This window comes from Pseudomonas sp. PA-1-6B, from assembly GCF_021609545.1.
GTDB classification, from domain to species: Bacteria; Pseudomonadota; Gammaproteobacteria; order Pseudomonadales; family Pseudomonadaceae; genus Aquipseudomonas; species Aquipseudomonas fluorescens_BV.
Map to the genome: position 1 here is coordinate 1 of NZ_WJZM01000017.1, position 95,170 is coordinate 95,170.

Here is a 95,170-nt window from a genome sequence, read left to right on the forward strand (position 1 = left end):
AACGGGGCGCCTAAGATCAAAAGCAGATCAAGATCAAAAGCGACTCGCTTCGCATCGTGGTTACCGTCGACCGTTACAGCGTTGTGTAGATACTTATGGCTATCGCAGGCAAGCCAGCTCCCACATTGGAACTCCAGTGTTCTTGAGGCAGTAGCTGGATCAGAACCCGCGATGTTTCTTCAGGTGCTCATTGATCTTCGCGGCAGGCACTTTCTGCAAGGTGCACAACAGGTCATGGGACAGTTCACGCAGGCCGTGGGTCTGACGCAGTTCCTGGGCCAGGTGCGCGGTGAGGTTGGCGGCCATTTCCGCATCCGCCAGCGCCCGGTGAGCCTGGCCGGTGTGGGGCAGTTTGGCGTAGGTGTTGAGGGTGCCGAGCTTGTGGTTGGGCGCCGCCGGCATCAGGCGGCGGGCCAGCAGCAGGGAGCAGGCGAATTTCTGCAGGCGGGTGCGGCGGATCAGGCCCAGCTCAAAGTCCCAGAACTTCTGGTCGAACGCGGCGTTGTGTGCCATCAAGGGCGTGGTGCCGACGAACTCATTGACTTCGTTCATCACCCGTTCAGCCGGTGGCGCGCTGCGCAGCATGGCGTTGCTGATGCCGGTGAGCTGTTCGATAAAGGCCGGTACGCGCACACCGGCGTTCATCAGGCTCTGGTAGCGGTCCACGATCTGCCCACGCTCGAGGATGACCACGCCAATCTCCGTGGCCCGGCAGTGGCTGCTGGGGGTGATGCCAGTGGTTTCAAAGTCGATGACCGCTATACGTTCCAAACCTGTTCCAACTCCGTTCTACGATCTATTTAAGCAACAACGCGCCTTCGATCGGCACGTAGTGGCTGGCGGCGCGTATCAATGAGTTGGCCGTCAGCCCCGGCACGCCGTAGGCCACGGCCCGCACGCCATGCTTGTGGATGATGCGTTCGAGCAACATGTCGAAATCACCGTCACCAGAGGCCAATACGACTTCGTCGACATGGTCGGCGGCGTCCATGATGTCCAGCGTGATGCCCACGTCCCAGTCGCCCTTGGCCGAGCCGTCGCTGCGCTGGATATACGGTTTGAGTTTTACCGTAAAGCCCAGGTTGCGCAGGATCTGCTGGAACTGCTGCTGCTTGCTGTCGCCACGGTCGATGGCATAGGCGTACGCCTCGACAATCTGCCCGCGCGCGCTGATGTCAGCCCACAGGGCGGCGTAGTTGAAGTGGCAACCATAGGCCTGGCGCACGGTGTAGTAGAGGTTTTGCACATCGGCGAACACTGCAATTTTTTTCACCGCACTTCCTCATGGACAGCCAGGCGCCAGCGCCCGGAAAGGGCGCCAGTATGCCAGCCAAGGGAGCGTTTCCGGGAAAAAATCAGACCGGAGCGCCGCAGCGCCCCGGGCCTGGTGTGTCAGACGAAGGAATCGTCGTCGCCAAAGGAAGAGGAATCGTCGGAATAATCGCTGTCGGCGAAGCTATCGGCGTTATTGCTGCCCCAGCTGTCATTGCCGGCAAACTTCTGGTCATCGTTGCCCCAGTTACCTGAATCACTGGCCGGTGCCGGTTGTTCGATGATCTCTTCCACCACCTGCGGTTGCTGGTTGTGATGGAACAGGCTGCTGATCCCTTCGGCCAGCAACACCCCACCGGCCACGCCGGCGGCGGTCTTCATGGCACCACCGAGGAAGCCACTGCCGGCTGGCGCGGCTGCCGGTGCTTGCGCCGGCTGATAGTTCTGCTGGGGCGCTGGCTGGTTGAACGATGGCCGCGCCGGTTCACGCCAGCCGCCATCGGAGTTGCTCGGCGCAGGCTGTGGGTCACGGGAGCCGCCGCCAAAGATGCTCGACAGGAACCCACCACCGCTGGCCGGCGCAGGTTGCGTGGCCTTGGCCCGTTGCAGCTCGTCCTGCAATTGCTGGATCTGCTGGGCCTGTTGCTTGTTCTGCGCGTCAAGACTCTGCAGCGCATGTTCCTGTACCAGAATCGACTGGGTCATGTAGTAGCCGACCGCGGGTTGGCGAGCCATATGCTCCTTGATCCGCGCTTCGGCCTGGGCGTCGCGGGGGGCTGAGTCCGTTTCGGCTTGCTGCAACCGTGAAAACAGTCCATCGATCAGGGTTTGCTCTTCGCTGTTCATGGCGACCTCGTTAGATTGCCGATAAAAATTCCGGTCCCGCCTGTGATCAGGCTGGGGGCTTTCCAGTTATGGGGATGTTACGAGTTGTTTCAATGGTCTTTACTCAAGGTTTACGTTTGCGCCCCTTGGACCCTGATCGGTTAAAGTGTCGCCCTCTGCTTCCAGGCCTGTGATGACCCTGATGAATCCGTTAGACGTTTTGCGCGACTCCTTCCGCTTTACCCAGCGCAACCTGGGCGCCATCGTCCAGCTGTGCCTGCCATTGGTGATCCTCGAAGCCTTGCTGCAACAGGTGCTGGACCACACGCTGGGCCCGGATGCGTTTCCCGGCTACAGCGTGGTCGTAGGTTTGTTGGTGTACCCGCTGTACACCGGTGCCCTGATCCTGTTTCTCGATGCCCGCACCCGAGGCGAGTCGCCGCGCACCAAGGACGTGTGGGCCATGGCCTTGAGCCTGTGGCCGCGTTTTGCCCTGCTGACAGCCATGAGCACCTTGCTGATTCTGTTGGGGCTGTCGCTGTATTTCCTGCCGGGCTTGTGGCTGATGGTGGTGCTGGCGTTTGCCGAATACCTGCTGGTGCTGCGCGGCATGCCGGCGTTGGCGGCGATGAAGGAAAGCTTTCGCCTGACCCGCGGGCATTTCTGGCGCATCCTGGTGTGCCTGCTGTGCGTGATGACGCCGTTGTGGCTGCTCAAGGGCGCCAGCGTGGCGGCGTATCCGGAGCCCGCGCCGTTGCTGGGGCTGTTGATGGACAGCGCCCACAGCTTCCTGCAACTGTTCACCAGCGTGGTGCTGTTTCGTTTATTCATGCTGATCGGTGGCGACGCCGACGTGCGGTGATATGCTCCGTGGCTCTTCTGACACGCATATAAGCCGAGCCGATGACCCGTTTATTGCGCATAACCCTGTTGAGCCTGTTGATCATCGCCGGCCTGCTGGCCGCGCTGATCTACAGCCTGACCTGGCGCCCTGCCGACAAAGAGACCCTGCCCGTCAGCTGCGTGGCACCCCGCGCCCCGACACTGTTACCGGGGCAAGCGCTCAAGGTCATGACCTGGAATGTGCAATACCTGGCCGGCAAGAACTACGTGTTCTGGTACGACACCCCGGACGGCAGCGGCCCGGACGATCGCCCCACCGTCGAAGACATGGCCTTTAGCCTCGACGAAGTGGCGCGGGTGATTCGCGACGAACAGCCCGACATCCTGCTGTTGCAGGAAGTCGACGAAGGCGCCAAACCGTCCCACTATCAGGACCAGCTTGCGCTGTTGCAGGAGCGTCTGGTCGACCTCTACCCGTGCAGCGCCCACGCCTTCGACTGGAAAGCCGACTTTGTGCCCAGCCTGCACATCTTCGGTAGCGTGGGGCGCAAGCTCGCTACGCTCAGCCGCTACCAGATCGAACACGCCGAACGCCTGCAACTGCCAACCGCCGAGGCCAACTTCGTCAGCCGTCAGTTCCAACCCAAGCCGGCCCTGCTGCTGACGTATCTGCCGTTGAGCGACGGAGGCCAACTGGCGGTGCTCAACACCCGCCTGGACGGCGGTGCACCTGGGCGCAGTGCCGTGCGGGAGCAAGTCACGAGTACGGTAAGACTGCTGGATAAACTCGAAGGTCGCGGCACACCCTGGTTGATTGGCGGGGATTTCAACCTGCTGCCACTGGGCCAGTTCCTGCGCCTGGACGCAGAAAAGCGTGGCCAGTATTCGCCGGACAGTGAGTTGCATCTGCTGTGGGACAAATACCCGATGATCCCCAGCAACAGCCAATCCAGTGGCATCGACCGTGAGAAATGGCTGACGCACTTTCCCAACGACCCAGGCCTTGATGGCCCGGATCGCACTCTGGATTACCTGTTCTACAGCTCGCGGATCAAACGCGTGGAAGCCAAGGTGCGGCAGGAAGATACGTTGCGTATTTCCAACCACCTGCCGGTGATCGCCCGCTTCCTGCTGCCTGCCGCGCAATAACCCCTAGGGTTTCAGGAGCGGCTTAAGCCACTCAAGGCTGGCAACCGTGGTGCCGGATGGGCGGTATTCACAGCCGATCCATCCTCGGTAGCCACGCTGCTCCAGCGCCGCGAACAAGGCAGCAAAGTCCATGGTCCCGGTGCCCGGCTCATGACGCCCCGGGTTGTCGGCGATTTGTACATGGACGGTCCTGTCGTAAAACTGCGCCAGCACCCCGGCTGGGTCGCCGGTCAACAGCTGGGCATGGTAAAGGTCCAGAATCAGCCCGACACTCGTAAAGGTTTCCAGCACCTGCTGGGCCTTGCTGAAGTCAGACAGGTAATAGCCAGGCATCGCCTGCGGGCTGATGACTTCAATCAACGTTCGCAACCCCTGATCTTCAAGGTACTTGACCGCGTATTCCAGGTTATTGGTGTAGGCAAGCGCGCTCTCATCCTGAGGCGTGGTCACGCCCGACATGATGTGCACGTCCGAGCAGTTCAGCGCCTTCGCATAGCGGGCCGCCTCGCGCAGCCCCTCGCGAAATTCCTGTTCCTTGCCCTGCAAGGCAGCGATGCCTTTGGTCACGCCCGCCGGCGCCGCGAACTGAATCAACGGCAGGTTGTATTGGGCCAGATGGTCCGCGAGCAGGCTGGCATCGAATTCATAGGGTGACGGGAACTCCACTGCCCTGAAACCGGCAGCGGCGGCGGCTTCGATGCGTTGCAGAAAAGGCAACTCGTTGAATTGGAAACCGAGGTGAGCATTGAACTTGAGCATTGGGTACATATCCATCCTGGGAAAAAACGAAATCATCAGCCTTGGGTGTCGTTGGCGGCCGAATCCCTGATTCCAAGCCTTCAGGTAATGAGCCCAGCCTGCGTAAAGACTGGGAATGACTTGAACACTCAGGGCTTTCTGGGCTTGATCCTGGCCGTCGCTTCGGCCACCAACGGGTCATCCGGCCAATAATGCTTGGGGTATCGCCCCTTGAGATCCTTCTTCACCTCGGCATAGGTACTGCGCCAGAAGTTCGCCAGGTCCTGCGTGACCTGCACCGGCCGGCGCGCCGGGGACAGCAGGTGCAACTTCACAGCCAGGCGCCCGCCGGCAATGCGCGGGGTGTCTGCCAGCCCGAACAATTCCTGCAAGCGCACCGCCAGGATCGGCGGCTGCTCGCTGTAGTCCAGGCGTACCGATGACCCCGACGGCACTTTCACATGCTGCGGCGCCAGCTCTTCCAGGCGTTGGGGCAAAGGCCAGGGCAGCAGGTTGTGCAGGTAGCTGGAAATATCCAGGTTGGCGAAATGGCTGAGGCGCGAGACCTTGCCCAGGTAAGGCATCAGCCAGTGTTCGAGGCTGGCGAGCAGGGCTTTGTCGCTGAGGTCGGGCCACTCGCTGGTGTTGCCGGCATCCAGTTGGCGCAGCAGCATCACACGGGCTTGCCACTGACGCAGTTCCGGGGTCCAGGGCAGCAGTTCCAGGCCTTTGCGGCGCACCAGGTTGACCAGCGCCTGGCTGCGGGCGGATTCGTCGAGGCCGGTCAGGGGTTCGCGGCTGAGCACCAGCTCACCGACTTTGCGTTGGCGCTCGGCACGCAAGACGCCTTCGCGCTCGTCCCAGTCGAGTTGGTCGACGTTGCGCACTTGCTCGGCCAGCACCGTGTCGAACAGTGCCGGATCAAAATCCGCCGCCAGGTAGATGCGTTCTTCGCGCTGGCCCTGGCGGCTGCCCAGGTCGGCGATTACCAGCCAGGGTTGTTTCATCAGGCTGTCGGCTTCGGCAAACAGCGCTGCGCGGCCATTGGCCAGGCGGTATTCAGCGCCACCGGGGCGACGTTGCTGGGCGACGCGGTCCGGGTAGGCCAGTGCCAGCAAGGCGCCGAGCCAGCGCGGGTGGTCGGGGTTGTCCACCGGCTGGGTCGCCTTGCCGCGAAGGTAGCCACGGTATTGCCGGGCCAGTTGCTTGGCGCGCTGCACGCCACCCTGGGTACCTCGCGCACGCTCCTCGCCGGACATCAGCGCCAGGCGGCTGTGCAAGTCGGCACCGCCGCCGCGCAGGATATCGCGCTCGCCCAACAGCGCCGCCACGTCACAGGCGGTGGCGGCGAGCCCCAGGTCTTGGCCACGCAATAACAGGTGGGCAATACGCGGGTGCGCCGGCAACTCGGCCATTTTCTGACCATGGGTGGTGAGGGTTTCATCGTTCAATGCACCGAGGCGTTGCAACAGATCCTGGGCCTGGGCATACGCGGCTGTGGGTGGCGCATCCAGCCACACCAACTGGCTGGGGGTCACGCCCCAACGGGCCAGTTGCAAGGCCAGCCCCGCCAGGTCGGCGGCGAGGATTTCCGCGCTGCCATAAGCGGCCAGACCGTCGTGCTGGTCTTCGGACCACAATCGGTAACACACCCCCGGCTCCAACCGACCTGCCCGACCGGCGCGCTGGGTGGCGCTGGCGCGGGAGATGCGCTGGGTGTCGAGGCGGGTCATGCCGCTGCCGGGGTCGAAACGCGGCACCCGAGCCAACCCGGCGTCGATCACCACGCGTACGCCGTTGATGGTCAGGCTGGTCTCGGCGATGTTGGTAGCCAGCACCACTTTGCGCTTGCCGGCCGGCGCCGGGTCGATGGCGGCGCGCTGGGCATTGAGGTCCAACTCGCCATGCAGGGGGCATAACAGCACGTCAGGGCGATCACCCAGGGCCTCGGCCAGTTGCTGGTTGACCCGGCGAATCTCCGCCTGCCCCGGCAGAAATACCAGCACGCTGCCGGTTTCATCCTCCAGGGCTTCGAGGATGGTTTGCACCACGCGCGGCTCGATAAACTCCCCGGCCTGGTAAGGGCGCCCCCAGCGCATCTGCACCGGGAACATGCGCCCCTCACTGCGCAGGATCGGCGCGTCATCCAGCAGACCGGCCAGGCGCTCGCCTTCGAGGGTGGCGGACATCAGCAGGATCTTCAGCGGCTGCTCGTCGCGAAACAGCTCGCGGCCGTTAAGGCTCAGGGCCAGCGCCAGGTCGGCGTCGAGGCTGCGCTCGAGCATTTTGCCACTTGCACTGCCTTGTCAAACCTATGAAACTATAGATATCACAAGGCGTTAAGACGTTCAAGCTCATGGAAAAAAATCTGACAATCATCAAAGGAGCACTAGCTTTGGTGAACTATCCGTTCACCACTCTCCCTGAGGACGTGCTCGACCTGATGCACCGCTCGTACGCCCCGATAGCTCGTGAAGGGATGGGTCAGCTCACCAAGCTGTTCGATGCCTACTGCGACATCACGAAGACGACAGTGACCTACGTCGGAATGTCCTCGCCGGCCTTCGGGCGTACGGTCAGAGGCTTCCTAGGCGCATTGTCAGACGAGACCTTCGTAGAGATTTCTTCTGACCTCCGAAAATCCTATGCTCGGGAATTCGTGAGGCTCATTCACGAAATGGCCAAAGTCGTTCCGCTGCTCCCGACCTTCGAAGGCAAGGAGGGCTGGCCGAAGACCAATGCCAAATACTGGACTACCGCCAAAGATAAGCTCGACCCACAAGCGGTTAGGTTCTGGAACGGCTGGCCAGTTGAAAGCTTGAACGGCAAGACTAGCTATATTTCCTTTGCCAATCTGTGGATCTCGCATGGCCCTGAATTCACAGAAAAGGCATACAAAGCCCTGTCTCAATGGACGATCAAGATGCGTCGTCCCAGATGCAGTGAGTTCAGTTCTTTTCTGAACTTTGTCTCCGAGCGCGCGGAGGCATGGCCCGCTGAAGCATTCCAAGATCCTATCCAGATCAAACATCTATTTCTCAACTTTATGGTCTGGTATTTCAACGATCAACTTGCTCAGAACAACGACCTGGCAGCTTCCACAAAAAGTTATGCCGCGTTCATTAACGTAGTTAATTCAGCAATGCTGTCCGGGGGCACGTGGGCCAAACCATTTGTAGGCACCCTGCCAAAACCCCCAATCACTAATGTGGCGGGCGAGGATACCAACAACAAAAAAAACAGTAAGGGCGAAGTTTTTAAAGAAAAGCTAATCACCCAAATCCCTTACCAGCTTTCTGATACTCAAGCCATTGAACTTCTATTCAAAGAGATCAAGGCAGACAACGACGCCCTTTATAAATGGGCTAGCGCTAAGGCCTGGAAAGTCTCAAACAACCAGAAAGCTAGAAATCGCCTGGCCAAATCTGGAAGTTCAGAAAAAATCACCTACCCGACCCACTTTCAACCAGAGGAATTAAATCCTGACGATGTATGCGCCGCATTCAATCAACATGGCTTTGATTACGTCAGACGAGATTTCTCCAAACGTTTCGGAAAAAACATCAATCGGGAATTTCTGAACAGCTTCCTGCACGTTCCGACACCAGACGACCTGTACCCTTACAAACTACTGTTAGTGCATGGATACCCTTGCATTACTCAATCATTCATTGACAACTTAGAGCTCTACAACGAAAAGGGCGATCTTCATGGTTTTTTGAAGCTGGAAGGCTACTACCAGCTCACCGGCTACAAAGACCGCAAAGGCGGAAAGCACAGCGAGATCAAGATAAAGCTGAAACCCAGGGATGCCGTAAGGGTACGACAGGTGATCCGCGCTACGCAGCCCTTGAGAGACTACCTCCGAGAGCAAGGCGACGACGCTTGGCGTTATCTATTCATCGCATGCTCACGCGGACTGACGTACCCGACGAAAATGATGCCAACGAACTGGAGTGCTGGCACGCTTGCGACACGCTATCAGCATCTCGCTGACGAGTTTTCTCCCTTCCTTAATCTTTCAAAAGAAGACGTGGAGGAATTTATCTGCCGGATCTCGATCACCTCGTTGCGGGCGACCCGAGCAGTTCTGATTTACATCCAGAGCAACAGCATCACTGAGACGGCAAAGGCGCTAGGGCATACCGATGTGTCGCTGGATTTATTGAGTAGGTACCTTCCCCCACCGATCTTGGCGTTTTTCCAGACACGGTGGATCCGAGCCTTCCAGCGAGGGATCATCTGCATGGCGATGAAAGACAGCAAGTACCTGCTCAAGGTGTCGAATTTCCAGACTATGGATGAGCTGCATACCTTTTTGGATAACAACGCACTCAAGGATATCCCGCAAAGCATGCGCGACCCGGAGTCGATCAAAAATCCGAAGCCGGCAAGGTCATCCCCGGAAGACAAAGAAGCAGCCGACCGTGTCGTCATCTCGCTCGACGTCGGCATCCTGACTACCCTACTCTCGATCGAAGAAGCCGTTCGACTCTCCCCGCGCCCCGACGAGATCAGTGCCAAAGCCCTCTACTGGGCGAAATTGACCAACCTCTTGGTCAACGACATCACTGACGGGAACGAGTTCGACCTTCAGGACTACCTGGAGACTGCACGCGCCCAAATCGACTCTGCCCAGATGGAGAACCTGATTTATGCTACTGCCGCCTGAACTCGCCTTCCTGGAGCCTCTCCTCAGATCGCCGCGCGAGGAGTACAAGTCAGCAGCCTGGCTATTGAACGACTTCGATTGCCCGGTCTGGCAGTATTCGTTTGAGTACAAAAAAAGCCCCAAAGAGCTGGACTGGAACGTCACGATGTCTGACGGCAGCTCTCTGCTTGCTAAAAAGAACCAAGCCACCTTGGAAGGGTTTAAGTATTTCCTGACATCCAGTACTCGCAACGATAGCGACTCTGGCGAGTCCAATGATCTCAAAGGTCAGCAGTCAAGGCAGTTCTGGCGTGCATGTCACATCATTGACTTTTTGCTTCTCAACGACGCCAGATACAAAATTTCCAAATATGGCCTGGCCGGCCTAACTAGTGGCAACTTAATCGAGTTGCTGGATACCCTGTCAAAAGATACTTCCATCTCCGAGGCGGTCTACAACTGGACTCCGAAGCTCAGGGAATACTGCTACGGCCTTCTGAAAGAAACGAGCGAAAGAGAGATTCTGGCGACTCTCAAGGAGCGCCCTCAGCTTCTGATTCTGACTAATGAACAGAAAGACGAAGATGCACTAGGTATCCCCTTCGATCTGATCCCACCTATCCGCGCCTGCCTGTACATGAATGGTATGTACGGAAGCCCTCAGGTTGACTACGGCTATCAACCGAACACAATCGGGCTTTCTCAGATCCTTTATCCGCAATGCCTATGGGGCAAGAATCAATCTAAGACCGCTCATGGCATTTTAGGATTCAACGACGACGTCTCGATGTTCATGCGTGAATATCCTGGCGTGCCGGCGCATACCGCCGCTAACTCCCTGATGCGTGACCAAACATATTTCGCCTATAGGTCAAGCCTTTACAACCTTGGAACCCTCCACGAGATCGGACTTCCCGCGCCGAAGATTACCGCCTTGGTTGAGGCTGACGCGTATACACCGAAACTTGGCACAAAGGGAAGGTTTAGAACTGTGCCATCGGATACCGTATTCACATCGCTGCGACATGCGATCGAGTTTCATATTGAACATGGTACTGAGATCATCAGGGGCTTTTGCCGAGTTGCACTGGAGTGTCAAAAGCGCGGCATCGCTCCCTCCACCTTATCCGAAAGTGAAGTACAAAAAATTGTTGGCCCCTACTTGGTAAACCTAGGTGTCACTCAATTATCGTTGAGCTCTCGAATCATCGATACCAAGACCCTGCGTGAGTCGATCAAAGGAAATAAACAGGAGTACTTTGACAAGCTCCGAAATAATGTAGGCCTTTACGATCTTCTTGCTACGTACATGGGTGGAATCCAGCTGACCATAGGCGTACTAATGGCCAGACGCGTCAGTGAGCTTTACACACTCAAAGCCGACAAGTGCTTAAGCGCTTGTGGTGAATGGCTAAATTTTAGTAACGCCAAAAGCAGTAAGCACCTGTTCGGTTATCGTCGAACGGAAACACGACCTATCGAACCCATCGCCGGGGACATGATTAAGAATCTTGTGAAAATGCAGAAAATTCTTCTGCGCATCGGATACATCAAGTCCTACAAGACACTGTTTGCGCTACCCCATATGCGTGGCCAACGAGGCCTGGTTGATACTGGCAATACAGCCTACAACCGAAACCTTGATATTTTTTGCGACTACTTTGAGATGCCACTCAACGAGCGCGGCCAACGTTGGTACCTGCGACAACATCAGATGCGCCGCTTCTTCGCTATGTTGTTCTTTTACTGCGGAAGCTTCTCCAATATCGATACGCTGAGATGGATGCTAGGGCACACCGATATGAAGCACGTTTGGAATTACATCACCGAAAGCACGGACGGTGCAATTCTCGCTTCCGCCGCTGCACAACATGCAGCGGAAAACATTCATATTGGCAATACTGAAAATTTCAAAGAACTTGTAAAACTTATCAAAGACCATTACAAGACTGATAACTACACATTAATTCCAGCCTCCGAACTTGAAGATTACATCAGTGACCTGATGAAGGAAGGCATGATTGAGATTGAGCCTGACTTCTTCACGGATGCCGATGGCACCCACATGAAGATCGTCTCTCGCCTGAAATACCAGGAGGCAGCATGACTGACAAGAAACCCTCACGGGCTGAAAGTGTCAGATCGGGTGCGCTGGCCCTACAACGCCTGCTGAGCCAGATCATTACGACTCCTCACGCGTTCGTTAGCGATGAGGCGTTGATCGGTGCCCTGAAGACCCAGAGCGCCCTGGCAAGCCTTGATCGCACCGTAAAGACTGATGACGGCCATGAGCTCAAGACCGTCCCTACCAGCCTGAACACGCTCAAGAAGTACAGTGACGAAGCGCTCACTGGTGGGTTCGATACCATGAATAAGCTGCGTGTGAAGGCAATCGAAGCGATCGAGCGACATGAGCGGAAACAGACCAGGAGCAACAAGCGCACGAAAGAGGGATTGAAGCAGCGGGTCTCCGATCATGAGCACGAGCTCGACATGCTGCGTCAGACCAATTTCTTGCTTCTGCGAGCACTCCAGGAATCGATGGGGCAGATCAGAAGCATCAGTGCCCAGAGCGATCCATTAACGCGTGAAAAATGGGCATCAGATGCTATTTCAACCCTTTTGGCCATTACCAGCCTAGGCATTCCTCCGTTCAACCTTACTGATATTCCCGCACAACAAAAGCATACGACTTCGACGGTGACGGACATAAATGATTACAGGTAAGTACTCAGACCGTACCTCCGAGAAGCTCTATAAGCTTCTAGGCAAGCACGAAACATTCGGCAGCTTCTCCGTTGACCGGATATTGATGCGCGACGCCTCCAATATCGCATTCATGAGCTGGCCCAATGGCTCACCCTGCCTCATTGGCAACCTGTACATGCTCACGCTTTTTAACAGAAAGGGGCGCGGCAGCTCACGTGGTCTATCACGCGCCGGCGACGGCGGCGGAACAATGGGAGACTACGCAGCTAAGCTAAGCCAGCTATTGCGTTTTTGTTATCGTGATGGTCGCGACCCGATAATGTTGAACGACGGAAATTTTGCAGACTATGTTGAGGAGCTGCGGGTAGAGCCATCCCCAAAAAATCCATCCGTTAGGAAACGCACCGAGGACTCCATAACTGAAGTTGGCCGCGTCTGGCTTGACTTCCTGGGTTTCGTGGGCCGCCTCCATGGCTATGACGAATTCGTTTCACCTGAAGGCCGCATTCGTGCGGTGATGAAAACGTTCGAATTCATTGATGCGTCTGGTAACAAATCAAAGCGCTCCTACTTGGTTCATCACTCTTTCGGCCCGCCCTCGCGTCGAAAGTCAAGGAATCCAATTACCACGGAACAGATCATTCTCCTCAAGGAAACAAACAGAAAGTCTCAAGACTCTAACTTCGTCAAGGCCAGGCGCGCATTGTTGATCGACGTCCTCACGGACACGGGTGCCCGACGCTCAGAGATTGCCAATCTAACAATCGACGACGTCAAAAAAGCTAAAGCGATGGCTGAGCCAACCTTGACAATGACCACGTTGAAGCGAGGTGGTGATAAGGTCACTCGGCAAGTCCCTGTGACGCCCACACTACTTCAGCTCCTTGACACCTTCATTGAGAGAGCGCGCAGAAATCTCATGAAGAAATTCCATAACAAGGGAAAGGATCATCGCTTCCTATTCGTCTCAGAAACCACAGGCAGGCCTCTAACCAGCAAAACCCTGTACAACGAGATCTACGATCTTAAAGAATTGTCAGGCATACAATCGCAGATTTGCCCACACATGTTCCGCCATCGTTTTGTGACGGAATATTTTATTGATTTCATCCAGCAACATCAGATCAACAACCCTGACGACTTCCGCAAAAGCCTCTTGCTCAATACAAACATCTTCAAAGAAGAGGTTATTCAGTGGACAGGCCATCTCAATGCATCCTCTATTAACACCTATCTGCATCTTGCCTTGGCTGCGCTCAGCGATTATTCAGCTACCGTAACTTCCATCCACATAAAGCGGGCGATGGATGGCTACTTTATGCGTGAAAAGGAACTCCGCCAGCGCCTAAAAGAAGGGATGGACATCGACGAATATTCGGCTGAGCTCGACCTTCTTCAGTCCCTGCACCAAGAAGATCTTGCTGTAGCCGAATTAAGAGGCGGTATTCCGTCAACAGCGCGCACTTAGGCAGCAACGTTGTAGCTATAACGTAAGCTTTGGCAAATCACGCTCCGAACCGACACGCTTGGAGGCCGGACGCGCACGACAATATTGGCTTGCAACCTAATTTCTGACCTGTAAACCTGGCGCTTTACAAGTCAAAAAATAGGTTTACAAGCTTTACCAGATGTCTGCCGAATCGCAGTACCAAGCTAGTGATCCCGTTCCGCGAGGCTTTGCCTGCGAAGTACCGGAGGCTACCAATGGATTTTCAGGCCAGTAATGTTTGCGATACCTCCCCTTCAAGCCTTTCTTAACTTCAGCGTGGGTCGTGCTCCAGAAGCAGGCCAGATCCTGAGTGACCTATACAGGCCGCCGCGCCGGCGATAGCAAATGGAGCTTCAGCACTTGGCGACTATTTGCGATGCGAGGCGTACCTGATCATTGCTTTCTAGGCTTGGCTCTGGCCGTAGCTTCAGCAACCAATGGATCTTCGGGCCAGTAGTGTTTTGGATATCTACCCTTGAGATCCTTCTTCACCTCCGCATAGGTGCTGCGCCAGAAGTTCGCGAGATCTTGGGTGACTTGCACAGGCCTGCGGGCCGGCGACAGGAGGTGCAGAATCAGCGGCTGCTTACCTTGAGCTATGCGTGGGGTTTCTGCCAGGCCAAACAGCTCCTGCAGCCGCACAGCGAGAATGGGGGGATATTGCGAGTAATCAATACGGATGTTCGAGCCGGACGGCACCTGGATCGCCTGAGGCGCATAGGCGTCCAGCTCCTGTGGAAGTGGCCAAGGCAGGAGGTTTCTTACTATCGACGACAGATCCAGCTGGCTGAAATGGTTGATCTTGGTGACTTTGCCCAGGTACGGCGTGAGCCACTCTTCGAGCCTATCGAGGAGGTTGGCATCGCTGAGATCGGGCCACTTGCTCTCTGCCTGGCCACCCATAATATCCAGCTGACGCAACAGATCGACCCGCGCTTGCCACTGCCGCAGCTCAGGGTTCCAAGGTAGGAGTTCGATACCCTTGCGCCTCACGAGATTGACCAAAGCGAGTGAGCGCGCCTGCTCATCCAGATTTGGCAGAGGAGCGGTGGACAGTATCAGTTGCCCAACCTTCAACTGCCGCTCAGCCTTGAGCACCCCTTCCCTCTCGTCCCAGTCGACCTCATCGACAGACCTTACAAGATCAGCCAACTCGTTATCGAACAGGGTCGGATCGAGGTCACCCGCCAAATAGATTCGCTCCTCACGCTGGCCTTGCCGGCTACCCAGGTCGGCCACCACCAGCCACTCGTGCTTGGTGAGAGCATCAGGTTCTGAGAAGACTGCAGCCCGCCCGTTGGAGAGGCGATACTCAGATGTACTTACACGCCTCTGGAGGCCGATCCGATCGGGGTATGCGAACGCCAGCAGGCACCCCACCCATTTCGGGTGATCGAGCTCGCTAACGGGGCTGGAGGCCTTTCCTCTCAGCAGGGATCGGTACTGCCGAGCAGACTGCTTCACCCGCTGGAAAGAGCCTCCGCTTCGACGTGTATGTTGCTCGCCTGACAAGGCACTCAGCCTGGTGTGAAGGTCGGCACCTGCTCCACGTAGGGTGTCCTTCTCGCCCAGCAGCGCCGCGATGTTACACCCCAGGGAATCCAGACCCATCGCATTGCATTTGATGAGCATGTGAGCGATCCGTGGGTGCGCAGGGAGCTCACTCATAGCCGATCCGTGTGATGTGAGTTGACCAGAATAATCGAGTGCACCCAGGCGCTTCAGAAGGTCTGTGGCTTGGGCGAAGGGAGCTACTGGAGGTTGGTCGAGCCAGACCATTTCTTCTGGCTTCATTCCCCACCGGGCCAACTGGAGAGCCAGGGCCGCAAGATCTGCCTGCAAGATCTCTGGGGTGCTGTAGCTGGCCATTTGCTCATGCTGCGACTCAGACCACAGCCGATAACAAACGCCTGGCTCTAATCGCCCTGCCCGTCCCGCACGCTGCGTAGCGCTGGCCTTCGAAATACGCTGCGTGTCGAGTCGGGTCATACCACCGCGAGGATCGAACTTCGGCACTCGCTCAAGGCCACTGTCCACCACCACCCTGACGCCTTCGATGGTCAAGCTGGTCTCAGCGATGTTCGTGGCCAATACTATCTTTCGGGAGCCGCTGGGTGCAGGGTTAATGGCAGCACGCTGAGCGTTGAGATCAAGGTCACCGTATAACGGGCATATCATCACATTAGGGCGGCTGCACAGTTGCTCCTTAAGAGACTCAGCAACCCACCGAATCTCTGCCTGACCAGGAAGGAAAACTAAGATACTTCCTGGCTGCTCGTTGATGGCTGCAAGACAGGTGTCTGTTACCCGCGCACCTATACGCTCGCCTGGCTGATATTGGCTGCCCCAAACAGTAGAGACCGGATACATCCGCCCTTCGCTGGTGACTACAGGCGCGTTATTCAGCACCTTCGAAAGACGAGCGCCGTCCAGTGTTGCAGACATCAGGAGCAGCTTCAGCGGGTACTCATCACGCAGCAGTTCGCGGCCACTCAGGCAAAGAGCCAGCGCAAGGTCAGAGTCAAGGTTTCGAAGGTGGTACTCATCGAAGATGACCACACCCACACCATCCAACGCAGGATCATCTTGAAGCCGGCGAGTAAGGATACCTTCGGTGACCACCTCGATCTGAGTTCTCGGGCCTACCTTGCTTTCAAGGCGAATGCGGTAGCCAACGGTTTCACCAACCTTCTCACCCAGCTCACTCGCCAAACGCTCAGCAGCCGCCCGAGCAGCCAGTCGCCGAGGTTCGAGCATCAGGATCTTCTGATCACCAAGCCAAGGCTCATTCAGCAGCGCTAGGGGTACCCGAGTGGTCTTACCCGCACCAGGTGGCGCTTCAAGGATCGCTTCGTTTCGGTTGGCCAAGGCCTTTCGTAAGTCTGGCAATACGAGGTCAATAGGTAGAGAAATCATCGTGGCTCCCAAATCAGGGAAGCATTATATGACGGGCTCCGTAGATAGGTGATTCAGCGCGGTGGGCTTACCCTTACCCACCAGGCCCGCCATCTCTGCCAAGCTCTCCTTCAAGACCCTCTCATTGACTCCTGAAAAAGCCGCTAGCGTGGTGTTTCACAAGTAGGACAGAACATGAGCATTGCGAATAGGCGGGCCTTTAGGTTAGGCGCGGCGGCTAGGCAGTAACAAAATCTTGATGCTGTTGCCGCTGACCGAAAACTGACCCGTTCAAGCCGCTCAGGCAGACACGATGGAAGCGAGCTCGAAGTATCTATACCGCTTCTTTTTTGCGGCGTTTCGCGCCTCTTGCTCAGCCATGATGCGGCTCAGCGTGTCGGCATCATAAGTGAATATCTCCTCCTCCCCTTCGAAGACCCTAGTCACTTTGAGCGTCACCCGCAGTCGAGGCGATGACGACTTTCGAGGAGGTGATTTGACGGGTGCCTGAGCAGGGTTCACTGCGGGTGCTTCACTCACGGTCTCAGGAGTAGAGCGGGAGCTGCCAAAGAGCGCCTGGCGCATTTCCTCTTCACTCAGATTCATGGTCATCTTGGGGCTCACGGTGCATGAAGGACGCCGCACTATGAGACAGGGGCCGTGTAGTATGGGACGTCGAATGGGGTTTGACACATTATACCTGACAGCCCAACGTATACCTCTGCTGGCGAATGTGCCGGTGCACCAACCACCAAGTGTTTCGCAACATGACTTTGGCTTATCCTTCAATTTAGCGGTACTGACTCAACGAAGGGATCTTGATGAGCCAAAGAAAAGAAGTCCTGGAAGAGCTGCGAGCGGTGATCGGCGAGCAGTCAAAGCTGGTGACCATGATACTGTTCACAATATCCGAGGGGCCAGTTCTGCGCCAAGGCCAATGGCTGTCCTGCGGCTTGGAAACTGACCAGGCTCGCGCCACTGCTGCGGTTGCCATGGGTGCCGGCCAATCCCTTGGCACCGTCGTGAGGAACTCGACGGAGCGAGGACTTGCAGTGCGCGACCTCTATCCGATCGCCAGGTGCGTGGTTGAGGGATTTATCAATGCCGCCTTCTTCACTACCCAACCTGTTGATGTATCACAGCGCGCTTTGGCGCACCGTCATTACGCTGCGTGGAAACATTCGAATCGCGTGGTCGGCACAGGGGATTTCATGATGACCCTCGGCGATGACCCGAGCCCCAAAGCGACAGCCGCCAAACTCTTCCCCGCTTTCGCCGGACGCGGACAGGACACCTGGTGTCCACTGGACGCTCCGTCCAAGATCAACCGGATAGGCCAAGTCGTTCAGGCGTCCGGAGGTGCATTCCTGGGCGCCTATGGCGGGATCTACGCGGTCTCCTCTGAAATCATTCATGGATCCGTCTACGGTATGAGCTACTTCATGAGCGCCTACACGGGCCAAGGCCAGACAACGGAGGCATTCCGGCAAGGAACCGAAGGGCAAATGGTGGACATTCTTTCAGCCGTTGGTCATGCAGCAAGCGGTTTCATTTCTGCCTACGCAAATGTTCATCGATTTGGCCCATTGGTGCTGGAGGAGCACGAGCTATTCAAAAGGCTGTTCAAGGCATCAACTGGTGACACCTGGATCGGTGGAGATCCACCTCCCCCTTGAGAGGCGCCCACTCGCTCCGCCATTACTTGAACTGCTCGCCGCGCTTGCTGAAACAGTGTTGACCATTGGTTAATCCCCCCATCTAAAGCCCCAAGTCGCCTCCAAACGCTAAGTCACGCATCGCGCCACTGGCGTAGCCGCCGCGAACCAAGGCCATCTGCAAACACCGCTGGATGTCCCAATGCAACTCCTCGCGAAGTTGTAGGCAGCCTGGTGAAGGATAAAACCTTTCGACTGTGCTGGCCTCCAGCGCGTGGATCAACGCGAGATACGCTGGGCGGCCCACAGTGCTTTCATGGATACGAACGAGGTCACCCAGCCCAAGGCTACATCGTAAATCAAAAGCTCTGAATGGAGCATCTCAGTGTGACTAAGGCCGTACACCTGAGCGGCTCGGGCTAAAATCTCATTCGTCATCACATCGCTCATGAAATACTGCACTCATCAATTTAGGCGAATAGTTCCGGTACCCCCCTGGCGCACCCCTTGTGAAGGAATCCACATGCTGATCGAGTTCGATCTCAACATGAATGACGCGGAGACACTTCTACGTCACTGTACCGAGCACCAGCCCAACAGCGAAGATTTTCGGGAAAATGCTCGGTTAAAGGAAGCGCTACAAACGCTCGCAGAGGCACTCCATGATGCCATGCGCCCAGACTCTGAGTGCATCGAATCCTCGGAAACGGTCGACCCGCAGCTATTGGAAGCTGCCGTGAGGCTGTTCGGTGACAGGGCGAGCGCCGTGAGCTGGTTGTCGAGGCCTTTAGGGGCCCTGGGACAGAAAAGTCCGAGGGACGTCCCCACCGAAGAAGCGCTGACGCTGATTCTGCGTATCGAGCATGGCATTGTTGCCTGAAACCTTCGCAGAACCAGATGGACAAAACGCAGCACGCTCCCCGGACATGCCACCGCATATCCAGGGGGCATCATTCCACCCAGACTGGCCTTTAGTGAGAGCCCGCCGCACTCTCTGATCGCGGAAGACCTCCATTGGAGCAGCGCCTGCCAACCTAGAAGCGCGACTTGCCAATCCCGCCGAGGGGAAACAGATCAGGCGGTTGCCGGAAACGCAACGCTGCTCTTAGATTCACTGCACTTGAACGCACCTCCATCCGATCCGCCGCCGCTCAGAAACGCAAAGCTTGTTTCTTGGCCTCAGTATCTGCGCTGGCAGCATAGGCATCCCAGGTTTGAGCAATGCGTTCAAGCAAGGCCCTTGTGCGGACGAATTCCGACGATGCCTCTGCCCAGTCACGGAGTTGCTGCGCAAGAGCTCTTTCTTGGTCGCCGCCCTCTCCTATCTTTTTGCTGTAGACACCCCGCATATTTACTCGCTCTATGCTGATGCCACGCTCCACCTCAGACGAATCCAATGCTTCGATGACTCCGCGCACCGCAGTGTGAGGCCAAGCCTTATCGTTTGGATCAAGGGGGGAGTGAGCTAGCACCTGACCTATCATCTGGTCAGCAATCTCCTTGCGGCTCACCTCTTCGGCTAACCGCTGAACTTCAAGGCACCAGTTGTGCAATGCCAAAGCATCCAGATGCTGATCAGACTGTCCCGGCAAGCTCTTCAGACTCTTGAGCAAGCGATAAGCATTGGAGGCGTGTTTGCTTTCACGGTCAGAAATCTCCCGAGGTTCTTCGTCTTTTCCTCTGAACACTCTGGCGACCATTTCCACAAAAAAACTCGGTTGTTCGAGGAGCATCTTATGGAGAGTTCGCGGGTCGTCCCTGAGCATCGGCAGGTAGGCGAACTCCAGGCCCGCCAGTTGTTGGAGCGAGATGTCCGCTCTTTTTGCCAGGTGGGCAATGACTTTTTCAATATCAAAAAAGCTAGATCCTGCCTGATTCGCGGGTTTGAGATTCGTTTCCTCTACGCTTTCAGTCAGAAGAGCGACTACATCACGCGTCTGGATTTCGTCGAGCCTATGGGCTGCGGCGCTCAGAGCAGCTGAAGGACGTTGCACTGCACGATACCTATCGATGGCATACCGCAGCTCATCAGTGCTGGCATCAACCCGGTACGGCATTTTGTTCGACCAATAGGCATTTTCCACCTTTTCGCCGAACGTTCTGACGTATTGCCAAATTTGCGAATTTTCTGGGAGGGCTTCGAGCACCCGCGCAACGTTCACCGGGCTCAGATCGCTGCCAAGTAAAGCGACCCGTGCTTTTTCTTCCCAATGCTGAGCAAACCGTGCTCTACCATCCGCGATAATCGAGCCAGCCGATAGCTCTCGCTCCGGTGTGGTCATGCCAATGATCCGCGTAAGCAGATCAAGAAGCGGGTCAAAAGGTAGCTCTAGACGGCGGGTAGCAGAGGCAACAAGCCGTGGAATTTTCACACGTCCCATTAAATCAAGGAGTCCCTGCCCGCCCAGGGACTCGTAAATGCTTTTCAGTGCCTTCACCCTAAAGTCTTCAACGGCTTGGATCGGGTCAGCATCCTCCTCCACCTCGTCGACAGGTGGCATCCAATCGTCGAAAAGCCAGCTGAACTCGTCCAGCATTTCAGCAGGCCTATGTTTCTCGGTGATCTGCACGAGCTTTTCCAACAGTTCCTGGCGAAGTGCCCAGTCCATGTTGGAATATTTTTGATGCCGCTTTACCTCCCCATGCAAAGCCTTCCATATCCTGATTCGCGCATGATATTCAGCCGAACTCAAAACCTTGTCGACACCACAGACGACGGCGTCGAATGGCTCGTTTTGCATATCAGGCAGAGCCTCGATCAGCGAACTCCACCGATCAAAGTCTAACCCCGCCTCATGGATGGCGAGGGTCACGATCTTGGCCTCACTCTCCCAGATCAGGCCATAAGTAATCGTTTCAAGATCGCCATGATCGTAATCTCTAAACTTTGGTTTTGACGTAGACACTGACGTGTCGCCAGACCGAGGTAGCAGCTTGGCAAGCAGAGGCCATGCGATATCTGGAACTGCCTTGATGGTTGCCTGAAGTACGGCCAGACGACGCTTTGTTTTAACAGCAGTGCTGGGCATCCACGAAAGAAAAATCTCACGCAAACTGTTGATTGGCCGATTGCTCAAGTTGCCACCTGGATCGATGGCACCAAGCTTCGCCAAGCAAAGCACTGCACGATCGAACCAATTAGAATCCCAAGCAAGCACCTCTAGAGCCCAGAGCAGATTTGTATGGTATGTAACTGGGGTCAGTATCCCTGGATACTCATCGAAGATCGGCAGAATGGATGGAGTCGCGCCCTCAAGCTGACGCTCAAGGGCGTCGAGAAAAGAGGTAGGGGATGCCTCTGAAAGCAACACCAGATCTTGCCCCAAACTGGCCATAAGCCGATGGTCTGTAGACAAACCCGGCAGTGATCCAATCAGATCATCAACGAAGGCCTGTGGGTCGCCACCCGCAACAGTAAACCCTGCAGGTCGATGCAACACTGCCATGTGGAGCAAAGTTGTCATCAAGCCGTTTCTTAGGTGCTCACTGTGCGAGGTCTCACGCTCTCGCTTGTCCTGGAAAATAAATGGCTCTTCAGCGCTCGGGGGCTTATGCGATTGCGCCGCTTTTCCAAACACGGTGATTACGGCGTCCTTGAAGAGCTGAAGGTGCTTACGGCCAACCAGGGGGGCGAGGTGCAAAAAGACATCCACCGGGGCTCTGGTCGCCCATACGTTGCCAATGCACTCAATGGGCGAGTCTGGCATCTGTAAATACTTACGCAGATCATCCTCAGCGTCGTCGTAGTCTTGTTGGCTGAGCGAGCTGATGACGGTTTTATCAAGTACTGCGTCGGACTCCCAGGATCCTGCCAGCATTATCGGAACCAGCGGCTTTGCGTCATCGAGCCACTTTGGCTTCTCTGCCGTACCGCTTGGATACTGCCGTGCCAAAACAGCCAGGATGCGTCCGCATTTACGTGCAGTTTCGTATCCTTGTTCGTCTGACATTCCCATCTTCGTAAAGGCTGTGCCGAGCTCACGATTCGTTGGTCGTCGCAACTCGATATGGCCGTGTTTTTTGTCATCCGCACCAGCGCTGACAATCGTCGGGCCGCGCAGCAGAAGCTGCCCCACACAGCTGCGAGCGAAGCTTCGAGGCATGAAGATGAGGTTTGATGAGCTCATCAGGAAATTTACGGCGTCCTCGGTGTCAACGATTAAGGTACGCGCTTCGAGCGGTTTACGGATGTTCTCAGGCGCCTTGCGTATCGCGGCGACAGCGAAAGCTATTACCTCATCGGTGGTATCAGCAGAGTAAGCTAAACGACCTCCTTCTTGAGTCAACCTCCTCAATAAATCATCTGCTTGGCTCTCTCGTCCAGCGAGTAAGACATCCTCTACAAGAGCCGGCTCGAAACGCGAGGAGAACGATTGCCAAAACTCCTCAATGCTAGCCACACCTGTCTGAGGCGCGAGATTCAGCTCGAATCTAGCCCAGCGAGATGCTACTGCCGGAGCCTGGGCAAGCCACTCTTCCAAAATTGGGCCATCGATGTAGACCACTTTCTTCCAGTGGCACAGGTTATTTTTTTCAGTCAGCCAGTCCTCGACTTTTTCTCTTGGTGTATCCCAAGTTCTAGGAGTAACGATGACCAGAGTGCACTCAGCCTTCGTTTTGTCATCAACTTCACTGGTACGCTTTTCGTAATCAGTTTCGGCCTTAGTTTTGCCCGCTCCGTTCGTACCGAATTCCCAAATCGACTTTCCATCAGGTACGAATGGGGACTCAGCGTCAGCGTCGAGGTAGCCGTCAAATCCCCTCACCTGCCCGTTTTCGCCATGCAGGAACCTGAACCTCCTAACATTAGAAACGGTCGCCCATATCAGATCAGCCACCAGGGCAGGCACTTGGTCTCTGGCCTGCAAGGAACTTCCCCATTGTCCTAATTGTGGTGCATTGATCCATTTCAACGTTGATCTCCTATGATTACGTCGGCGGTGGCCGTGAAAGCTGCCTTTCAGCAGAACGCCACTTTAATGCACATCCTGAATGACGTCGCCACTCAACTCTGATGGAGGCGACTTGCCATACATCGCTATGCGCTTGCGATATGATGTCGAGCAGATCACCTACAAAAGCAGCTTCGGAACGGCTGATAAAACCAGGCTGCATGGCTTCTATTTCACAACACAGGATCGTGTTCTATGCCAGTAAATGCGCCTCCTTTTGTCCCTGCACCACGACTTCCTATAATTCCTCTCTCTCCAGCATATCAAGGGCAGCAGGCATACCTTCCACCAGGTGCGAATGATTGGATGCCGCTGACAGCTGAGGCTTATCAAGTCCTGAAAGCGGTCGAGCCTGATGATGAAAATGTGATCAGTTCGAACAGGAATAGGCTTAGCGAGATGTTTTCGTCTGCTCTTCAGGTGCCTAACCTAGGTTTTTTTGCTGGAAGCGGTACATCTCTAGGTAACCCAGGTGGGCCTAGCATGTGGAAGTTATGGCAAGACTCGATGTTTGACCCGCAGACCCATGCGCTGACAGCTGCCGGTCAGCAGGTTACTGAGCGTGTCCGTTACGCCGAGCGCGAAAGTCCGAACATCGAGCATTTCTTATCACAGTGCGATGCCTACCTGGCGTTCAATGACGACCCAGTCGTTGAAGAGTTTGTCGCGCGCGTGAAGGAGCAAATCCTACACGCTTGCTCATCGTTCATTACCCTGCCCACTTCAGACATATCGGCATACCGTGAACTCCTCCAGAAGCTGGCTAGGAGAAGGGTTCGTGACCCCCGGCTGAAGGTGTTTACGACAAACTATGACATGTGTTTTGAAACGGCAGCGTCGGAACTGGGTATGGTCATTATTGACGGATTTTCTTACACCCGTAGACGCCGGTTTGATGGCAAACATTTCACGTACGACATCGTACGCCGGGAGGCAGACAGCCACGAGTTTGCCGAAGGCATTTTTCAACTGCTGAAGCTACACGGATCAGTCAGCTGGAGCCGAGATGGTCATGAAATCTATGAGGACAGCCGACCGACGCCGGAAAACGCGTGCCTGATATATCCCGCAAAAGGAAAATACCAGCAAGCGTTTCTTCAACCCCACTTGGAGCTGCTTTCAAGATTTCTGGAGTTTTTACGTCAACCAAACAGCTGTCTGGTTGTGTCAGGATTCGGGTTTAACGATGACCACCTTTCCGAACCGATCTATTCAGCCTTGCAATCCAACCCTAGCCTGAAGCTGATTCTTTGCGACTACAGTGGCATCAGCCATGTCCACAACCGCGGGGATAATGGATCGAGCCCCTACTGGGGAAAATTCCGCGATCTCGCTCAGCGCGGCTTCGACGTCCATTTTGTTAGTGGTTCATTCAGCGATCTGGCCGCGCATATCCCCCACCTACGTACGGCTTCGCCAGCTGAGAATTTGGCGAACGCAGTCAAACGGATTGGTAGGTAATCATGTCCCCAGAAGGAATACTCCTTAGCACGCTCAAAATCGGAGTGGTCACCAGCGTGGCTGCGCAGCTGGTCAAAATCAACTTGGCACATGCTGGAGAGAACAGCGGTCGATATCTAGGTCAAAACCGCTACGGCAAGGGTGAGGTGGGGGAACTGGTGCTAATCGAGGGTCAGCAGGCGGTGCTCTTAGGACGCATCACCGAAGTGAACCTACCTGATCGCGAGCGTACCGAGATTTCCCAAGACTTTGCTGGCACGCATGCTATTGACGCGATCGGCTTCATCCGCCTGCTGGGGTCTGTTCACCCACACACCTTGAAAGTCACAGCAGGCGTTAGTTCCTACCCACGATTGGGAGACCGGGTTTACTCAGCACCGGGCTCGTTTATCTCCAAAATCCCGACATTGATTTCGAGTGGAGTAAATGGGGAGTCCCCCCGCGTAACGCTCAACCTCGGACACGTCTCTGGAGACGGCGGTTTCGCGATTGCTGTAACGCCAGAAAAACTCTTTGGACGACATTGCGCGATCTTGGGGTCAACTGGCGGTGGGAAAAGTTGGACGACTTCAAAGCTAATCGAGGAATGCCGTCGATACGCTTGCAAGATCGTGCTTGTGGACGCGACAGGGGAATACCGGTCACTCGAAGGGAATGACTCAACACATCACCATCTCGGAAACCCGCTGCATCGAACTCCCGACTCTGTTGAGGTAGGTATCCCACCCAGTTGCTTCAATGAAACTGATTTCATCGCACTCTTCCAGCCGTCAGGTAAAACCCAGGGCCCAAAACTCAGAGAGGCCATCAGGAGCCTGAGGCTTGCCGCCTTAGCTCCAGATATCTTCACAGAAGGGTATGTCCCGAAGGTAGGTCAACTCAAAGCTGACTTTCGTCGAGCGATGAATAGGGATGACAACGCCAACCGAGTAGGCGATCCAAATTTCCCCTTCGATATGGGTATGTTGGTTCGGCAAATTGTCGAGGAATGCTGCATGCCGACGGGATACAACAACGACATGACCAGATGGGGCGCTGCAAGCACTGAGCTATCGTACTGCTCCTCCCTCATGACGCGAATCATGAGCGTAAGGGACTCTCCATCGTTGAGCTGTGTATTTCGCCCGGCAGAAGGCCTTCCGAGCCTAGTTGAACACCTCGATGAATTCATCGCTGGAGAAAAGCGGTTATTCAGAATATGTCTTAGCTCAGTCGGCTATGAATTCAACGCTAGAGAGGTCATCGCCAATGCCATCGGCAGACTGCTATTGCTGCGAGCCCGTAACGAGGCATTTCGACAGCGCCCGTTGATCGTCATTTTGGACGAGGCTCATAATTTCCTAGGGAAGACCTTAGGGGGTGAAGATGACGTTCAGAACTTGGATGCGTTCGAACTCATCGCGAAAGAGGGCCGAAAATACGGCCTCAACATTTGCCTGGTCACCCAGCGACCACGAGACATCACCGAAGGAGTGTTGAGTCAGATGGGCACTTTGCTGGTTCATAGACTGACCAATGACCGTGACCGAGAAGTGGTCGAACGTGCCTGTGGGGAGCTGGATCGTTCAGCCGCCGCTTTCTTGCCAAACCTGAAGCAAGGTGAGGTGGCATTAGTAGGTGTAGATTTCCCAATCCCTGTCACTATTCAAATTGGGCGCCCCAACCAGCCTCCTAAATCGGACGGGCCGAGCTTCCAAGGGCTATGGTGAACTCGTGCCCCTTTTCACAGCAATGGTGCTTCGGGGCTCTATAAGGTGCTCCCGATTCAGTCTGAAGCAACCAACTGATCCATGACTTTGCCATGAAACTCGCCGAATTATGTGAGAGTTCACGCCCGCAGAAAACCCTGTTACTAAGCGAGGCGGCATCTCAAAAAATCTCAAAAATAGTAGATTAGGTAAGTGTTTGATTTATTGACGATAAATCGCTTTTAACAGTTAACTAGGCTCCGGAACTCATGATCAGCTATCAGTGCCTACTCGATGAAAATCCAAATCCGTTGGGCCAAGACTTTCAGAATCTTCCACTAGAAATTTTCAGTTGCTGGAGTATCCCGAAGTTCTTGAGCACCGCAAGCGCCCGCCCTGCCACCATCCAAACCGAAACGCATCATGCGTGACATGCAGTGGCCCAAGAATGCCGGCCTGTAAACCATTTTTTTAAGCTGTAAACCTTGTTGTTAACAGATCAAAAAATTGGTTTACAACCATTCTGGAATACCCCTGTTAAGCAAGCATCCGCCCTTTTCATCTTGCAGTCCCCTGACGCGTTTAAGCGTCAGAGGGATACAAGATCGGCGCCGGAAGGACTTACACAATGGTCGGTCAAAAGGACTGTGCGCGCCACAGCACCCATATCATGGATTTCTGTCGACTTCCTGAGCGACCTCTAACTCACGCCTTTCCAGCTCCTCGCGCAGCTTGGTGAATTCCTGAGCAATATTCGAGCGTTCATACAAGCTATCGAGCGCCTTATCCCCCTCCAAACCTGTGCCGTTGAACCACGTCCTCAATTCACCACCGTCGACCTTAGGGAGGTGTTCATTGAACACTTTGAAGGATAACAACGCGCTTTTACTTGTAATCACTTTTCCGCGATGCTCCTCTTCTTCTAGTAACGACTCCATGCCGACGCAATATCGAGGCGGAATCCGGCTCCGAGCAGTCGAGCTAAATTGAAGTTCGGAAAAGATCCATGGTGAAAGTGTTCGCTCCACTCCTGAAAAATTTTTGAGCGAAGTCGAATTATTGGTGTTCAGGAACACAAAGAGCTCAGAGCGGTCGATCATCGTTTGGAGGGCACTCATAAGCATCATGTGGACGCCTGCCGTCAGGTCGGTTGCTTTTTTGTAGTTGTATATGACCCGACCCTCGTTTTTTTTCACTGGGTCTGCATATACATTATTCAACGCAATGAGCAGATTGTCGAAGTAGTCCCATACGTAGGAATCGACAAAAACCTCAAGCCCCTTGTCCCTTAGCGCAATTGCTAACTCCATAGCACTTTCAGTATCCCGATGCGAGTGAGATAGGAACACGTGAGCCTTCTTGGCAGGAAACAGGTGCTCAGCAAGCTTTTCGGCATCAATAACGTCTTTGCCTTCAAACTGCCCCACCATGTAATCAGATAGCCTATCGAATGCCCCTTTTTCCTGAGCTTCAAAATCCTTTATTTCTGAGGGGTCAATCTCGCGAAGGGGTTGGTACTCGTTCAGCTCGAAACCTACGTACATCGATTTTCCTTCCTCGAATGTCTACGGACGCTAAACCGCGCGTTGCTGGCCCGCCACCACGCTAGCTAACCATCCTGCCGGCTGCGTTACGCGCTGGACTAATTAGCGCATAATTCTACCATCGCCTAATGTCATTTAGCCTTCTGCAGCCAATGTTTCGAGCACATGTTAAGGCGAATGGACACGAATCCCACCAACATGAACCAATCAGCCGAAGTTGATTTCGCCGGTGACTTTCATGGGCAAGCAGAGAATCCGCGTAGGCGCAGCATGGCTTCGCAGTGACTATGGCGAACTTACTCAGTAGGCCCATCTGTCGGTTGGCCGGTCACTGTGACAGGGGTGAGCGGAGCAAGGATGCGTCGCTTCCCCGTGGTGTACATATATTCAACGTGTAGCCCGTTACGCCCCACGATCAGGGCCAGCAATGGACGACCATCGCGCCGGTCAGCGGCCAAAATCTGCCACTCACTCAAGTCGATCGAGGAAGGAGTGGGATAGTTTTGCGGATGAGTATGCCACTCGCCGATATAGCGCACGAAACCGCTGCTTTCTTTCCAGCGTTTCATGGCAAGCTTGTGATGAAAATAGGGCATGCGCTCGAAAAGGAACCTGAAGCGCCTATCCCAAAACGATGGCTCAGTTGCCTCGATGATTTCCAGATGCTCACCGCGAACATGGCCAAGCAATATCCCGCCCGCCTCACTGGAGTCGATACCCTCTTGGATGTACCGGCGGAAAACCTTAAGCGGTTGCTCACGCAGGTACACCAGTTGCTGAGTGCCAGGCACAACCCATGTAGCTATGAACGGCATGCTGGGCATCCTGAATTCGGTAGCGGCGAGCAGTCAGGGGTTGCCAGCTCAAACCTGTAATCCGTCAGCCGCGTCGAGAGCGACGGCCAAGGTTTGCCCGCAACCCACGCCAATGCAGTGTCCAACGCCAGGGCTGCCGCCTGAATCGAAACCGATGCGGAGAATGGCACGTATAGCCCTTCACACCCTTGCCCAGCAAAAATCGGCTCGACACCACCTACCACGGACAAAAGCTCCCCTTGACTGTTCGCCTGAGTCAGACACCGATAACAACCCTGCTCGGTTCGGTGCTTTATAAGCGAGCGAACAGCGACCCCCGCTCCCTCGATCCAGACATGCAAGGTTGGACAGGATGGGGCGTTGGCCAGCCAATGGCCGAAGGACTCCTCACCAGTGGCATCAATGATGAGATCCAAGCCTGACAAGTTCACATCCTTGGCGTCGTTGTTAAATCCGCGTACCCGAATACTGGGCAGGACTATTAGGAGTTCATCCGCAAGCGCCTGCGCCTTAGACTTGAACAGGTGGTTGAAACCCAATCGGTGGCGTCCTAGATTTTGAGGCATCATCAAGTCGTTATCGATCAGCAACAGCTCACCACCACCGGTTCCGGCACCAGCTTTTACGAGCATTTCTCCAAGAAACCCGCCGATGGTTCCGCACCCAATCAAGCCGATCCGCTTACCAGAAAGTGTGGTACGTCCAGGTATGTTCCGCTCAGCCAAGTACTTGTCATCGAGACGAAACATCTGCACAGGGTCGATGGGACACTCGAAAATGGGTATTCGTTGATCGCCAGAACGGTGATCATCCCGACGATTACGCTGAAGGTCATGCACGAGAAAGCCGTAGCTGTATCCCGTTTTTTGCGACTCGATGACGATGAGAAGGCCGGGGGCTTCGTCGCGGTAAGCTGCGATGATCTTATCCCGGATTTTACGCCTGCAGGCATCATCCAGCTCGTGCTGCCAGTCCAGGATCTGGCTAACCGTTTTTGGGGGCCAGTTTTCTTGTAAGGGTCTCGGCGCTGCACTGGACGTGATCAGCGCGACCTGCGAGGTGAATTCGTCAATCTTCCTTCCGGGGCGCGCGAATTTAGCACGACTGCGCGTAGCGTCATCTGTGAGAACGTACATCTTATTGTCGGATAGCTGAAGCAACTGAACCGAGCCTGACGTACGTCTCTCGATGTCATGGAAGCAGTAGATTCCATCCCAGTAGACGAAGAACTCTTCTTGCAGATCGTCCTTCATTTTCCCGGCCAGGGCTTGTTCCAGAACCTCTGTGGCCTGCAGCAGTGATGTCCGGATTTGCCCGACAGGATCAAAAATGTCGATGACCTGTGTGCCGGGCGCTGCATAGCACAGATAGCCATCTGGCCCGAGGTGAGGCACAAGCCGAGGAATCGACTCCGGGAGCTTGTTGAGCCATACCTTGAGAGGCCGTTCAAAGGTGCGATCTATCCACACCTCACATTGCACACTGCCCTGGGTAGGCGTCGACAACTCTCCGACCATCACAAGCCAAGCTGCATGAGGTTGAGGTTCCACTTTGGTAAAACCCCACCCATTCATGTGACGCAGCACATCGGGCATGGCACTCATGGATCAGCCTGCCTTAGTGCGCTTCACAGGTTCTGCCGGCCCTGCCAAAGGAGCAATTGCAGCCATCGTGGCCGGCATACCCTCAGGGTTCGACTTCATGCGGTGAGGTGCATACGGGAACCGGTCACCCAGCATTTGATGCAACCAGTTGTAGGCTGTATGAGCATCCGTCGCGTTGATGGCGCCTTCCAGGTAGCGAGCGAACTCTTGGAAAAACTCTACAGCGTCAGCGATCGCTTCCTTCGGCATATGGGCAGTGAGCGACGCGCTGGCGTCGATGGGGCTCGCGACACCGTTACGCAATGCATCCGGAATTCCCTTCACCACGTTCAGCAGGGCACGGTCATCGCGCTTGTCGAAATACTCGAACAGCGGGCACGCGGCAGCCATCAGAAGGATTGAGCTTGGCCCCTTGTCCTCCCACTGCTTGTCGCGGAATGCTTTCAAGTAGCGCACCACGCGAATCAGCTGATCACCCTTTTCCTGGCACTCGCGCTTGAACCAGTTCTTCATCGCCATGGGGTCGGACTTACGCCAACCCTGCTTGCGGTCGGCCAGCAGAATTTTGTCCGAAGGAAGCGCTTTCCAGCTGTCCCGCTCGGAATTGATAGCGCTATCGAAGACCGCGTGACCCCGGCTTTCCATACTGGCCTTGATCAGCTGGAACAGGGTGTCAGGAATCACGTAGAGGGGAAGATCGATGTGCGCGGAGCGTGAGATGGTCACGCGCACACAAGTATCCTTGGGCTCGGTATGCCATCCCCTTTGAGCGCAAATGGGACGAAGCACGTCGATGACCGCGTCAAAGAACAGGGCGATAGCAAGCTTGGGGCTGCTTTCTTCCCGCATGACACTGAGCGGAAGATACACGCCGTCATCGATATCAGACTGTTGGGGTGGGGTCGTACACGGGCTGTTCAACGTCTTGTAGGCACGTGAACCCTGAATATAAAACCGTGGCTCACAGATATCGCCTTCCAGGCCTTTGTCGCGAAGGGCGCCGGGAAGATCGGCCTTCAAGGCCTCTCTGATGTCTTTACGGGCACCATCGATCTGGGCAAGCTCCTCGGGTTTGAGGTCAAGCTCATCAAGGAAGCAAGCTTCCCCTGTGGTAGTGAACAGCAAGGGACTAAAATTGGGCATGAAGCCTCCGCTCAGGCGCTATATGAACGGTGCCTCCAGCAACTGCTGACCTTTACATCGAGACTACAGAGCACTCATGCGCTCTTGAATCCCCCCTACTGCCACCCTACGCCTACCACACAATCCAGAGGGTGCAGTACTTCCCAGTTTGTCAGCTACCATGCTCGATGACACGTGCGAGATGACATATTGCCACCCCACAACATGTAGATCAATAGAAAATAAAAAACACCACATATAGTGGAAAAAGCCCCAACCGAGCACCACTCACCATCCGCCGGATCAGGCTGCTTTCGCCCTAGTAAAAGTGACCTGGCCTGCGGTGTTGAGACCCTCTGTCCACTTGCGATCGGTGAAATACGTCCCCTCCATATACAGCCCGTCACCCGACTCTTTGACGAAGACGCGGGCAGCACCGGTGTGGGTATTGGTGTCGGTCGCCACTGGGATTTGGGTGTAGTTGACGAACATGTAGTTCAGCTCTAGAAGACCCGTCTGATCACTGGGCCGTACAGAGACGCTAATGGTCTTGGATTCTGAATAGCCGTCGGCGGATGCGAATTCCATTTTGACGCTGAACAGACGCGCTTTGATTTTGACCTTACCAGGCACCGTGATGAGCGAAGCTCCATCGCCTTGGCCGAGCCATTTTTGCATGATCCCCCAGTTGGATTTCAGCTGCATGTCCCACTCCCCATCAATGGGAGGGAGATACTTGCAAACGAGGGGCAACCTGCAGATCCAAACAAACAGTGGGGTCTGACCCAGCACCCAGAAAACACCAGCACCGATTGTGACTGCTGACGTGACGGGGCGGCGAAAATCCATCAGCGGGCCCGCAAACAGAGTCGTGATGTCTCTGTAGTTCATGATCAGGAAAACCACCACGCAGGTGGTTGCGAAGTACGCCAGGGTCTTGGTGATCCCTATGACTTGATACATTCCGTACCTCGTTTTCGACTGGTAGCGCCCTACCCTATATGCTCTACCGGGTGGTGTACATGGCATTCTGGCCAGCAACCCAATATCTTCCGCCGCAACCCCAGCGGGCAGGTCAGTCAATTACCAGGGATCACACACTTCCCTCTTCCAGGTAGCTGGGCATACCGCCAAGAATCTATTTCTTGTCCCGTTTAGCCGCGATCAACGCGTCAAACGATGCGCTGTTTGACATTCCCTGCCTCTGCTTTTCGGCCAAAAACGCTGCGTCCAGTGCAGCCGGATCATATTGCTCCCGTGCATACCTGACGATATCTAGCCACAGCGTCCATGGCAGCGCAGTGTAATGGGTATTTCCACTACTACATCGGAGCCCGGCACTGAAACGTGGCAGGGCATCGGATGCATTGAGATTACTCTTCCAACCCCGGGGTCTAGGCATTCAAATTACTTGTATCGCTTCGACGCGAACAGAGCAAAAAAGGCCTCCTCGCTTGTAAGACCTTCCCTCAATCGTGAGACCAAAAACTCTGCATCTGCGGCAGCTGGATCAAAGTTATCTCGGGAATGCCTGACGATGGACAACCAGAGCTCATAGGGAAGCGCTGTATGTTGGCTGCCTCTGCACCGATAGCTTGGACGTCCCAGCAGTGAGGGCTCCCGCTCGATCAACTCATCAGCCAGTCGCTGGAAAATTTGGAAAGGTGTATCACTCATACCGATGATCGAGGGATGAGTAAGACGCCTGATTGCTTGAATCGCGCCCACGGGGTCGATGGTGTGCAAGCGCGACAAACGCATCACGTCAGCTTCGAACACCTCGGCGCCGACTGTCGCGGCCAAGCGCTCGACAGCTTCGAGCTCAGCCAGGTTACGACGCTCCAATCCGATTACATGCTTCTCCATAGCCATCGGCCTCGTCAATTTTTGCCTCACCAAGCCTGGGCAGTGGTTCACGCCGGCATGAGCGTGGGATAATGCAGACTGCATCGTTAACCGCTTTTCAGCTGAGCCGGAATCGATCATACCGCGTTGACGATCCGGGTTAGATCTACGACCTTGACAGGACACATCATGAGTTCGCGCGACCTCCCCCTCTTCCCGTCTGACCTTCGACTGGACTACGCAACCGGATTCACAGCTCCAAGCACGGAAAACACCACTGCACGTTGAGCAGCGTCTCCCCTAAATTAGTAGGAGTACTTTTGTACTCCAATGGAATAGCCATGAACGACATGTGGTTGCGAGAACGAGAACGAAGACAAGCAATAGGGCAGCTCGCTGACATGCAACCCGGCGATCGCAGTGCACGGCCAATCCTTAAGCGCCTGGATGACCTTGAGCGACTTGACCGTGAAACTGCATTGGGCGCGTGCCAACTGGACTTCACGAAACTCGCCGAGCTGCCCAGGGAGCCTCACCCAATTGGTTGCTGGATTATCCGTGATCGGGATATTCCACAGCCGTGGATGACTCGCTTTGCGATTGCTCTAGGCCCCGCCGGTAGGGTCTCGGAAGGGCTTTACTGGCACGACTGGATTGACTTTCTGCAGACCTGGAAACGTGACCTCGCGCACCTTGAACAACACCGCATGGCGATTGATGACGAGTGAGCGCATCTGAGATGCTTTGATGTTGAGCGTCCCATCTCGGGCGGTGCCACCTCCAAGCCCCTCCCAGCTACAGCCACAAAGCACTCAACGGCACCGAGATGGCCTGCCCTGATCCCAATGAGTACCCTCCTCCGATGAGCGCGCAATGCCAGGTCTCTAAACCTACTGGCGCTCTCTATGTGGCCCGAAGACAACTCTGAGCCTGGCTTGAACCCGGCACATCTCAATCGACCTTTTTAATGCCGACATCCAACTCCACGAGGCACCGGGTGCCAGCAGAGTTATCGAACAACAATCCCATGCTGCGCGAAATCGCTCAACAACCTCTTCCGGCTCAGCATGCTGGGGAGCTTGAATATATTTCTGTATCCATACCAAATGCCCATTGGGAGGATGATAAGCCCCAGGCCAAATGTCGCGGTGGCGGCAACAATTGCGGCTGGAATTGAACCTATCGAAAACACAATCCCCTTAAGCACGGTGGCCCTAGCGATCAATCGAATGTCATCTAGATCAAATTCAACTTTTCCATCTCTGTTTTCAAATGCCAAAACGACGATGGACTTTTTCGAAGTTCGCTTAAAGTACCAGGTTCTCGGAACCTCAGTAGCCATTGCGCCATGAGTCTTGAGGTACTTTGGAACTACAATGTTCTTGAAATAAAAGGTGTTACCCTCCTCATCTTCCAACCTTACACGGCTATAAAGAGCATCAAGATCCCCTCGTTCCTGAACGTCATAGTTTTTGATAGTCACCGTAATTTTTTCAAGGTCGGCCATTATTCATCCTTATAGGCTTTAATACTCATCGGACTTGTATGCATGAGATCTCAGGCACACCGCAGTGGGATAGCTCGCCAGCCCCTTGCGGGGCTGCAAGTCGTCATGTGCCTTGCTCACTCGCTATCACATAGTGATCTCCGCCGACGCTGCGCATCAGTTTGAAGCCCCCTCTGACCTGAACGCACTCGATGGGAGGAGTGGCAACTGTCATCCCATCTAGGGAAACCCCCGACCGGTCGCCGTACACCAGTGCCACGTACCGATCGCCAACCTTCGCAGCTTGGGTCAGGTACGCGTCGATGTGTACGGCCCAGTCAATGCCCCTGGCCTTGACGATCTCTGCGGGCAACGTTTGCCCTTGATTCTGTCGATCTCGTGAATCCGATAAATCTCGTGTCAGCACACGATTTGACATCTACTTCATTCCTGAAATTGGGTAAAACAGCGCGCATGAATGGCCAGTTACGCAGGGCCTGTTCGGCAGGCGCGCATCTGGCAGGCCGGCAGAGTGAAATTCGATTTAGTGAATAATTGAAAAGCTGCAGTCAGCCTCCAACCACCATCACACCTCAGATGCCATAGCACGACCCTCAGCCGCACGAGCCAACCGTTTCGCCCCATCAAGCATCACCGACAATGGCCCAAGCAACCGCAAGCGGCCCTGGAGCATCGGAATGGACAGTTTTATACAACATATGATGTGTAACTGTACACGCCAACATGGCTATATCCTCGTTTTTGAGGGCATGTTCTTGTTGAAGCAAGCGCTAGCGGCAGTCGTTCGAGCAGTTCGAGGAAACCTGGGGGTCACACAGGAAAGCCTGGCTAACGCTGCGTCCCGCACGTATTTGAGCAAGATCGAAAACGCCGAGAGCAGCCCAACGCTGGAAAAGTTCGCGCAGCTCGCAGACGCGCTTAGCCTGAGCCCTTCAGCATTGATGGCACTGGTTGTCTCGACACGCGACAACACCGACGCTCGCGCTGTCCTGACACAGGCCATCGCCGAGCTGGATGCCCTCGGAGCAAAGGTCAGCGCCGACGAGATCAAAACGCATCTTGCAGGAGTGGAGGTTTTGAAACGGCCCGCCGCGCGACCGGTAAACGTCGCCAAGCTGCAGAAGGTGCTTGAGTGCAAAGAGGCCGGCCTAACCAAGGCCGAGACTGCGCGGCGACTAGGTTTGACCCGCTCAACCGTTGGGTTTCTCTGGGAACGTTCGGTGTCAACCGAAGACTGATCTCGAACCCACATGGCCTTTGGGTAGGACAGCATAATCCTAGCCATGATGAATAGGCCGTTGATTGGTGGCGGGTCAGGAGACCATCTAATTGCCACCCAATGGTTGTGAGCCCAATCGAGTCATATCACAATGCCATCTAGCGTGGCGCCCTCCCCGCTTGCATCTCACCTCTGAAGCAAGCTCTGAGGTCGCGCAGTTCACTGCCCAGACCTACTCAATTAGAAGGAAGCGCATCGAGCACTCAATAGTGATGCCGGTGCTGGTACCAGATGTTCAAAGAACTCACTCCTCCATGGTGGTCTCGCTGGCTTCCATCATCAGCGCTCGCACTTGGAATTTTCAGCACAGGGATCACAATTCGAACGCGTACGGGCACCGAAAGCGTCGATTGGAGTGCGATCAGCCACCCCCCAAAAAAATTGGCTATTTGGTTCCTGCACGCTGCGACTATTACCACGCCCCTTGGCTCCTGTCGCCTTTACTTCCGTACTGCCCAGCAACGAGATGATGCCTGGAAGGCAATCGTCAGGGCTTGGTATGCGCCCCGAGTTAATGAGGCACAGAGCCGGCTGGACACATTTGAGCAGTGGCTCAAGGACTCACGCTATGTCCGAACTTCCAAGTGGGAGCCCCTCAAGCGCCAGGTAATCGCTTGGCAGCACATTACTCCTCCTGTCCCACCTGAAGACGTCTTGATGCCCGAGCACAAGAGCGTCATCGACCAAATGTGGCAACTCATTCGCAATCCTGATCCCCAGCTCACAGACTCTCGTGACAGCTACGTCAGACAAGCACTGATCGACTATCACGACCTGTTTGAGAGCGTCGAGAGTAGCCCGCTGACGACTGACCAACGCAAGGCGTGCGTCATTGATGAGGACAACAACCTCATCCTCGCCGGCGCGGGTACCGGTAAAACAAGCACCGTCATTGGCCGAGTGGCCTTTCTCGTCGAAAGTGGACAAGCCAAGCCCGAAGAGATCCTGCTCCTAGCGTACGGCAATAAAGCCGCCGAAGAGTTGAGGGAACGCCTTGAAAACAAGCTAGGCATCAAGGGCATCACCGCCGAAACCTTTCACCGGCTGGGCAAATGCATCGTTCACAAGTCAGAAACGAATCCCGCTGGTACCAGTCCCATGGCTACCGACAAAGCCCTGAAAGCCCATTTCATCAACACCGTCTTTGAGGCCAAACAACGAGAGTCTGGGTACCGAGAACTGCTGCTGAGCTATTTCGAGCAGTGGCTATACCCTGTTCGTAACCCCTTCGACTTCAACACCCTAGGCGAATACTACCGGTTCCTGCAGGACAACGAGATTCGCACGCTCAAGGGCGAAGCCGTGAAAGGTTTTGGAGAGTGCGACATTGCCAATTTCCTGTTCAAAAATGGCATCGAATACAAGTACGAGGCCGTCTACAACACGGCGATACGAATGCAGGCTCGCGGCGCCTACTGCCCTGATTTCTATCTCCCAGAGTACGGTATCTACATCGAACATTTTGGCACGGATCGTAATGGCGATACCGCTCCCTACATTGACCGAGACCAATACCACGCTGACATGGAGTGGAAACGCGAGGTTCACAAGCAGGGCGCCACGAAGCTGATTGAGACGTTCCATTATGAAAAGCAGGAAGGCGTGTTACTCGATGCATTGAAGAAGCGCCTGATTAACGCAGGCGTCCTACTGGATCCGTTGCCCCCTGAAGCAGTTCTGGAAACCCTTCGTGAGTTCGGTGCCATTTCTCGATTCGCAGAAATTCTGACGGACATGCTTGGATTGCTTCGAGCTGCGAATCTGAACGATCAGGAGCTAAAGGACTTGATCGCTCGATCTGCCGATCCAGCCCAGATCAGCGCAGCATTAGACCTTCTCACACCTATTGTTGAGGCCTACGTGCAGGCGCTCGACGACGAGAAGAAGATGGACTTTGATGACATGATCAACAAAGCCCATAAATATGTGCTCGACGGCAGCTTCAAGAGCCCATGGAAATTCATCATCGTTGATGAATTCCAGGACATCGCAAAGTCTCGGTCAGATCTGGTCAGAGCACTGCGCAAAGGCCAAGAGGACGTCTCAGTCTTCTGTGTAGGTGACGACTGGCAGTCGATCTTCAGATTCACTGGCAGCGACATCAGCTTCACAGCAGATTTCGAGAAAATCTTCGGCGCCACCAAGGCCAGTGAGCTCAAGAAAACGTTCCGCTTCAACAGCATGATTGGTGCAGTGGCCAGCCGCTTCGTCATGCAAAATGATCTGCAGATCACCAAGGACATACAGTCCCACACTATCGTGGATACACCAACGGTGTCCTTGGTTAGAGCCTCTCTGGGAGAAGACTCCGCCAAAGCTGAGACGATTGAACGTACAGTAGAACGCATCAGCCAAACCGCGAAGCCAGGCTCCTCGGTCTACTTCCTTGCGAGATTCAAATTTGACTTGCCCAACCTCGCAGTCCTAGCAAGCAGGTACCCCAACCTCTCCTTCAAAAACGACTCGATCCACAGTTCAAAAGGCAAAGAGGCGGACTACGTCATTATCCTGGGACTGGCAAAAGGAAAGTACGGGCTGCCCTCAGAGATCGTGACTCACCCCCTGATCGAAGCTCTGCAGCCACCAGCAGAACCCTACCCTCACGCTGAGGAGCGCCGACTGTTCTATGTGGCGTTGACGCGCGCAAAACACCGCGTCTACCTACTATGCGACATGACGCGCTGCTCGCCCTTCGTACGAGAGCTGATTGAGGGACAATACCCTTTGGAATTCGAAGAGTTCGAAACCGCACCCGAACAGGTAAATGCGCTCGGGGCAAATTGTTCTGTATGCACCCAGGGTAACCTGGTCAACAGGTTTAGAAAATCTGATAAGGCCCCATTCATTGGCTGCTCGAACTTCCCTCAATGCACCCACAGAGAGAGTGGTTGCCCATCTTGCAGCGCTCCTATGATCCGTTCGGGACGTTATCGTCTCTGCGTTTCACCAGGCTGCAATGGCTGGGTCGCTGTCTGCCCCAAAACGGGTGGGAAGATGGTCTTTCGCGACAAAGTCAACAAGTGGGGATGCTCGCATTTCAAGGGCACAGAGAATGGATCTTGTCGGCACATGGAGCGGCATATTGAAGCGCCCCAAGCAAACCGAGCACTTGAATCTTAAGACCACATAAACATTTCTCTAGTTACTCGGTGAGACTCCATGATAACGAAAGACAAGCGTTACGAAAAAACCATAGAACTAGCTCCACGTGACTGGCTATTCTGGAAAGATGAGGATTTTAACAACTGGAGGCGACAGCACGACTTTCCTAGAATTGTAGAATTTCTGTTTGATAACTTACCTTATTTCCCCCTCTGGCTGTCCGAGCAGGTTGGATTGACTGTGGAGGATCTGTTATTTCACGGCCCATCTCGCTTCATCAAGAGTTATGAAGAAGAAGCTTATTACATTAAGTATGATGCAGGCGTATCATTTTTCAGCGACATCCCCTCCAAGGAGGTTTTTAAGTATACATTTATTTCAAAAAACGAACTAGAAAACACCAGCCGCCTTAAAATATTACAGAAAGTTAAATTCACAAGCTACATCGACTGGGCATTTTCTAACAAGGACTGGGCATTCCCTAACAAGCAAAAAGACATCAGAGACATAAGTTTATGCCTTGCACCCTCAGGAGTAACTTCCAAAACCCCTGACTATCTGGATAGCCATTCAAATATTCAGTTCAACATCCCTTTGTTCATGCCAAGCATCCCATGGAAATTGCTGAAATCAAAGGCTTCACCAAAAGCCCCACCGAGACTTGAACTACTAAAACTTGGCGGAGCGGAAGTAGAAGTAAGAAACGGCCTAATTGGAGAGAAAAACCTTGAATTCGCAAACATTGATAACCTCAGGCTTATCTCCCCAATAATAACAAGCTTTCAAACCATCGCATTCTCCACCCTACGCAACCTCAAAATTGAAGGATCAGTTCATGCGATAACACTTCATCAATGTTCAACTAAAATTACTGTAGCAGACGGACACTTGACTTCTTGTAAGTTAGAACATGGAGACCATCAGATCGAACTAAAAAATTCAAAACTTGACAGAACTTTGATTAAAACGCGCCAACTGAAATTAAAGCTGTCCGGTACCGAGGTTTTAGATTGTCGATTTGAGTATTCTGTGCCCTTCAGCTTCTCGGCCAAGGAAAAAAGAGATTTTCATAAATCCGCCAAAATGATTTTTTCGCACTTAGGCTACCCAGATCAAGCTGGCGAGCATTTTTTGCAAGAGAAAAAATCTGAAAGAAAAAATATGTGGGCAGTTTTTTCAAGCTTTAAACGTGGCGTAAAAATAGGAACGAGGCTTTATGCTCTCCTCGGCTTTGTTCGCATGTCTATTCAAGAGTTGTACTGGGGGTACGGGGAAAAACCTTTCAATATAATACTCTCATCAATAGGCCTCATTCTCACAATTTCATTATTTTGCTACTTCAAACAAGACTCAAGCACCTTCAGTGACGCAATGAAATCAATAACATTTTCATTCCAGTCATTTACAAACATTACCATAACGGAAATAAAGCAAACCAGTGAATGGCTCAACATGCTTGGAGCGGTCATGTCGTTCTTCGGGCTGATGTCAGTAGGCTTACTGGTAGCCTCGTTATCATCTAAGTCGAAAGACTATAACTAATGGGTTTCGAGCGCCGGGGAGCAAGTGGCAGATGGCTTGCTCCGAGTATAAGTATCGGTGCATTCCGGGGGATGCATAGCTTCATATGTGCACACTCTACACTGGAGCAGGTTTTGGTTCATTTAGCCCCTGAAACGGAACATTGAAGCACCCCGTAGTAGACAAGGTGCTTGAGCATGCATCGTGCTCCCTAGAAATCGTCATAGTAGCGACTAGCTGTCATAGCGAGGTCGGATAAATTGTATTAGAGAAGTTCTTCCTTGAATATGCATTATACGAACCACCATGACTACACCATTTGAGTCCTCAAGCTCATATGGCTCATTTATACTCAACATAACAGGCTGCTTTTTTCCGCCATCTATCGCGATATTGTCTGCGTACAGATAAGCTGTATTGTCAGTATTAAAAATCGCATTAAGCCTTCCCTCAAGCCCAGGAATGTAGCACGTGGCATGGCATATTATAGAACCTGTGTTTTCGGTAGCAGCCAACGTTACCTGAATGCCCTCCGCAGGATCCCACGAAGATATCAAGGCCGCCGGATAATTACTGTGAGCCACGAGCAGCTTATAGTGACGGCGAGTAGGAATTGTCAATGTGACTTTTCCGTTTGCGTCGGTCTGCCCGCCCTTCGTGGTTCCGTTGTCCGCAATAGCTACAACGGTGGCTGCCCCCACCAAAGCACCAGTGGCGGAGATAACTGCTACGCTGGGTGTTTGAGGCTCAAATCGAGGAATTGTTGTGGTCGAAAACAGCGCTTTCCGAATAGCCTCAGATGGCACCGTTCTACCGTTATTAATTAACTTCTTGTGAATTACCTCGACGAATTTTTCTGGCGACCGCTCGATTAGCGAAATATAACCGGTGGTTGGTAGTACACCAGGTATCTGAGTATCATCGAAGCGAGCTGGAAGGATGTATTCCCTGCCTTCCTGGAATGCCCTAGCTTGCATGGCAGTTCGTTCATGGGTCGTCCAAAGCTTCTTTGCATAATGTTCTGAAACGAACATTATGGTATAAAAAGCTTTATTCATATAAATATCGGACAAATAATCGTAAAGATTCTTACCCCAGAGATTAGCCTCTTCAAACCTATCATAGAAAACTTTTACTCCGGAGCTCTGCAAAAGGTTCGCGACCTGGTCAACATATCCGCGATCTTCTCCGGCGAATGAGAGGGCGATATCGAATTCGCGATTATCAGACATACCTTAATCCTTTAAAATATTTGACGTGCAGGAGACTCACAGTAGGTTGCCGTGCGAGAAGCCCAGGGAGCTAGCAGTAGCCTAGGCAGTAAGAGCTAGACGGTCATGGGATTGCGGACTTGCTAGGCTCTCAGAGCGAGCGCGCGTAAGTACCATTCGAGTGAGTGCGTGGGTACCAAGCAGCCAGCTGGCCGTCATTGGCGCGTTCAAGGCGCCTGTAAATATCGACGTACTCATTACCGTAGGTTTGGCCGTGCTCTCTCGTCGGAATCACCAGAATCCTTTCGTGCTGCTTAACACCATCGGCATAACCAATTTCCCAGGGGCACCACCTAGAAGCGAGGGAATTGGGGGTGGCTAGGAACAGGAACATCTCAGATTCCCGGATTTTGTTTTTGATTTGCCGCGCAGTATCACCATTAGTGGTTTCAGGCATCTCGCTATCCATCCAATCAACGTATAGAAGCACACCTTCTTCCTTGAAGATTTGAATTAGGCCTTCGACAAGCGTTCTGTCACGATGGCTATGACAGAGAAACGCAGTTTTATAGCCCATCGCGCGTGCATTCTGAGAGTTCATAGCAGTGCCGAAGCTACGACTTTTCCTAGTGGCAGCAGAACGAAGGGTACCGAGATCAATAGGCATTGTAAACTTTCCCTTAATACTTTTTTCACTCGAAACAATTACGTTTCGGATATTTTATTTATCCACCCCACAAAAATCACGCGAAGGGTGTCAGAATATTTTTACTGCTGCCCAGATTGATAAGACGATTGCACCATGAAAAATAAATAGCGTCTTAGAGAAACAGGCACGCATGAAATCCATATTTCCGTTAACGACTACAAGCTCCATGTCGAAGTCAATTTGATCTGGTTCCAACAGCCGAATCTTTTTATACATGGCCCTGTAATTTCGCTCTAGCGCCAGAAAATAGCCGTCTAGCCCCCATAGTGCGATTGCCGGTGCCAAAGAGAAAATTGCAAACCCTTTGCTATCCTGCGCTGCTGCCAACGCGAACAACCCAGTAATTAGTACTACTGACCATCCCTTCAAGAGGAAGGAGTTCGTGGACAACCGATTGACAACTGCCTGAACGAACTCCAGATGCTTTAGTTTTCTATCCAATTAATAAACTCGGTTTGGGTTGGCATGAAAATTTTGAATGGCCTTATTAAACTCAGCGCCGTCTCGTCGATCAGGACGATCCTTCAGCCAATTCATGAACCTTGAGGACGAAACAGACTTCAAATGCTCAGTCGGAACACTATGATAGACCGGAGCAGCGGTAGAATACGACTCCATAGCTGAATCCAGCATGCCCCTGCCATGCTCTAACTCCCAAATCATCTGACTAAACATTAGCTCCATGTGAATCCAGGGAGAATGGGTCATGTTGTTCCCTTGGACGGAGCGCTTGGTCGACACAGAACGATCGGTATTCAAGAACAAAAGCGTGGAAGATTCCATGATCATTTTTTGCAAAGCTGTGGCCAAAATCATGTGAACATGCGCGGTTGAGCGATTTCGCCTTTGATAGTCAAAGTGCTGACCGTCGTCAGTTTTTGAATATTTATTATCAATAACACTAAGCAATTCGTATGACGACCCCCAGACAACCGAATCCACGAAAGCATTCACGCCTTTCTTCTTCAGTTCGTGGGCTAACTGAATTGCTATACCCTGATCATTGTAGGAATGGGAGATAAAAACATCGCAATTCACTTTAGGAAATAGGTGCTCAGCGATCAGATTTGCATCGATGCTGTTACCATCGTTCATAAGGTACTTGCCAAGATCAACCCTTTTAGCATTTACACTTTTCGTGTGTGCGTCAACGATCGTCTCCGAAACGTGCAAATCCTTGCGATCTAGGGCCAGGTTAAATCCATAATGCATTACTTAAACCCCTGGTGAAGACTTCCCGTGACTACGTAGTTTAGGAGCAGTAGGTTGGCGATCCAGCTGATGATGTAGCCCAAGCCCAGCCGAGAATGCGCGCACGTAATCGAGCAACTCATCGTCCTCATTGGCAGGCATGTTCTGGATTTCCGCCGCGGCCCCACCTGGGCTTTTCAGCGCTAGAATTTTAGCGTCTGGACAGAGTTTCTTAAAAAGTTCGTATTCCGTCACGATGCCTTCTTTACCACCAATAAACACCGCCGCGTCATAGCGATAAGTGGTAAACATCTCCTTTCTCATGATGGAAAGACTTTGATCGAGATCACTGCCAACGGGGGTTTCGATGAAATTGGCGAACTTTCTATTATCTTCAGGGATGACGCCCGAAAATTTCTTGCTCTGGAAAATCGTTACCGCATTCTGATTGGTGATGCCAAGATCTTCGCATACGGCCAGGATCAAAGGCGAAATGGACGGGTGCCCACCGAAAACCAAGTGCTTACGGCCAATCACCGTGAACAGGAATGAACGCAAGGCGGCCTGGATCAGCACCGGATCACACCTTTGGTAATAGGAGCTCTCGATATTTGGAACGCTGGCGGATAGAAAGATACTGCTCATATAGGCTTTCCGATAAATTCTGATTGGTCATGAGTCATCATAGGCTTGAACGACCGAAGCTGGTCAAATCCACAGCGTTTCGATCAAGCCACGTTATGTGTCTCAGGCCATTCAATGAACTCCGAGCAAGCATCATCGGTTGAGATCAACCGCACCTGCCCTGTGACTGACTCATTCAGCCACTCCATATGTGCTCTCCACTTCCGATCCTTGATCCCCGCCTGGTTGTAAACAACGGCGACAGGCAGCATGTGGAAATCTAGGGTCGCCTCATGCAGCGCATGGCTCGTAGGAACCCCCATCTCCGGGTAAGCCACAATCTTTTTGCCGGCGATTTTCACGATCACACTCCGCCGTACCGAGTACCCCACGATTTCCCCGTCGTACTCCTCGATCGAGTTACGAAGCTTGCCAATGAGACGGGAGTAACGTTGCGCAACACTTTTCGTCCGCAGCATCTCAACCATGTCCATTACCTCGGTGAGCTTTGCATCTACAAGCTGGTCGAGGGAATTCAGGGACTCCTTGGACAGACGGACTTCACCACAGGCCGTTTGCCCCGCCTTCGAGTCCACCCCTGGCCAACCTACCCGCAACACACACAGGCCACGCATGGTGGCCTTCGCGAACTCCTGCTTCGTCCAACGGCTGTCAAAGTATTCCTTCGTATCTAGGTAGACGATCACATCCGAGTCGCACAGGCGCTGCCATAGCACCTCCTGGAAGTGTTCCCCAGGGAGAATGTCATGCGTGTCGAGGAATACGTCGTACTGGCGGGCTGACAGGGCTGCGTAGAGCTGCAGGGCAGCATTGGTCGACTCGACGCGGCGATAGCTGAGGAACACCCGACGCTGCTTAGGTAGCAGCGATGCACCCTCCAACAAAGCCATAGCAAGACTGCCCAGGCCGGCTTTCATTTCCAAGCCGTTAAGGCCGCCCAGCTTCCCTGGGAATTCAGCCGAGAAGTTGTCCTTGCAGATTGCTACGGGGATCAGGGGGATCCGACTCTTGATCAGTTGGCCGACGGCGGCCTCGTTATGAGGGTTACCGCCGCTCTGTGCACTGAAGCACAAGGCCGCGCTACACCGATCAATGGCTGGCTTAAAATCGACAAGGTCACCCTCGAACAAGCTCACGTCCTTGCCAAGCTCAAGGCCCAGGCCTTCCAGGCGAACTGCGATCTCTTGCTTGAGCGCCTCGGCCTGGCCTCCGGGGACAGTTCCTAGCAGTGCAAGGCAATACAGGGGGGCTTGGTCTTCCATGGCGCAGTGCTCGTTATCAGAAGGTTTTGTAGTGGCCGGAGGCTACCAAAAGAAAGGACGACTTGCTCAAGATTCGTGGGGGCTGGTGACGGATTTCGCTGGAGGGGAGCTGGGTCGAGAATGGCTGCGGAGTCGTCAGGCAGCTGCGGGCAGGTGTTTCGAACACGGCGATCTAGCTTGGCAAGCCGAAGCCGCTGAGCAACTCAAACAGCAGGCTGTCGACTTTGCCTGCACCTGCAAACCCTTGCAGACCAGGGATGATTGAGAAGGGATGGGTGTAGAGGTGGAATTGGGGGAGGTGGGACAAAGGTCGAAAGTGAAGACTGGGAGAGTGATCTTGGAGTAGAGGAGGATCAGAAGGGGGATCTGGAAGACGGAATGACAGGGCATTTTGACAAAAAACAGGATTATTTCGGTACAAGTGACAAAACGTGGAACTCGTCGAAGATCAACAAGCCCACGCCGTCCAGCGCCGGATCGTCCTGCAGGCGGCGGGTGAGGATGCCTTCGGTGACGACCTCGATGCGCGTGTTGGGGCCGACTTTGCTGTCCAGGCGAATGCGGTAACCCACGGTCTCACCGACCTTTTCACCCAGCTCACTGGCCAGCCGCTCGGCAGCAGCACGGGCAGCCAGGCGCCGGGGTTCGAGCATCAGGATGGTTTGCCCGGCGAGCCAGGGCTCATGCAACAAAGCCAAGGGCACGCGGGTGGTTTTACCGGCGCCGGGGGGCGCTTCCAGCACGGCTTCATGGCGATGAGCCAAGGCGTCACGCAGGGCGGGTAAAACATCATCGATCGGCAACGAATTCATACTGGCTCCAAAGCAGAGCGGCGAGTATAACGGCGAACTGCCGGATGCCGATGCGGGTCTCAAAAACAGCCACTCTTGGGACTGGGAATGCAGTCAAAGGTGGGAGCTGGCTTGCCTGCGATAGCGGTGTGACAGTTGCCGCTGTATTCCCCGAGCCGACGCTATCGCAGGCAAGCCAGCTCCCACATGGGTTCATCGGCGCCTGGCCGATCTGGCTTATAGTCACCCTTAAATATGTTCAGGAGACTTTTTCATGCGTATCGCTTCCCGTGTCATCGGCGGTGTCCTCGCCGTCACCCTGCTGAGCCAACTCACCGCCTGCGGGTCGATTTTCTACCCAGACCGCCGTGGCCAGATCGACGGCAAGATCGACCCTACCATCGCGGTACTCGATGCCCTCGGCCTGTTGTTTTATGTGATCCCCGGCCTGATCGCCTTCGGTGTCGACTTCGCCACGGGCGCCATTTACTTCGAACCGGGCAAGACCGCCCAGGTCGCCCCCGAGAAACTGCACGAAGCCATCGGCGCCGACGGCACGGTTGATAACGCCAAGCTGCAAAGCATCATCCAGAAAGAAACCGGCCGCACCTTGCCGCTGGACGACCCACGCCTGATCCAGTTCAAGGGCAGCGTGCAGCAACTGGCGGCCCTGGGCCTGCAGCCTGCCGCGTAAGGACAGTTCATGACCAGCAGCCCCGAACACGCAAGGCTCTTGCGCCTGGCCACCCGCGCCTCGGTGGGCGTGGCCTGTGTGTTGATTGTGACCAAGGCCATCGCCTGGTGGCTCAGCGGCTCGGTGAGCATGCTCGCCGGGCTGACCGACTCACTGCTCGACGGCATCACTTCGCTGTTGAATTTGCTGGCAGTGCATTACGCCCTGCGCCCGGCCGATGACGATCACCGTTATGGGCATGGCAAGGCGGAGTCGCTGGCGGGGATGGCGCAGGCCTTGTTTATCGCCGGCAGTGCGGTGCTGATTGCGCTCCAGGCGTATGAACGGCTCAAGCACCCAGAGCCGGTTGGCGCACCGTGGTTGAGTATCGGCGTGATTATCTTGTCCCTGGCGCTGACCGTGGCTCTGCTGGTGCTGCAACACCGCGTGGTGCGCGAGACCGGCTCCAATGCGGTGCGCGCCGACTCGCTGCATTACCGCTCGGACTTGCTGCTCAATGGCAGCATCCTGATTGCGCTGGTGTTGGCTGGGGTGGGCTTTCATCAGGTCGACGCCTGGTTCGGCCTGGGGATCGCCGCCTACATTCTGTGGAGCGCAATCCAGATCGCCCGGGAAAGCTTTGCGGTGTTGATGGACGAAGAGCTACCGCCGGATGTCAGCCAGCACATGCTCGAACTGGCCCGCGGCGTACCCGGCGTGCTGGGCGCCCACGACTTGCGCACTCGGGTTTCCGGCAACCACTGGTTTGTGCAGTTGCATCTGGAATTGCCGGGGGAGTTGACGCTGTCGGTGGCCCACGGCATCAGCGACCAGGCCGCCGATGCCATCCACCGGGAATATCCGAAGGCCGAAGTGCTGGTGCACGCCGACCCGCGGGAAGTGGTCACCGGTAACAAAACCTAGTACTGCACCTGATAACCGCGACTGCCCAGGCAGTTGCCCTGGGCCTGGCGATAGGTTTGTACTACCGCAGGGTCCGGGGCGTAGGTAACGGTGCGCGGGTCGAAGCCACTTTGTTGCACCGCCCAGCGATAACAGTCGTAGCCGTCCTGCTGTACCTGGGCTGGCGATTGGCCGTTGGCCGGGTAAGCCACCACGTCATAACCGTTGCCTTGAGGCGTCGGCGCAGGTGATGGCACCTGCGTCGGTGGTTGTACCACCACGTATTGCTGGGTGCTTTGCTCGTAGGCGTAATAGGCGCCTGCGGCGAGGAACAACAGCGAGCCGCCTACCCACACTTCACGTGCGTAGTCCGGCAGGTAATGCACGCGAATGCCATAGGGCGGCGTCACCACTACGTAGCGTGGGCCTTGGGGCCGGTACCAGTAGCCACCCGAAAAGAAGTAATCCTGGCCACGGTAGGGCACGCGATAATTGCGATCGGGGAAACGGTCGATGACATATCCAGGGCGATGCTGCGGGCCTGGGCCCCAGCCATTGCCATGCCCGTCGGGGCGGCCTGGCCAGCGGTTATCACCGGGGCGATCGTTACTCGGACGCGAACCGGGGCCACCGGCCTCCCAATGCCTGTTGTCATCGTTGCGTCGGGGAATATCACGGTAATAACCCTGGCGCGGCTCCTGGGTCTGGCGCACGGTATCGGGCCGGCCCTGGATGGGCAGGTTATTGGAGGGTTGCGGTTGCGGTGCCGGTCGCCCCGGCTCATGACCTTGAGGCCGGCCTTGCCATTGGCCGCCTTCGTGCTGGCCGCCACGATCACCCTGCGGGTTTTGTGGGCGTGGCTGATTGTGCTCAGGCCGTTGCCCCTGGCCAGGTGAGTTATCGCGTTCGTCGGCCATCGTCTGGGAGCCGACGCTGACCACCAGCAAACCAACACCTGCCATACGCCAGATGCGCTTCATGCTTTTCCTCACTGCGGATTGGGGCTTGATCATGAGACTGGAAAAGCCTCGCCCGGTTCTGAGACAGGTTATCAGTCACGAGAACTATTTTCTGAAGGCAAAACGCGCACAAAGAAAAAGGGGTGACCCGTCGGCCACCCCTTGAGAATTTCGTCCGTGCTCAACGCTTTTGACGTTGGCTCACCTCACGCCGTCTTGTGGACAGTGTGCAGCCTGGAGGCCGGCTCAACCCTGCTGGGGCGGCGGCCGCAACGGGCCTGATTGGGCGCGCTGCTGTGGACTGTTGTCCAGGCGGTGATTCTGTTGGTAATCATAGGCGTGCCGGGCGGGCAGAGGATTGCGAAGATTGCGTCAATAAACAGTGCTTGCGCAATTTTTAACCCTTCATGGATAATTCACCGCAATAGTTACGACAAAGGCCAACCCAATGAGCAAGCTTGACCGATACGACCTGAGTATTCTGGCGGAATTGCAGCGCGACGCGAGGATCTCCAACCAGGAGCTGGCCGAACGCATCGGCCTGTCGCCTTCGCCCTGCTCACGCCGGGTCAAGCAATTGGAAGACGACGGCTACATCGCCCGCCAGGTCGCCCTGCTCGACCGCAAGATGCTCGGCCTGAGCCTTACGGCCTACGTGCTGATCGGCATGGACCGTCACACGCCGGAGCGCTTCGAGAATTTCGAAGCCGCCATCCGCACCCTGCCGCAAGTACTGGAGTGCAGTTTGGTGACCGGGATGGATGCGGACTACCAGTTGAAGGTGGTAGTGCCGGACATGGATCACTATCAGAAATTGCTGCTGGGGCATTTGACCCGGATCGAAGGGGTGACCAGCGTGCGGTCCAGCTTTGTGCTCAATCAGGTGCTCAACAGCACCGAACTGCCCCTGACCCACCTGCGCACCTGAGAACAACCATGTTCAACGGTGGGAGCTGGCCTGCCTGCGATGGCGGCGGGCCAGTTTGCCTCACGATCACTGACAGACCGCTATCGCAGGCAAGCCAGCTCCTACAGTTTGACCGTGCAGGACTCAGGTCAATGTTGCGTTTGTGACGCTGCCGTATACTGCTCGCTTGTCTTGTCGGAAGAGCCCCATGAACAACATCGACCCCGCCCTGTTTGAAGAATGGATGATGACCGGCCTGGTCACTATCCTCATCATTTTCATGGGCTTCATCGTCTGGGACCTGGCAAAGAAATCCAAGGCCGGGCGCTTTGGTTCGTTCATCCTGTTTTTCGTGCTGGGCCTGGGCGTGGCGGCGTTTATCATCAAGAGCGTGGTGATCGGCCTGATTGAATCCGGCGCCTTATAAGCGCGCCGGCACTGCCTTCCACTGGCCTTGATCCAAGCCGTCGATCGACCACTCACCAATACGCACGCGCACCAGGCGCAGTGTCGGCAAGCCTACCGCCGCGGTCATGCGCCGTACCTGGCGGTTACGCCCTTCGCGAATCACCAATTCCAGCCAGTGGGTGGGCACGCTTTTACGAAAACGTACCGGCGGGTTGCGCGGCCATAATGCCGGCTCATCCAGTTGCCGCGCCTCGGCCGGCAGGGTCATGCCGTCGTTGAGCTCCACGCCTTGGCGCAGGCGTTGCAGCTGCTCTTCGGTGGGTTCACCTTCTACCTGCACCCAGTAGGTTTTCGCCAGTTTGTGCTTGGGGTCGGCGATGCGCGCTTGTAGCTGACCATCGTTGGTCAACAGCAGCAGGCCCTCGCTGTCACGGTCCAGGCGCCCCGCCGGGTAAATGCCGGGGATATCAATAAAGTCCTTGAGGGTCGCGCGCCCACCTTCGTCGCTGAACTGGGTCAGCACATCGAAGGGTTTATTGAACAGGATCAACTTGGGCTCGGCCGGTGGCGCCTTGGCAACGCGGCGAGCGGCAGAGTGCGGTGGTTTCACGCCAGGACGGCGCGAATCAGGACGGCTGGGACGGGACATGGCAAAGGAACATCTAACGGTCAGGACCGACAATGCTAGTGGCCTGACCGCTAAATGACCATCCCAACCGCTTAGCGGAACGGCGGTTCGTCGAAGCTGCGCAGTTTGCGCGAGTGCAGGGAGTTGAGTTCGGTGCGCAACAGGTCGACCGCCTCGATGCCGATCTTCAAGTGCTGGCTGACCGCACGCTCATAGAACGCGTTGGCCGAACCCGGCAGCTTGATCTCGCTGTGCAAGGGTTTGTCCGATACGCACAACAAGGTGCCGTAAGGCACGCGCAAACGGTAACCCTGGGCGGCGATGGTGCCGCTTTCCATGTCCACGGCCACGGCACGGGACAGGTTGATCAGCGGCCGCTCCTGGGCCCAGCGCAGTTCCCAGTTCCGGTCGTCATAGGTCAGCACGGTGCCGGTGCGCAGGCGTTTTTTCAGCTCTTCGCCTTTTTCGCCAGTGACCTTGGCCGCCGCCTGCTGAAGCGCCAACTGCACTTCGGCCAGGGCCGGAATAGGGATGTTCGGCGGTACTACACGGTCGAGAATTCCGTCGCGGCGCATATAGGCGTGGGCCAGTACGTAGTCGCCGATGGTCTGGGATTGGCGCAGGCCGCCGCAATGGCCGATCATCAGCCAGCAATGCGGGCGTAGTACGGCCAGGTGGTCGGTGATGTTCTTGGCGTTGGACGGGCCTACGCCGATGTTCACCAAGGTCACGCCGTGGCCGTCAGTGGCCTGCAGGTGATACGCCGGCATCTGGTAGCGGTGCCAGACCACGCCGGCGGCAATGGCCGAGGCTTCGCCGTGGTCCATGCTCTTGTCGATCACCACGTTGCCGGGCAGCACCATACGGATAAACCGCGGGTCGCTGCGCAGTTGCTCCAGGCCATGCAGGATGAACTGGTCCACGTAGCGGTGGTAGTTGGTCAGCAAGATCCACGGCTGCACATGGCGCCAGTCGCTGCCGGTGTAATGCACCAGACGACGCAGGGAAAAGTCCACGCGGGCGGCATCAAACAGGGCCAGGGGCAGCGGGTCGGTGTTTTCCCAGTCGTACAGGCCATCGGCAATGCCGTCGGTGGCGGCGGACAGGTCGGTACTGGGGAATACACGAGCCAGGGTCGCGGCGGTGACGCCGGAGCCGGCCAGTTCATCACCCTGCTCCACCACATAGGGGTACGGGATGTTCTGCTGGCTGACGCCCACTTCCACCGTCACGGTGAAGTCGTGCATCAGCGGCACCAGTTGCTCCAGCAGGTACTTACGGAACGCGGCCGGGTGGGTCACGGTGACGCTGTAGGTACCCGGCAGCTGCACCTTGGCATACGCCCGAGTGGTCTGTGGGACTTCGCCGTGGCAGTGGTAGGTCAGGCGCAGTTCCGGGTAGCGAAACAGTGCGCGTTGAGCGGCGTCGGGTTCGACGCGGTCCTTGAGGTATTGCTTGAGCGCTTGGTTGAGCGCGCCAGTCGCACGCTCATGCAGAGCCGCCAGCCGGTCCACGGCTTCTTCGGCGGTTTTAACGACAACAAAAGCTTCGGTCACGGTAAGCATCCTGTGTTCTGACTTGCAGGCCTTTATCTTGCCTGTATCCAGGCCTCACCGAAACACCAGAAGTGGAATGCGTTGATAGGTGGGAGCTGGCTTGCCTGCGATAGCGGTCTATCAGCCACATAATTGCTGGCTGGACCACCGCTATCGCAGGCAAGCCAGCTCCCACATTTGGATTGTGTTTATTCAGAGGGATTGTGGGGTTGAGCGGGCGACAATAGCTTGCACATCCACCCCGCGCGGCAAGGTGCCATATACGCGCCCCGACGATTCACCCAGCCGGCTGGCAATAAACCCATCGCTCACCGCCGCATTGCCCGCCTCCAGCAACAACTTGGCCTGCAACGCCAGGGCAATGTCCTCGGTCAGTTGCCGCGCGCGGTACTGGATGTCCTGGGTATCCATAAACGCCGACTTCAGTTGCTCGATATGCCGCGCCACCTGCTTGTGGCCGTGGCCATCGCCCAGCTCGACAAACAGCGCCTCCAGTACCCCCGGCTCTTTGGACAGTGCACGCAATACGTCCAGGCACTGCACATTGCCGGAACCTTCCCACGTCGAATTCACCGGCGCCTCACGGTAAAGACGCGGCAGGATGCTGTCTTCCACGTACCCGGCGCCGCCCATGCATTCGGCAGCTTCGTTGATCATCGCCGGCGCGCGCTTGCAGATCCAATACTTGCCCACGGCTGTGACCAGCCGGGCGAACTTGGCTTCATGTTCATCATCAAGCTGATCCAGGGCGCGCCCCATGCGCAGGCTCAAGGCCAGGGCCGCTTCGCTTTCCAGGGCCAGGTCGGCCAGCACGTTCTGCATCAGCGGCTGCTCGCTGAGCACGCGGCCACCCACCTGGCGATGGGCGCAGTGATGGCTGGCCTGGGTCAGCGCCTGGCGCATCAAGGCGCTGGAGCCGACCATGCAATCGAAGCGGGTCATGGCGACCATTTCGATGATGGTGGGAACGCCGCGGCCTTCTTCACCGACCATCCAGGCCAGGGCACCGCGAAACTCCACTTCGCTGGACGCGTTTGAGCAGTTGCCGAGTTTGTTCTTCAAGCGCTGGATGTAGAACTCGTTGCGCGTGTCGTCCGGTCGGTGCCGGGGCAGCAGGAAACAGGTCAGGCCCTTGTCGGTCTGGGCCAGGGTCAGGAAGCCATCGCACATCGGTGCCGAGCAGAACCATTTATGCCCCACCAGTTCGTAGGCTTGGCCGGGGCCACCCGCGCCCACGGGGTAAGCGCGAGTGGTGTTGGCGCGTACGTCGGTGCCGCCCTGCTTCTCGGTCATGGCCATGCCGATAGTGGCGCCGGCCTTGTGGGCGATGCCGACATTGCGTGGGTCGTAGTGGGTATTGAGCACTTTAGGCAGCCAGAGGTCCGCCAGCTCCGGTTGCAGGCGCAGGGCCGGAACGCAGGCGAAGGTCATGGTCAGCGGGCAGCCGCTGCCGGCTTCGGCCTGGCTATGCAGGTAGGTCATCGCCGCACGCGCCACATGGGCGCCAGGCTGCGGATGGGCCCAGGGCAGCGACGGCAGGCCATGCTCGACGGCGGTGCGCATCAGCTCGTGATAAGCCGGGTGAAACTCCACCAGGTCGATGCGATGGCCGTAACGGTCATGGCTACTGAACACCGGTTTGTTCTGGTTGGCCAGGAACCCGGCTGCCATCAACGGCCCACCCGCCAGCGCGCCGTAGGCATCAATTCGCGCTTGGGCCCAACCGGCGCCAAAGCGGCGTGACCATTCCTGCAAAGGCAAGTCGATGCGATACAGGTTGGTGCCGTCCAGGGACGGTGGCTGGTTGGTGACGTCGTGGGTTTCGGCAAACTGATGCAGGTTCATGACGGGCCTCCTGGAAAAAAGGCCGCATGAAAAGTGACCTTCAATTCAGTTAAGCACCGTACAGGGCCTTAAAAAAGTGGCATACGCGCCGAATGCTCGGCGCTTTCACCCTCATCCACATACAGTACGCTGCGCTCAAGCGCCGCCTGCAAGGCGTCGAAACGCACCGGTTTGGCCAGTCGGTCCGTCATGCCAATACCATGGCAGCGCTCACGCTCCGGCCCATTGGGCGATGTACTCAGGGCGATCACCGGCAATTCACCGCAGCCGGGCAATGCGCGAATCTGGCAGCACAACGAAAAGCCACCCTCTGGCACATCCAGCAGCACGGCGTCGAAGCTGTGCCCCTGCAATGCAGCGAGCGCCGCCGGGCCGCTGTCTACGGTTTTGACCCGGTAACCGAGCTTGAGCAACATGCCACGCACCGCCAACTGGCCCACGCTGTTGTCGTCCACCAACAGCACCGTGCACTCCTGAGGCGCACGCTGTGCAGGCAGCGTTTGCGTGGCGGGCGTCACCTGCTGCGGCACCGCGCTGACGTCCACTTCCAACTGGAAGCGGCTGCCTTTACGGGGCTCCGAATGATGGGTCAGGCGCCCGCCCAGCAGTTCGATCAACTGCCGGCAAATCGCCAGGCCAATGCCCAGGCCGCCGTATTCACGCGTCATCGAGCCGTCCAACTGAAAGAAACGCTGATACAACGTGGCCTCATCGAGAAAGGCAAAGCCGATACCGGTGTCGGTGACGATAAAGCTGAGGTGCAAAGCGTGACCCCCTTGCGGCACACCCACCACACGCAAACGCACCGCGCCGACGTGGGTGAATTTGAACGCATTGTCGAGCAGGCAATCCAGGCACTGACGCAACTTTTGGGCATCGCCGATGAGCCGGTCTGGCAGCTCATCCGCGACGTCAATGGAGAACGCCAGGCCCTTGGCCTGGGCGCTGCCGATGAACTGCTGGCGCAAGGTATCGAGCTCGCCGCGCAGGCTGAACACCTGCGGCTGGGCCACCAGGCGACCGGCCTGCAACTCGGTGAGGGTGAGGATGCCGTTGACCATGCGCATCATGTCCCGCGCCGAGCCGGCGGCGGTTTGCTGGTACTGCGTCAGGTCATCGTCCAAAGGCACGGTTTGCATCAGTTCCAAAGAGCCGATCACACCGTTCATCGGCGTGCGCAATTCGTGGGTCAGGGTGGCGAGAAATTCGTCTTTGAGGCGATTGCTGCGAGCCAACTGCTGGTTGAGCGCTTCCAGCTTCTGGCTGGCATCGAGGAGAATCTGCGCCTGCTGTTCGCGCATGCCGTTGATGCGGTCAGCCAGGGCCAGGGACAACAGCGCCACTTCAATGGCTGAGCCGAGCTGGCTGGCGTACATGGTCAGGAACACGTTAGGCAGGTAACCCAGCACCATCAGGGTATTGATCACCCCGCCAAGCAGGAAGGCCGACCAGGCGATGATGAAATAACGCGCCATGCGCTGCCCGCAATACCAGGCCTTGATGGCCGCTACGAAGATGGTCACGGTAAACACCAGCGCCAGCGCAGTGGCCAGGCGCAGGGCCACGGCGTAACTGGTCAACAGCGCCAGTGCCATCACCAACCCGCCACAGGCCGCCAGCGCCAGCAGGATGCGGTTGAGCCAGCGGCTGTGCTGCGCGGTGTGCAGGAAACTGCGCGCGAACAGGCTGCCGAACAAGGCCGCCGAGCCGATCAGGAAGGGCACTGCCGCATTCGCCCACCAGGGGTTGTTCGGCCAGAAATACTCCACCGCAACGCCATTGACCGACAGCTGATACAACCCGAACGAAGCGATATAGAAGATGTAATAGAGGTAGCTGGTGTCGCGTACGCTCAGGTAGATGAACAGGTTGTAGATCAACATGCCCAGCAACACACCGTAGATTGCCCCCAGTACATACAAGCGCAACGGTTGCTCTTCCATGTAGGCAGTGCCCGCCCACAACGTCAGCGGTGCCTGGATCGAGCCTTGGCTTTGCAAGCGCAGGTAGACGGTTTGTTGCTGGTCGGGCAAGAAGCTGAGCTTGAACAGGTAGTTGCTCTGGCTCACCTCACGGCTGGAAAACGGCAATGCGCTGCCGGTGCGGGCGGTGAGGCGGTAGTGGCCGGTGCCGTCGTTCTGGTAGAGGTCCAGGCGATTGAGCGGCGGGTAGGCCAGTTCCAGAAACCAGGTGCGTGGTGCGCGGGGATCTTTGGCGGTGTAGTGCAGGTTGACCTTCAGCCAGAACACCGAGCGTGAATAGCCGGCATTGAGCGTGTCTTTGTCGTGGGTCTTGAATTGGGCGGCATAGGCGGGGGAACTGACATCGGCGATGGTGAGGGTATCGGTTGGGTCTTCGAGCACTTGCATGACCCGACCCAACGGGAGGCTGCGCGTGTCCTGGTTAAACTCGACAGCGCCGGCGAGCATCGGTAGCCCGCACAATATAAACATCAGCAAATAGCGCATAGAGCCCCAGCGTAGCCTGGTCCGGTTGTGTCAAAAGCCCCCCATTCCTTTTGAGAAGACGTACACCGGCGATACAGTAAGTTATTGGGATGCACTTTAGCATAGCCAGTAAAAGCCATTAGCCACTGCCGGAACTTTTTTTAGAACAGCTCTAGCGCAATGCTTTCAGACCACTGCGTTGCAGCGCTCGGCCACGCAAAGCGACGCTGCAGCAGCAAACTTCTGCCATCGCCAGGCAGCCACGCAAAAAGCGTTTGGTGGTAAGCTCGCGCACCATGAATATCTACAGTTCTCGCCCCGTTGTCCTCTGTCTCTCCGGCCACGACCCCAGTGGTGGCGCCGGCCTGCAGGCAGATATCGAAGCCCTGCTCGCCCAGGGTTGCCACGCGGCCCCGGCCGTCACCGCGCTGACCGTGCAGAACACCGTCAATGTCAGTGATTTCCGTGTGCTTGACCGTGAGTGGGTACTGGCCCAGGCCAATGCCGTGCTCGGCGACTCTGAAGTCGCGGCGGTCAAGCTGGGCATGCTCGGCTCCACCGCGATGGTCGACACCGTGGTCGAACTGCTGCAGGCGCACCCGCATTTACCGGTGGTCTGCGACCCGGTGCTGCGCGCCGGCGGCGGCGGTAGCCTGGGCAAGGACGAGGTCGGTTATGCGATGCGCGAGCGGCTGCTGCCCCTGTCATTGATCGCCACCCCCAACCTGCCAGAAGCGCGCATCCTCGCGGAACTGCCCGACGGCAGCGCCGACGACTGCGCCGAGAAGCTGCTGCCATACATCAAGCACCTGCTCATCACCGGCGGCCATGGTGATGAGCACGAAGTGCACAATCGCCTGTACAGCCGCGACGGCACGCGCCAGACCTTTACCTGCCAGCGCTTGCCCGGCAGTTATCACGGCTCGGGTTGCACCTTGGCCAGTGCGCTGGCCGGGCGCATTGCCCAGGGTGAAGGCCTGGCCAGCGCCGTGCAATCGGCCCTCAACTACACGTGGCGTACCCTGCGTGATGCCGAACAACTCGGCCAGGGCCAGTTCGTGCCGCGCCGATTGCCGCTGGATTTCTGCTCGTAACTTATCGCTCGTCAGCAAGGGGTTTGCCCGATGAAACTACGCGGCCTTTACGCCATTACCGACAGCCAGCTGTTGGCCGGCAAATTCCTCGCCTACGTCGAGGCGGCGCTGGACGGTGGCGTCACCCTGTTGCAGTACCGCGACAAAAGCAGCGACGAGGCACGGCGCCTGCGTGAAGCCGAAAAGCTGTACGAACTGTGCTCGCGCTACAAGACCCAGTTGATCATCAACGACGATGCCGAACTGGCCGCGCGCCTGGGCGTCGGCGTGCACCTGGGCCAGACCGACGGCCCGCTGACCTCGGCCCGGGCATTGCTCGGCGCCAAGGCGATCATCGGCGCCACCTGTCACAGCCAGATCGAACTGGCCGAACAGGCCGCCAAAGAAGGCGCCAGCTACGTCGCCTTCGGCCGCTTCTTCAATTCCACGACCAAACCCGGCGCACCTGCCGCCACCGTTGACATGCTGGCCCAGGCCCGCAAGCGCCTGCACCTGCCGATCTGCGTGATCGGCGGCGTCACCCTGGAAAACGCCGAACCGCTGGTGGCCCACGGGGCCGACCTGCTCGCCGTGGTCCATGGCCTGTTCGGTGCCGACAGCACCCAGGAAGTCACTCGCCGCGCCCGTGCGTTCAACGACCTACTTAAATCTTCAGTTTAGAGAGCCCGATCATGTCCCGTTCCGAAACCCTGTTTGCCAACGCCCAGAAGCACATCCCCGGCGGTGTGAACTCCCCCGTGCGTGCGTTCAAGAGCGTGGGCGGCACGCCGTTGTTCTTCAAGCATGCCGAAGGCGCCTACGTCACCGATGAAGACGACAAGCGCTATGTCGACTATGTCGGCTCCTGGGGCCCGATGATCCTCGGCCACAGCCATCCGGACGTGCTGGACGCGGTGCGCCAGCAACTGCAGCACGGCTTGTCCTACGGCGCCCCGACCGCGATGGAAACCGAGATGGCCGACCTGGTCTGCTCGATCGTGCCGTCGATGGAAATGGTGCGCATGGTCAGCTCCGGCACCGAAGCCACCATGAGCGCGATCCGCCTGGCCCGTGGTTTCACCGGCCGCGACAACATCATCAAGTTCGAAGGCTGCTACCACGGGCACTCCGACAGCCTGCTGGTAAAAGCCGGCTCCGGCGCGCTGACCCAAGGCGTACCCAATTCCGCTGGCGTACCTGCGGCGTTCGCCAAGCACACCCTGACCTTGCCGTTCAACGACATCGCGGCCGTCGAGCAGATGCTCAGCGAAGTCGGCCAGGACGTTGCCTGCATCATCGTCGAGCCAGTCGCCGGCAACATGAACTGCGTTCCACCGGCCCCGGGTTTCCTTGAGGGCCTGCGCGAGCAGTGCGACAAGCATGGCGTGGTGCTGATTTTTGACGAAGTGATGACCGGTTTCCGGGTCGCCCTCGGTGGAGCCCAGGCTTACTACGGCGTCACGCCAGACCTGAGCACCTTCGGCAAGATCATCGGCGGCGGTATGCCGGTAGGCTGCTTCGGCGGCAAGCGCGAGATCATGCAACACATCGCCCCGCTCGGCCCGGTATACCAGGCAGGCACCTTGTCGGGTAACCCGCTGGCAATGGCCGCCGGCCTGACCACCCTGCGCCTGATCAGCCGCCCGGGCTTCCACGCCGAGCTGACCGACTACACCACACGCCTGCTCGACGGCCTGCAACAGCGCGCCGATGCGGCCGGCATCCCATTTGTGACCACCCAGGCCGGCGGCATGTTCGGCCTGTACTTCAGCGGCGCCGACGATATCGTCACCTTCGATGACGTGATGGGCAGCGATGCCGAGCTGTTCAAGCGCTTCTTCCATCTGATGCTCGAAGGCGGCGTGTACCTGGCACCGAGCGCCTTTGAAGCCGGCTTCACTTCGATCGCCCATGGCGAAGCAGAATTGAAATTGACCCTGGATGCTGCCGAGCGCGCGTTCGCGGCCCTGAAATAAGTGACGGCAACCTCTGGCGTTGCCCCTGGCAGCGTCAGATTTGCTACTTTGCTTACAGAGAATTCCTGGTTTTTTCGAGAATTGCCCTGCAATCCGGCAGATAACTTGCCCAAGCAGCAGAAAAACGAGTAAAGACTTTGTAAGCAGAGGCCTGCTTATTTCATAATGCGCGCTTATTGGACTCCCTCGAGGGTCCGCGCGCCCCGTCAGAGGTAAGTCGATTCCCATGAAACGCACCGGCCGCACCCTGGTTCTGGGCTGCCTGTTGCTCCTTCAACCGCTACTGGCACATGCCCAGGCCGGCGGCAACTCGTTGTTAATCCCAGCGATGGGTCGTTGCACCCTCAATACCCAGCCAGAGAGCCAGGCCGAAGCCCTGAGCGCGTGCCAGAAACAGGCCGAGGAAGGGGATGCGCAAGCGCAATACGAGTTGGGCGAGTACTACCACGACAGCAAGAACCCGGCCGTTGACCTCAACAAAGCGTTGAGCTACTTCGAGAAAGCCTCGTTGCAGGGCCACGCCCAGGCGCAATACCAGTTGGGCAACATGTTCTTCAAAGGCGAAGGCGTGCCGGCCAACAACGTCCAGGCGTACATCGTGCTGAAAATGGCCGCGGTCAACGGCGCCGAAGACGCACTGGACACTGCCGACGAAGTCGCCGAGCACATGCAGCGCGATGAACTGGAAGTGGCAACCCAGGTGCTGGGGCAGATTTTCCGCAACTACCTGCAAGAATTGCAGAGTGCTGATGGGCGTTCGCCGTTCTCACCCCTTCCCTGATTTTTTGTAGACCTTACATCGCTATCGCAGGCAAGCCAGCTCCCACAGTTGACTGCATTCCAGCATTGAAACGCGGTCGAGTGTGGGAGCTGGTTTGCCTGCGATAGACACCCCTCGGTCTAAAGCCCTACTTCTCAGGCATCGGCATCGGAAACGGCATCACATTGCTCATGCCCCGAGCCTCACTGATCTTCGGCGTCCCCAGGCGCTCGACTTCATCGATGCGCACAATCGAATGCATCGGCACAAAGCTGCGTACCACACCTTCGAACTGGGCCTTGAGCTTTTCTTCGCCCGGATCGACCACCAACTGGGTGCGCTCGCCAAAGACGAACTCTTCCACCTCCAGGAAGCCCCACAGATCACTTTGATAGATCTGCTTGGCGTACATTTCGAACACCTGGCCCTGGTTGAGGAAAATCACCTTATAGATTGGAGCTTCACGTTTGGTCATGGTGGGCGAACAACACATGGGGATATAAAAGAGGGCGCGAACTATAGCATGGCACCCGATGCACAGCGCTAGGAACCAATGGACATGCCCCCTATAATGCGCGGTTCTTTACCACCAGTTGACGATTCCCATGGCCAAGAAGCTTTACATCGAAACCCACGGTTGCCAGATGAACGAGTACGACAGCTCGCGCATGGTCGACTTGCTGGGCGAACACCAGGCCCTGGAAGTCACTGCCCGCGCCGAAGATGCCGACGTGATCCTGCTCAATACCTGCTCGATCCGCGAGCGGGCCCAGGACCGTGTGTATTCGCAGTTGGGCCGCTGGCGCGAATTGAAACTGGCCAACCCGGACATGGTGATCGCCGTCGGCGGTTGCGTGGCCAGCCAGGAAGGCGCCGCGATCCGCGACCGCGCGCCCTATGTCGATGTGGTGTTCGGCCCGCAAACCCTGCACCGTCTGCCAGAGATGATCGACGCCGCACGCATCACCAAGCTGCCGCAAGTCGACGTGTCGTTCCCCGAAATCGAAAAATTCGACCATCTGCCCGAACCGCGTATCGATGGGCCGAGCGCCTATGTGTCGGTGATGGAGGGCTGCAGCAAGTACTGCACCTTCTGCGTAGTGCCTTACACCCGTGGCGAAGAAGTCAGCCGGCCGTTTGACGATGTGCTGTCGGAAATCATCCACCTGGCTGAAAACGGCGTGCGCGAAGTCACCCTGCTGGGCCAGAACGTCAACGGCTACCGTGGCCAGACCGATGACGGCCGCCTGGCCGACCTGGCGGAACTAATCCGCGTGGTCGCCGCCGTCGATGGCATCGAGCGCATCCGCTACACCACCTCGCACCCGCTGGAGTTTTCCGACAGCCTGATCCAGGCCCACGCCGAAGTACCAGAGCTGGTCAAGCACCTGCACTTGCCGGTGCAATCGGGTTCGGACCGCATTCTCTCGGCGATGAAGCGCAACCACACCGCACTGGAATACAAATCCAAACTGCGCAAACTGCGCGCCGCCGTGCCGGGCATCTGCATCAGTTCGGACTTTATCGTCGGCTTCCCGGGCGAAACCGAGAAAGACTTCCAGCAGACCATGAAGCTGATCGAAGACGTGGGTTTCGACTTCTCCTACTCGTTCGTCTACAGCCAGCGCCCAGGCACCCCGGCTGCCGACCTGCTGGATGAAACCCCGGAGGCGTTGAAAAAAGAGCGTTTGAACGTGCTGCAACATCGCCTCAATCAGCAGGGCTTCGAAATCAGCCGACAAATGGTCGGTTCGATCCAGCGCATTCTGGTGACCGATTACTCGAAGAAAGACCCGGGTGAACTGCAGGGTCGTACCGAGAACAACCGAATCGTCAACTTCCGCTGCGACAATCCCACGCTGATCGGCCAGTTTGCCGATGTGCACATTGATGCGGCGCAGCCACACTCGTTGCGCGGCTCGTTGATCAACTGATCTCGCTGACCGGATGAAGATCAAAATGTGGGAGCTGGCGTGCCTGCGATAGCGATGTATCAGTGCCCAATGTGCCAACTGACCCACCGCTATCGCAGGCAAGCCAGCTCCCACAGAGGTTCTTCAGGGTTATCGAGAGTGGGGCCAGGCTATTTAAGTGCTTTCGCACACCAGCGCCTGGCGTTATTCTCTCTCTCACCTCATCAGCCAAAGGGCGGCTAAAAGCAACCTTGAACGCACCCATAGCAGAACCCCATCGTTTTATCCTCGAGCCTTTTGAGGCTCGCCGTTTCGCCAACCTGTGCGGACAGTTCGACGAGCACCTGCGCCTGATCGAACAACGCCTGAGCATCGAGATCCGCAACCGCGGCAATCAGTTCGAGCTCATTGGTGAACCCCAACACACCACGTCTGCAGAAAACCTGCTGCGCCGTCTCTACCGCGAAACCAAGGGTAGCGAGCTGTCGCCGGAGACCGTGCACCTGTACCTGCAGGAGTCGGCTGTGGAAGACCTGGCCAATAACCCGGTGGCCGAAGCCAGCGTGGCCTTGCGTACCAAAAAAGGCATGATTCGCCCACGCGGCTTGAATCAGCAGAAGTACGTCAAGGAAATCCTGGGCAACGACATCAACTTCGGCATCGGCCCGGCCGGTACCGGCAAGACCTACCTCGCAGTGGCCTGCGCCGTCGACGCCCTGGAGCGCGAGCAAGTGCGGCGCATCCTGCTGGTGCGCCCAGCGGTCGAGGCCGGCGAAAAGCTCGGTTTCCTGCCCGGCGACCTGGCCCAGAAGATCGACCCGTACCTGCGCCCGCTCTACGACGCGCTGTACGAGATGCTCGGTTTTGAATACGTGGCCAAGCTGATCGAGCGCCAGGTGATCGAGATCGCCCCGCTGGCCTACATGCGTGGCCGTACGCTCAACAACAGCTTCATCATTCTCGACGAAAGCCAGAACACCACCGTCGAGCAGATGAAGATGTTCCTCACCCGTATCGGTTTCGGCTCCACTGCCGTGATCACGGGCGACATCACCCAGGTCGACCTGCCCAAGGGCACCAAGTCGGGCCTGGGCCAGGTGATCGAGGTGCTCAAGGACGTGCCGGGTATCAGCTTCACGCACTTCATGCCCAAGGACGTGGTGCGCCACCCGCTGGTGCAGCGCATTGTCGAAGCCTATGAGCGTTTCGAACACCGCGACGACGCGCCCGCCAAGGACGCTCGCCACGATGCTTGAGCTAGACCTGCAGCTGGCCACCGAAGCGCCCGCCCCCAGCGAAGCCCAGTTCCGCCAATGGTGTGAACTGGCTTTGCGCCAGCGCACCGCTGACTCGGAGCTGACCATTCGTCTGGTGGACGAGGCCGAAGGCCGTGAGCTGAACCACACCTGGCGCCAGAAAGACTACGCGACCAACGTGCTGTCCTTCCCCGCCGACGTGCCCGACGAATTGCTGGATATCCCGCTGCTGGGCGACCTGGTGATCTGCGTCGCGGTAGTCGAGCGAGAAGCGGCGGAACAAGGCAAGGAACTTGAGGCCCATTGGGCCCATCTAGTCATCCACGGCTGCTTGCATCTCTTGGGTTACGACCATATAGACGATGACGAAGCCGAGGAAATGGAAGCACTGGAACGAACGTTGCTTGCAGAACTGGGTCACCGCGACCCATATGCAGACGACGAAAGCTGATCAACACTCAACTGTCATATCAAAGGATTTAGAGTAATCGCTATGAGCGAAGACCGATCGAGCAACGGGCAGAAGTCATGGCTGGGTAAACTGACCCAGGCTTTTGCCCACGAGCCGAAAAACCGCCAGGAGCTCTTGGAGCTGCTGCGCGATGCACACCAGAACAAGTTGCTGGACAGCGAAGCGCTGGCCATCGTCGAGGGCGCCATCCAGGTGGCTGACCTGCAAGTACGTGACATCATGGTCCCGCGCTCGCAGATGATCAGCATCAAGGCGACCCAGACCCCACGGGAATTCCTCCCGGCCGTGATCGACTCGGCGCATTCGCGCTACCCGGTGATCGGTGAAAGCCATGACGACGTCATGGGTGTCCTGCTGGCCAAGGACCTGCTGCCGTTGATCCTCAAGGAGAATGGCGACAGCTTCAACATCAAGGACCTGCTGCGCCCGGCCACCTTCGTGCCCGAGTCCAAGCGCCTGAATGTGCTGCTGCGCGAGTTCCGCGCCAACCACAATCACATGGCCATTGTGATTGACGAATACGGCGGCGTGGCCGGCCTGGTCACCATCGAGGACGTGCTGGAGCAGATCGTCGGCGACATCGAAGACGAGCACGACGTCGAAGAAGACAGCTACATCAAGCCGCTGCCCAGCGGTGACTTCCTGATCAAGGCGCTGACGCCCATTGAGAACTTCAACGAGTTCTTCGACAGCGAGTTTTCGGACGATGAGTTCGACACCGTCGGCGGCCTGGTGATGAGTGCGTTCGGGCACCTGCCCAAGCGTAATGAAACCACCGAGATCGGCGCCTATCGCTTCCGCATCCTCAATGCTGATAGCCGTCGTATCCATCTGATCCGTTTGACACCCATCGCCCGCTAAGGACTGACATGCGCCGTCTCACCTCACCCGGCTGGCCCGGTAACTTGCTGGCCGTGGTGGCCGGCGCCATCACAACCCTGGCGCTGGCGCCGTTCGATATCTGGCCGTTGGCGCTGGTAGCGGTCGGCCTGTTCTATATCGGCCTGCGGGAGCTGACACCCCGCCAGGCCCTGGGCCGTGGCTGGTGTTTCGGCTTCGGCCTGTTTGGTGCCGGCACCAGCTGGATCTACTACAGCATCCACCACTTCGGCGGCGCTTCGGTGCTGCTGGCGGGGTTTCTGATGCTGCTGTTCACCGCCGCCATCGCCTGGTTCTTTGCCCTGCCCGCCTGGCTATGGGCGCGCTGGTTGCGCCGTAACGAAGCACCACTGGCGGATGCATTGACGTTCGCCGCGTTGTGGGTCGGCCAGGAAGCCTTTCGTGGCTGGTTCCTTACCGGTTTCCCGTGGTTGTACTCCGGTTACAGTCAACTCGATGGGCCGTTGACCGGCCTCGCGCCATTGGGTGGGATGTGGCTGATTTCCTTCGCCCTCGCGCTCACTGCCGCATTGCTGTGCAACCTGCCGCGCCTGCTGGTCAGCAAGCGCAATGCCTTCATCGGCGCGGGCCTGTTATTGCTGGTTGCGCCCTGGGCGATTGGCCTGGCACTCAAGCATCACGCCTGGACATCGCCGTCTGGTGCGCCCCTGAGCGTGGCTGCGATTCAGGGCAACGTCGAGCAAAGCATGAAGTGGGACCCGGACCAGCTCAATGCACAGTTGGCGCTGTACCGCGACATGAGCCTGAGTTCCAAGCGCGTCGACCTGCTGGTCTGGCCGGAAACTGCCGTGCCGGTGCTCAAGGAGTCCGTGGAGGGCTACCTGGGCATGATGGGCAAGTTTGCCGCCGACCGGGACAGCGCGTTGATCACCGGGGTACCGATTCGCCAGGAAGTGCACCACCAGAAGCGCTACTTCAACGGCATCACCGTGGTCGGCGAAGGCGACGGCACCTACCTCAAGCAAAAACTGGTGCCGTTTGGCGAGTACGTTCCGCTGCAGGACATGCTGCGCGGGCTGATTGCCTTCTTCGACCTGCCCATGTCGGACTTCGCCCGCGGCCCTTCTGACCAGGCCATGCTGCAGGCCAAGGGTTATCAGATTGCGCCGTTCATTTGCTATGAAGTGGTGTACCCCGAATTCGCCGCCGGCCTGTCGGCCCAGAGCGACCTGCTGCTGACCATCAGCAACGACACCTGGTTCGGCCGCTCCATCGGCCCGCTGCAGCACCTGCAAATGGCGCAAATGCGTGCGCTGGAGGCTGGCCGCTGGATGATCCGCGCCACCAACAACGGCGTGACCGGGCTGATCAACCCGTTTGGGCAGATCACCGCGCAGATCCCGCAGTTCGAGCGTGGCATTCTCTATGGGGAGGTGGTGCCGATGCATAACCTTACGCCATACCTGCAATGGCGTTCGTGGCCGTTGATCATTGTGTGTGTGCTGCTCTTTGGCTGGGCGCTGTTGGCGGCTCGGATGGCCAAAACGGTCTGACCTGTGGGAGCTGGCTTGCCTGCTCCCACAATTGATCTCCTGTGTTACACCTATCGGTAGAACAACCGATACCCCACCTGCCCCACCGCTTCATTGATCAACTGCCCGCTTTGCCACACCGCCTTGACCTCCGGCATCCAGCCACCCAGCGGTCGGCCATGGTCGACACCCAAAAAGCCCACCGGCCCCGGCACCACGGTGAAGCCGGCCTTTTCAAAACTCCACACCGAACGCGGCATGTGCCAGGCCTGGGTCACTACCACTACACGCTTGATGCCTTGCGGCAACAAAATCTCGGCGCTCATCTGGGCGTTTTCCCAGGTAGTGCGGCTGCGCTCTTCTTTCCAGCGCACGGTGACACCGAAGTCATCCTGCATCGACACGGCCATCAGCTCGGCCTCACTGGGCGGCGTGCCGTAGTGCAAGCCGCCGCTGGTCAGCACTGGCAAACCGGATGCCTTGGCCAGCCGCGCGGCAAAACGCTCACGTTCCAGGCCAATACCGGTGGGCTGGTCGCTGCCCCACGCAATATCTCCACGCTCGCGCCCCGAGCCCAGCACCACAATCGCATCGGCACGCTGGGCCAGGGTGGCCCAGTCTTCCCGGGCCAAAGGCGGCTCTGTCTCCAGGGCACCGGCACCCCATTGCACCATCACTGGCAGGCTGATCAACCACATGCCGCCCAGCCCCAGGGCAAAGCACAAGCCCGCCAGGCGCGGACGGCTGCGGCGAAACCACCAGGCACACGCCAACAACAGCAGAAAAATACCGGGCGGCAACAACAGTTGTTTAATGAAATAACGAAAAGGCATCGGGCATCTCCAAAGATGCCCGAAGCCTAGATGCATCGGGGTTTTGCAACAATCCTTACCGACAACATTTTGATAATGCTAACGGATAACGCGGGGCTCACTTGCACCGCACGGACCGGAAGTTCTCTGGCCCGCGGCCGGTCGCCAGGTCTTTGAGCCAGATGACCTTGGCCGAATGAGCAGGCGGGGAAGCCTGCCCATGGGGGGCGCGGTCGTGATTCAACGCCAGATAGTTCTTGATCAATTCAAGCTCCGCCTGGCTCAAGCCTCGCAACTCCAGCTCCAGAGGCCGTTCATCACGCAATCGGCCTGCGGTTCTTGCGGCATCCAATGCCCGACCCAAACGGTCGATCAATCCTTCATACAACTGCGGTTTCGTTAAAGTTCGCTGCGATTCAACCATCCCCTCACCTCATTGAAGAAATACTTGCTCCCCACTAAACAGCGTAGCCCCCGTTGCTGCGCCTGCCCGGTGCCGCGACAGACGGCCCTTGGCGCGCAATCAGGGTTTCCCTCGATAGAGTGGGGTCATGTATGCTACGGCGCTTCCTGTAACTCCACTTCCCGCAGGGTTTGGGCACGGACGCGCCGCTTCTTGGTGTCGAACAACCCGGACAGTGCACCGAAGAGGATTAGGCCACCCCTATCCAGTTCAAAAGTAGCCATGCACGAACAATATCAGCCCCGTGAAATAGAAAATGCCGCCCAAACCTTCTGGGACGAGCAAAAGTCCTTTGAAGTCAGTGAACAGCCAGGCAAGGAGACTTACTACTGCCTATCGATGTTCCCTTACCCCAGCGGCAAGCTACACATGGGGCACGTGCGCAACTACACCATCGGCGACGTGATTTCGCGCTACCAGCGCATGCTCGGCAAGAACGTGTTGCAACCCATGGGTTGGGACGCCTTCGGCATGCCGGCAGAAAACGCCGCGATGAAAAACAACGTGGCGCCCGCCAAGTGGACCTACGAAAACATCGCCTACATGAAGACCCAGCTGCGCAGCCTGGGCCTGGCGGTGGACTGGTCCCGCGAGGTCACCACCTGCAAGCCGGATTACTACCGCTGGGAACAATGGCTGTTCACGCGCCTGTTCGAAAAAGGTGTGATCTACAAAAAAAGCGGCACCGTGAACTGGGACCCGATCGACCAGACCGTACTGGCCAACGAACAGGTCATCGACGGTCGCGGCTGGCGTTCCGGCGCGCTGATCGAAAAGCGCGAAATCCCGATGTACTACTTCAAGATCACCGCCTACGCGGATGAACTGTTGTCGAGCCTTGACGATCTGCCGGGCTGGCCTGAACAGGTCAAGACCATGCAGCGCAACTGGATCGGCAAATCCAAGGGCATGGAAGTGCAGTTCCCGTACAACGTCGACTCCATCGGCGAAGCCGGCGCACTCAAGGTGTTCACCACCCGCCCCGACACCCTGATGGGCGCGACCTACGTCGCCGTGGCCGCCGAACACCCGCTGGCCACCCAGGCCGCACAGAACAACCCTGAGCTGCAGGCGTTCATCGCTGAATGCAAAGGCGGCAGCGTGGCCGAAGCCGACGTCGCCACCCAGGAGAAAAAAGGCCTGCCAACCGGCCTGTTCGTCGAGCACCCGTTGACCGGCGAGAAACTGCCGGTTTGGGTCGCCAACTACGTATTGATGCACTACGGCGATGGCGCCGTCATGGCCGTGCCGGCCCACGACGAGCGCGATTTCGAATTCGCCACCAAGTACAGCCTGCCTATCAAGTCGGTCGTGCGCACCAGCTCGGGTGATACCAACCCCGCTCCGTGGCAAGACGCCTACGGCGAGCACGGCACGCTGATCAACTCCGGCGAATTCGACGGCCTGGACTTCCAGGGCGCGTTCGACGCCATGGAAGTCGCGCTGATCAAGAAAAACCTCGGTGCCTCGCGCACCCAGTTCCGTCTGCGTGACTGGGGCATCAGCCGCCAGCGCTACTGGGGTTGCCCGATCCCGATCATCCACTGCCAAACCTGCGGTGACGTGCCGGTACCGGAAGACCAACTGCCGGTCGTGCTGCCAGAAGACGTGGTGCCGGATGGTGCTGGCTCGCCGTTGGCGCGCATGCCCGAGTTCTACGAGTGCAGCTGCCCTAAATGCGGCGCGCCGGCCAAGCGTGAAACCGACACCATGGACACCTTCGTCGAGTCCTCGTGGTATTACGCTCGTTATGCCTCACCGCACTATGAAGGCGGCCTGGTGGAGAAATCCGCAGCCGACCATTGGTTGCCAGTGGATCAGTACATCGGTGGCATCGAACACGCCATCCTCCACCTGCTGTACGCGCGTTTCTTCCACAAGCTGATGCGTGACGAAGGCCTGGTGAGCTCCGATGAGCCATTCAAGAACCTGCTGACCCAGGGCATGGTGATCGCCGACACTTACTATCGCCGCGAAGCCAACGGCGCCTACACCTGGTTCAACCCGGCGGATGTCGAGCTTGAGCGTGACAGCAAGGCCAAGGTCATCAGCGCCAAGTTGAAAGCCGACGGCCTGCCGGTGGAAATCGGTGGCACCGAGAAGATGGCCAAATCCAAGAACAACGGCGTCGACCCACAGTCGATGATCGATCAGTTCGGCGCCGACACCTGCCGCCTGTTCATGATGTTCGCCTCGCCGCCTGACATGAGCGCCGAATGGTCCGACTCGGGCGTCGAAGGCTCGCACCGTTTCCTCAAGCGTGTCTGGCGCCTGGCCCACGCTCATGTCAGCCAGGGCCTGCCGGGCAAGCTGGATATCGGCGCGTTGAACGACGAGCAGAAAGCCGTTCGCCGCAGCATCCACCTGGCTATCCGCCAGGCCAGCCAGGACGTCGGGCAGAACCACAAATTCAACACCGCCATCGCCCAGGTGATGACGCTGATGAACGTGCTGGAAAAAGCCTCGCAGGCGACCGAACAAGACCGTGCGCTGATCCAGGAAGGCCTGGAAACAGTTACCCTGTTGCTCGCGCCGATCACGCCGCACATCAGCCATGAACTGTGGAGCCGTCTGGGCCACAGCGGTGCCGTCATCGATGCCGCCTGGCCGGTGCAGGATGACAGCGCCCTGGTACAGGACACGCTGCAACTGGTCATCCAGGTTAACGGTAAACTGCGTGGCCAGATCGACATGCCGGCCAGCGCCAGCCGTGAAGAGGTTGAAGCAGCTGCACGTATCAATGAGAACGTGCTGCGCTTTACCGAAGGCCTGACCATCCGCAAGGTGATCGTGGTGCCCGGAAAACTGGTCAATATTGTCGCCAGCTAAATCGGATCGGGCGCGGGGCTTGACCCCGCGCCGAACTAAACCTTTAGGGCCCGATAAGGCCCACCTGGTTTCAAGGGGAGCAACAAAATGATCAAACGCAATCTGCTGGTTATGGGCCTTGCCGTGCTGTTGAGCGCTTGCGGCTTCCAGCTGCGCGGCACCGGCACCAATGAGCTGTCGCTCAAGGAACTCGACGTCAGCGCCCGCAACGCCTACGGCGAAACCGTCACCCAGCTGCGCCAGACCCTGGAAAACAGCGGTGTGCACGTGTACAACGGCGCAACCTACAAACTGATCCTGACGGATGAGCGAGAAACCCAGCGCAATATCAGCTACGCCAGTGCTGGCCGTGCGTCCGACGTCGAGCTGAACACAGCGCTGATGTTCGAAATACAAGGCCGTGATCAGTTGCCGTTGATGGGTGACAAGATCCAGGTGCAGAAAGTGGTGAGCCACGATGGCAACAACCTGGTGGGTTCGGACTCCGAGACCATCCAGGTGCGCAAGGAAATGCGTCGTGAGCTGATCCAGCGCATGATGACTCGCCTGCAAATGCTCACCCCGGAAAAACTGGCTGAGCTGCAGCAAGTGGCCGATAACAAGGCCAAGGCTGACGCCGACGCCCTGAAAGCTGCGCAGGAATATGAAGACAACACACCGAAACAGTCGCCTGTTGAAGTCCCTGTCGAGTAAGCCAGACGGGGCGCCCCTGGCGCCCCGTTCGCCCCGCCTATGAAACTTGCCCCCGCCCAACTCGCCAAGCACCTGCAAGGTGGCCTTGCGCCTGTCTATATCGTCAGCGGTGATGACCCGCTGCTGTGCCAGGAAGCGGCCGACGCTATTCGCACCGCCGCACGCCAACAAGGCTTCGATGAACGCCAGGTCTTCAGCGCCGACGCCAGTTTCGACTGGGGCACGCTGCTGCAAGCTGGCGCGAGCATGTCGCTGTTTGCCGAGAAACGCCTGCTGGAACTGCGCCTGCCCTCGGGCAAGCCGGGCGATAAAGGCGCGGCGGCCTTGATGGAGTACTGCTCGCGCCCCGCCGAAGACACCGTGTTGCTGGTCAGCCTGCCCAAGCTCGACGGCAGCGCGCAGAAAACCAAGTGGGGCAAGGCCCTGGTTGAAGGTCCACAGACTCAGTTCATCCAGATCTGGCCGGTGGACAGCAACCAGTTGCCGCAGTGGATTCGTCAGCGCCTGTCGCAATCAGGGCTCGCAGCGACACAGGATGCCGTGGAGCTGATCGCCGCTCGGGTCGAGGGCAACCTGCTTGCCGCCGCCCAGGAGATCGAAAAGCTCAAGCTGATGGCTGAAGACGGGCAGATCACCGTCGAAACCGTGCAAGGCGCAGTGGCCGATAGCGCGCGCTTTGATGTGTTCGGCCTGGTGGACGCCATCCTCAACGGCGAACCCGCCCACGCCCTGCGCATGCTTGAAGGCCTGCGCGGCGAAGGGGTGGAACCACCGGTGATTCTCTGGGCCCTGGCCCGTGAGCTGCGCGTGTTGGCGAACATTGCGCTGCAATACAGCCAGGGCACACCGCTGGACAAATGCTTCAGCCAGGCCCGCCCACCGGTGTGGGACAAGCGCAAACCCCTGATGAGCAAAGCCCTGCAACGGCACTCGGCGCAACGCTGGGCGCAACTGTTGCTGGAAGCGCAGCGCATCGATGCACAGATCAAAGGCCAGGCGGCCGGCTCGCCGTGGATGAGCCTGAGCCGTCTGTCGCTGTTGATGGCCGGCCAGCGCCTGGCGTTGCCTGCCGAGTAATCTCCCTCTGTACCACCCCACAAAACCCTGTGGGAGCTGGCTTGCCTGCGATGGCGATGGGCCAGTTGCTCCTGATACAGCTCTGTAGCGCTCAACGGTAACCACGATGCGAAGCGAGCCGCTCTTGATCTTGATCTTGCTCTTGCTCTGCTTTTGATCTTAAGCGCCCCGTTAAACCACGCTGGCCGAACGCAGGCTTGAATTCGTGGGTAACCCGGCAGGACGCCGGGTTAGCCGCCCCGCGCCATGGATGGCGCGTGGCGGCGGCCCACGGATTCAAGCCTGCGTTCGGGCACACCGAGCCCAAGCGAGGTGCCGAGTGGTGGGGCGAGGACCTTTTGGTTACTTTTGGGTCCTTCCAAAAGTAACCCGCTGTCAGAGCGGAACCCTAGGTGGCCGTTACCGCAGCAATGGATATGTACACCATCCAACTGTGTTGACTGCCAGGCCGCCATCGCAGGCAAGCCAGCTCCCACATTGGGATCCTGGGGCGCCAGGGAGATAGGCGCCGGCTGTCAGGCCGTCGCGGGAGCCAGCTCCCACATTGACTCTGCCCATTGCTTATTTGCGACATTTCCCACCTATCGACGGGCTTTACAGCCGGCCCACTTCGGCAGATGATTTGCACCGCTGCATTCCACCCCCAAGCGAGAGAATCCATCATGAGCAAAAAGCCATCCAAGCATGGCCCCAACAAAGCCAAATCCATCATCGCCCAGCCACTGTTCCGCAGCCGTCAGGAACGCGCCGGCAAGGGCAAAGGCAGCTACCGCCGCGAAGCCTTCCAGTCTAATAGCTGGGAGGCTTCTTACTTTCTGGCTGCCTGAAGGCAAGCGCCCCTCTGGCATGATAAGGTCTGTACCTGATTTGTAACCCCCTGGACCTGTGCATGCCCTCTCGTCTTTCTCGTCATTGGCACCTACGCCAATTGATCGCTGCCTCCAGCCTCATTCTGCTCGTCGCCTGCGCCGAAAAACCTACCGCTGCGGACGCTCAACCCCTGCCCAAGCTCCAGACGGCCCCGGCTATCGCGCCTGCCGTGGTGGCCCCGTTGGCGGTGGACAATCTCGATATCCAGCCGACCCAGACCTTTGCCGAATGGCAAGCTGGCTTCCGTGCTCAAGCGCTGCAAGCCGGGATCACTGCGGCCGTGTTCGATAACGCTTTTGCCGGCGTCACCCCTGATATGGCGGTGATTCGCGCCGACCGCAGCCAACCGGAATTCTCCCGCCCGGTGTGGGAATACCTCGACGGTGCACTGTCGCCGGTGCGCGTGCGCAATGGCCAGGCACTGCTGGTCAAGTACGCCGATATTCTGCAAAGCATCGAGCAACGCTATGGCGTCGACCGCCAGGCGCTGGTCTCGGTGTGGGGCATGGAGAGCAACTTCGGCGCTTTCCAGGGCAATAACTCGGTGATCCGCTCCCTGGCCACCCTGGCCTATGAAGGACGTCGTCCGGCCTTTGCGCAAGCGCAGTTGCTGGCAGCGCTGCAGATCATCCAGCATGGCGATATTCAGGCCGACCAGATGAAAGGTTCCTGGGCCGGGGCGATGGGCCAGACCCAGTTCATCCCGACCACCTACAACACCCATGCCGTGGACTTCGACGGTGACGGTCGCCGCGATATCTGGAACAGCCCGTCTGACGCCCTCGCCTCCACGGCGCATTACCTGCAAAGCTCCGGCTGGCAGAAAGGCCAGCCATGGGGCGTTGAAGTGCAGCCGCTGCCGTCTGGCTTCGACTACAGCCTGGCCGATGGCGGCGTGCGCAAGACCGTGGCGCAATGGTTGCAGCTGGGCATCCAACTCCCCCCTGGCGTGAGCCTGCCGGCCAATGTCGACCAGTTGTCCGCCGCCCTGCTGTTACCGGCCGGCTACCGTGGCCCGGCATTCCTGGTATTGGATAACTTCCGCGCGATCCTCAAGTACAACAATTCGTCGTCCTATGCACTGGCGGTTGGCTTGCTGTCGGAGCGATTTGGCGGCGGCGGTGTGATTCGGGGCAGTTGGCCAAAAGATGAGCGGCCACTGAGCCGTTCGCAACGCATTGACCTGCAAACGGCGCTCAGCGCCAAAGGGTATGACGCGGGTAATGCCGACGGGATTATTGGCGCCAACACGCGCAAGGCGATTCGGGCTGCACAGCAGGCGTTGGGCTGGCCGGCGGATGGGTATCCGACGGTGAAGTTGCTGGAATCGCTGCAGGGTCAGTAAACCGCGACCACCGCCATCGCAGGCAAGCCAGCTCCCACACTTGGAATGCATTTCAAAATGTGGGAGGGGGCTTGCTCCCGATAGGCCCTGATAAGCGATAACTATCTCAAGCCTTGAACACTACATCCTGCTCCAACACCACCCGCTGCTCCCCCGCATCCAGGCGCACCAAGGCGCCCACCGGCAATGTCAGGTTCGGGTCGCAATGCCCACTGCGCCAGCCTGCCAGCACTGGAATGCACAGCGGCTCAAAGGTCTGCTTCAGCAGATGCGCCAACGCCGCGCTATCCACACCGGCCACATCCCCTACCAGCACACCGGCGACCTGAGCCAGCTTGCCAGCCAAGCGCAGGTGAGTCAGCAATCGGTCGATGCGATAGAGCGGTTCGTTGACGTCTTCGATAAACAGGATGATGCCGTCAGCGTCTATTTCGTACGGCGTGCCCATGACCGCGGCGATCATCGACAAGTTACCGCCCAGCAAGCGCCCACAAGCCACACCCGGCTCGATTGTGGTCAGCGGGTAGGCCATCGGGTGCGGCAGCACACTGCCGGCGCCCCGTTGGCCACGCAGCAGGCTGAACAAGGAGGACTCGGTGGGTGGCTGTTTGCCGCCGAGCAGGTCGGCGTTGAGCATTGGGCCGTGAAAGGTCACGAAGCCGGCATAACGGTTGATCGCCAGGTGCAAGGCGGTGATATCGCTGTAGCCCACAAACGGCTTGGGATTGGCGCGTAGCAGGTCGAAGTCCACGGCATCCAGCAAACGGGGCGTGCCATAGCCGCCACGCAGGCAGAGGATGGCATCGATGTCGGGGTTGGCGAAGGCGGCATGCAAATCGCGCTGGCGCACTTCATCGCTACCGGCCAGGTAGCCGTCGCGCTCGTGTACACCAGGGAAAATGTGCAGGTCGTAGCCACGGGCACGCATCCATTGCCGGGCTTTTTCAACATCCAGCGCGGCGGGGCCGGCGGGGGCGATCAGGCCGAGGGTGCCTTCGGGACGCAGTGCAGGTACGGCGGCGGTCATCCATGGTTCTCCCTATATGACGCAGAACGAAATGTGGGAGCTGGCTTGCCTGCGATGCAAGCGCCTCGGTGCATCAGTGACACCGAGGTGATGCTACCGTAGGCAAGCCAGCTCCCACACAAGCCCGCATTTCACATTGATCCTGGAGCGGCTTACGAAACCAGGCTCGCCTTGACCAGCTTGGCCTGCTCATCGGCGTGGTACGAAGACCGCACCAACGGGCCCGAGGCCACGTTCTTGAAGCCCATCTTGTAGCCTTCCTCGGCGAACCAGGCGAAGGTGTCCGGGTGCACGAAGCGCTGCACCGGCAAGTGGCTGCGGGACGGTTGCAGGTACTGACCCAGGGTCAGCATGTCGATGTCGTGTTCGCGCATGCGCTTCATGACTTCGATGACTTCTTCGTCGGTTTCACCCAGGCCCAGCATCAAGCCGGACTTGGTCGGGATGTGCGGCATCATCTGCTTGAATTTCTGCAGCAGGGTCAGCGACCACTGGTAGTCCGAACCCGGGCGCGCCGCCTTGTACAGGCGCGGCACGGTTTCCAGGTTATGGTTGAACACATCCGGCGGCTCGGCAGCGGTGATTTCCAGGGCGACGTCCATACGGCCACGGTAGTCCGGCACCAGGGTTTCGAGCATCACGTTGGGCGACAGCTTGCGGATCTCGCGGATGCAGTCGGCAAAGTGCTGGGCACCGCCGTCACGCAGGTCGTCGCGGTCCACGGAGGTGATCACCACATACTTGAGCTTCAGGTCGGCGATGGCGATGGCCAGGCTTTCTGGCTCATTGACGTCCAACGGCTTCGGACGGCCGTGGCCGACGTCGCAGAACGGGCAGCGACGGGTGCAGATGTCACCCATGATCATGAAGGTGGCGGTGCCGCCAGAGAAGCACTCGCCCAGGTTCGGGCAGGAGGCTTCTTCGCATACGCTGTGCAACTTGTGTTTGCGCAGCAGCGACTTGATACGGTCGACTTCCGGCGAAACCGGGATGCGCACGCGAATCCAGTCAGGTTTCTTCGGCAGTTCGGTGGTCGGGATGATCTTGACCGGGATGCGTGCAACCTTCTCGGCGCCGCGCAGCTTGACGCCGGCTTCCACCTTGGCACGCGGGGCCGGGGCTGGACGCTCAGTGATGTCCAGCGTCGGGATCATGGTTTGCACAACATCAGTAGTCATATCAATCGATTCCGCCCGTCAGGGTCGTCTGCTCTGCATAGTCGAGGTGTTTGACGAGCTGCGCGCGCAGCCGGGCACTTACCTCGGCAAATTCTATGGATGTTGCATGGTCACTCAACTGGGTCATCGCAAGCCCGGCGTAACCGCACGGGTTGATGCGCCGAAACGGCGCCAGGTCCATGTCCACATTCAAGGCCAGGCCATGAAAGGAACAACCGTGGCGAATGCGCAGCCCCAGGGAGGCGATTTTCGCGCCATCCACGTATACACCCGGTGCATCGGGCTTGGCCACGGCGGTCACGCCGTAACTGGCCAACAGCTCGATCAGGCACGTCTCCATGCGGCTGACCAGGTCGCGCACGCCAAACCCCAGCTTGCGCACGTCCAGCAGCAGGTAGGCCACCAGTTGACCGGGCCCATGGTAAGTCACTTGACCCCCTCGGTCGACCTGCACCACCGGAATATCACCCGGCAGCAGCAAGTGCTCGGCCTTGCCGGCCTGGCCCTGGGTGAATACCGGCGGGTGTTCCACCAGCCAGATTTCATCCGGGGCCGAAGTGCCGCGCTCATTGGTAAAGCGCTGCATGGCATGCCAGACCGGCTCGTATGCCATCCGGCCGAGCTCGCGAAAGCCCAGGACTTGCGACATCACAGCACCATATGCACGAAGCCGGTGGCTCGCAGTTCGCTGTTGATGTTGTAGAGCTGGTCTTGATCGGTCGCAACGATGTGCAACTGGATCGTGGTGTACTTGCCGGTGGAGCTTTGGCGCTCGTCCACGCGGTTGTCGTTGATCGTCGCGTGCTTCCTGACGATCTCGAGAATCTTGTCCTTGCGGCCGACACCGGTATCGCTGATCACCTTGACGGGATAATCCGTCACAGGGAATTCGATCTTTGGCGCCTTTACTTCTACGTCTTTATCGGTCATGGCAGAACAGCCTCGTAAGCGCTAAGCCGTGGCGACGGGCAAAGCCCCGCGCTGGATCAACGCGGGGCTTTGCAGGTGCACACAATCAGTTGAACAAGCCGTAGAAGAATAGACGGATGCTATCCCATACGCGGCGGAAGATACCACCTTCCTCGACAGCGTCCAGCGCGATCAGGTCGGCGCTGTGCACCACCTTGTCGTCCAGCTTCACTTCGACCTTGCCGATCACATCACCCTTGGCGATTGGCGCAACCAATTGCGGGTTCAGGGTCATGCTGGCGGCGAGCTTTTTGAGCTGGCCTTTAGGCATGGTCAGGGTCAGGTCGTCGGCCAGGCCGGCCTTGACTTGCGAGGTTGCGCCCTTCCAAACCGGTGCAGTCGCCAGCTCAGCACCCTTCTGGTAGAAGGTCTGGGTTTCGAAGAAGCGGAAGCCGTAAGTCAGCAGCTTTTGCGTCTCGGCCGCACGGGCCTGCTCGCTGTTGGTGCCGAATACCACGGCGATCAGGCGCTGGCCATCACGTACGGCGGACGACACCATGCAGTAGCCAGCTTCGTCGGTGTGGCCGGTTTTCAGGCCATCGACGGTCTTGTCGCGCCACAGCAACAGGTTGCGGTTAGGCTGCTTGATGTTGTTCCAGAAGAACTCCTTCTGGGAGTAGATCGCGTAGTGCACCGGGTCAACGCGGATGATGGCGCGCGCCAGGATCGCCATGTCGTGAGCCGACGAATAGTGCTCTGGGTTCGGCAGGCCAGTCGGGTTCATGAAGTGGCTGTTGGTCATGCCCAACTCGCCGGCCGTCTTGTTCATCATGTCGGCGAAGGCATCTTCGCTGCCGGCGATGTGCTCGGCCAGGGCGACGCTGGCGTCGTTACCGGACTGGATGATGATGCCGTGCAGCAGGTCGCTCACGGTGACTTGCGAACCCACCTTGATGAACATCCGCGAACCACCGGTACGCCAGGCGTTTTCGCTGACGGTAACCGGGTCGTTTTCGCCGATCTGGCCGCGACGAATTTCCAGGGTCGCGATGTAGGCGGTCATCAGCTTGGTCAGGCTGGCAGGCGGCAGGCGTACATCACCGCCGCTTTCGACCAGCACGTTGCCACTGGCGGCGTCCATGAGGACCCACGACTTGGCGGCCAGTTGCGGGGAGGCCGGCACCATTTCAACCGCCCAGGCGGCTGGGGTGATGATCAGCGAGATAAGCAGGCACGTACGTTTGGCTAAGGTGGTGATGTTCATCCGTCTCTCGAAATTGCTTATGGAAACTTGCCCTCGCGGGCAAAACTATTCAGACAGCCCGCTTCCAGACTGTCACGTGTTCGGTTGCCCGCTCACCCCTTGCCCCTGGGTTTTTATTGTTCAACGAGCCAACAACCAGGGTTCAAGCGCGCATGCGCGTCTGAGCCATCAATCCGTTACTGCTTATTCTGCGGTGACCACGCTGGGTTGCCCCAGGTTGGCCAGGCGCACACTGTTCTGCACTTGCGCCACCTCGCTCGGCGAGCCGATAGGGCCCATGCGTACACGGTGCAAGGTTTGCTGGTTACGCACGATGGAACTGATGAAGACCGGCGCGCTGACCATGCCGCTGAGCTTGGACCTTAACAGTTCTGCCGCATCCGGGTTGGCGAAAGCGCCGACCTGCAGGTATTGCCCACCGGCCATGGAGGCGCCCGCTGCCGCGTGAGGCACCACCACGGTATCAGGCGCATGCTGCGCAGGTGGCGGGGTCCATTGCTCGATCTTGCCGGTGGAGGCCGTCACTTGCGGTTGCGGGGTTGGCGGTTCGTTGAGCATCAACGGCGCGGGTTTGCCACGCTGGGCCCAATACTGCGCCGGATCGATGCCTTCGACCTTGACCCGTGCGGTGCCGGTTTCGGCATAACCGAGTTTCTTGGCGGCCGCGTAGGACAAGTCGATGATCCGGTCCGAATAGAACGGCCCACGGTCATTGACCCGCAGGATCACGGTGCGATTGTTGTCCAGGTTGGTCACGCGCACATAGCTGGGCAGCGGCAGGGTCTTGTGGGCCGCGCTCATGCCATACAGGTCATACACTTCGCCGTTGGCGGTGTTCTGGCCATGGAACTTGGTGCCGTACCAGGACGCGGTGCCCGACTGCACGTAAGTCTTGGATTCCTGCAGCGGGAAGTAATTCTTGCCCAGCACGGTATAGGGGTTGGCCTTGTACGGGCCGGTGTGCAGCGTCGGCGTGGCGTCCGGGATCTTCGACACATCCACATCCCACCACGGCGCGCCATCTTTGTGCGCACGGTTGATGTCCAGGCCCGGCTGGGCGCGCACCACCGCACCGCCCGCCTTCTTGGCCGGCGCACGGTTAGGGGTGGTGGAACAACTGGCTACCAACAAGGACAACGCGGCGAACGCCACCAGCTTGAGCGGTTTTTTGAACGGCGATACCCGCATTACTTGTTGCCCCGTGCTTGAACCAGCTCATCTGACAGCTGATGCACGGCCATGGCGTACATCACACTGCGGTTATAACGCGTGATTGCGTAGAAATTCTTCAGGCCCATCCAGTATTCAGGGCCATTTGCGCCTTCCAGGCGGAATGCCGTCACCGGCATGTCGTCGCGTGGCGCATTCTGACTCGACCAGCCCAGCGCTCGCAACTCCCCGACGGTCTTGACCGGTTCGATACCTTGGGTCAGGCCCTCGTCGGCGCGCTCGCCCGTGACATCGGCGCGGATAACCACCGGCTCGCCGGCGACCCAACCGTGGCGCTTGAAGTAACTGGCCACGCTGCCGATGGCATCGTCGGGGTTGCTCCAGATATTGATGTGCCCGTCACCGTCAAAATCCACCGCATAGGCGCGAAAGCTGCTCGGCATGAACTGCGGCAAGCCCATCGCCCCGGCGTAGGAGCCCTTGAGGCTCAACGGGTCGACCTGCTCTTCGCGGGCCAGCAACAGGAATTCGCGCAGTTCCTTGCGGAAGAACTCGGCGCGGGGCGGGTAATCGAAGCCCAGCGTCGACAAAGCGTCGATCACCCGGTAGCTGCCGGTGTTGCGCCCGTAAAAAGTTTCGATGCCGATGATCGAGACGATCACCTGGGCTGGCACGCCGTACTCCTGCTCGGCACGAGCGAGGACTGCCTCGTGCTGACGCCAGAAATCCACGCCGCGGGCGATGCGCGCATCAGTGAGGAACATCGGGCGATAGTCCTTCCACTGCTTTACGCGTTCGGCGGGCCGGGAAATGGCGTCGAGGATTGCCTGCTTTTTCTGGGCTTCGCGGAACACGCCCATCAGTTGCTCGCCGGCAAAACCGTAGTCGCGGGTCAGCTCACCGACAAATTCGGCAACCTGGGGAGAGCCATCGTAGTCACCGGCCTGCGCCTCTTGCGTTGCCCCCAGCAGCCCGATCAGGCCCATCCAGGTCGCATGCCGAGTCGCCCAGCCGCGCATTACTTGCATTGACATCTTCACCTTATTCAAACCTGTGCGATCCACTTGCGATGCGTATGAATCGACATCAAAACCCCAAACGCTGACAGCAATGTCACCAGCGAAGTTCCGCCGTAGCTAATGAATGGCAACGGCACCCCAACCACCGGCAGCAGGCCACTGACCATACCGATGTTGACGAAAACGTAAACAAAAAAAGTCATGGTCAGGCTGCCGGCGAGCAATTTGCCGAACAGCGTTTGCGCCTGGGCAGTGATCACCAGGCCGCGACCAATCAACAGCAGATAAATCAGCAACAACGCGCAAATGCCCACCAGGCCGAACTCTTCGCCCATCACCGCGATGATGAAGTCGGTGTGGCTCTCGGGCAAGAAGTCCAGGTGAGACTGGGTGCCCAGCAACCATCCCTTGCCAAATACCCCGCCGGAACCGATGGCCGCCTTGGATTGGATGATGTTCCAGCCAGTGCCCAGCGGATCGCTCTCCGGGTCGAGGAACGTCAGGATCCGTTGCTTCTGGTAGTCGTGCATGAAGAAGAACCACATGGCCACGGCCACGGGCACGGCGGCTGCCAGCACGCTGAGGATCCAGCGCCAGCGCAGGCCGCCCATGAACAATACGAACGCGCCACCGGCGAGGATCAATAACGAGGTGCCAAGGTCCGGCTGGCGCACGATCAACACAAAGGGCACGCCGATCAGGATCAGGCTGATCGCCACGTGCTTGAGCTGCGGCGGCAAGGTGCGCTTGGAGAGGTACCAGGCAATGGTGGCCGGCATCAGGATCTTCATGAATTCCGACGGTTGGAAGCGAATCACCCCGGGGATGTTGATCCAGCGTGTGGCGCCCATGGCGTTGTGGCCCATGACGTCCACCACCACCAGCAGCAACACGCCGGCGACATACCCCAAGGGCACCCAGCGCGCCATGAAACGCGGCTCCAGTTGGGCGATGACCACCATCGACAGCAGGCCCAGGCCAAACGAGGACGCCTGCTTGATCAGCAGGTCCCAGTTCTTGCCGCTGGCCGAATACAGCACGAACAGGCTGCCGGCTGCCAGGGTCAGCAGCAGGATCAGCAGGGGGCCATCAATGTGCATGCGTTGCAGCAACGTCGCACGGCGACGCATCACATCTTCGCTGGAGAGGATGCGGTCAAAATTACTCTTCACGGGCCGTAACCTCGGGGCTTGAAGGGGGGCCGCCATACTCGGGCTTGAGCCGGCCATCGTCGGCCAGCAGCCAGGCGTCCATCACCTGGCGTACCACTGGGGCCGCGACGCCGGAGCCGGACTCGCCGTTCTCGACCATCACTGCCACCACGATTTTCGGGTCTTCCGCCGGGGCAAAGCCGACAAACAAGGCGTGGTCGCGGTGGCGTTCCTGCACCTTGGAGCGGTCATACTTTTCGCCCTGTTTGATCGCGACCACCTGGGCCGTACCACTCTTGCCGGCAATGCGGTACTGCGCGCCGACCGCCGCCTTGCGCGCAGTGCCGCGAGCGCCGTGCATCACCTGCTGCATGCCGTGGTTGACCTTGGCCCAGTCGGACGGGTCACGCAGCACGATGTCAGGAATCGGATTGTCGTCCACCGGTTTTTCGCCTTCGATGGTTCTGGCCAGGTGCGGTCGGTTCCACACGCCTTTGTTCGCCACCAGCGCCGTGGCCTGGGCCAGTTGCAGCGGAGTGGCCTGCATATAGCCCTGGCCGATACCCAGGATCAGGGTTTCGCCGGGGAACCACGCCTGGCGTCGGGTCGCACGCTTCCACTCCCGCGACGGCATCAGGCCGGGGGATTCTTCGAACATGTCCAGGGAGACTTTCTGACCGAGACCGAACTTGCCCATGTAGGCAGACAGCCGATCAATTCCCAGTTTATGGGCCAGGTCGTAAAAATAGGTGTCGTTGGAGCGCATGATCGCGGTGTCCAGGTCGACATAGCCGTCACCGGAGCGGTTCCAGTTACGGTACTTGTGATCGTAGTTTGGCAGCATGTAGTAGCCAGGGTCGTACACCCGGCTTGAGGCCGTGACCACGCCAGCATCCAGGCCGGCAATCGCCACCGCCGGCTTGATGGTCGAGCCCGGCGGGTACAGGCCGCGCAACACACGGTTGAACAGTGGCCGGTCGATGGAATCACGCAGCTCGGCGTAGGCCTTGAAGCTGATGCCAGTCACAAACGGGTTGGGGTCGAAGCTGGGCTGGCTGACCATCGCCAGCACTTCGCCAGTCTTCGGGTCCAGCGCCACTACGGCACCCCGCCGACCGCCCAGGGCCATCTCGGCAGCTTCCTGCAACTTGATGTCCAGGCTCAGGACAATGTCCTTGCCAGGCACCGGATCGGTGCGCTTGAGCACGCGCAATACGCGGCCACGCGCATTGGTCTCGACTTCCTCGTTACCTACCTGGCCATGCAACTCGGCCTCGTAGAAGCGCTCGATACCGGTTTTGCCGATGTGATGGGTGCCGCTGTAGTTGATCGGGTCGAGGGTTTTCAGCTCTTTCTCGTTGATCCGCCCCATGTAGCCAACGGAGTGGGCAAAGTGCGGCCCTTGCGGGTAATGCCGCACCAACTGCGCCACCACTTCCACACCCGGCAGGCGGAACTGGTTCACCGCAATACGGGCGATCTGCTCTTCGGTCAGCTCGAACAGGATCGGCACCGGCTCGAACGGCCGGCGCCCCTGCCGCATGCGCTTCTCGAAGACGGCCCGGTCTTCCGGCGTCAGTTGCAGCACCTCGACGATGACATCGAGGACCTGCTTCCAGTCGCCGGAGCGTTCACGGGTCATGCTCAGGCTGAAGCTGGGCCGGTTATCGGCAACCACTACGCCATTGCGGTCGAAAATCAGCCCACGGGTCGGGGGAATCGGCTGCACATGCACCCGGTTGTTTTCCGACAGCGTGGAGTGATAGTCGTACTGGATCACCTGGAGGAAATACAGCCGCGCAATCAGCACGCACATCAGCACCACCACCAAGACAGCACCGAACACCACCCGCGCGCGTACCAGACGTGCGTCTTTCTCGTGGTCCTTGATGCGGATCGGTTGGGTCATCGGGGCGGCGCAGACTATTTGTGGTAAGGGTGCCCGGACAGAACTGTCCAGGCGCGATACAGCTGTTCACCGATCAGAATCCTTACCAACGGGTGCGGCAACGTCAGCGCCGACAGCGACCAACGCTGATCGGCCCGCGCACAGACTTCCGGCGCCAGCCCTTCCGGGCCGCCGACCATGAAATTGACCGTGCGCGAATCCAGGCGCCAGCGATCCAGCTCCACCGCCAGTTGCTCGGTGCTCCAGGGCTTGCCGTGCACTTCAAGGGTGACGATGCGCTCATTGGGGCCGACCTTGGCCAGCATGGCTTCGCCTTCCTGACGGATAAAGCGCGCCACGTCGGCGTTCTTGCCCCGGGTATTGAGCGGTATTTCCACCAGCTCAAGCGACAGCTCAGCGGGCAGACGCTTGGCATATTCGTGCCAGCCTTCTTCCACCCACTTGGGCATGCGTGAACCGACAGCGATCAGACGCAGGCGCACAGCCGTTCCTTATTCCTGGTCTTTGTTGAGCTTGTCGAAGTGCGCGTGGCCCACTTCCGGGCTGTGGTGCTTGCCATCGGCGGCACGGCTCTGCTCGGCGCCTTTCCACAGACGTTCCAGGTCGTAGAACTGGCGAGCGTTGGAGGTCATCATGTGAACGATCACATCGTCCATGTCCAGCAGCACCCAGTCGCTGTCGCCCTTGCCTTCTTCACCCAGTGGCTTGACGCCCTGGGCTTTGACGGCTTCGCGAACCTTGTCCAGCATCGCGCCGATCTGGCGGTTGGAGGTACCGGTGGCGATGATCATGAAGTCGGTGATGCTCTGCTTGTCGCGCACGTCCAGCACCTGGATGTCCTGGGCTTTAACGTCTTCCAGGGCAGCCACGGCGACTTTCACCAGCTCTTCGCCAGCCAGTTCCGGGCCGACATGGGCTTCAACCGGCAGCGGCGCGCTTTTGAAGGTGCCTTTGCGCTTAACTTTGCTTACGTCTTTGTTCGTCATATAAAACTCGTTTTGCTCGTATGTTCGGGCGCTTGCTGCACGGTTCGTGCGTTCAAGCGCGCCTTTTCAGTTCGACGCACGGTAAAGCCCGTGCGCATCGATGTAGGCCAGGACCGCGTCAGGCACCAGGAAACGTACCGACTTCCCGCTGGCCAGCAGTTGACGGATCTGGGTGGCGGACACCGCAAGCGGGGTCTGCCAGACGAATGCAATATTCCCGTTCGGCCCGGTCAGGGCCAAGGGGTCACTTACCGACCGCGCGGCCAGCAGGTTGCGCAAGGCATCCGGCGGTTCGCTGTCGGCATCCGGGCGTTGCAAAACCAGGATGTGGCAATGCTGGAGGAGTTCCTCCCAGCGGTGCCAAGAGGGCAGGCCGCAAAATGCGTCCCAGCCCAAAAGCAGAAACAGTGGGTCATCCGCGGCCAATTCGGCGCGCATCAGCTCCAGGGTGTCGATAGTGTAGGACGGTTTATCGCGCTTGAGTTCGCGATCGTCCACCACCAGCGGCGATATACCTTCTACGGCAACACGCACCATTTCCAGGCGTTGCTCGGCGGCCACCTGCGGCGTGTCGCGATGGGGCGGCCGGAAATTGGGCAGCAGGCGCAGCTCATCCAGCGCAAGGGCATCCGCAACTTCCAGGGCACTGCGCAAATGGCCAATGTGCACGGGGTCGAAAGTACCGCCGAGCAGCCCGATGCGTTTAGTCATCAAGTGCGCACATGACCGTCGCCAAACACCACGTACTTCTCACTGGTCAGCCCTTCGAGGCCCACCGGGCCGCGTGCGTGAAGCTTGTCGGTGGAAATACCGATCTCAGCCCCCAGGCCGTACTCGAAGCCGTCGGCAAAACGCGTCGAGGCGTTGACCATCACCGAAGCGGAATCCACTTCGTTGAGGAAACGCCGGGCATCGCTGAAATGCTCGGAAACGATGGCGTCGGTGTGCTTGGAGCCATAGGTATTGATGTGTTCGATGGCCTGGTCCAGATCGTCGACGATGCGGATCGACAGGATCGGGGCCGTGTACTCGGTGTACCAGTCCTGCTCGGTCGCCTCGATGACGTCCGCGCCCAGCAACGCCCGGGTGCGCTCGCAACCGCGCAGTTCTACCGACTTGTCACGGTAGATGGCAGCCAGCGGCGGCAGCACGCGCTCGGCAATGCCAGCGTGCACCAGCAGGGTTTCCATGGTGTTGCACGGCGCGTAGCGGTGGGTCTTGGCGTTGTCGGCAATGCGGATCGCCTTGTCGAGGTCGGCCGCGATGTCGATGAACACATGGCAGACGCCGTCCAGGTGCTTGATAACTGGCACCTTGGCATCGCGGCTGACGCGTTCGATCAGGCTCTTGCCCCCCCGCGGCACAATCACGTCGACGAATTCCGGCATAGTGATCAGCGCGCCCACGGCAGCACGGTCGGTGGTTTCCACCACTTGCACCACTTCAGCCGGTAACTCGGCCACGGCCAGGCCCTGCTGGATGCAGGCGGCGATGGCGCGGTTGGAATTGATCGCTTCGGAACCGCCACGCAGGATGGTGGCGTTGCCTGACTTCAGGCACAGGCTCGCGGCGTCGATGGTCACGTTCGGGCGCGACTCATAGATGATACCGATCACGCCCAGGGGCACGCGCATCTTGCCCACCTGGATGCCGGACGGCAGGTAGCGCATGTCGCGAATTTCACCGATGGGGTCAGGCAGCTTGGCTACCTGACGCAGGCCTTCGATCATGTCGTCGACACGTGCCGGGGTCAGCGCCAGGCGGTCCAGCAGGGCTGGCTCCAGGCCATTAGCGCGCCCATTGGCCAGGTCCAGCTCGTTGGCGGCGGTCAGCTCGGAGCGCGAAGCATCCAGAGCATCGGCAGCCGCCAGCAGCGCACGGTTCTTCTGCGCGGTGCTCGCACGGGCGATCAACCGCGAGGCCTGCCGGGCAGCGCGACCCAGGCGGGTCATGTAGTCAAGAACGGACTCAGTCATGGTCAGGGAGTCTTGGCAAAGAGGAAAGCGGCAGATTATAGCTGTGACGCCGCCCGACTGACAGCGGTGAGGGGCGGATGGTCGAAATGAACTGTAAAAACCCCGGGTTCAGCCGTAATTAAGGTGAGAGTTGTTATGATTCGGTCACATTTAGCCGTATCAACCCTTGACCGCCATGCCCGACTTCCCCCCCCTGCTCCCCGCCAGCCCGCTGCCCGATAGCTTCTTCGACCGCGATGCGCAACTGCTTGCGCGTGAATTACTCGGAAAAGTCATTCGTCATCGTGTGGGCGATCTCTGGCTTTCGGCGCGAATTATTGAAACCGAAGCCTATTACGTGGCCGAAAAAGGCAGCCACGCCTCACTCGGCTACACAGAAAAGCGTAAGGCTTTGTTTCTGGATGGTGGCCATATCTACATGTACTACGCCCGTGGCGGTGATTCGTTGAACTTCAGCGCCCACGGCCCGGGCAATGCCGTGCTGATCAAATCGGCCTATCCCTGGGTCGACGAAATTTCCGGTGCGGCGAGCCTGGCGCAGATGCTGCTGAACAACCCCAACCCCGATGGCAGCCCACGCCCTTCGCAGAAGCTGTGTGCAGGCCAGACGCTGCTGTGCAAGGCACTGGGCCTGAAAGTGCCGATGTGGGATGCCAAGCGCTTCGACCAGGAACTGCTGTATGTCGAAGACGTGGGCCAGGTGCCCACGCAGATTATCCAGACCACGCGCCTGGGCATTCCCACTGGGCGCGATGAGCACTTGATGTACCGTTTCGTCGATGCTGGCTATGCGCCTTATTGCACGCGGAACCCGCTGCGTCGGGGGCAGGTCGAAGGCCGGGATTATTTTTTGATTTGACCGGGCAGAACCAAGCAACACATCCCATGTGGGAGCTGGCTTGCCTGCGATAGCGGTGCGTCAGGCAACTTCAATGCTGGCCATACCGCAGCCATCGCAGGCAAGCCAGCTCCCACAGTTGAATTTCACCGTCTCAAATTCTGTTTTGTATGCATGGAGTGGATTGTATGGGCCAATGGCTCGATAGCATCACCGGCTGGTTGACCCTCAACCCACAATGGCTGGCAGCGGCAGTGTTTATTGTCGCGTGTGTGGAGTGCCTGGCGATTGCCGGGCTGATCGTGCCAGGCACGGTATTGCTGTTTGCAATCGCCGCGTTGGCTGGCAGCGGTGCGCTGTCGCTGAGTGAAACCCTGCTGCTGGGCTTCCTCGGCGGCTTATTGGGCGACGGCGTTTCCTATTACCTGGGCCGCCATTTCCATCAGAACATCCGGCGCCTGCCCGGCCTGCGCCAGCATCCTGAATGGATGAACGGCGCAGAAACCTACTTCCACAAGTACGGAATCGCCAGCTTGTTGGTCGGGCGCTTCATCGGCCCATTGCGTCCCATGCTGCCCATGGTCGCCGGCATGTGCGACATGCCCTTCCCGCGCTTTGCCGCTGTGAGCATCATTGCCGCAGCGGGTTGGACCGTGGCCTATCTGCTGCCGGGCTGGGCTGCCGGCGCCGCGTTCCGCCTGCCGTTGCCGGAAGGCTTCTGGCCGGAAGCGGCGATTATCGCGGCGTGCCTGGCGGTACTGCTGGGGATGAGTTTGAACAGCAGTTGGCGCGGGCATCGGCGCACCACTTTGTGGATTGGTTGCGCCAGCTTGGTGTTGTTAATCGCGCTGTTTATCGGCTACCCCCATCTCAATGACTTCGACCAGGGCCTGAGCGCACTGGTGCAGGAACATCGCAGCCCGTGGCTGGACGAGGTGATGGTGCGGGTCACCCAACTGGGTGAGTTCAAGAAGATGTTTTTCGCCAGCGCCGTGTTCACTGGCCTGTTGCTGTTGGCACGGCAGTGGCGCCACGCCGTATTTGTCGGCGCCACCCTCGCTGGCGCGGCAGTGATCAACACCGGCACCAAGCTGTTTTTCGCCCGTGGCCGCCCGGAAATCCTGACGGACCCGCTGACCAGCTTCAGCATGCCCAGCGGCCATGCCTCCGGGGCCTTTGCCTTCTTCCTGGCGCTCGCGGTATTGGCCGGTCGCGGCCAACCCACGCGGCTGCGCCTGACCTGGATGCTGCTGGGCTGCATTCCCGCGGCGTTCATTGCCTTGTCGCGGGTGTACCTGGGCGCCCATTGGCCCACGGACATCCTGGCCGGCACCTTGCTGGCAATGACCGTGTGTGCGTTCAGCCTGACGGCGATCGAGCACCGCAACCCATTGCCAGCCATGTCGCAAAAAGCCTGGTGGCTGGTGCTGCCCGCCGTGGTGGCCGTGCTCGGTTTCATCGCCTTTACCGGTACGCCCCACGCACTGCTCAGGTACGCCTATTGACCCTTGGTCGGGCCGATCCAGCCCACGGAGGCGCTGCGCCGTTCAGCGCAACGCTCGCGGCGCTCCAGCAGCATCTCATCGGCCATTTCGGCGGCGCGCTCGGTGATGTACTCCGCGCCACGCGTGGCTTCCTGCTGGAGTAATTGCGTGGTCACGCTGACAAAATAAGCGTCCCACGCGACTTGTTCCGAGGGGGTCAGCCGAATCATGGTTATCTCCGATCATTGTTGTGCGATCGGAAAATAGTGCAGGCGGCGCAGTGGAGGCGACCGAGCAAAGTCTGAAAGTCCTGTCAGGCAAATCCGAACATCAGATGAACAGCTCGCCCTGCAATTCATCGAGCAACAGCTGGATCGCATCCAGGCGCTGCCCTGGGTCATCCAGTTGCAGCAAGTCGATCTTGTCGGCCTCGTTAAATGGAAGCAGATAGGCCAACTGATTGCTCAGGGCTTGCTGGCCTTCGGCCTGGCCGCCCATGTCCAGCGAGGCCACCATCGGGTGTTCGGCCAGGGCCTCAAGCAACGCCAGCAAGTCGGCGTCCTCTTCGCCCAGCGGCTGGTCCGGCAATTCTTGCAGCCATTGCACATCAGCCACCAGCAACTGGTCTTTCTGCACGCCGGCCTCACGCACGCGGAAACGACGGCCACCTTCGACGCGAATGCCCAGCAGGCCGTTGTCCTGCTGTTTGAAGTCACGAATCAGCGCTTCACAACCGACAAGCGCATAACCGTCAGGGGCCGTGCCCACCTCTGAGCCATCCAGGATGCACACCACACCAAAGCCTTCGCCCTTTTTCATGCAACGGCCGATCATGTCCAGGTAGCGCGCCTCAAATATCTGCAAGTCGAGGGTGCAGCCCGGGAACAGCACAGTGTTGAGGGGGAATAGCGCCAGACTCATAACGGTTTCCTTAAAACCTGGGTTAAACAATGACCGACACCGCCAACGGCAGGAACACCGCCGTGGCCACGCCCATCAAACTCATGGCCAGCGCCGCGAAGGCGCCGCATTCTTCGCTTTCCTGCAGGGCTACCGAAGTGCCGACGGCGTGGGCGGTCATGCCCAGGGCCATGCCGCGCGCTTCGGGGCTGCGTACACCCAGGCGCGACAGGAGCGCTGGACCGATCATCGCGCCGACCACCCCAGTGATCAACACAAACACCGCCGCCAAGGCCGCCACGCCGCCGATCTGCTCGGCCACCAGCATGGCAATCGGCGAGGTGACCGACTTGGGCGCCATGGTCATCAGCACCCTGTGCTCGGCCCCGAACCACCATCCCAACGCCACACAAAGGCCGGTGGCCAATACCCCGCCTACCACCAGCGTAGTAAATATCGGCCAGAACAATTGGCGAATCCGTCGCAGGTTCAGATAAAGCGGCACCGCCAGGGCCACGGTCGCGGGCCCCAGCAGGATGCCCATGATCTCGGTACTCTTGCGGTATTCGGCGTAGCTCAGCCCGCAGGTGAGCAGCACGCCGATCACCAGCAACATCGACACCAGCACCGGCTGCAGGAAGATCCAGCGGGTTTTCTCGAACCCCGCCAGCACCAGCTGATAGGCGCCCAGAGTGATACCGATACCGAACAGCGGGTGATGAATGACCGCCGTCCAGGCGCCCTGCCAGTCGAGGATCATTGGTCCTTCTCCTTGCGCTTGACCATCTGCTGCATCAGCACACCGACAAAGCCCATGGCGATCACCAGCGACAACACCAGCGCCCCGACGATGGCCCAGAAATCCGCCACGATGTCCTTGGCATACACCATCACTCCCACGGCCGGCGGCACCAGCAGCAGCGGCAGGTAACGCAACAGGCTGCCGGCCGCCAGGCTCAGGGGCTCGCCGACTTCACCGCGCCAGACCAGAAAGCCCAGCATCAGCAACAAGCCGATGATCGGCCCCGGCAGTACCGGCACCAGCAAATGATTGATCGCCGTGCCGATCAGTTGAAACAGCACCAGCCAGGTCAGGCCACGTAACAGCATCCCGCTCTCCCCCCTCAAAACTCGCGCGCATTATAAGCATGCCCGCCCTATGCTCCGGCATTCGCCAAAAGCATGTTGGGTTGACCAGGCTGATTGCCCATGATGATCTACATTGGTTCTCTGTAACCCATAAAAACGCCCCTTATCAACGGGCACATAAGTGATGATCCAAGGAGAGACGCAATGCCCTATGTACCCGTAGCGCAGCTCAAAGATTACGTCGGCAAGGAACTGGGACGTTCCGAATGGCTCACCATCGACCAGGCGCGTATCAACCTGTTCGCGGAAGCCACGGGCGATCATCAGTTCATCCACGTCGACCCGGTCAAGGCGGCGCAGACCCCGTTCGGCAGCACCATCGCCCACGGGTTCCTGTCGCTGTCGCTGATGCCCAAGCTGATGGAAGACATCCTGATCATGCCCGAAGGCTTGAAGATGGCCGTCAACTACGGCCTGGACAGCGTGCGCTTTATCCAGCCGGTGAAAGTGAACTCCAAGGTGCGCCTGAACGTCACCCTCACTGACGTCACCGAGAAAAAACCGGGCCAATGGCTGTTCAAGGCCACCGCCACCCTGGAAATCGAAGGCCAGGAGAAGCCGGCCTACATTGCCGAGTCGCTGTCACTCTGCTTCGTATGATCGCCACAGCCCCACTGTAGGAGCGAGCTTGCTCGCGAAGGTCGTCAGCGATAACGCGTGCTTGCTGAACAAATGCGGCGCCTGTGAGTTTTTCGCGGGCAAGCCCGCTCCTACAGGTGGTAGATCCTGCGCATAGACCACTAGGTTCGGCACCCCGGCTACGGCATACTCGGCGCTCAATTATCCGGATCCCGCTATGCGCCCACTCGCTCCTCTTGCCCTTGCCCTGTTGCTCACCGCTTGCGGAGACGGCGAATCGCTGTTGCCGCCCGATGCGCGTTTGCCCGATGGCGGCCGCTACCGTGGCGATGTGGTCAACGGTTTGCTGCAAGGCCAAGGCCGGGTGGACTACCCCAATGGCAGTTGGTACGCCGGCCAGTTCGACAAAGGCCAGTGGCACGGCCAGGGCGAATGGCATGGCAGCAATGGCGAAGTCTATAAAGGCGAATTCAAGCAGGGCCTGTTTGATGGCCAGGGTAGCCTGACCACCTCGGGCAGCAGCTACGTGGGCGGTTTCAAGAACGGCCGACGCAACGGCGAAGGCACCCTCAAAGAGGGGCAGATGACTTATCGCGGCGAATTCCAGGACGACCAGTACTCAGGCCTCGGCCGCCTGGAACTGGCCGACGGCAGCCAGTACCAGGGCCAGTTCACCCACGGCAAGCCCAATGGCGAAGGCCAGCGCAATGACGACAGCGGCAACCAGTTCAGCGGCCGCTTTGTCGATGGCCAACTGGAAGGCAATGGCACTTTCAATAGCGCCGAAGGCGATATCTATGTCGGCCAGTTCAAACAGAACCAGCTCAATGGCAAAGGTCGCTACGAGAACGCCGACGGCGATGTGTGGATCGGCCAGTTCAAGGAAGGCGCGCTGACCGGCAAAGGCGAATTGATCGGGGTCGATGGCAGCCACTATGTCGGCCAGTTCAGTGACTGGCGCTTTACCGGCGAAGGGCGCCTGAACCTCACCGATGGCAGTTTCTATATCGGTGGCTTCGACAGCGACAACTATCAAGGCCGTGGCACCCTGGTACTCACCGACGGCACCGTGCAGTCCGGCACCTGGGTCAACGGCCTGCGCGTGCGCGACGCCGAGGGCAAGCTGCTGCCCGACCCTCTGGAGACCGGCATACTGGCTCAAGGCCGCTTGCTCGATGACGCCCTGGCGACAGTGCCCGCGTCCACTCCGGCCGTGGAGCTATACACCTTGGTGCTGGCCGGCGACGGCAAGCAAAGCGTATTCCTGCGCGAGGCCGACTACGTCAGCAACCTGCTCGCCACCCGCTTCGGCGCGCGCGGGCAGGTGCGCCTGGTCAACCACCGCGACCATATCGCCGACCGCCCCCTGGCCACCCGTGAAAGCCTGCGCCGCTCGGTGCAAACCCTGGCCGAACGGACCGGGCCGGAAGACCTGGTGTTCATTTACATGACCAGCCATGGCACCCATGAGCATGAGCTGGTGCTCGACCAACCGCGCATGGAACTGGCCGACCTGCCCGCCGACGAGCTGGCCGCCGTGCTCGCACCGCTGAAAAACCGCGACAAGGTCATCGTGATCTCCGCGTGTTACTCCGGCGGTTTCATACCGGCGCTCAAAGATGAGCGCACCCTGATCATGACCGCCTCCCGTGCAGACCGCGTGTCATTCGGCTGCTCGGAAGAAGCAGACTTCACCTATTTCGGTGATGCCCTTTTCGCACAAGCTTTCAACCAGACGGATGATTTGCAACACGCCTTCAAACTGGCGCAACTGCACGTGGCCGAACGCGAACAGGCGGACAACTTCGAAGCCTCCGAACCGCAGATCTGGGCCCCTAAAGGCGTGATCGCCCATTGGCAATTATTACGTAAACAGCAGGCACGAAAGGCGCTCGAAAGCGTCTCAATGAATAGCAAGGAAGCCAAAGGCAACTAAGCTGTAACGTGTAACAAGGGGGAAACACCATGTACCTGACACCGCAGCATATCTTGCTGGCCGGGGCTTCCGGCCTCACTGGCGAACACCTGCTCGACCGCCTGCTCAACGAACCCACCGTGACCCGCGTGCTGGCACCCAGCCGCAAACCATTGGCTGAACATCCACGCCTGGAAAACCCGGTGGGCGACCCGGCGGTGTTCCTGCCGCAACTGAGCGGCCGCGTGGATATTGCCTTCTGCTGCCTGGGCAGCACGATCAAAAAGGCCGGCTCGGAAGCGGCGTTCCGTGCGGTCGACCTGGACATGGTGGTGGCCTTCGCCAAGCGCGCACGGGAACTGGGCGCGCGGCATCTGATCGTGATCAGTGCGATTGGCGCCGACCCGAAATCCTCGGTGTTCTACAACCGGGTCAAGGGGGAAATGGAACTGGCGCTGAGAGCGCAAGACTGGCCGCAGTTGACCATCGTACGTCCATCGCTGCTGCTGGGGGAGCGGCTGGAACCGCGCCTGGCCGAGCAGTTGGCCGGGCCGCTGTCACGGCTGATTCCCGGTAAGTACCACGGTATTGAAGTCTGCGAACTGGCCCGCGCCATGTGGCGCCTGGCGCTGGAGGAACAGGATGGCGTGCGGGTGGTGGAATCGGACGAGTTGCGCAAGCTCGGCAAGTAATGATGCAGCGCTTGTACTGGCCTCATCGCAGGCAAGCCTGCTCCCACACTTGAAATGCATTCCCCAGTAAGAATGATCTGCAGCCCTCCTATCTGGAATTCGATCCACTGTGGGAGCCGGGCTTGCCCGCGATGGGCATAGGTATCTACATAACTCTGTTAGCTCAACGGTAACCACGATGCGACGCGAGCCGCTCTTGATCTTGATCTGCTTTTGATCTTAGGCGCCCCGTTAAACCACGCTGGCCGGAATTCGACAGGGATTTGGGGGGTAAACCGGCAGGGATGCCGGTTTAGCCGCCCCGCGCCATGG

Annotated in this window: 83 protein-coding genes and 3 pseudogenes; 37 read left to right on the forward strand and 49 right to left on the reverse strand. The window is 57.9% G+C overall.

The genetic code is table 11. The annotated features are described in order from the left end of the window. Positions 1 to 159: 159 nt before the first annotated feature. The 3 genes from GIV35_RS10650 to GIV35_RS10660 all read right to left on the reverse strand — a co-directional run bounded on the left by GIV35_RS10650 (position 160) and on the right by GIV35_RS10660 (position 2,118). Entirely contained in the window at positions 160 to 771 is a 612-nt protein-coding gene (locus tag GIV35_RS10650) for a 3'-5' exonuclease (RefSeq protein WP_032895195.1), read from the reverse strand. Between the two features lie 25 nt (positions 772 to 796). Next, a complete protein-coding gene (locus GIV35_RS10655) occupies positions 797 to 1,273 on the reverse strand; it encodes a LabA-like NYN domain-containing protein (protein WP_003194396.1) in 477 nt (158 codons plus the stop codon). A 119-nt stretch (positions 1,274 to 1,392) separates the two neighbouring features. Continuing rightward, entirely contained in the window at positions 1,393 to 2,118 is a 726-nt protein-coding gene (locus GIV35_RS10660; RefSeq protein WP_236264445.1) for a DUF2076 domain-containing protein, read from the reverse strand. A 181-nt stretch (positions 2,119 to 2,299) separates the two neighbouring features. On the opposite strand from GIV35_RS10660, the gene GIV35_RS10665 reads away from it, so the two are divergent. Together GIV35_RS10665 and GIV35_RS10670 are read left to right on the forward strand one after the other, a co-directional pair. Then, positions 2,300 to 2,959, forward strand: a complete 660-nt coding sequence (locus GIV35_RS10665) for a YciC family protein (RefSeq protein WP_032904195.1) — start codon at positions 2,300 to 2,302, stop codon at positions 2,957 to 2,959. Positions 2,960 to 3,000: 41 nt separating this feature from the next. Continuing rightward, a complete protein-coding gene (locus GIV35_RS10670; protein WP_236264446.1) occupies positions 3,001 to 4,089 on the forward strand; it encodes an endonuclease/exonuclease/phosphatase family protein in 1,089 nt (362 codons plus the stop codon). Between the two features lie 3 nt (positions 4,090 to 4,092). Here GIV35_RS10670 and GIV35_RS10675 read toward each other — a convergent pair whose 3' ends face one another. Together GIV35_RS10675 and hrpB (GIV35_RS10680) are read right to left on the reverse strand one after the other, a co-directional pair. Next, the gene (locus GIV35_RS10675; protein ID WP_202692491.1) at positions 4,093 to 4,848 is read right to left on the reverse strand and encodes a hydroxypyruvate isomerase family protein; all 756 of its coding nucleotides are present in this window, start codon (positions 4,846 to 4,848) and stop codon (positions 4,093 to 4,095) included. 128 nt (positions 4,849 to 4,976) lie between these two features. Then, a pseudogene (gene hrpB / locus GIV35_RS10680) lies at positions 4,977 to 7,106 on the reverse strand (ATP-dependent helicase HrpB); the annotation flags it as partial. Between the two features lie 77 nt (positions 7,107 to 7,183). Between hrpB (GIV35_RS10680) and GIV35_RS10685 the strand changes: the two are divergent. From GIV35_RS10685 to GIV35_RS10700, 4 genes are read left to right on the forward strand one after another with little or no spacing between them, the layout of a single operon-like run. Next, positions 7,184 to 9,499, forward strand: a complete 2,316-nt coding sequence (locus GIV35_RS10685) for a hypothetical protein (RefSeq protein WP_236264447.1) — start codon at positions 7,184 to 7,186, stop codon at positions 9,497 to 9,499. Then, the gene (locus GIV35_RS10690; protein ID WP_236264448.1) at positions 9,483 to 11,585 is read left to right on the forward strand and encodes an integrase; all 2,103 of its coding nucleotides are present in this window, start codon (positions 9,483 to 9,485) and stop codon (positions 11,583 to 11,585) included. Before GIV35_RS10685 ends, GIV35_RS10690 begins: the two co-directional genes overlap by 17 nt. Then, positions 11,582 to 12,205, forward strand: coding sequence for a hypothetical protein (locus GIV35_RS10695; RefSeq protein ID WP_236264449.1), 624 nt, complete (start codon positions 11,582 to 11,584; stop codon positions 12,203 to 12,205). The genes GIV35_RS10690 and GIV35_RS10695 overlap by 4 nt, the downstream gene beginning before the upstream one ends. Next, positions 12,192 to 13,655, forward strand: coding sequence for a tyrosine-type recombinase/integrase (locus GIV35_RS10700; protein WP_236264450.1), 1,464 nt, complete (start codon positions 12,192 to 12,194; stop codon positions 13,653 to 13,655). Before GIV35_RS10695 ends, GIV35_RS10700 begins: the two co-directional genes overlap by 14 nt. Before the next feature lie 153 nt (positions 13,656 to 13,808). Here the strand turns inward: GIV35_RS10700 and GIV35_RS27470 are convergent. The 3 genes and pseudogenes from GIV35_RS27470 to GIV35_RS10710 all read right to left on the reverse strand — a co-directional run. Next, positions 13,809 to 14,063 (reverse strand): annotated as a pseudogene (locus tag GIV35_RS27470) (ATP-dependent helicase C-terminal domain-containing protein); the annotation flags it as partial. Positions 14,064 to 14,069: 6 nt separating this feature from the next. After that, complete coding sequence (gene hrpB / locus GIV35_RS10705) at positions 14,070 to 16,592, reverse strand: ATP-dependent helicase HrpB (RefSeq protein WP_236304296.1); 2,523 nt, start codon at positions 16,590 to 16,592, stop codon at positions 14,070 to 14,072. A gap of 279 nt (positions 16,593 to 16,871) precedes the next feature. Next, a complete protein-coding gene (locus GIV35_RS10710) occupies positions 16,872 to 17,183 on the reverse strand; it encodes a hypothetical protein (RefSeq protein ID WP_236264761.1) in 312 nt (103 codons plus the stop codon). Positions 17,184 to 17,392: 209 nt separating this feature from the next. On the opposite strand from GIV35_RS10710, the gene GIV35_RS10715 reads away from it, so the two are divergent. Continuing rightward, positions 17,393 to 18,247 carry a hypothetical protein gene (locus GIV35_RS10715; RefSeq protein ID WP_236264762.1) on the forward strand — a complete coding sequence of 285 codons (855 nt, stop codon included), beginning with the start codon at positions 17,393 to 17,395 and terminating at the stop codon, positions 18,245 to 18,247. Between the two features lie 502 nt (positions 18,248 to 18,749). Beyond that, positions 18,750 to 19,106: an antitoxin Xre/MbcA/ParS toxin-binding domain-containing protein gene (locus GIV35_RS10720; RefSeq protein WP_236264763.1), complete on the forward strand. Its 357-nt coding sequence runs from the start codon at positions 18,750 to 18,752 to the stop codon at positions 19,104 to 19,106. A gap of 271 nt (positions 19,107 to 19,377) precedes the next feature. On the opposite strand, the gene GIV35_RS10725 is transcribed toward GIV35_RS10720, so the two are convergent. Beyond that, the gene (locus GIV35_RS10725) at positions 19,378 to 23,139 is read right to left on the reverse strand and encodes a hypothetical protein (protein WP_236264764.1); all 3,762 of its coding nucleotides are present in this window, start codon (positions 23,137 to 23,139) and stop codon (positions 19,378 to 19,380) included. Positions 23,140 to 23,484: 345 nt separating this feature from the next. Between GIV35_RS10725 and GIV35_RS10730 the strand changes: the two genes are divergently transcribed. Next, positions 23,485 to 24,639, forward strand: coding sequence for an SIR2 family protein (locus GIV35_RS10730; protein WP_236491388.1), 1,155 nt, complete (start codon positions 23,485 to 23,487; stop codon positions 24,637 to 24,639). Between the two features lie 2 nt (positions 24,640 to 24,641). Then, positions 24,642 to 26,348, forward strand: a complete 1,707-nt coding sequence (locus GIV35_RS10735; RefSeq protein ID WP_236264766.1) for an ATP-binding protein — start codon at positions 24,642 to 24,644, stop codon at positions 26,346 to 26,348. A gap of 647 nt (positions 26,349 to 26,995) precedes the next feature. Here the strand turns inward: GIV35_RS10735 and GIV35_RS10740 are convergent. The 6 genes from GIV35_RS10740 to GIV35_RS10765 all read right to left on the reverse strand — a co-directional run bounded on the left by GIV35_RS10740 (position 26,996) and on the right by GIV35_RS10765 (position 33,398). Beyond that, complete coding sequence (locus GIV35_RS10740) at positions 26,996 to 27,871, reverse strand: toll/interleukin-1 receptor domain-containing protein (protein ID WP_236264767.1); 876 nt, start codon at positions 27,869 to 27,871, stop codon at positions 26,996 to 26,998. 296 nt (positions 27,872 to 28,167) lie between these two features. Continuing rightward, positions 28,168 to 28,686, reverse strand: coding sequence for a Mov34/MPN/PAD-1 family protein (locus GIV35_RS10745; protein WP_236264768.1), 519 nt, complete (start codon positions 28,684 to 28,686; stop codon positions 28,168 to 28,170). Continuing rightward, positions 28,674 to 30,290 (reverse strand): ThiF family adenylyltransferase, encoded by a 1,617-nt coding sequence (locus GIV35_RS10750; RefSeq protein WP_236264769.1) that lies wholly within the window; start codon positions 30,288 to 30,290, stop codon positions 28,674 to 28,676. The genes GIV35_RS10745 and GIV35_RS10750 overlap by 13 nt, the downstream gene beginning before the upstream one ends. Positions 30,291 to 30,293: 3 nt before the next feature. Beyond that, a complete protein-coding gene (locus GIV35_RS10755; RefSeq protein ID WP_236264770.1) occupies positions 30,294 to 31,433 on the reverse strand; it encodes a CBASS cGAMP synthase in 1,140 nt (379 codons plus the stop codon). Positions 31,434 to 31,715: 282 nt separating this feature from the next. Further along, positions 31,716 to 32,375 carry a hypothetical protein gene (locus GIV35_RS10760; RefSeq protein ID WP_236264771.1) on the reverse strand — a complete coding sequence of 220 codons (660 nt, stop codon included), beginning with the start codon at positions 32,373 to 32,375 and terminating at the stop codon, positions 31,716 to 31,718. A gap of 444 nt (positions 32,376 to 32,819) precedes the next feature. Continuing rightward, a complete protein-coding gene (locus GIV35_RS10765) occupies positions 32,820 to 33,398 on the reverse strand; it encodes a hypothetical protein (protein WP_236264772.1) in 579 nt (192 codons plus the stop codon). A gap of 200 nt (positions 33,399 to 33,598) precedes the next feature. Here GIV35_RS10765 and GIV35_RS10770 point away from each other — a divergent pair, with 200 nt between their 5' ends. Next, on the forward strand, positions 33,599 to 33,985 hold the full coding sequence (locus GIV35_RS10770) for a hypothetical protein (RefSeq protein WP_236264773.1): 387 nt from the start codon (positions 33,599 to 33,601) through the stop codon (positions 33,983 to 33,985). Positions 33,986 to 34,266: 281 nt separating this feature from the next. On the opposite strand, the gene GIV35_RS10775 is transcribed toward GIV35_RS10770, so the two are convergent. Both GIV35_RS10775 and GIV35_RS10780 read right to left on the reverse strand, forming a co-directional pair. Beyond that, positions 34,267 to 34,764, reverse strand: coding sequence for a hypothetical protein (locus GIV35_RS10775; RefSeq protein ID WP_236264774.1), 498 nt, complete (start codon positions 34,762 to 34,764; stop codon positions 34,267 to 34,269). Positions 34,765 to 34,867: 103 nt separating this feature from the next. Further along, positions 34,868 to 35,182, reverse strand: a complete 315-nt coding sequence (locus tag GIV35_RS10780) for a hypothetical protein (RefSeq protein ID WP_236264775.1) — start codon at positions 35,180 to 35,182, stop codon at positions 34,868 to 34,870. Between the two features lie 259 nt (positions 35,183 to 35,441). Between GIV35_RS10780 and GIV35_RS10785 the strand changes: the two genes are divergently transcribed. The 3 genes from GIV35_RS10785 to GIV35_RS10795 all read left to right on the forward strand — a co-directional run bounded on the left by GIV35_RS10785 (position 35,442) and on the right by GIV35_RS10795 (position 40,687). After that, positions 35,442 to 36,002: a helix-turn-helix domain-containing protein gene (locus tag GIV35_RS10785; protein ID WP_235594050.1), complete on the forward strand. Its 561-nt coding sequence runs from the start codon at positions 35,442 to 35,444 to the stop codon at positions 36,000 to 36,002. 272 nt (positions 36,003 to 36,274) lie between these two features. After that, on the forward strand, positions 36,275 to 39,163 hold the full coding sequence (locus GIV35_RS10790; protein ID WP_236264776.1) for a UvrD-helicase domain-containing protein: 2,889 nt from the start codon (positions 36,275 to 36,277) through the stop codon (positions 39,161 to 39,163). 39 nt (positions 39,164 to 39,202) lie between these two features. Continuing rightward, positions 39,203 to 40,687 (forward strand): hypothetical protein, encoded by a 1,485-nt coding sequence (locus GIV35_RS10795; protein ID WP_236264777.1) that lies wholly within the window; start codon positions 39,203 to 39,205, stop codon positions 40,685 to 40,687. Positions 40,688 to 40,899: 212 nt separating this feature from the next. On the opposite strand, the gene GIV35_RS10800 is transcribed toward GIV35_RS10795, so the two are convergent. From GIV35_RS10800 to GIV35_RS10830, 7 genes and pseudogenes are all read right to left on the reverse strand, one after another. After that, positions 40,900 to 41,898, reverse strand: coding sequence for a TIR domain-containing protein (locus GIV35_RS10800; protein WP_060756362.1), 999 nt, complete (start codon positions 41,896 to 41,898; stop codon positions 40,900 to 40,902). A gap of 130 nt (positions 41,899 to 42,028) precedes the next feature. Further along, complete coding sequence (locus tag GIV35_RS10805) at positions 42,029 to 42,544, reverse strand: toll/interleukin-1 receptor domain-containing protein (protein ID WP_177059139.1); 516 nt, start codon at positions 42,542 to 42,544, stop codon at positions 42,029 to 42,031. Positions 42,545 to 42,634: 90 nt separating this feature from the next. Beyond that, positions 42,635 to 43,027, reverse strand: coding sequence for a hypothetical protein (locus GIV35_RS10810; RefSeq protein WP_236264778.1), 393 nt, complete (start codon positions 43,025 to 43,027; stop codon positions 42,635 to 42,637). Continuing rightward, a complete protein-coding gene (locus GIV35_RS10815) occupies positions 43,028 to 43,798 on the reverse strand; it encodes a toll/interleukin-1 receptor domain-containing protein (protein WP_060756365.1) in 771 nt (256 codons plus the stop codon). 3 nt (positions 43,799 to 43,801) lie between these two features. Then, positions 43,802 to 44,422: an SLOG domain-containing protein gene (locus tag GIV35_RS10820; protein ID WP_236264779.1), complete on the reverse strand. Its 621-nt coding sequence runs from the start codon at positions 44,420 to 44,422 to the stop codon at positions 43,802 to 43,804. Positions 44,423 to 44,505: 83 nt separating this feature from the next. Further along, entirely contained in the window at positions 44,506 to 45,684 is a 1,179-nt protein-coding gene (locus GIV35_RS10825) for a toll/interleukin-1 receptor domain-containing protein (RefSeq protein WP_236264780.1), read from the reverse strand. A gap of 419 nt (positions 45,685 to 46,103) precedes the next feature. Continuing rightward, positions 46,104 to 46,496, reverse strand: a pseudogene (locus tag GIV35_RS10830) (DEAD/DEAH box helicase); the annotation flags it as partial. Between the two features lie 253 nt (positions 46,497 to 46,749). On the opposite strand from GIV35_RS10830, the gene GIV35_RS10835 reads away from it, so the two are divergent. Continuing rightward, positions 46,750 to 47,169: a hypothetical protein gene (locus GIV35_RS10835; protein ID WP_003194410.1), complete on the forward strand. Its 420-nt coding sequence runs from the start codon at positions 46,750 to 46,752 to the stop codon at positions 47,167 to 47,169. 9 nt (positions 47,170 to 47,178) lie between these two features. Then, positions 47,179 to 48,072, forward strand: a complete 894-nt coding sequence (locus GIV35_RS10840) for a cation diffusion facilitator family transporter (protein ID WP_105228627.1) — start codon at positions 47,179 to 47,181, stop codon at positions 48,070 to 48,072. On the opposite strand, the gene GIV35_RS10845 is transcribed toward GIV35_RS10840, so the two are convergent. After that, positions 48,069 to 49,031 (reverse strand): DUF6515 family protein, encoded by a 963-nt coding sequence (locus GIV35_RS10845; protein ID WP_236265165.1) that lies wholly within the window; start codon positions 49,029 to 49,031, stop codon positions 48,069 to 48,071. The genes GIV35_RS10840 and GIV35_RS10845 overlap by 4 nt on opposite strands. 427 nt (positions 49,032 to 49,458) lie before the next feature. On the opposite strand from GIV35_RS10845, the gene GIV35_RS10850 reads away from it, so the two are divergent. Together GIV35_RS10850 and GIV35_RS10855 are read left to right on the forward strand one after the other, a co-directional pair. Then, positions 49,459 to 49,938, forward strand: coding sequence for an Lrp/AsnC family transcriptional regulator (locus GIV35_RS10850; protein WP_003194418.1), 480 nt, complete (start codon positions 49,459 to 49,461; stop codon positions 49,936 to 49,938). A 196-nt stretch (positions 49,939 to 50,134) separates the two neighbouring features. Next, the gene (locus GIV35_RS10855; RefSeq protein ID WP_025999909.1) at positions 50,135 to 50,344 is read left to right on the forward strand and encodes a DUF2788 domain-containing protein; all 210 of its coding nucleotides are present in this window, start codon (positions 50,135 to 50,137) and stop codon (positions 50,342 to 50,344) included. Here the strand turns inward: GIV35_RS10855 and GIV35_RS10860 are convergent. The 4 genes from GIV35_RS10860 to GIV35_RS10875 all read right to left on the reverse strand — a co-directional run bounded on the left by GIV35_RS10860 (position 50,339) and on the right by GIV35_RS10875 (position 56,822). Beyond that, a complete protein-coding gene (locus GIV35_RS10860) occupies positions 50,339 to 50,974 on the reverse strand; it encodes a pseudouridine synthase (RefSeq protein ID WP_236265164.1) in 636 nt (211 codons plus the stop codon). The two genes, GIV35_RS10855 and GIV35_RS10860, sit on opposite strands and share 6 nt — an antisense overlap. 71 nt (positions 50,975 to 51,045) lie before the next feature. Then, positions 51,046 to 52,518 carry an AMP nucleosidase gene (gene amn, locus GIV35_RS10865; protein ID WP_153475217.1) on the reverse strand — a complete coding sequence of 491 codons (1,473 nt, stop codon included), beginning with the start codon at positions 52,516 to 52,518 and terminating at the stop codon, positions 51,046 to 51,048. A 183-nt stretch (positions 52,519 to 52,701) separates the two neighbouring features. Beyond that, positions 52,702 to 54,354 carry an acyl-CoA dehydrogenase family protein gene (locus GIV35_RS10870; RefSeq protein ID WP_236265162.1) on the reverse strand — a complete coding sequence of 551 codons (1,653 nt, stop codon included), beginning with the start codon at positions 54,352 to 54,354 and terminating at the stop codon, positions 52,702 to 52,704. A gap of 68 nt (positions 54,355 to 54,422) precedes the next feature. Beyond that, positions 54,423 to 56,822, reverse strand: a complete 2,400-nt coding sequence (locus GIV35_RS10875) for a hybrid sensor histidine kinase/response regulator (RefSeq protein ID WP_236265160.1) — start codon at positions 56,820 to 56,822, stop codon at positions 54,423 to 54,425. Positions 56,823 to 57,097: 275 nt separating this feature from the next. Here GIV35_RS10875 and GIV35_RS10880 point away from each other — a divergent pair, with 275 nt between their 5' ends. From GIV35_RS10880 to GIV35_RS10895, 4 genes are all read left to right on the forward strand, one after another. Further along, a complete protein-coding gene (locus GIV35_RS10880; protein WP_060764047.1) occupies positions 57,098 to 57,895 on the forward strand; it encodes a hydroxymethylpyrimidine/phosphomethylpyrimidine kinase in 798 nt (265 codons plus the stop codon). A 30-nt stretch (positions 57,896 to 57,925) separates the two neighbouring features. Then, on the forward strand, positions 57,926 to 58,555 hold the full coding sequence (gene thiE, locus GIV35_RS10885) for a thiamine phosphate synthase (protein ID WP_014720063.1): 630 nt from the start codon (positions 57,926 to 57,928) through the stop codon (positions 58,553 to 58,555). Positions 58,556 to 58,566: 11 nt separating this feature from the next. Continuing rightward, positions 58,567 to 59,850 (forward strand): glutamate-1-semialdehyde 2,1-aminomutase, encoded by a 1,284-nt coding sequence (hemL, locus tag GIV35_RS10890; RefSeq protein ID WP_032895176.1) that lies wholly within the window; start codon positions 58,567 to 58,569, stop codon positions 59,848 to 59,850. Between the two features lie 226 nt (positions 59,851 to 60,076). Next, positions 60,077 to 60,631 (forward strand): tetratricopeptide repeat protein, encoded by a 555-nt coding sequence (locus tag GIV35_RS10895; protein WP_034126914.1) that lies wholly within the window; start codon positions 60,077 to 60,079, stop codon positions 60,629 to 60,631. A 127-nt stretch (positions 60,632 to 60,758) separates the two neighbouring features. Here GIV35_RS10895 and GIV35_RS10900 read toward each other — a convergent pair whose 3' ends face one another. Then, positions 60,759 to 61,085 carry a DUF1820 family protein gene (locus GIV35_RS10900; protein ID WP_003215457.1) on the reverse strand — a complete coding sequence of 109 codons (327 nt, stop codon included), beginning with the start codon at positions 61,083 to 61,085 and terminating at the stop codon, positions 60,759 to 60,761. 130 nt (positions 61,086 to 61,215) lie between these two features. Between GIV35_RS10900 and miaB the strand changes: the two genes are divergently transcribed. The 5 genes from miaB (at position 61,216) to lnt (ending at position 66,644) form a co-directional block, all read left to right on the forward strand. Beyond that, positions 61,216 to 62,544, forward strand: a complete 1,329-nt coding sequence (gene miaB, locus GIV35_RS10905) for a tRNA (N6-isopentenyl adenosine(37)-C2)-methylthiotransferase MiaB (RefSeq protein WP_236265158.1) — start codon at positions 61,216 to 61,218, stop codon at positions 62,542 to 62,544. A gap of 230 nt (positions 62,545 to 62,774) precedes the next feature. After that, positions 62,775 to 63,779 carry a PhoH family protein gene (locus GIV35_RS10910; RefSeq protein ID WP_019818064.1) on the forward strand — a complete coding sequence of 335 codons (1,005 nt, stop codon included), beginning with the start codon at positions 62,775 to 62,777 and terminating at the stop codon, positions 63,777 to 63,779. Beyond that, complete coding sequence (gene ybeY / locus GIV35_RS10915; RefSeq protein ID WP_105228643.1) at positions 63,772 to 64,230, forward strand: rRNA maturation RNase YbeY; 459 nt, start codon at positions 63,772 to 63,774, stop codon at positions 64,228 to 64,230. Before GIV35_RS10910 ends, ybeY begins: the two co-directional genes overlap by 8 nt. A gap of 42 nt (positions 64,231 to 64,272) precedes the next feature. Next, positions 64,273 to 65,112 carry an HlyC/CorC family transporter gene (locus GIV35_RS10920; protein WP_003194444.1) on the forward strand — a complete coding sequence of 280 codons (840 nt, stop codon included), beginning with the start codon at positions 64,273 to 64,275 and terminating at the stop codon, positions 65,110 to 65,112. Between the two features lie 8 nt (positions 65,113 to 65,120). After that, positions 65,121 to 66,644, forward strand: a complete 1,524-nt coding sequence (gene lnt, locus GIV35_RS10925) for an apolipoprotein N-acyltransferase (protein WP_200647553.1) — start codon at positions 65,121 to 65,123, stop codon at positions 66,642 to 66,644. A 50-nt stretch (positions 66,645 to 66,694) separates the two neighbouring features. Here the strand turns inward: lnt and GIV35_RS10930 are convergent, their stop codons facing one another. Together GIV35_RS10930 and GIV35_RS10935 are read right to left on the reverse strand one after the other, a co-directional pair. Beyond that, complete coding sequence (locus GIV35_RS10930; protein ID WP_213153452.1) at positions 66,695 to 67,456, reverse strand: YdcF family protein; 762 nt, start codon at positions 67,454 to 67,456, stop codon at positions 66,695 to 66,697. A 97-nt stretch (positions 67,457 to 67,553) separates the two neighbouring features. Further along, on the reverse strand, positions 67,554 to 67,859 hold the full coding sequence (locus GIV35_RS10935) for a hypothetical protein (RefSeq protein ID WP_223024312.1): 306 nt from the start codon (positions 67,857 to 67,859) through the stop codon (positions 67,554 to 67,556). 261 nt (positions 67,860 to 68,120) lie between these two features. On the opposite strand from GIV35_RS10935, the gene leuS reads away from it, so the two are divergent. From leuS to GIV35_RS10960, 5 genes are all read left to right on the forward strand, one after another. Continuing rightward, the gene (leuS, locus tag GIV35_RS10940; RefSeq protein ID WP_003194453.1) at positions 68,121 to 70,727 is read left to right on the forward strand and encodes a leucine--tRNA ligase; all 2,607 of its coding nucleotides are present in this window, start codon (positions 68,121 to 68,123) and stop codon (positions 70,725 to 70,727) included. Between the two features lie 87 nt (positions 70,728 to 70,814). Beyond that, positions 70,815 to 71,420 carry an LPS-assembly lipoprotein LptE gene (locus tag GIV35_RS10945; RefSeq protein ID WP_014720078.1) on the forward strand — a complete coding sequence of 202 codons (606 nt, stop codon included), beginning with the start codon at positions 70,815 to 70,817 and terminating at the stop codon, positions 71,418 to 71,420. 39 nt (positions 71,421 to 71,459) lie between these two features. Continuing rightward, positions 71,460 to 72,497: a DNA polymerase III subunit delta gene (gene holA, locus GIV35_RS10950; protein WP_003194456.1), complete on the forward strand. Its 1,038-nt coding sequence runs from the start codon at positions 71,460 to 71,462 to the stop codon at positions 72,495 to 72,497. Between the two features lie 662 nt (positions 72,498 to 73,159). Then, positions 73,160 to 73,324 carry an alternative ribosome rescue factor ArfA gene (gene arfA, locus GIV35_RS10955; protein WP_003176285.1) on the forward strand — a complete coding sequence of 55 codons (165 nt, stop codon included), beginning with the start codon at positions 73,160 to 73,162 and terminating at the stop codon, positions 73,322 to 73,324. 62 nt (positions 73,325 to 73,386) lie between these two features. Next, complete coding sequence (locus GIV35_RS10960) at positions 73,387 to 74,712, forward strand: lytic murein transglycosylase (RefSeq protein ID WP_200647556.1); 1,326 nt, start codon at positions 73,387 to 73,389, stop codon at positions 74,710 to 74,712. A 106-nt stretch (positions 74,713 to 74,818) separates the two neighbouring features. Here GIV35_RS10960 and GIV35_RS10965 read toward each other — a convergent pair whose 3' ends face one another. From GIV35_RS10965 to GIV35_RS11025, 13 genes are all read right to left on the reverse strand, one after another. Beyond that, the gene (locus tag GIV35_RS10965; protein WP_236264796.1) at positions 74,819 to 75,739 is read right to left on the reverse strand and encodes a S66 peptidase family protein; all 921 of its coding nucleotides are present in this window, start codon (positions 75,737 to 75,739) and stop codon (positions 74,819 to 74,821) included. A 152-nt stretch (positions 75,740 to 75,891) separates the two neighbouring features. Beyond that, on the reverse strand, positions 75,892 to 76,893 hold the full coding sequence (lipA, locus tag GIV35_RS10970; RefSeq protein ID WP_161794304.1) for a lipoyl synthase: 1,002 nt from the start codon (positions 76,891 to 76,893) through the stop codon (positions 75,892 to 75,894). A gap of 25 nt (positions 76,894 to 76,918) precedes the next feature. Next, positions 76,919 to 77,566: a lipoyl(octanoyl) transferase LipB gene (gene lipB, locus GIV35_RS10975; RefSeq protein ID WP_034126907.1), complete on the reverse strand. Its 648-nt coding sequence runs from the start codon at positions 77,564 to 77,566 to the stop codon at positions 76,919 to 76,921. Continuing rightward, positions 77,566 to 77,847 (reverse strand): DUF493 domain-containing protein, encoded by a 282-nt coding sequence (locus GIV35_RS10980; RefSeq protein ID WP_005791752.1) that lies wholly within the window; start codon positions 77,845 to 77,847, stop codon positions 77,566 to 77,568. Before GIV35_RS10980 ends, lipB begins: the two co-directional genes overlap by 1 nt. Positions 77,848 to 77,932: 85 nt before the next feature. Next, positions 77,933 to 79,090, reverse strand: coding sequence for a D-alanyl-D-alanine carboxypeptidase family protein (locus GIV35_RS10985; RefSeq protein WP_105228659.1), 1,158 nt, complete (start codon positions 79,088 to 79,090; stop codon positions 77,933 to 77,935). Positions 79,091 to 79,273: 183 nt separating this feature from the next. Beyond that, on the reverse strand, positions 79,274 to 80,278 hold the full coding sequence (locus tag GIV35_RS10990) for a septal ring lytic transglycosylase RlpA family protein (protein ID WP_032895156.1): 1,005 nt from the start codon (positions 80,276 to 80,278) through the stop codon (positions 79,274 to 79,276). Next, entirely contained in the window at positions 80,278 to 81,288 is a 1,011-nt protein-coding gene (mltB, locus tag GIV35_RS10995) for a lytic murein transglycosylase B (RefSeq protein ID WP_054896188.1), read from the reverse strand. The genes GIV35_RS10990 and mltB overlap by 1 nt, the downstream gene beginning before the upstream one ends. Before the next feature lie 17 nt (positions 81,289 to 81,305). Further along, on the reverse strand, positions 81,306 to 82,409 hold the full coding sequence (gene rodA, locus GIV35_RS11000) for a rod shape-determining protein RodA (RefSeq protein WP_044268991.1): 1,104 nt from the start codon (positions 82,407 to 82,409) through the stop codon (positions 81,306 to 81,308). A 31-nt stretch (positions 82,410 to 82,440) separates the two neighbouring features. Beyond that, positions 82,441 to 84,339 (reverse strand): penicillin-binding protein 2, encoded by a 1,899-nt coding sequence (gene mrdA, locus GIV35_RS11005; RefSeq protein WP_105228663.1) that lies wholly within the window; start codon positions 84,337 to 84,339, stop codon positions 82,441 to 82,443. A 14-nt stretch (positions 84,340 to 84,353) separates the two neighbouring features. Beyond that, entirely contained in the window at positions 84,354 to 84,821 is a 468-nt protein-coding gene (gene rlmH, locus GIV35_RS11010; RefSeq protein ID WP_003176297.1) for a 23S rRNA (pseudouridine(1915)-N(3))-methyltransferase RlmH, read from the reverse strand. A gap of 9 nt (positions 84,822 to 84,830) precedes the next feature. Beyond that, positions 84,831 to 85,325, reverse strand: a complete 495-nt coding sequence (gene rsfS / locus GIV35_RS11015; RefSeq protein ID WP_003176298.1) for a ribosome silencing factor — start codon at positions 85,323 to 85,325, stop codon at positions 84,831 to 84,833. Between the two features lie 66 nt (positions 85,326 to 85,391). Next, a complete protein-coding gene (nadD, locus tag GIV35_RS11020) occupies positions 85,392 to 86,036 on the reverse strand; it encodes a nicotinate-nucleotide adenylyltransferase (protein WP_003194480.1) in 645 nt (214 codons plus the stop codon). After that, on the reverse strand, positions 86,036 to 87,301 hold the full coding sequence (locus GIV35_RS11025) for a glutamate-5-semialdehyde dehydrogenase (RefSeq protein ID WP_105228664.1): 1,266 nt from the start codon (positions 87,299 to 87,301) through the stop codon (positions 86,036 to 86,038). The genes nadD and GIV35_RS11025 overlap by 1 nt, the downstream gene beginning before the upstream one ends. A gap of 175 nt (positions 87,302 to 87,476) precedes the next feature. Here GIV35_RS11025 and GIV35_RS11030 point away from each other — a divergent pair, with 175 nt between their 5' ends. Continuing rightward, entirely contained in the window at positions 87,477 to 88,160 is a 684-nt protein-coding gene (locus GIV35_RS11030) for a DNA-3-methyladenine glycosylase (RefSeq protein WP_105228666.1), read from the forward strand. A gap of 167 nt (positions 88,161 to 88,327) precedes the next feature. After that, a complete protein-coding gene (locus GIV35_RS11035; RefSeq protein ID WP_105228668.1) occupies positions 88,328 to 89,644 on the forward strand; it encodes a bifunctional DedA family/phosphatase PAP2 family protein in 1,317 nt (438 codons plus the stop codon). Here the strand turns inward: GIV35_RS11035 and GIV35_RS11040 are convergent. The 4 genes from GIV35_RS11040 to GIV35_RS11055 all read right to left on the reverse strand — a co-directional run bounded on the left by GIV35_RS11040 (position 89,638) and on the right by GIV35_RS11055 (position 91,633). Continuing rightward, positions 89,638 to 89,853, reverse strand: coding sequence for a hypothetical protein (locus GIV35_RS11040; RefSeq protein WP_236264797.1), 216 nt, complete (start codon positions 89,851 to 89,853; stop codon positions 89,638 to 89,640). The genes GIV35_RS11035 and GIV35_RS11040 overlap by 7 nt on opposite strands. Positions 89,854 to 89,953: 100 nt before the next feature. Further along, positions 89,954 to 90,544 (reverse strand): LON peptidase substrate-binding domain-containing protein, encoded by a 591-nt coding sequence (locus GIV35_RS11045; protein WP_236264798.1) that lies wholly within the window; start codon positions 90,542 to 90,544, stop codon positions 89,954 to 89,956. 22 nt (positions 90,545 to 90,566) lie between these two features. After that, on the reverse strand, positions 90,567 to 91,283 hold the full coding sequence (locus GIV35_RS11050; RefSeq protein ID WP_034126899.1) for an LrgB family protein: 717 nt from the start codon (positions 91,281 to 91,283) through the stop codon (positions 90,567 to 90,569). Next, positions 91,280 to 91,633, reverse strand: a complete 354-nt coding sequence (locus GIV35_RS11055) for a CidA/LrgA family protein (protein ID WP_003194494.1) — start codon at positions 91,631 to 91,633, stop codon at positions 91,280 to 91,282. Before GIV35_RS11055 ends, GIV35_RS11050 begins: the two co-directional genes overlap by 4 nt. Positions 91,634 to 91,816: 183 nt before the next feature. Here GIV35_RS11055 and GIV35_RS11060 point away from each other — a divergent pair, with 183 nt between their 5' ends. The 3 genes from GIV35_RS11060 to GIV35_RS11070 all read left to right on the forward strand — a co-directional run bounded on the left by GIV35_RS11060 (position 91,817) and on the right by GIV35_RS11070 (position 94,858). Then, positions 91,817 to 92,272, forward strand: a complete 456-nt coding sequence (locus GIV35_RS11060) for a MaoC family dehydratase (RefSeq protein ID WP_003194496.1) — start codon at positions 91,817 to 91,819, stop codon at positions 92,270 to 92,272. A gap of 196 nt (positions 92,273 to 92,468) precedes the next feature. Continuing rightward, a complete protein-coding gene (locus tag GIV35_RS11065; RefSeq protein ID WP_236264799.1) occupies positions 92,469 to 94,187 on the forward strand; it encodes a C13 family peptidase in 1,719 nt (572 codons plus the stop codon). Between the two features lie 29 nt (positions 94,188 to 94,216). Next, positions 94,217 to 94,858: an oxidoreductase gene (locus GIV35_RS11070; protein WP_105228673.1), complete on the forward strand. Its 642-nt coding sequence runs from the start codon at positions 94,217 to 94,219 to the stop codon at positions 94,856 to 94,858. The last annotated feature ends 312 nt before the right edge of the window (positions 94,859 to 95,170 follow it).

What these genes read in the sequence shown, in the direction of transcription:
- GIV35_RS10980 (WP_005791752.1), bottom strand. Translation starts at nt 77,847, where the DNA reads ATGACCGATAAAGACGTAGAAGTAAAGGCGCCAAAGATCGAATTCCCT.
- GIV35_RS10760 (WP_236264771.1), bottom strand. Translation starts at nt 32,375, where the DNA reads ATGTATCAAGTCATAGGGATCACCAAGACCCTGGCGTACTTCGCAACC.
- GIV35_RS11055 (WP_003194494.1), bottom strand. Translation starts at nt 91,633, where the DNA reads ATGCTGTTACGTGGCCTGACCTGGCTGGTGCTGTTTCAACTGATCGGC.
- GIV35_RS10965 (WP_236264796.1), bottom strand. Translation starts at nt 75,739, where the DNA reads ATGACCGCCGCCGTACCTGCACTGCGTCCCGAAGGCACCCTCGGCCTG.
- GIV35_RS10735 (WP_236264766.1), top strand. Translation starts at nt 24,642, where the DNA reads ATGTCCCCAGAAGGAATACTCCTTAGCACGCTCAAAATCGGAGTGGTC.
- GIV35_RS10790 (WP_236264776.1), top strand. Translation starts at nt 36,275, where the DNA reads ATGTTCAAAGAACTCACTCCTCCATGGTGGTCTCGCTGGCTTCCATCA.
- GIV35_RS10675 (WP_202692491.1), bottom strand. Translation starts at nt 4,848, where the DNA reads ATGCTCAAGTTCAATGCTCACCTCGGTTTCCAATTCAACGAGTTGCCT.
- miaB (WP_236265158.1), top strand. Translation starts at nt 61,216, where the DNA reads ATGGCCAAGAAGCTTTACATCGAAACCCACGGTTGCCAGATGAACGAG.
- GIV35_RS10785 (WP_235594050.1), top strand. Translation starts at nt 35,442, where the DNA reads ATGGACAGTTTTATACAACATATGATGTGTAACTGTACACGCCAACAT.
- GIV35_RS10765 (WP_236264772.1), bottom strand. Translation starts at nt 33,398, where the DNA reads ATGATCGATTCCGGCTCAGCTGAAAAGCGGTTAACGATGCAGTCTGCA.
- GIV35_RS10820 (WP_236264779.1), bottom strand. Translation starts at nt 44,422, where the DNA reads ATGAGCAGTATCTTTCTATCCGCCAGCGTTCCAAATATCGAGAGCTCC.
- GIV35_RS10850 (WP_003194418.1), top strand. Translation starts at nt 49,459, where the DNA reads ATGAGCAAGCTTGACCGATACGACCTGAGTATTCTGGCGGAATTGCAG.
- GIV35_RS11035 (WP_105228668.1), top strand. Translation starts at nt 88,328, where the DNA reads ATGGGCCAATGGCTCGATAGCATCACCGGCTGGTTGACCCTCAACCCA.
- ybeY (WP_105228643.1), top strand. Translation starts at nt 63,772, where the DNA reads ATGCTTGAGCTAGACCTGCAGCTGGCCACCGAAGCGCCCGCCCCCAGC.
- GIV35_RS10690 (WP_236264448.1), top strand. Translation starts at nt 9,483, where the DNA reads ATGCTACTGCCGCCTGAACTCGCCTTCCTGGAGCCTCTCCTCAGATCG.
- GIV35_RS10755 (WP_236264770.1), bottom strand. Translation starts at nt 31,433, where the DNA reads ATGCCCAATTTTAGTCCCTTGCTGTTCACTACCACAGGGGAAGCTTGC.
- GIV35_RS10840 (WP_105228627.1), top strand. Translation starts at nt 47,179, where the DNA reads ATGACCAGCAGCCCCGAACACGCAAGGCTCTTGCGCCTGGCCACCCGC.
- nadD (WP_003194480.1), bottom strand. Translation starts at nt 86,036, where the DNA reads ATGACTAAACGCATCGGGCTGCTCGGCGGTACTTTCGACCCCGTGCAC.
- leuS (WP_003194453.1), top strand. Translation starts at nt 68,121, where the DNA reads ATGCACGAACAATATCAGCCCCGTGAAATAGAAAATGCCGCCCAAACC.
- GIV35_RS10945 (WP_014720078.1), top strand. Translation starts at nt 70,815, where the DNA reads ATGATCAAACGCAATCTGCTGGTTATGGGCCTTGCCGTGCTGTTGAGC.
- amn (WP_153475217.1), bottom strand. Translation starts at nt 52,518, where the DNA reads ATGCTTACCGTGACCGAAGCTTTTGTTGTCGTTAAAACCGCCGAAGAA.
- GIV35_RS10685 (WP_236264447.1), top strand. Translation starts at nt 7,184, where the DNA reads ATGGAAAAAAATCTGACAATCATCAAAGGAGCACTAGCTTTGGTGAAC.
- GIV35_RS10740 (WP_236264767.1), bottom strand. Translation starts at nt 27,871, where the DNA reads ATGTACGTAGGTTTCGAGCTGAACGAGTACCAACCCCTTCGCGAGATT.
- GIV35_RS10780 (WP_236264775.1), bottom strand. Translation starts at nt 35,182, where the DNA reads ATGTCAAATCGTGTGCTGACACGAGATTTATCGGATTCACGAGATCGA.
- lipB (WP_034126907.1), bottom strand. Translation starts at nt 77,566, where the DNA reads ATGTCGCAAGTCCTGGGCTTTCGCGAGCTCGGCCGGATGGCATACGAG.
- GIV35_RS11030 (WP_105228666.1), top strand. Translation starts at nt 87,477, where the DNA reads ATGCCCGACTTCCCCCCCCTGCTCCCCGCCAGCCCGCTGCCCGATAGC.
- GIV35_RS11050 (WP_034126899.1), bottom strand. Translation starts at nt 91,283, where the DNA reads ATGATCCTCGACTGGCAGGGCGCCTGGACGGCGGTCATTCATCACCCG.
- GIV35_RS10990 (WP_032895156.1), bottom strand. Translation starts at nt 80,278, where the DNA reads ATGCGGGTATCGCCGTTCAAAAAACCGCTCAAGCTGGTGGCGTTCGCC.
- lnt (WP_200647553.1), top strand. Translation starts at nt 65,121, where the DNA reads ATGCGCCGTCTCACCTCACCCGGCTGGCCCGGTAACTTGCTGGCCGTG.
- arfA (WP_003176285.1), top strand. Translation starts at nt 73,160, where the DNA reads ATGAGCAAAAAGCCATCCAAGCATGGCCCCAACAAAGCCAAATCCATC.
- holA (WP_003194456.1), top strand. Translation starts at nt 71,460, where the DNA reads ATGAAACTTGCCCCCGCCCAACTCGCCAAGCACCTGCAAGGTGGCCTT.
- GIV35_RS10805 (WP_177059139.1), bottom strand. Translation starts at nt 42,544, where the DNA reads ATGCCTATTGATCTCGGTACCCTTCGTTCTGCTGCCACTAGGAAAAGT.
- GIV35_RS10710 (WP_236264761.1), bottom strand. Translation starts at nt 17,183, where the DNA reads ATGACCATGAATCTGAGTGAAGAGGAAATGCGCCAGGCGCTCTTTGGC.
- GIV35_RS10665 (WP_032904195.1), top strand. Translation starts at nt 2,300, where the DNA reads ATGAATCCGTTAGACGTTTTGCGCGACTCCTTCCGCTTTACCCAGCGC.
- GIV35_RS10745 (WP_236264768.1), bottom strand. Translation starts at nt 28,686, where the DNA reads ATGCCGTTCATAGCTACATGGGTTGTGCCTGGCACTCAGCAACTGGTG.
- GIV35_RS11045 (WP_236264798.1), bottom strand. Translation starts at nt 90,544, where the DNA reads ATGAGTCTGGCGCTATTCCCCCTCAACACTGTGCTGTTCCCGGGCTGC.
- GIV35_RS10845 (WP_236265165.1), bottom strand. Translation starts at nt 49,031, where the DNA reads ATGAAGCGCATCTGGCGTATGGCAGGTGTTGGTTTGCTGGTGGTCAGC.
- GIV35_RS10880 (WP_060764047.1), top strand. Translation starts at nt 57,098, where the DNA reads ATGAATATCTACAGTTCTCGCCCCGTTGTCCTCTGTCTCTCCGGCCAC.
- rsfS (WP_003176298.1), bottom strand. Translation starts at nt 85,325, where the DNA reads ATGACGAACAAAGACGTAAGCAAAGTTAAGCGCAAAGGCACCTTCAAA.
- lipA (WP_161794304.1), bottom strand. Translation starts at nt 76,893, where the DNA reads ATGATCCCGACGCTGGACATCACTGAGCGTCCAGCCCCGGCCCCGCGT.
- GIV35_RS10670 (WP_236264446.1), top strand. Translation starts at nt 3,001, where the DNA reads ATGACCCGTTTATTGCGCATAACCCTGTTGAGCCTGTTGATCATCGCC.
- GIV35_RS10750 (WP_236264769.1), bottom strand. Translation starts at nt 30,290, where the DNA reads ATGAGTGCCATGCCCGATGTGCTGCGTCACATGAATGGGTGGGGTTTT.
- GIV35_RS10800 (WP_060756362.1), bottom strand. Translation starts at nt 41,898, where the DNA reads ATGTCTGATAATCGCGAATTCGATATCGCCCTCTCATTCGCCGGAGAA.
- GIV35_RS10935 (WP_223024312.1), bottom strand. Translation starts at nt 67,859, where the DNA reads ATGGTTGAATCGCAGCGAACTTTAACGAAACCGCAGTTGTATGAAGGA.
- GIV35_RS10835 (WP_003194410.1), top strand. Translation starts at nt 46,750, where the DNA reads ATGCGTATCGCTTCCCGTGTCATCGGCGGTGTCCTCGCCGTCACCCTG.
- GIV35_RS10695 (WP_236264449.1), top strand. Translation starts at nt 11,582, where the DNA reads ATGACTGACAAGAAACCCTCACGGGCTGAAAGTGTCAGATCGGGTGCG.
- GIV35_RS11040 (WP_236264797.1), bottom strand. Translation starts at nt 89,853, where the DNA reads ATGATTCGGCTGACCCCCTCGGAACAAGTCGCGTGGGACGCTTATTTT.
- GIV35_RS10720 (WP_236264763.1), top strand. Translation starts at nt 18,750, where the DNA reads ATGCTGATCGAGTTCGATCTCAACATGAATGACGCGGAGACACTTCTA.
- GIV35_RS11065 (WP_236264799.1), top strand. Translation starts at nt 92,469, where the DNA reads ATGCGCCCACTCGCTCCTCTTGCCCTTGCCCTGTTGCTCACCGCTTGC.
- GIV35_RS10770 (WP_236264773.1), top strand. Translation starts at nt 33,599, where the DNA reads ATGAACGACATGTGGTTGCGAGAACGAGAACGAAGACAAGCAATAGGG.
- hrpB (WP_236304296.1), bottom strand. Translation starts at nt 16,592, where the DNA reads ATGATTTCTCTACCTATTGACCTCGTATTGCCAGACTTACGAAAGGCC.
- mltB (WP_054896188.1), bottom strand. Translation starts at nt 81,288, where the DNA reads ATGCAAGTAATGCGCGGCTGGGCGACTCGGCATGCGACCTGGATGGGC.
- GIV35_RS11070 (WP_105228673.1), top strand. Translation starts at nt 94,217, where the DNA reads ATGTACCTGACACCGCAGCATATCTTGCTGGCCGGGGCTTCCGGCCTC.
- GIV35_RS10960 (WP_200647556.1), top strand. Translation starts at nt 73,387, where the DNA reads ATGCCCTCTCGTCTTTCTCGTCATTGGCACCTACGCCAATTGATCGCT.
- GIV35_RS10870 (WP_236265162.1), bottom strand. Translation starts at nt 54,354, where the DNA reads ATGAACCTGCATCAGTTTGCCGAAACCCACGACGTCACCAACCAGCCA.
- GIV35_RS11060 (WP_003194496.1), top strand. Translation starts at nt 91,817, where the DNA reads ATGCCCTATGTACCCGTAGCGCAGCTCAAAGATTACGTCGGCAAGGAA.
- GIV35_RS10825 (WP_236264780.1), bottom strand. Translation starts at nt 45,684, where the DNA reads ATGGAAGACCAAGCCCCCCTGTATTGCCTTGCACTGCTAGGAACTGTC.
- GIV35_RS10700 (WP_236264450.1), top strand. Translation starts at nt 12,192, where the DNA reads ATGATTACAGGTAAGTACTCAGACCGTACCTCCGAGAAGCTCTATAAG.
- rodA (WP_044268991.1), bottom strand. Translation starts at nt 82,409, where the DNA reads ATGCGTCGCCGTGCGACGTTGCTGCAACGCATGCACATTGATGGCCCC.
- GIV35_RS10715 (WP_236264762.1), top strand. Translation starts at nt 17,393, where the DNA reads ATGAGCCAAAGAAAAGAAGTCCTGGAAGAGCTGCGAGCGGTGATCGGC.
- GIV35_RS10985 (WP_105228659.1), bottom strand. Translation starts at nt 79,090, where the DNA reads ATGAACATCACCACCTTAGCCAAACGTACGTGCCTGCTTATCTCGCTG.
- GIV35_RS10920 (WP_003194444.1), top strand. Translation starts at nt 64,273, where the DNA reads ATGAGCGAAGACCGATCGAGCAACGGGCAGAAGTCATGGCTGGGTAAA.
- GIV35_RS10660 (WP_236264445.1), bottom strand. Translation starts at nt 2,118, where the DNA reads ATGAACAGCGAAGAGCAAACCCTGATCGATGGACTGTTTTCACGGTTG.
- GIV35_RS10795 (WP_236264777.1), top strand. Translation starts at nt 39,203, where the DNA reads ATGATAACGAAAGACAAGCGTTACGAAAAAACCATAGAACTAGCTCCA.
- GIV35_RS10775 (WP_236264774.1), bottom strand. Translation starts at nt 34,764, where the DNA reads ATGGCCGACCTTGAAAAAATTACGGTGACTATCAAAAACTATGACGTT.
- GIV35_RS10895 (WP_034126914.1), top strand. Translation starts at nt 60,077, where the DNA reads ATGAAACGCACCGGCCGCACCCTGGTTCTGGGCTGCCTGTTGCTCCTT.
- GIV35_RS10900 (WP_003215457.1), bottom strand. Translation starts at nt 61,085, where the DNA reads ATGACCAAACGTGAAGCTCCAATCTATAAGGTGATTTTCCTCAACCAG.
- mrdA (WP_105228663.1), bottom strand. Translation starts at nt 84,339, where the DNA reads ATGACCCAACCGATCCGCATCAAGGACCACGAGAAAGACGCACGTCTG.
- thiE (WP_014720063.1), top strand. Translation starts at nt 57,926, where the DNA reads ATGAAACTACGCGGCCTTTACGCCATTACCGACAGCCAGCTGTTGGCC.
- GIV35_RS10875 (WP_236265160.1), bottom strand. Translation starts at nt 56,822, where the DNA reads ATGCGCTATTTGCTGATGTTTATATTGTGCGGGCTACCGATGCTCGCC.
- GIV35_RS10815 (WP_060756365.1), bottom strand. Translation starts at nt 43,798, where the DNA reads ATGCATTATGGATTTAACCTGGCCCTAGATCGCAAGGATTTGCACGTT.
- GIV35_RS10930 (WP_213153452.1), bottom strand. Translation starts at nt 67,456, where the DNA reads ATGCCTTTTCGTTATTTCATTAAACAACTGTTGTTGCCGCCCGGTATT.
- hemL (WP_032895176.1), top strand. Translation starts at nt 58,567, where the DNA reads ATGTCCCGTTCCGAAACCCTGTTTGCCAACGCCCAGAAGCACATCCCC.
- GIV35_RS10860 (WP_236265164.1), bottom strand. Translation starts at nt 50,974, where the DNA reads ATGTCCCGTCCCAGCCGTCCTGATTCGCGCCGTCCTGGCGTGAAACCA.
- GIV35_RS11025 (WP_105228664.1), bottom strand. Translation starts at nt 87,301, where the DNA reads ATGACTGAGTCCGTTCTTGACTACATGACCCGCCTGGGTCGCGCTGCC.
- GIV35_RS10730 (WP_236491388.1), top strand. Translation starts at nt 23,485, where the DNA reads ATGCCGCTGACAGCTGAGGCTTATCAAGTCCTGAAAGCGGTCGAGCCT.